At 44.7% G+C, this 115,343-nt stretch carries 82 protein-coding genes and 5 pseudogenes (2 of these 87 running past the window's edge); 66 read left to right on the plus strand and 21 right to left on the minus strand.

Translation table 11 applies throughout. From position 1 onward, the window contains the following. From glpD to Xbud_RS07175, 10 genes are all read left to right on the plus strand, one after another. A protein-coding gene (gene glpD, locus Xbud_RS07130) for a glycerol-3-phosphate dehydrogenase (protein ID WP_099135413.1) crosses the window boundary here: on the plus strand, positions 1-1,110 show its 3' portion. Its footprint begins 396 nt before the window's first position; the window shows 1,110 of its 1,506 coding nt (coding positions 397-1,506); its start codon lies beyond the left edge, outside the window; its stop codon occupies positions 1,108-1,110. A gap of 999 nt (positions 1,111-2,109) precedes the next feature. Beyond that, positions 2,110-3,015 carry a GntR family transcriptional regulator YhfZ gene (yhfZ, locus tag Xbud_RS07135; protein ID WP_244589879.1) on the plus strand — a complete coding sequence of 302 codons (906 nt, stop codon included), beginning with the start codon at positions 2,110-2,112 and terminating at the stop codon, positions 3,013-3,015. Between the two features lie 64 nt (positions 3,016-3,079). Then, the gene (locus Xbud_RS07140; RefSeq protein ID WP_099135415.1) at positions 3,080-3,442 is read left to right on the plus strand and encodes a PRD domain-containing protein; all 363 of its coding nucleotides are present in this window, start codon (positions 3,080-3,082) and stop codon (positions 3,440-3,442) included. 102 nt (positions 3,443-3,544) lie between these two features. Continuing rightward, positions 3,545-4,732, plus strand: coding sequence for a YhfX family PLP-dependent enzyme (locus tag Xbud_RS07145; RefSeq protein WP_099135416.1), 1,188 nt, complete (start codon positions 3,545-3,547; stop codon positions 4,730-4,732). Between the two features lie 133 nt (positions 4,733-4,865). Then, on the plus strand, positions 4,866-5,834 hold the full coding sequence (locus tag Xbud_RS07150) for a phosphotriesterase-related protein (protein ID WP_099135417.1): 969 nt from the start codon (positions 4,866-4,868) through the stop codon (positions 5,832-5,834). A 42-nt stretch (positions 5,835-5,876) separates the two neighbouring features. Beyond that, a complete protein-coding gene (locus Xbud_RS07155) occupies positions 5,877-6,239 on the plus strand; it encodes a DUF2620 domain-containing protein (RefSeq protein ID WP_099135418.1) in 363 nt (120 codons plus the stop codon). Between the two features lie 10 nt (positions 6,240-6,249). Then, on the plus strand, positions 6,250-7,632 hold the full coding sequence (locus tag Xbud_RS07160) for a YhfT family protein (protein ID WP_099135419.1): 1,383 nt from the start codon (positions 6,250-6,252) through the stop codon (positions 7,630-7,632). Positions 7,633-7,665: 33 nt separating this feature from the next. Then, positions 7,666-8,769: an aminotransferase class V-fold PLP-dependent enzyme gene (locus Xbud_RS07165; RefSeq protein ID WP_099135497.1), complete on the plus strand. Its 1,104-nt coding sequence runs from the start codon at positions 7,666-7,668 to the stop codon at positions 8,767-8,769. 493 nt (positions 8,770-9,262) lie between these two features. Next, on the plus strand, positions 9,263-9,544 hold the full coding sequence (locus Xbud_RS07170; protein ID WP_422645766.1) for a hypothetical protein: 282 nt from the start codon (positions 9,263-9,265) through the stop codon (positions 9,542-9,544). Positions 9,545-9,641: 97 nt separating this feature from the next. Continuing rightward, positions 9,642-9,824 (plus strand): hypothetical protein, encoded by a 183-nt coding sequence (locus tag Xbud_RS07175; RefSeq protein ID WP_099135420.1) that lies wholly within the window; start codon positions 9,642-9,644, stop codon positions 9,822-9,824. An 87-nt stretch (positions 9,825-9,911) separates the two neighbouring features. Here Xbud_RS07175 and paaZ read toward each other — a convergent pair whose 3' ends face one another. Then, positions 9,912-11,975 (minus strand): phenylacetic acid degradation bifunctional protein PaaZ, encoded by a 2,064-nt coding sequence (gene paaZ, locus Xbud_RS07180; protein ID WP_099135421.1) that lies wholly within the window; start codon positions 11,973-11,975, stop codon positions 9,912-9,914. Positions 11,976-12,293: 318 nt separating this feature from the next. Here paaZ and paaA point away from each other — a divergent pair, with 318 nt between their 5' ends. The 12 genes from paaA (at position 12,294) to paaX (ending at position 23,629) form a co-directional block, all read left to right on the plus strand. Next, complete coding sequence (gene paaA, locus Xbud_RS07185) at positions 12,294-13,235, plus strand: 1,2-phenylacetyl-CoA epoxidase subunit PaaA (RefSeq protein ID WP_099135422.1); 942 nt, start codon at positions 12,294-12,296, stop codon at positions 13,233-13,235. A 41-nt stretch (positions 13,236-13,276) separates the two neighbouring features. Further along, on the plus strand, positions 13,277-13,564 hold the full coding sequence (gene paaB / locus Xbud_RS07190) for a 1,2-phenylacetyl-CoA epoxidase subunit PaaB (protein WP_038264718.1): 288 nt from the start codon (positions 13,277-13,279) through the stop codon (positions 13,562-13,564). A 9-nt stretch (positions 13,565-13,573) separates the two neighbouring features. Next, positions 13,574-14,377 carry a 1,2-phenylacetyl-CoA epoxidase subunit PaaC gene (paaC, locus tag Xbud_RS07195; RefSeq protein ID WP_099135423.1) on the plus strand — a complete coding sequence of 268 codons (804 nt, stop codon included), beginning with the start codon at positions 13,574-13,576 and terminating at the stop codon, positions 14,375-14,377. A 62-nt stretch (positions 14,378-14,439) separates the two neighbouring features. Continuing rightward, positions 14,440-14,961 carry a 1,2-phenylacetyl-CoA epoxidase subunit PaaD gene (paaD, locus tag Xbud_RS07200; RefSeq protein ID WP_099135424.1) on the plus strand — a complete coding sequence of 174 codons (522 nt, stop codon included), beginning with the start codon at positions 14,440-14,442 and terminating at the stop codon, positions 14,959-14,961. Positions 14,962-14,991: 30 nt separating this feature from the next. After that, entirely contained in the window at positions 14,992-16,152 is a 1,161-nt protein-coding gene (gene paaE, locus Xbud_RS07205; RefSeq protein ID WP_099135425.1) for a 1,2-phenylacetyl-CoA epoxidase subunit PaaE, read from the plus strand. A 56-nt stretch (positions 16,153-16,208) separates the two neighbouring features. Continuing rightward, positions 16,209-16,982, plus strand: coding sequence for a 2,3-dehydroadipyl-CoA hydratase PaaF (gene paaF, locus Xbud_RS07210; RefSeq protein WP_099135426.1), 774 nt, complete (start codon positions 16,209-16,211; stop codon positions 16,980-16,982). Between the two features lie 3 nt (positions 16,983-16,985). Then, complete coding sequence (gene paaG, locus Xbud_RS07215) at positions 16,986-17,789, plus strand: 2-(1,2-epoxy-1,2-dihydrophenyl)acetyl-CoA isomerase PaaG (RefSeq protein ID WP_099135427.1); 804 nt, start codon at positions 16,986-16,988, stop codon at positions 17,787-17,789. Positions 17,790-17,797: 8 nt separating this feature from the next. Next, positions 17,798-19,486, plus strand: coding sequence for a 3-hydroxyacyl-CoA dehydrogenase (locus tag Xbud_RS07220; protein WP_244589880.1), 1,689 nt, complete (start codon positions 17,798-17,800; stop codon positions 19,484-19,486). Further along, entirely contained in the window at positions 19,479-19,982 is a 504-nt protein-coding gene (gene paaI, locus Xbud_RS07225; protein WP_099135429.1) for a hydroxyphenylacetyl-CoA thioesterase PaaI, read from the plus strand. The genes Xbud_RS07220 and paaI overlap by 8 nt, the downstream gene beginning before the upstream one ends. Then, positions 19,979-21,190 (plus strand): 3-oxoadipyl-CoA thiolase, encoded by a 1,212-nt coding sequence (pcaF, locus tag Xbud_RS07230; protein WP_099135430.1) that lies wholly within the window; start codon positions 19,979-19,981, stop codon positions 21,188-21,190. The genes paaI and pcaF overlap by 4 nt, the downstream gene beginning before the upstream one ends. 48 nt (positions 21,191-21,238) lie before the next feature. After that, positions 21,239-22,582, plus strand: coding sequence for a phenylacetate--CoA ligase PaaK (gene paaK, locus Xbud_RS07235; RefSeq protein WP_099135431.1), 1,344 nt, complete (start codon positions 21,239-21,241; stop codon positions 22,580-22,582). Positions 22,583-22,696: 114 nt separating this feature from the next. After that, the gene (gene paaX / locus Xbud_RS07240; RefSeq protein ID WP_099135498.1) at positions 22,697-23,629 is read left to right on the plus strand and encodes a phenylacetic acid degradation operon negative regulatory protein PaaX; all 933 of its coding nucleotides are present in this window, start codon (positions 22,697-22,699) and stop codon (positions 23,627-23,629) included. Positions 23,630-23,678: 49 nt separating this feature from the next. On the opposite strand, the gene Xbud_RS07245 is transcribed toward paaX, so the two are convergent. After that, positions 23,679-24,593 carry a LysR family transcriptional regulator gene (locus Xbud_RS07245; protein ID WP_169923032.1) on the minus strand — a complete coding sequence of 305 codons (915 nt, stop codon included), beginning with the start codon at positions 24,591-24,593 and terminating at the stop codon, positions 23,679-23,681. Between the two features lie 207 nt (positions 24,594-24,800). On the opposite strand from Xbud_RS07245, the gene Xbud_RS07250 reads away from it, so the two are divergent. Next, entirely contained in the window at positions 24,801-25,985 is a 1,185-nt protein-coding gene (locus tag Xbud_RS07250) for an MFS transporter (RefSeq protein ID WP_099135433.1), read from the plus strand. A gap of 68 nt (positions 25,986-26,053) precedes the next feature. Then, positions 26,054-27,082, plus strand: a complete 1,029-nt coding sequence (locus tag Xbud_RS07255) for an alpha/beta hydrolase (RefSeq protein WP_099135434.1) — start codon at positions 26,054-26,056, stop codon at positions 27,080-27,082. A gap of 50 nt (positions 27,083-27,132) precedes the next feature. On the opposite strand, the gene Xbud_RS19770 is transcribed toward Xbud_RS07255, so the two are convergent. Both Xbud_RS19770 and Xbud_RS07260 read right to left on the minus strand, forming a co-directional pair. Beyond that, positions 27,133-27,273, minus strand: a complete 141-nt coding sequence (locus Xbud_RS19770; RefSeq protein WP_169923033.1) for a hypothetical protein — start codon at positions 27,271-27,273, stop codon at positions 27,133-27,135. Positions 27,274-27,283: 10 nt separating this feature from the next. Beyond that, positions 27,284-27,838, minus strand: coding sequence for a hypothetical protein (locus Xbud_RS07260; protein WP_099135435.1), 555 nt, complete (start codon positions 27,836-27,838; stop codon positions 27,284-27,286). A 411-nt stretch (positions 27,839-28,249) separates the two neighbouring features. Between Xbud_RS07260 and Xbud_RS07265 the strand changes: the two genes are divergently transcribed. The 16 genes from Xbud_RS07265 (at position 28,250) to rsmJ (ending at position 47,432) form a co-directional block, all read left to right on the plus strand. Then, a complete protein-coding gene (locus Xbud_RS07265) occupies positions 28,250-28,792 on the plus strand; it encodes a dihydrofolate reductase family protein (RefSeq protein WP_099135436.1) in 543 nt (180 codons plus the stop codon). 21 nt (positions 28,793-28,813) lie between these two features. Further along, positions 28,814-30,733 (plus strand): BglG family transcription antiterminator, encoded by a 1,920-nt coding sequence (locus tag Xbud_RS07270; RefSeq protein ID WP_099135437.1) that lies wholly within the window; start codon positions 28,814-28,816, stop codon positions 30,731-30,733. Positions 30,734-30,991: 258 nt separating this feature from the next. Then, complete coding sequence (locus Xbud_RS07275; RefSeq protein ID WP_099135499.1) at positions 30,992-31,330, plus strand: transcriptional antiterminator; 339 nt, start codon at positions 30,992-30,994, stop codon at positions 31,328-31,330. 60 nt (positions 31,331-31,390) lie between these two features. Beyond that, positions 31,391-31,774 (plus strand): SFCGS family glycine-rich protein, encoded by a 384-nt coding sequence (locus Xbud_RS07280; RefSeq protein ID WP_099135438.1) that lies wholly within the window; start codon positions 31,391-31,393, stop codon positions 31,772-31,774. Between the two features lie 2 nt (positions 31,775-31,776). Continuing rightward, on the plus strand, positions 31,777-32,076 hold the full coding sequence (locus tag Xbud_RS07285) for a DUF4312 family protein (protein WP_099135439.1): 300 nt from the start codon (positions 31,777-31,779) through the stop codon (positions 32,074-32,076). Positions 32,077-32,102: 26 nt separating this feature from the next. Continuing rightward, positions 32,103-32,894: a DUF4311 domain-containing protein gene (locus tag Xbud_RS07290; RefSeq protein WP_099135440.1), complete on the plus strand. Its 792-nt coding sequence runs from the start codon at positions 32,103-32,105 to the stop codon at positions 32,892-32,894. Between the two features lie 19 nt (positions 32,895-32,913). Beyond that, positions 32,914-33,564: a DUF4310 family protein gene (locus Xbud_RS07295; RefSeq protein WP_099135441.1), complete on the plus strand. Its 651-nt coding sequence runs from the start codon at positions 32,914-32,916 to the stop codon at positions 33,562-33,564. 25 nt (positions 33,565-33,589) lie between these two features. Continuing rightward, on the plus strand, positions 33,590-34,744 hold the full coding sequence (locus Xbud_RS07300) for an amidohydrolase/deacetylase family metallohydrolase (RefSeq protein WP_099135442.1): 1,155 nt from the start codon (positions 33,590-33,592) through the stop codon (positions 34,742-34,744). Next, positions 34,728-35,840, plus strand: coding sequence for a DgaE family pyridoxal phosphate-dependent ammonia lyase (locus Xbud_RS07305; RefSeq protein ID WP_099135443.1), 1,113 nt, complete (start codon positions 34,728-34,730; stop codon positions 35,838-35,840). Before Xbud_RS07300 ends, Xbud_RS07305 begins: the two co-directional genes overlap by 17 nt. A gap of 908 nt (positions 35,841-36,748) precedes the next feature. Continuing rightward, positions 36,749-38,182: a PTS trehalose transporter subunit IIBC gene (gene treB / locus Xbud_RS07310; protein WP_099135444.1), complete on the plus strand. Its 1,434-nt coding sequence runs from the start codon at positions 36,749-36,751 to the stop codon at positions 38,180-38,182. A 34-nt stretch (positions 38,183-38,216) separates the two neighbouring features. Further along, entirely contained in the window at positions 38,217-39,881 is a 1,665-nt protein-coding gene (treC, locus tag Xbud_RS07315) for an alpha,alpha-phosphotrehalase (RefSeq protein ID WP_099135445.1), read from the plus strand. 316 nt (positions 39,882-40,197) lie between these two features. Then, positions 40,198-40,764, plus strand: coding sequence for a hypothetical protein (locus Xbud_RS07320; protein ID WP_099135446.1), 567 nt, complete (start codon positions 40,198-40,200; stop codon positions 40,762-40,764). A gap of 624 nt (positions 40,765-41,388) precedes the next feature. Next, entirely contained in the window at positions 41,389-41,961 is a 573-nt protein-coding gene (locus Xbud_RS07325; protein ID WP_099135447.1) for a hypothetical protein, read from the plus strand. Positions 41,962-42,345: 384 nt separating this feature from the next. Further along, a complete protein-coding gene (gene prlC / locus Xbud_RS07330) occupies positions 42,346-44,388 on the plus strand; it encodes an oligopeptidase A (RefSeq protein WP_099135448.1) in 2,043 nt (680 codons plus the stop codon). Between the two features lie 240 nt (positions 44,389-44,628). Then, positions 44,629-46,671 (plus strand): oligopeptidase A, encoded by a 2,043-nt coding sequence (gene prlC / locus Xbud_RS07335; RefSeq protein ID WP_099135449.1) that lies wholly within the window; start codon positions 44,629-44,631, stop codon positions 46,669-46,671. A 17-nt stretch (positions 46,672-46,688) separates the two neighbouring features. Beyond that, positions 46,689-47,432 carry a 16S rRNA (guanine(1516)-N(2))-methyltransferase RsmJ gene (rsmJ, locus tag Xbud_RS07340; protein WP_099135500.1) on the plus strand — a complete coding sequence of 248 codons (744 nt, stop codon included), beginning with the start codon at positions 46,689-46,691 and terminating at the stop codon, positions 47,430-47,432. Between the two features lie 643 nt (positions 47,433-48,075). Here rsmJ and gdhA read toward each other — a convergent pair. Further along, entirely contained in the window at positions 48,076-49,419 is a 1,344-nt protein-coding gene (gene gdhA / locus Xbud_RS07345; RefSeq protein ID WP_099135450.1) for an NADP-specific glutamate dehydrogenase, read from the minus strand. A gap of 324 nt (positions 49,420-49,743) precedes the next feature. Beyond that, entirely contained in the window at positions 49,744-50,175 is a 432-nt protein-coding gene (uspA, locus tag Xbud_RS07350) for a universal stress protein UspA (protein WP_099135451.1), read from the minus strand. Between the two features lie 342 nt (positions 50,176-50,517). Here uspA and uspB point away from each other — a divergent pair, with 342 nt between their 5' ends. Next, entirely contained in the window at positions 50,518-50,844 is a 327-nt protein-coding gene (gene uspB / locus Xbud_RS07355) for a universal stress protein UspB (RefSeq protein WP_099135452.1), read from the plus strand. A 96-nt stretch (positions 50,845-50,940) separates the two neighbouring features. Here uspB and pitA read toward each other — a convergent pair whose 3' ends face one another. Beyond that, positions 50,941-52,431 carry an inorganic phosphate transporter PitA gene (gene pitA / locus Xbud_RS07360; protein WP_099135453.1) on the minus strand — a complete coding sequence of 497 codons (1,491 nt, stop codon included), beginning with the start codon at positions 52,429-52,431 and terminating at the stop codon, positions 50,941-50,943. Positions 52,432-52,750: 319 nt separating this feature from the next. Here pitA and Xbud_RS07365 point away from each other — a divergent pair, with 319 nt between their 5' ends. Next, the gene (locus Xbud_RS07365) at positions 52,751-53,953 is read left to right on the plus strand and encodes a BaiN/RdsA family NAD(P)/FAD-dependent oxidoreductase (RefSeq protein WP_099135454.1); all 1,203 of its coding nucleotides are present in this window, start codon (positions 52,751-52,753) and stop codon (positions 53,951-53,953) included. Positions 53,954-54,252: 299 nt separating this feature from the next. On the opposite strand, the pseudogene Xbud_RS07370 reads toward Xbud_RS07365, so the two are convergent. Further along, positions 54,253-69,873, minus strand: a pseudogene (locus tag Xbud_RS07370) (amino acid adenylation domain-containing protein); the annotation flags it as partial. Between the two features lie 923 nt (positions 69,874-70,796). After that, entirely contained in the window at positions 70,797-71,435 is a 639-nt protein-coding gene (locus Xbud_RS07375) for a CatB-related O-acetyltransferase (RefSeq protein ID WP_099135456.1), read from the minus strand. 911 nt (positions 71,436-72,346) lie between these two features. Here Xbud_RS07375 and Xbud_RS07380 point away from each other — a divergent pair. Genes Xbud_RS07380 through Xbud_RS07395 form a run of 4 tightly spaced genes read left to right on the plus strand, consistent with a single transcriptional unit; the run spans position 72,347 to position 78,173 of the window. After that, complete coding sequence (locus tag Xbud_RS07380; protein WP_099135457.1) at positions 72,347-73,477, plus strand: LuxE/PaaK family acyltransferase; 1,131 nt, start codon at positions 72,347-72,349, stop codon at positions 73,475-73,477. Position 73,478: 1 nt separating this feature from the next. Continuing rightward, on the plus strand, positions 73,479-75,914 hold the full coding sequence (locus Xbud_RS07385) for an acyl-CoA reductase (protein ID WP_099135458.1): 2,436 nt from the start codon (positions 73,479-73,481) through the stop codon (positions 75,912-75,914). An 18-nt stretch (positions 75,915-75,932) separates the two neighbouring features. Then, positions 75,933-77,174, plus strand: coding sequence for a phenylacetate--CoA ligase family protein (locus Xbud_RS07390; protein WP_244589875.1), 1,242 nt, complete (start codon positions 75,933-75,935; stop codon positions 77,172-77,174). 12 nt (positions 77,175-77,186) lie between these two features. Further along, positions 77,187-78,173 (plus strand): GNAT family N-acetyltransferase, encoded by a 987-nt coding sequence (locus Xbud_RS07395; protein ID WP_099135460.1) that lies wholly within the window; start codon positions 77,187-77,189, stop codon positions 78,171-78,173. Here the strand turns inward: Xbud_RS07395 and Xbud_RS07400 are convergent. Further along, the gene (locus Xbud_RS07400; RefSeq protein WP_099135461.1) at positions 78,170-78,946 is read right to left on the minus strand and encodes an APH(3') family aminoglycoside O-phosphotransferase; all 777 of its coding nucleotides are present in this window, start codon (positions 78,944-78,946) and stop codon (positions 78,170-78,172) included. The genes Xbud_RS07395 and Xbud_RS07400 overlap by 4 nt on opposite strands. A 304-nt stretch (positions 78,947-79,250) precedes the next feature. Here Xbud_RS07400 and Xbud_RS07405 point away from each other — a divergent pair. Together Xbud_RS07405 and Xbud_RS07410 are read left to right on the plus strand one after the other, a co-directional pair. Beyond that, positions 79,251-79,601: pseudogene (locus Xbud_RS07405) on the plus strand (pirin family protein); the annotation flags it as partial. Continuing rightward, positions 79,582-80,155 (plus strand): annotated as a pseudogene (locus Xbud_RS07410) (IS1 family transposase); the annotation flags it as partial. The pseudogenes Xbud_RS07405 and Xbud_RS07410, both read left to right, overlap by 20 nt. 201 nt (positions 80,156-80,356) lie before the next feature. On the opposite strand, the pseudogene Xbud_RS07415 reads toward Xbud_RS07410, so the two are convergent. Together Xbud_RS07415 and cspE are read right to left on the minus strand one after the other, a co-directional pair. Further along, positions 80,357-81,051, minus strand: a pseudogene (locus Xbud_RS07415) (IS6 family transposase). Between the two features lie 147 nt (positions 81,052-81,198). Then, a complete protein-coding gene (gene cspE / locus Xbud_RS07420; RefSeq protein WP_099135462.1) occupies positions 81,199-81,414 on the minus strand; it encodes a transcription antiterminator/RNA stability regulator CspE in 216 nt (71 codons plus the stop codon). Between the two features lie 241 nt (positions 81,415-81,655). Between cspE and Xbud_RS21305 the strand changes: the two genes are divergently transcribed. Further along, positions 81,656-81,937, plus strand: coding sequence for a DUF7706 family protein (locus tag Xbud_RS21305; RefSeq protein WP_422645767.1), 282 nt, complete (start codon positions 81,656-81,658; stop codon positions 81,935-81,937). Here the strand turns inward: Xbud_RS21305 and Xbud_RS07425 are convergent. Then, a complete protein-coding gene (locus tag Xbud_RS07425) occupies positions 81,919-82,140 on the minus strand; it encodes a hypothetical protein (RefSeq protein ID WP_099135463.1) in 222 nt (73 codons plus the stop codon). The genes Xbud_RS21305 and Xbud_RS07425 overlap by 19 nt on opposite strands. 55 nt (positions 82,141-82,195) lie before the next feature. On the opposite strand from Xbud_RS07425, the pseudogene Xbud_RS07430 reads away from it, so the two are divergent. Then, a pseudogene (locus Xbud_RS07430) lies at positions 82,196-82,552 on the plus strand (transposase); the annotation flags it as partial. Positions 82,553-82,887: 335 nt separating this feature from the next. Here the strand turns inward: Xbud_RS07430 and pckA are convergent. The 4 genes from pckA to Xbud_RS07450 all read right to left on the minus strand — a co-directional run bounded on the left by pckA (position 82,888) and on the right by Xbud_RS07450 (position 88,265). Next, positions 82,888-84,507, minus strand: coding sequence for a phosphoenolpyruvate carboxykinase (ATP) (gene pckA / locus Xbud_RS07435; RefSeq protein WP_099135464.1), 1,620 nt, complete (start codon positions 84,505-84,507; stop codon positions 82,888-82,890). A 208-nt stretch (positions 84,508-84,715) separates the two neighbouring features. Continuing rightward, on the minus strand, positions 84,716-85,588 hold the full coding sequence (hslO, locus tag Xbud_RS07440) for an Hsp33 family molecular chaperone HslO (protein WP_099135465.1): 873 nt from the start codon (positions 85,586-85,588) through the stop codon (positions 84,716-84,718). An 81-nt stretch (positions 85,589-85,669) separates the two neighbouring features. Beyond that, positions 85,670-86,092 (minus strand): ribosome-associated heat shock protein Hsp15, encoded by a 423-nt coding sequence (gene hslR / locus Xbud_RS07445; RefSeq protein ID WP_099135466.1) that lies wholly within the window; start codon positions 86,090-86,092, stop codon positions 85,670-85,672. A 67-nt stretch (positions 86,093-86,159) separates the two neighbouring features. After that, on the minus strand, positions 86,160-88,265 hold the full coding sequence (locus Xbud_RS07450; RefSeq protein ID WP_099135467.1) for an IgaA/UmoB family intracellular growth attenuator: 2,106 nt from the start codon (positions 88,263-88,265) through the stop codon (positions 86,160-86,162). Between the two features lie 355 nt (positions 88,266-88,620). Between Xbud_RS07450 and nudE the strand changes: the two genes are divergently transcribed. Then, the gene (nudE, locus tag Xbud_RS07455) at positions 88,621-89,172 is read left to right on the plus strand and encodes an ADP compounds hydrolase NudE (protein WP_099135468.1); all 552 of its coding nucleotides are present in this window, start codon (positions 88,621-88,623) and stop codon (positions 89,170-89,172) included. A gap of 499 nt (positions 89,173-89,671) precedes the next feature. Then, on the plus strand, positions 89,672-96,832 hold the full coding sequence (locus Xbud_RS07460; RefSeq protein WP_099135469.1) for a Tc toxin subunit A-related protein: 7,161 nt from the start codon (positions 89,672-89,674) through the stop codon (positions 96,830-96,832). A 120-nt stretch (positions 96,833-96,952) separates the two neighbouring features. Here Xbud_RS07460 and mrcA read toward each other — a convergent pair whose 3' ends face one another. Then, entirely contained in the window at positions 96,953-99,481 is a 2,529-nt protein-coding gene (gene mrcA / locus Xbud_RS07465) for a peptidoglycan glycosyltransferase/peptidoglycan DD-transpeptidase MrcA (protein ID WP_099135470.1), read from the minus strand. Between the two features lie 134 nt (positions 99,482-99,615). Between mrcA and Xbud_RS07470 the strand changes: the two genes are divergently transcribed. The 11 genes from Xbud_RS07470 (at position 99,616) to trpS (ending at position 109,333) form a co-directional block, all read left to right on the plus strand. Continuing rightward, the gene (locus Xbud_RS07470; RefSeq protein ID WP_099135471.1) at positions 99,616-100,518 is read left to right on the plus strand and encodes a type IV pilus biogenesis protein PilM; all 903 of its coding nucleotides are present in this window, start codon (positions 99,616-99,618) and stop codon (positions 100,516-100,518) included. Positions 100,519-100,530: 12 nt separating this feature from the next. Next, the gene (locus Xbud_RS07475) at positions 100,531-101,085 is read left to right on the plus strand and encodes a PilN domain-containing protein (RefSeq protein ID WP_099135472.1); all 555 of its coding nucleotides are present in this window, start codon (positions 100,531-100,533) and stop codon (positions 101,083-101,085) included. Further along, positions 101,075-101,617 (plus strand): hypothetical protein, encoded by a 543-nt coding sequence (locus Xbud_RS07480; protein WP_099135473.1) that lies wholly within the window; start codon positions 101,075-101,077, stop codon positions 101,615-101,617. Before Xbud_RS07475 ends, Xbud_RS07480 begins: the two co-directional genes overlap by 11 nt. Continuing rightward, entirely contained in the window at positions 101,614-102,687 is a 1,074-nt protein-coding gene (locus tag Xbud_RS07485) for a secretin N-terminal domain-containing protein (RefSeq protein ID WP_244589876.1), read from the plus strand. Before Xbud_RS07480 ends, Xbud_RS07485 begins: the two co-directional genes overlap by 4 nt. Positions 102,688-103,087: 400 nt before the next feature. After that, positions 103,088-103,609: a shikimate kinase AroK gene (gene aroK / locus Xbud_RS07495; protein WP_038260059.1), complete on the plus strand. Its 522-nt coding sequence runs from the start codon at positions 103,088-103,090 to the stop codon at positions 103,607-103,609. A 45-nt stretch (positions 103,610-103,654) separates the two neighbouring features. Next, the gene (gene aroB / locus Xbud_RS07500; RefSeq protein WP_099135476.1) at positions 103,655-104,743 is read left to right on the plus strand and encodes a 3-dehydroquinate synthase; all 1,089 of its coding nucleotides are present in this window, start codon (positions 103,655-103,657) and stop codon (positions 104,741-104,743) included. A gap of 200 nt (positions 104,744-104,943) precedes the next feature. Beyond that, a complete protein-coding gene (locus tag Xbud_RS07505) occupies positions 104,944-105,939 on the plus strand; it encodes an SPOR domain-containing protein (protein WP_099135477.1) in 996 nt (331 codons plus the stop codon). 85 nt (positions 105,940-106,024) lie between these two features. Further along, positions 106,025-106,843: an adenine-specific DNA-methyltransferase gene (gene dam / locus Xbud_RS07510; protein WP_099135478.1), complete on the plus strand. Its 819-nt coding sequence runs from the start codon at positions 106,025-106,027 to the stop codon at positions 106,841-106,843. A 57-nt stretch (positions 106,844-106,900) separates the two neighbouring features. Beyond that, complete coding sequence (gene rpe / locus Xbud_RS07515; RefSeq protein WP_099135479.1) at positions 106,901-107,575, plus strand: ribulose-phosphate 3-epimerase; 675 nt, start codon at positions 106,901-106,903, stop codon at positions 107,573-107,575. 14 nt (positions 107,576-107,589) lie between these two features. Continuing rightward, positions 107,590-108,294 (plus strand): phosphoglycolate phosphatase, encoded by a 705-nt coding sequence (locus Xbud_RS07520; protein ID WP_099135501.1) that lies wholly within the window; start codon positions 107,590-107,592, stop codon positions 108,292-108,294. A 4-nt stretch (positions 108,295-108,298) separates the two neighbouring features. After that, positions 108,299-109,333, plus strand: a complete 1,035-nt coding sequence (gene trpS, locus Xbud_RS07525) for a tryptophan--tRNA ligase (RefSeq protein ID WP_099135480.1) — start codon at positions 108,299-108,301, stop codon at positions 109,331-109,333. Positions 109,334-109,404: 71 nt separating this feature from the next. Here the strand turns inward: trpS and Xbud_RS07530 are convergent, their stop codons facing one another. From Xbud_RS07530 to sodA, 3 genes are all read right to left on the minus strand, one after another. Beyond that, complete coding sequence (locus Xbud_RS07530; RefSeq protein WP_211283499.1) at positions 109,405-110,592, minus strand: TcdA/TcdB catalytic glycosyltransferase domain-containing protein; 1,188 nt, start codon at positions 110,590-110,592, stop codon at positions 109,405-109,407. Positions 110,593-110,948: 356 nt separating this feature from the next. Continuing rightward, positions 110,949-111,620 carry a 6-hydroxyaminopurine reductase gene (gene yiiM / locus Xbud_RS07535; protein ID WP_099135481.1) on the minus strand — a complete coding sequence of 224 codons (672 nt, stop codon included), beginning with the start codon at positions 111,618-111,620 and terminating at the stop codon, positions 110,949-110,951. Positions 111,621-111,792: 172 nt separating this feature from the next. Beyond that, positions 111,793-112,419, minus strand: coding sequence for a superoxide dismutase [Mn] (gene sodA / locus Xbud_RS07540; RefSeq protein WP_099135482.1), 627 nt, complete (start codon positions 112,417-112,419; stop codon positions 111,793-111,795). Positions 112,420-112,812: 393 nt separating this feature from the next. On the opposite strand from sodA, the gene acs reads away from it, so the two are divergent. From acs to Xbud_RS07555, 3 genes are all read left to right on the plus strand, one after another. Beyond that, positions 112,813-114,768 (plus strand): acetate--CoA ligase, encoded by a 1,956-nt coding sequence (gene acs / locus Xbud_RS07545; RefSeq protein ID WP_099135483.1) that lies wholly within the window; start codon positions 112,813-112,815, stop codon positions 114,766-114,768. Positions 114,769-114,949: 181 nt separating this feature from the next. Further along, positions 114,950-115,261: a DUF485 domain-containing protein gene (locus Xbud_RS07550; RefSeq protein ID WP_099135484.1), complete on the plus strand. Its 312-nt coding sequence runs from the start codon at positions 114,950-114,952 to the stop codon at positions 115,259-115,261. After that, positions 115,258-115,343, plus strand: partial view of a cation acetate symporter gene (locus tag Xbud_RS07555; protein ID WP_099135485.1) — the 5' portion only. The gene runs 1,579 nt beyond the window's last position; the window shows 86 of its 1,665 coding nt (coding positions 1-86); the start codon lies at positions 115,258-115,260; the stop codon falls past the right edge of the window. Before Xbud_RS07550 ends, Xbud_RS07555 begins: the two co-directional genes overlap by 4 nt.

Below are 115,343 nucleotides of genomic sequence, written 5' to 3' on the forward strand. Positions count from 1 at the left end.
CCTGCCATTAGTCATGGCTTTGAATATTCTGACTGCTGGGTTGACGATGCACGTCTGGTCGTGCTGAATGCTCAGGAAGTCCAAAAACATGGCGGTGAAGTCCGTAACCGCACTCAAGTTACCCGCGCATGGCGTGAAAATGGCTACTGGCTGGTGGAAGCCAAAGATCTTGTCACTGGTGAGACTGAAACATGGCAGGCAAAAGGTCTGGTTAACGCGACTGGCCCGTGGGTTAAAAACTTCTTTGATAATGGCCTGCAACTGAAATCGCCTTATGGTATCCGCCTGATCAAGGGTAGCCACATCGTTGTACCTCGTGTTCACGATGAACCTCAGGCCTATATCCTGCAAAACGAAGATAACCGTATCGTATTTGTGATCCCGTGGAATGATGAATTCTCCATCATCGGTACAACAGACGTTGAATACAAAGGCGATCCAAAAGAAGTCAAAATCGACGATCAAGAAATCGATTATCTGTTGAAAGTTTATAATGATCACTTCAAGAAGCAGCTTAGCCGTATTGATGTGGTCTGGACTTACTCCGGTGTGCGTCCACTATGTGATGATGAATCCGATTCACCACAGGCTATCACCCGTGATTACACACTGGATGTTCAAGATGAGCAGGGACAAGCACCACTGCTGTCGGTCTTCGGTGGTAAACTAACGACTTACCGTAAACTCGCCGAACATGCGATGGATAAACTGGCACAGTATTATCCGAACGCCGGCAAGGCATGGACTAAAAATGGCAAACTACCTGGCGGAGAGCTGGAAGGCCATGACCGCGATGGATACGCACGTTTACTGCGTAAACGCTATAATTGGTTGCCAGAAGGAGTAGCGCGACGTTATGCCCGCACTTACGGCAGCAGCAGCAACATTATTCTGAATGGTGCAAACGAGCTGACAGATTTGGGCGAATTCTTCGGTCATGGTTTGTACGAAGCTGAACTGCGTTATCTAGTAGCACACGAGTGGGTCACTCAGTTGGATGATGCGATCTGGCGTCGCACTAAGTTGGGTATGTGGCTGACTGATGAACAAAAACAGCGTATTGCTGACTGGTTGGCGCAAAACGTTAAGTCAGCGCAATCACAAGGCTGATTTAATCTGACCCGTTAAAATGTTTGAAAAATGGCGGTAATCTTCTATCGCCATTTTCTATTTCCACCATAAAAACCTATTTTCACTCAACATCCTCCAAAAAAGAATCATAAAGTTTCGAAATCAATCATAAATATGTTCTATTAAAATTCCTTGATTTTTCATTTAATTCTACTAATAGTTCAGATAGTATATTTTTACCACAGTGATAGGATATTAATAGGCTGAAAAGACAATATGAGATAACTTATGTTAACCATTAGGGAAGCAATAATAAAAGATACCCAACTTATGACTAAGCCAATATAATGATTAATGCAACTTTATCCTTTCTCTGACTAATTTATTCAGAGAAAGAATGATAAAAAATTAATCAACTCCATATCTATTTACCTCGCCTAATCTAATTCACACCATTCTTATCCTCCACATAATAATAAGTAATACTAACGGACGCTTTTCACTGTCATGATCTTCACCATTATCTTCAATTTCTATTAATACATCATTTGCTATAATTTTCATCAGTAATAACCCTATGCTATATCAGCACAATCATCAAAAACAAAATATTAGAATAATAAACATACGAATTTTGTCTTTTTTTACATCAGAATTAAATAAAATTTAATAGAGTCAAAATAAAAAATGCAACTATCCGATTAATTACTTTACGGTAAGACAAAGAACAAAATACAATCAAACTGATTCATAAGATGACAAATAGTGCAGCAAAAATCACCATCCAGGCAGAAAATTACAGCAAACATAGAAGCAGGAAACAAATCATTCCCCTATATTCTCCCATAATGCTTATTTTTATATCTTCAATATAAAATTAAAATATATCTTCAAAAGATTGATAATATTAGTTTTTATTATTTTTTAAATTTTCATTTATTTTGTAATTGTGATATTACTCCCTTTTCTTTAATTCGCTTGTTGCGGTTTATGTTCAAATTTATGAAGATAAACGAGAATGGATAAAAACTTGTAATGATGAGTCAAACATTCATTAAAAAAGAGGGGATTGCGCAATCATTTTTGGCTCGTTATCTCCTCTCTGAACAATGTGGCAACCGCCTGAAAACCATAGAATTATTGGCAAAAGAGTGTGAATTGTCCGTAGGTTTAATGCAGGCAGCATTAAAATCTCTCGAACAATCACAGGCGGTTGGGATTAAGCGTCGTGGTCGGAATGGCAGTTTTCTTTCGCATATTAACCACAAATTGTTGCTGGAGTACGCCGATATCGGCAATGTGGTCTGCGCAATGCCCCTTCCTTATACCCGTGCTTATGAGGGTCTGGCCAGTGGTTTAAAAGCATTATGTGCAGGAGTTCCTTTTTACTTTGCGCATATGCGAGGTTCAGATATCCGCATTGAATGCTTACTGAATGGAGTCTATGACTTAGCAGTAACATCAAGACTTGCCGCAGAGCAACACCCAGAAATTAAAAATATTTATATTGCGCTATCACTAGGGACACAAAGTTATACAGACAGACATCGATTAATCTTTCGTCAAGGCGAGATGGAATCCATCCGTCGTGTAGGGTTAGACAGTACCTCAGCCGACCAAAAAATAATGACAAATCAGTACTTTGCAGGGAAAGGAATTGAACTGGTCGAGGTCTCTTATCACGAATGTCTGAATCAAATCAAAAAAGGCCACATTGACGCGGCCATCTGGAACGTCGGGCAAGGTCACGAGCTAATTGCAGAGGGCCTGATGACCCAACTTCCAGACGACAGTGAGTGTTTTATCAAAGCTTCCGAGGCTGTTATCCTTGCCCGTAAGGATAATATTCCTATCCAACAGCTCTTGCGTACTATGGTTGACAGAGATGCCCTGCTGACTCACCAACAGAATGTGGTAGCAGGTATAATCGAACCCATTTATTGACCTCTATTAACCAATAGCAAGCATCAATCAAAACAAGTAATAACCAAACGTATAACAAAAAGTGATGGTAGAACAACGGTTAACTATCCTGTTGCAAGGTGGTGTCATCGATAAAGATATCTACGATAACATGCTTGATGTCGTGCATATTCTGGAAGATATCTGGCTGATCCCTGTCCGTCATCCACAAGGTGAAATGGCGCTTACCCACATGGCAAGTGCTTTCATGCGATCACGTCGTGGCGAAATCGTTTCCCCCATAGAAAAAGAAATTCTGGAAAAAATAGAGCAATCCGAAGACTACACACAATTACTCACAATTCACTATTCCCTGCTGGAGAAATTTACACTCACCCTACATCCTAATGAAGAAGGCTACCTGTTGATAAATTTATATGGTTTAATACTTACAACAAAAACTCATTGATTTTTTTATACTATAAATATTCAAAAAAATGAAAATTAATATTATTCAATAATTTTTATTATTCGCACAGGCAAGCTGCTTTGCAGCTATGAAGGGAAATCTATGTTTATTAACGCATTAAAAAAACAGAACCCTAAATTGATTGAGGTAGCAAAAAGTCTTTGGCAGCAAGGGGTAATCTTACCAGATACTTACGTCATTGATGTCGACCAAGTGTTAAATAATGGCCGACATTTACTGCAAACAGCAAAACAATATGGCATCCAACTTTATTTGATGACCAAGCAGTTTGGTCGTAATCCCTGGTTGACCAAGAAACTGATTGAACTCGGTTATCCCGGTGTCGTAGCCGTAGATTTCAAAGAAGCCTATAGCCTGAGCCAACACGATATACCGTTATGTCACATTGGTCATCTGGTACAGACGCCAACTCACCTGATAAAAACTATGCTTAAGCGTAACCCTGAGATAATCACAGTATTCTCGATAGAAAAAGCTCAGGCAATCTCGGATACAGCTGAGAAACTGGGATGCGTTCAGCCCATCATGCTGAAAGTCTTTACTCAACGTGATATATCCTTTACTTGTCAAGAAGCAGGCATTCCCTTTGATGAGATCGACACCGCTGTTGATGCTTTAAAGCAAATGCCGGGTGTTAAACTATGTGGCCTGACCCACTTTCCTTGTCTGGCATGGAATGAGCAGTATCAGACAACCTTACCAACCGTCAATTTGCAGACACTTATCAGAGCGCGAAATAAACTTGCACAGCTCGGTATTTCCCTTTCACAAATCAATGCACCTTCTGCAACAAGCAGTAGCACCATTCCTCTGTTAGCGAAATATGGTGCAACTCATTTAGAACCCGGACATGCTCTGACCGGAACAATACCTGCCAATGCCATTGGCCGAGAACCTGAACATATCGCTATGGTTTATGTATCAGAGATATCCCATCACTACGATGGCAACAGTTATTGTTATGGTGGCGGTTACTACAAACGCAGCCACATGAAGCATGCACTGGTTTTTCCCGCCAAGAACCCAGAACACAATAGTTCATATAAGACAGTACGCATATTACGGTTAGGTGAACCTTGTATTGATTACCATCTGCCATTAGCAGGCCCCCATCCTATCGGTAGTCCAGTCATTATGTGTTTCCGTGCTCAGGTTTTCGTGACCCGCAGCGATGTCGCCTTAATTTCAGGTATTCAGTCAGGAGAACCCAAACTGGAAGGTATTTATGACAGCCAAGGTAACTGGAAAAACAATGGTTATGCCCAATAAACACTTAATAGAGGTATTACAGTTAATATTATTCCGCCCTTAAATAATGTTATTTTCGCTATAGTAGATTTACAGCATCATGCTACGTAACTATTTTTTTACGGAATAGTTATGTTTTATTTATGGAATAGTTATGGAATACCAGAAAAAGACTGGGAATACCCCCACACATTCCGCTCCGTATTCCTCACCCAGGATTGATACATCAGGTTACACCTATGTGCATGAGCATTTGCATATTGATCTATCCGAAGCTAAAGGCAATCTCGATTGCCGATTAGATCAATACGAGCTAGTTGTTGATGAACTTCGCCACCTGTATACGCTAGGATTACGCAACATTGTGGAAGTCACCAACCGCTACATGGGGCGCAATGCCTCCTTCCTGCTGAATTTGGTACGTGATACCCACGTCAACATCATCGCCTCGACGGGTTATTATAAACAGCCTTTCTTCCCTGCCCATTTCAGCGAATTAAGCATACAAGACATTGCCGAAGAGATGATCACTGACATTGAATCAGGCATTGACGGTACGGAGTTAAAAGCCAGCATCATTGCAGAGATCGGCTCCAGTTTCGGGCAAATCACCGAAGATGAGCGAAAAGTGTTTGCAGCGGCAGCCCTGGCACATCATGCAACCGGGTGTCCTATTTCCACCCACACAACTTTAAGTACTATGGGGCGTGAACAATTAGCACTCCTCAGGGCATTTGGTGTTTCTCCTGAACACGTGGCGGTTGGTCATTGTGACCTGAAAGACAATCTGGACACGATTATTCCCCTGCTCGAAGAAGGCGCATGGGTACAATTCGATACCATTGGTAAAAACAATTACTATCCTGACAGCAGCCGCATTGCGATGTTGCAGGCGGTTGCCAAACGTGGGCTACTCGACAGAGTGATGCTCTCGCAAGATATAACCCGCCGTTCTCATCTGAAAAGCAACGGAGGAATTGGTTTCGATTACTTATTGACTGTATTCGTTCCGATGTTGCTGGCAGCCGACTTTACCCAAACACAGATAGACCGAATGTTACGTGATAACCCTGCACAATTTTTCCGGCATCACTTTTTCAATAAGCTTTTTTCCAAAAAATAAACAATATTTTATAAAAGATAATTTAAAGAGAGGGATAACAACATGAAATTTGTCGTTGGTGGACAAATAGAAAAAGAAAAAATAGCCGAATGTATACGGCAACTGGCAGGAGATAAAGCTACCTCGATTGTCATCATGAATGATATCGAAGCATCCATGGCAATTAAGAATGGCAATGCCGATTACTATTTTGGTGCCTGTAATACCGGAGGAGGTGGAGCACTGGCAATCGCCATTGCACTTATCGGTTTAGATCTCTGTGCCACCATTGGCATGCCGGGAAAAATCTTACCGGACGATGAGATTATTGCTCATGTAAAAGCAGGCAAAAAAGCGTTTGGCTTTACAGGGCAAGATATCGATATTGTTCTGCCAGTGATCATTAACACGATCATTTCTCAATAAGGAGCATATCATGCAACATTTTCATGATTTCCTGATGAGATTGATGGAAGTCGACCCCCTTAAAGCAGGATTACTGGCTGCAATTGGTGCGATTGCTGCCATGATGGCAAACCGTGGTATCGCCGTTTTCCATGATGGTCTGCGTCCGCTGCTTCCCGAATATCTTGAAGGTCGAATGAGTCGTAAAGCACTCGCTGCGACGAGCTTTGCCTTAAGCATTGGTCTGGTTGTGGGATTTGGTATTCCCTTTTCGCTGGCAGCGCCAATCGTACTGGTTCACAGCCTGCTGCTCGGTACGGATATGATTGGTATCTGGTGTGCCAACAGCCGCAGAGGGTTTATCGCGTCAGGTATCATCGGCGCGCTGTACGCCATTGCCTTACTGGCAGGGCTGCGTTCAGTAGTGGAATTCTTTGCCATGCTGCCGGTTAATTTCACTGACGACTTAAAAAAAGTCGGCGATCCGATTGTGGCCTGTTTTGCCCTGTTCCCTGCGATGGTCGTCGGCTACCAATATGGCTACCGCAAAGGGTTGTTAGTGATGTTAACCGCTTTGATTGGTTATTTGGCGACCAAAGCCGCTGGCCCGCTCAGTTTTGGTGGTTTAATCGAAAAACCTGTCAGCGTCGATCCGAATGGAGCGGCTTTGCTGCTGTCGATGATCGCAATGTTCTACTTTGCCATGCGTGAACGTCCGGCACATCTTGCAGATAATACATCATCAGCAAATCAAACCTCAGCAGCACCAAAAGGTGCTAATGAAATCTTAGTGGGGCTGTTTTCGACCCGTATTGAACGCATCCAGAAAAACAAATGGCTCCTCATCCTCTGTGGGGGTCTGACTGCAAGTGCGGCTACTATGTCTTTCAGCCTGCTGGCAGAAGGCCCGGTATCATTGCAATTAATGGCGCAAGATGAACAAACCAACGCCTTGCTGGTAGCGCTGGCTCGTGCTATCGGGTTTGTTCCACTGGTTGGTACGACAGCAATCGCCACTGGCGTGTATAGCCCCAACGGGATGAAATTTGTCTTTGTGGCAGGTCTGGCAACCAATAACCCGTGGCTCGCCTTTATTGCAGGCGGTATCACTATGTTTATTGAGATCCAGTTGCTGGCGAAAATTGCAATCTGGCTGGATAAATACCCCGGAGTTAAAGCCTGTAGTGGCCATATTCGTACCGCGATCACCAAAATGCTCGAAGTCGCCCTGTTGGTTGGTGGTATGATTGCTTCCAACGCGATTCTGCCGGGTATGGGCTTTATGATTGTGGCAGGTATCTACCTGCTCAACCGTACTTCCAAACGTCCTTTGGTTGAAATGGCAATCGGCCCGATTGCAACCATTGCGGTAGGTATTCTTGCCAACGTGCTCTATTTAGCAGGAATAAATTAACAGGAATAAAGTGAGAGAATGAAAACAGCGCCATTGCAAAGCTATCCACTGAAAAGTATGACTATGGCACAAGCCCAACAGCAGCAATTTAAGCTGGTGGATATTATCTGTCGTCACTTTCCCGGAGCTGATTTTCTCTCACAAGGGGATCTGGGATTAGTCCCGGATCTCCATCAACCCCGGATGACTCAGCGTATTGAAAGGGTAATCGCCGAGTACTTCGGGGCTGAAGCAGCGGCCTTTGTCAATGGTGCAGGAACCGGTGCTTTACGTTCTGGGCTAGCAGCACTGCTTCGTCCTCATGAGACATTACTGGTGCATGATGCCCCCGTTTATCCCACAACAAAAACATCAATTGAACAAATGGGTCTTAATGTTGTATATGCTGATTTCAACTGTACAAACCAACTTGAAACCAGCATTAAGCAATATCAGCCAGCAACCTGCCTGATCCAGCATACACGGCAGAAAATCGATGATTGCTATGCCCTGCAAAATATCATCGCCATCTTAAATCAATATCACATTCCCTCATTGGTAGATGATAATTATGCCGCAATGAAAGTGCCACATATTGGTTGTGAATACGGCGCAACACTTTCTGCCTTTTCTTGCTTCAAATTACTGGGGCCACAAGGCGTAGGCGTGGTTGTCGGCCGACAAGCTGTGATTGATAAACTACGCCACGGCATGTACTCCGGTGGCTGCCAGATTCAGGGTTATCAGGCGATGGAAGCATTACGTGGGTTAGTATTCGCCCCGGTCATGCACGCAGTACAGTCTGAAGTGAATGAATCGCTGGTGACAAGGCTGAATCAGGGTGAAGTGCCACAAGTGAAGCGGGCATTTATCGCCAATGCTCAGTCAAAAGTCGTCTTAGTGGAATTTTACGAACCTATTGCGGATGCAGTGCTGGCCACCGCACACACACTGGGTGCACTACCTTATCCCGTCGGTGCCGAATCGAAATTTGAAATCCCGCCCCTGTTTTACCGAATTTCCGACACATTTCGTCAGGCAGATCCCACCCTGGAGAAACGCATGATCCGCATCAACCCTAATCGCAGCGGGGCCGAAACAATTATGCGTATCTTGCAGGCAAGCAGTCGGTTGAATATATCTGGGAAATATCTTTAAATAGAAAAATATACCCTATGGATTTCAGACTGCAACTTGAAAGACGACGGGTATAGTAGCCAATAATTCCCCCAGTGATTTATATTTATTTATATGGAATGCGCGATGAAATACGCAGATACATTAATGAATCAGTCACTCCAGGACGAGAGTATGTTAATAATGAAAATATTTATGTTCTATTAACTCATTAACAACAACGTTAGGATTGGAAAGAGAAAGAGGAATAAAGCAGTTTTTTGAAAATACATTGAAAGTCAAAAAACATATGAGTTCTACTCATAAATTACTTGCCAATGACAACATAAAAAAATCACTTCATAATTCTTGAGGCCACTCTTTCGGTCTGATTGTTGTCAGCTCGACTTTCCTTTAACCAAGTGGTCGCGTATCAAAATGAAAGGAAATCGAGCAAAGGTAGAAATATAAAAACACTCCCTATCAGGTAGACATAAACCACATTTAAAAGTGATATAAGTATAGACTTAATACCATGAATCAAACTACCGCTATTCAACGCCTGAGTAAATTTGATCAACAAGGCCGCTATGTCTTCACCGCTAAAGATCTTGCCAAAGCAATGAGGAGAGGTGAATACAACTATGTCAGCTTAGAATCTGCACTATCTGAATACGGTGCCATTTCACAAATTCCAATTGATCGGCTGACAGTGATGACTACAGGCCGTAAAGGAACCTACAAAACCCCTTTCGGTATCATTGAATTTACACACACAAAAAGGTCAGCCCCCAATATTATCTGTAATATCAAATAAATTGGCAGACCACTCCGCCTGGCAAGTAAACAAGCCGCCTACCGTAACCTAAAACGAGTGGGTAGAAATACACATTTAGTTGAAGAGAGGATAATCTATGAAGCTTAATCGTACAGATTTCTCACAACTGGTCGATCGCAATTTGCCAAATAATATCTTTACACGTACTTTAGGAAACGAAAAATTTATCCCTTATTTAATTTCAAGCTTAGAAGAACTATTCAAAAAGCTGCAACTTTCGCTCTCCGATAATAATGACCAACCCGAATTCAGACTGTAAAAGCTGGCCTGAGGAATATCACCACTTTATTTTATTAATATTGTTCCTCAGGCACTTTATCTCTCTTATTCAGAGCATATTAACGAGTTAAACATAATCCCTCTGCTGCCGCTCCACCAATGTGAGGATGCTGTAAAGGGCGACAGGCTGTTGCTCCTGATTCAAAACCTGCACATCCCAAATGACAACACCCTGTGGCTTGTCATCCGGGGTCTTCTGAACTTTCTTGATCTTCTTCTTGCAGGTCAACCGAACCTGAATCGTATCACCAATTTTCACTGGTTCAATAAACCGCAGGTTTTCCATACCGTAGTTCGCCAAGACAGGCCCGACAGGTGCATCAACGAACAGACCGGCAGCAGCCGATACAACAAAGTAACCATGCGCCACACGCTCACCAAACAGGGATTCAGCCGCACCAATTTTATCCATATGGGCATAAAAATGATCCCCGCTCAGACAGGCGAAATTGACGATATCCGCTTCTGTCACCGTCCGGCGAGCAGTCAGCAGACTTTCCCCAATTTCAATTTGTTCGAAATACTTACGGAACGGATGAACAGGATCTTCCTTCACTTTCGCACCGCGCACCCACTCACGACCAATAGCCGCCAGCATACTTGGGCTGGCCTGAATTGCTGTGCGCTGCATATAGTGTTTCACCGCACGCAATCCACCCAGCTCTTCACCACCACCAGCACGTCCCGGCCCGCCATGTACCAACATAGGTAGCGGAGAACCGTGTCCTGTGGATTCCGCTGATGCCGCCTCATCCAGAATCAACATACGGCCATGAGCACAAGCTGTTGCCCGAATAACCTGCATCGCAATTTGCTCATCTGCCGTGACCAATGAACCCACCAGACTACCTTGCCCCATCAAGGCCAGAGCAATCGCCTGTTCCGTGTCCTGATAAGCCATCAAAGTGGAAACTGGCCCAAAGGCTTCCGTTTCATGTACGACCTGATTGGTCATCGGATCTGCACAATAAAGCAGAGTTGGCGGGTAGAATGCCCCATCACTGTGGGTATTATTTGCCAGCACTAACTTATCCAACGCACCGCCGCACAGTAATTCACAGCCACCGTGTAACAGTTCATCAACCTTGGATTGGACTTCACCCCGTTGTTCAAGGTTGATCAATGCCCCCATGCGTACATCCGGTAAAGCAGGATCACCTACCACTACACCAGACAGACGTTTAAGCAGCGCTTGTTTAACCACCTCAAGTTGACTGATCGGCACAATAATACGCCGAATAGCCGTACATTTTTGCCCTGCTTTTACCGTCATCTCACGGACAACTTCCTTAATGAACACACCAAATTCTGGCATTTCCGGCGTAACATCCTCCCCCAAAATACAGCAATTGAGGGAATCCGCTTCCATCGTGAATGAAATTGATTTCTCAATCAGCCGTGGATGAACTCTCAATTTCTGACCCGTCTGGGCTGAACCTGTAAAAGTGACTGCATCCTGATAATTGAGATGATCAAACAGATCACCAATTCCACCGCAGATCAGTTGCAATGCACCTTCCGGCACTAAGCCACTGTCGAGGATCAATTTCACCATCGCCTGTGTCAATTGTGCTGACGCTGTCGCAGGTTTAATGATCGCCGGCATACCCGCCATCCAGGTCGGAGCCAGTTTTTCCAACATTCCCCAACAAGGGAAGTTAAACGCATTGATATGTAGCGCAACGCCGGGACGAGAGGTCAGAACATGGCGAGCGACAAACTGGGACTGTTTCGAAAGTGGGATCATCTCATCTTCCGGCCACAAAACATCATCCGGTAACTCACGTCCTGCCAGACCCGCATAGGAAAATAACGTTGCGATGCCTCCTTCAATATCTATCCAGCCATCCGAACGGGTCGCGCCGGTTTCTGCTGAAATAGCATACAGGGCTTCTTTATTAGCAAGCAGATGCTTTGCAACGGCTTTCATCATCTGAGCCCGCTGCTGGAATGTCATAGCCGCGAGAGCTTTGCCCCCTTTTTCCCGGGCATAACTGAGACTATCAGCCAGTGGCAGCCCATCTGAACATACCTGATACAAGGCTTTACCATTTACTGCATGGTGAATAGTTCTGGCATTACCTTTCCCATAAACCCAGGCACCACATATATAACTGGTTAACTGTTGCATTTTTTTCTCCACCGATTGTATTAATGAATCATCATTAACTACATCTACAACATTTATGTATCACATAATCCATGAAAAAGACCATCTGATAAATTAACAAAATTAGAACATATTAGGGGCGGTGCATGTTAATATCCCTAACAATAAAAATTAATCACGGCTTCTTTAAAAAATAAAAAGCAAATATTGTGATGTGTTCGACAAATATACAAACAAACCGTTTGATATTTTTGTTATCGATTTGTAGATTTACAGTTTCATTTAATGATTCATTTTTATCTTTAAAACTAAAAAATAAGAATCATATGTGGAGCATATATGACAACTGAGCAACTCCAGGCGCACTTTGACACCAAGATCGAGGCAGATCTTTCCATTGAAGCTAAGGACTGGATGCCCGATGCCTATCGCCAAAACCTGATACGTCAGATCAATCAACACGCACACTCAGAAATTATCGGCATGTTACCGGAAGCCAACTGGCTCACTCGTGCCCCCACACTGCGCCGCAAAGCGGTGTTATTGGCAAAGGTACAGGATGAAGCAGGGCACGGGCTTTATCTCTACAGTGCCGCAGAAACACTTGGCTGCTCTCGTCAGGACATCTACCAGAAGCTACTGGATGGCAAGATGAAATATTCATCAATCTTCAACTATCCCACCTTAAGCTGGGCTGATGTCGGAGTCATTGGCTGGCTGGTGGATGGTGCTGCAATTGTTAATCAGGTCGCCCTGTGCCGGGCATCTTACGGCCCTTATGCCCGTGCTATGGTCAAAATCTGTAAAGAAGAGAGTTTCCACCAGCGGCAGGGATATGAAGCGGTTATGGCATTAGCAAAGGGTAACGAAGCTCAGCGTGCCATGCTGCAAGATGCCATCAATCGATTCTGGTGGCCGACGCTGATGATGTTCGGCCCCAATGACAGTGATTCTCCCAACAGTGCCCAAAGCATGGCCTGGAAAATCAAACGGTTCAGTAATGATGAACTGCGACAGAAATTTATTGATAACACCGTCCCTCAATTGGAAGCATTAGGCATGACTGCTCCCGATCCAGCGTTGACCTGGGATGAAACCACTGGTCATTACCGTTTTGGTGAAATCAATTGGGATGAATTCTATCAAGTGCTCAAAGGGCGGGGCATATGCAATCACGAACGTCTGGAAGCCAAACGCCGTGCGTGGGAAAGCGGGAGTTGGGTGCGTGAAGCGGCTTCTGTTCATGCCAAAAAAATGGCTGCCAAAAAACAGGCTGCTTAATCCATTGCGTTATTAGTCAGATTCGGAAAAGGAGACAAAACATGAACGATACCGATTGGCCACTGTATGAAGTCTTTATCCGCAGCAAGCAGGGGCTGACTCACCGTCATGTCGGCAGCCTCCACGCAGCAGATGATCAAATGGCACTGGAAAATGCACGTGATGCCTATACCCGACGCAATGAAGGTTGCTCTATCTGGGTGGTGAAATCCATTTATCTGGTTGCATCACAACCAGAAGATCGCGGGGCTTTTTTCGAACCCTCAGAAGACAAAATCTACCGTCATCCGACTTTCTACACGATCCCTGATGGCATTAAGAATATGTAAAGGTGAGACATGAATACATCTCGTGTTGCTTCACCCAACCAGACGCTTTTTAACGATATCCTTGTTAGCTACGTACTGCGTCTGGCAGACAGCCCGCTGATTCTGGCACAACGCCTGTGCGAATGGTGTGGTCATGCGCCAGAGCTGGAGATTGACTTAGCGTTGTCCAATATTAGTCTCGATTTACTGGGGCAGGCACGTAACTTTCTCAGTTATGCCGCCACGCTTTACGGAACAAATCACGGGACAGAAGTTGATGAAGATAAACTGGCTTTTGGTCGTGAGGAGCGAGAATTCCGCAATCTTTTGCTGGTGGAACAACCTAATGGTGGCTTTAACGATACGTTGGCTCGCCAATTTTTCATTGATGCCTATCACGTCTTACTTTATCAGGCATTAGGGCAAAGTCAGGACCCTCAGCTAGCAGCCATCAGTAATAAATCATTGAAGGAAGTGGAATATCACCTGCGTTTCAGCCGTGGCTGGATGATCCGTCTGGGGGATGGCACAGAACAAAGTCACGAGAAAATGCAAAACTCTGTCAATCAATTGTGGCGCTTTACCGGCGAACTATTCCACTGTGATGAAGTGGAACAACAACTTGCTGAGGTCGGAATTGCCATCGATCCCCGCACATTATATGAACCGTGGCAACAAATCGTCAAAGAGACCTTCTTGCAAGCCGCGTTAAACATACCAGAGGGAATACCTTATCGACAGGGCGGCAAACAAGGGCAACATACCGAACATTTGGGTTACATACTGGCAGAAATGCAATTTTTGCAACGGACTTACCCAAACTGTAACTGGTGACTGAGGCTGATAACTAAATCCGATAACCCGATAACCAAGCCCGATAAGATCAGGAGGAAATGATGGAACAGCAATTCAAAACATTGCAGCAGCCGGAAGTCCATCAGATCTGGCAGTGTTTACATCAGATTGCCGATCCAGAATTGCCAACACTATCCATTACCGACCTCGGTATGGTACGGGCTGTTCTGCCTTTCCAAACTGAGCAAGCCGAACAAACAGGCTGGCAGGTGATATTCACCCCGACTTATTCAGGCTGCCCGGCGACAGAATTTCTGGTCAATGAAATCCACACAACACTGACTCAGGCAGGGTTCTCGCCAGTGCATGTCGATGTGAGTCTGAGTCCGGCATGGACAACTGACTGGATGAATGCAGATGCCAGGCAACGTTTACGTGAATCCGGTATCGCGCCGCCACAAGGCTCAGCTTGTGAGAAACCGACAGATACAGAATCCATCATCTGCCCCCGTTGTAGCAGTCATGAGACGGAGAAAATCAGTGAATTCGGTTCCACCGCCTGCAAAGCGCTTTATCGCTGCCGACAATGCCTGGAGCCCTTCGATTATTTCAAATGTATTTAATTTTAAATGTATTTAACAAGGGAGCAGCAGATGACTATTCTTCATCGTCCCAGTTCTCAACAAAAACAGTTCCAACAGGAACAATCTTACCGGACGCAACTCCAGCGGGCACCGTTTCAGCGAACACAATTTCATCGCTTACGTATTGCCGCTATTGAGCGGGAAACTTCTGATTCCGTTGCAGTCACGCTGCATATACCCGATGAATTAAGAGAATTCTTTCACTATCAGCCCGGTCAGCATCTGACACTCAAAGCAAAGGTAGGTGGGGAAGAGCTACGCCGCTGTTATTCCATCTGTAGTTCGCCACTGGATAATCTATTGCAAATCGGCGTCAAAGCCGTTTATCAGGGGCGTTTTTCCACCTTTATCAACCAACAATTGGAAGTTGGCGATGAATTAGAAGTCATGCAGCCACAAGGTAATTTCGGTCATCGTCCTGATACTGATACACGGGGAAATTATCTGGCTATTGCAGCGGGTTCCGGTATTACCCCGATCTTATCGATTATCAAAAGCACACTGGCCCTGGAGCCAGAGAGTTCTTTTACTCTGATTTATGGTAATCGTACCAGTCGCTCCGTGATGTTCAAAGAAGCACTGTCTGATCTCAAGAACCGCTATCTACAGCGTTTTCAGGCGATATACCTATTCAGTCAGGAAACTACCGACAGTCCGCTGTTCAACAGTCGTATCAATGCAGAAAGTCTCTTACGTATCGGCAAAACCCTGCTCACTTTTGCTCAGTTTGACCACGCCTTTCTTTGTGGGCCTGAAGCTATGCTGGATGATGCCAAAATAGCACTTGAGCAGGCTGGCATGCCGTCTGAATACATTCATAGTGAACGTTTCAACACGGGGAATCGTCCCCTTTACTCCACTTTCCGTCCAGACAATCTGATCGAACGCAATGAAACCCGTGTCGAAATTCATCTGGATGGCCGCACCTTAAATATTGTCATGCACGCTGAGGATAACAGCATTCTTGATGCAGCCCTGCGTCAGGGAGCAGATTTACCCTATGCCTGTAAAGGCGGGGTTTGCGCCACCTGTAAATGCCGGCTCAAATCCGGTGAAGTGGATATGGGAGTGAACTACAGCCTGGAGCCGGACCAACTGGCTTCCGGCTATATTTTAAGCTGTCAGTCGTGGCCGAAAGGCGACGGTGTCGTTGTTGATTTTGACGTCTAAGATTTCTCATCAATAAGAAATTTTCAAGAAAAAATGGTCACAAATCAGGAGCCACCATGAACCAAGAATGGATTTTATGCCAGCAGCAACAGCGGGTACGCACACTGACTCTCAACCGTCCAGAAGTGCGCAACGCTCTCAGTAATGACTGTCTGGAACAGCTTGTACAGCATCTGGAGCAGGCGGATACCGATATCGGCACTGGCGCTATTATCATTACCGGCTCACAGCGCTGTTTCGCGGCGGGTGCCGATCTCAAAGAACTACAGCAACAGACGGTTGCTACCGCAATAACTGATCGTCGTCCTCAACTCTGGCAACGCCTGAACAATATCAGCAAACCGATAATAGCCGCTGTTAATGGCTATGCGCTCGGCGCGGGTTGTGAACTTTCACTGGCCTGTGATCTGGTGATCTGCGGTGAAAGTGCCCGCTTCGGCCTGCCGGAAATCACTTTGGGATTAATGCCGGGCGCGGGAGGTACACAGAGACTTATTCGCAGTGTTGGCAAGGCCCTTGCCAGCCAGATGATATTAACAGGTGAAGCTATCGATGCTCATCAGGCACTGCAAGCGGGGTTAGTGAGTGAAGTCTGTATCGATAACCTGACGTTGAAACGGGCACAACAGATAGCAAACCGTATCAGTGAATTTTCGCCGCTGGCATTGCGGGCGGCTAAGGCTGCGCTCAGGACTGCACACGAAACCAGCCTGTCACAAGGGCTGTCTGCCGAGCGCCAACACTTTATTGCTTTGGCAGGTACAACCGACCGTCAGGAAGGTATTTCGGCCTTCCTTGAAAAACGTAATCCAACATTTAAAGGATGCTAGTAGATGGAAAATGAAAATATACCCACGATCCTCACTGAAATTAAAGCAGGTGTCCTTAGCATTAAACTCAACCGCCCAAAATGTATAAACAGTTTTAACGAGGAAATGCACCGGCAGCTAAGTGAAGCACTAAAGATTGCTGAACAGGATGAATCGGTGCGCTGTGTGCTGCTCTCAGGAGCCGGACGTGGCTTTTGTGCGGGGCAAGATTTAAACGATCGCAGCGCTATTATCAATGTAGGTGGCGCTCCTGATCTCGGTTATTCCATTGAAACTTTCTACAATCCGCTGATCCGCCGTCTAACTTCCTTACCCAAACCTGTGGTCTGTGCTGTGCATGGTGTAGCCGCAGGAGCCGGTCTCTCTATCGCTTTGGCCTGTGACATTGTGATCGCAGCCCGCGACACCAGCTTTATTCAGGCGTTCTGTCGTATCGGCCTGACACCGGATGCAGGCGGTAGCTGGTTCCTGCCTCATCATATTGGCCATGCCCGAGCCATGGGAATGGCTTTGTTGGGAGACAAAATCACCGCTGAACAGGCACTGGAATGGGGAATGATCTGGCAGGTTTTCGAGCCTAATGAGTTAGAGGAGAAAGCCTGGGAAATCGCGCAACGTCTGGCAACCCAGCCAACCTTCTCTCTCGCGTGTATTAAGAAATCCACTTATGCCGCGGCAAGCAATACGTTAGATGAGCAACTTAATCTCGAACGCGATCTACAACGCCAGTGCGGACACACTGAAGACTTCCAGGAAGGCGTCAACGCATTCATAGAAAAACGCGAACCACAATTCAAAGGAAGATAACCATGAATATGCCTGTACATCATCGTCCAATATTTCATAATTCAATACTCAATGAATCAATACCGGAAGGCCCAATCGCTGTGATTGGTGCAGGCACGATGGGTATCGGCATTGCTCAGGTAACAGCTCAGGCAGGACATACTGTCCTGCTGTTTGATGTAAATAGTGAAGCGGCACAACGCGCACTGGGTACACTCCACACCCGTCTGCATCAACGTGTCGAGGCAGGCAAAGCAGATGCAGGCAAAACCCAGGCTCTGTTGCAACGTATCACTCTGGTAGATTCATTACAGGCACTGGCACCAAGCGTACTGGTCATTGAAGCGATTATCGAAAAGCTGGCAGCAAAGCAGGATCTATTCCGCCAACTGGAATCCCTTTGTTCAGAACAAACCATTTTTGCCAGTAACACCTCATCGTTGTCAATTACTGCAATTGCCCACGTGCTGGAAGCTCCTCAGCGTATGGCAGGACTGCATTTTTTCAATCCTGCACCATTGATGAAACTGGTAGAAGTCGTACGGGGGTTAGAAACTTCCCCACAGACAATAGCAACCCTTAAACGTCTCGTGAGCGACTGGCAAAAACAGCCTGTCATTTGTCGTTCCACACCCGGTTTTATCGTTAACCGTATTGCACGCCCTTTTTATGCGGAAGCCCTGCGGGCACTGGAAGAACAAATTGCTTCCCCCGCAACACTGGATGCTGTTATGAAAGACTCCGGCGGCTTTTCGATGGGGCCATTGCAGCTTACCGATTTAATTGGACATGACGTTAATTACGCTGTGACCGAATCCCTGTTCCATGCTTTCTACGGTGATACACGTTTTCAGCCATCACTACGACAAAAAGAACTGGTGGAAGCCAATCATCTGGGGCGTAAAAGTGGCCGGGGATTTTATGTTTACGCGGGTAAGGGTTACGCTGACAAAGCGCAACAACAATTTATTCCCTCCATTATGGAGATAATTACAGAAACATCACCGACAACACTAATACCACCTGAACAAATTAAAATAATCGGTAATTGGTCTGCCCTGCCGCACTTTACCGCGCTGTTACAGCAACACGAATTATTACACCCCAATAAAATTGCTACTGAAAAAAGCGAGAATATTCAGCTACCATCACCAGCATTACAGATTGATGACGTTATATTTATGCTGGCAACGGGGAAAACTAGCTCACAACTTACTGATGAAATTGGGATGTCGGTAGTGCAGTTTGATCTATCAGCCAATCATCAGACCGCTCCGATAATGACGATCAGTGCAGCCTGCCAAAATACTCAGCAACAGACTGCAAAAGTGATCAGATTTCTACACGCTCTCGGCAAACAGTTGATTTTACTGCCGGATTATCCGGCTCTGCTGACCATGCGTACTGTAGCAATGCTGTGCAACGAAGCATTGGATGCTCTTAATAAAGGTATCGCCAACGCCGAAGATATTGATATGGCAATGTGCTATGGCGTTAATTATCCCATTGGCCCTTTGACATGGGGGAGCCAGCTTGGCTGGCAGCACATTCTCAGTGCGTTAGAAAACTTACAACAATTCTACGGCGAACCTCGTTACCGTCCGTCACCTTTGCTGCGCCAACTGGCTGCGGGTTATGTCTCACCACCACATATCTCACCTCAGTACCCGTCTGCCCAGCAACATGAACATCAATATAAGAAGAAAAATCATGCCTAATAAAACGAGCAACTCTCCTAAACAACTTGCCCGGCACCACATTGAGGCCATGTATACCAAAGATGCCTGCGCCAACCATATGGGTATACATATTGACTACATCGATATCGGGATCGCTCAATTAAGCATGACCGTTGAGCCTACCATGCTCAACGGTCATAAAACCTGTCATGGCGGCATCATATTCACTCTGGCTGACACGGCTTTCGCCTATGCCTGTAACAGTGAAGGACTTGCTGCTGTGGCTGCCGGATGCAGTATCGATTTCACTCGTCCGGTCTTTAACGGTGACCAACTCACGGCTATCGCTTCGGTACAACATCAGGGAAAAACGTCTGGGTTGTATGACGTCAAAGTTACCAACCAGAATGGCAAAACAGTGGCCTTCTTCCGTGGTCACGCTCATCGCCTTGGTCATTCAGTTTTAGAAGAGCCCTCAAAAACTCTTCCTTCCCAAACCTCTCTTCCTAAAGAGCATCGGAGAGAAAAATCATGAATCATGCATTTATTTGTGATGGAGTACGTACCCCTATCGGGCGTTATGGTGGTGCCCTTGCCAGTCTGCGAGCTGATGATCTGGCCGCTCTGCCATTACAAGCATTGATGGCACGTTATCCCACATTAAATTGGCAAGGTATTGATGACGTCATCCTCGGCTGTGCAAATCAGGCTGGCGAAGATAACCGTAACGTCGCACGCATGGCGGTACTACTGGCTGGGCTGCCACATTCCGTCCCCGGAACAACCCTCAATAGATTGTGTGGTTCTGGCCTGGAGGCACTGGCTTTTGCGGCCCGTAGTATCAAAGCTGGCGAAGCTCATCTGATACTGGCTGGTGGGGTTGAATCCATGACCCGGGCGCCATTAGTGATGGGAAAAGCAGAAAGTGCGTTCAGCCGTCAGGCGCAGATATTCGATACCACGATTGGCTGGCGTTTCATTAATCCACACATACAACAACAATTTGGCACGGATTCAATGCCGGAGACCGCAGAAAACGTTGCTGCCCAATTTGAAATCAGCCGGGATGCTCAAGACGCTTTCGCTCTGCGTAGCCAGCAACGTACAGCCAAAGCTCAACAACGCGGTATTCTGGCCGAAGAGATCACTCCTGTTACTCTACCTGATACCCGCCAAAAAGGGGTAACCGCTTTGGTTTCACAGGATGAACATCCTCGGCCTGACACAACATTCGAGCAGTTGCAAAAGCTCAAAACCCCATTCCGTGCTAACGGCACAGTCACTGCCGGCAATGCCTCCGGCGTCAATGACGGAGCAGCCGCTCTGATCATCGCTTCAGAAGCAGCAGTTCAACAACATGGGCTGACACCGCGGGCACGTATTGTCGCAACCGCCACCAGTGGTGTTGAACCGCGCATTATGGGAATAGGGCCACTGCCTGCCACTGAAAAAGTACTGGCACTTGCAGGCCTGAGCCTGAACCAAATGGATGTGATTGAACTGAATGAAGCCTTTGCAGCCCAGTCACTGGCCGTCATTCGTCAATGGGGATTGCCGGATGATGCAGAGCATGTCAACCCGAATGGCGGCGCAATTGCGCTAGGGCATCCGTTGGGCATGAGTGGTGCCCGCCTTGCGCTGACAGCCACTCTTGAACTGGAACGGCGGGTGGGCCGTTATGCCTTATGCACCATGTGCATTGGAGTGGGACAAGGTATCGCCATGATTATCGAACGCATATAACTATAAAAACAGCCTGTTACAACAAAATCAACAAAATGGCGGGAAATTATGAGCAACAACGCACAACACTTCAACTCACGCTTTACTCCACACACCAATGCACATTTCGATCCTATTGAATTTGCTTCACGCGAAGAAATTCAGACACGGCAATTTGAGCAAATAAAATGGACGCTGCATCACGCCTATAACAACGTACCAATGTATCAGCGCAAATTTGATGCCATCGGCATTCATCCCAGTGATTTCAGACAACTCGATGACATCAAGAAATTCCCTTACACCACCAAGCAGGATCTAAGGGATAATTACCCTTTTGATACCTTTGCCGTGCCAATGGAAAAAATTGTGCGTATTCATGCGTCATCTGGTACGACAGGTCGTCCGACCGTCGTGGGCTATACCCAACAGGACATTGATAACTGGGCTGACTTGGTCGCCCGCAGTCTGCGTTTTGCTGGTGTAACAGCCAAAGATAAAGTACACGTTGCTTACGGTTACGGTCTGTTTACGGGAGGATTAGGTGCACATTACGGTGCTGAGCGTCTGGGTGCAACCGTGATCCCCATGTCTGGAGGACAAACGGAAAAACAAGCACAACTGATCCGGGATTTCAAACCTGACATCATCATGATGACACCTTCCTACTGCCTGACACTACTGGACGAGCTGGAGCGCCAAATGGGAGGCGATGCCAGACAATGTTCCCTGCGGGTGGGTATTTTCGGAGCCGAACCGTGGACGGAAGGGCTACGTCAGGAAATAGAGAAACGCATGGGCATCAAAGCGCTGGATATTTATGGCCTGTCCGAAGTCATGGGGCCGGGTGTCGCGATGGAATCAGTGGAATACGCTGATGGTTCCACCATTTGGGAAGATCACTTCTATCCAGAAGTGATTGATCCGGACAACCTGAATGTACTGCCGGACGGAGAGAATGGCGAACTGGTTTTCACAACGCTGACCAAAGAAGCCATGCCTGTGATCCGCTACCGTACCCGTGACCTGACACGTTTATTACCGGGAACCGCCCGCAATATGCGCCGTCTGGACAGGATCACCGGACGCTCCGACGATATGCTTATTATCCGTGGTATTAACGTCTTCCCCTCACAGATAGAAGAACAGATTGTACGTTTCAGGGAACTGTCACCACACTATCAATTGGAAGTAAACCGTGTGGGTAATTATGACAGCCTGTCCGTCAAGGTCGAACTGAAAGAACCTAATCAACTTAGTTTCCAACAACGCTGTGGCATTTGCCACCAACTGCGCCACCACATTAAATCTATGGTCGGTATCAATACAGAAGTCAGCATCGTCAACTGCGGAGACATTCCCCGCTCAGAAGGCAAAGCAGTTCGGGTGATTGATAACCGTCGGTATAGATAATTTTCTACCACTGTTGACTATCTAATTTTATGGAAAGCGGTGGTAGTTTCTCCAAACACACCACTCAGTTATGTTAATGTTATGACACAGTTTCGATTCGAAAATAACAAAAATATGACACACAAACTCGACGATTTTATTCAATATGCTCTTGATGCCCAACCGATTAGCGGAACATCGCTGATCATTTCTCTGTATGGTGATGCCCTCAGTCATCGGGGTGGTGAAATCTGGTTGGGCAGTCTCAGCCTTCTGCTGGAGCCGATGGGATTCAGTGACCGCTTTGTGCGAACATCTGTCTTTCGTTTGCAAAAAGAGGGTTGGCTGGAAGTGGAGAAAATAGGTCGTCGTAGCTATTACCGCATCACAGAACGCGGCATGAACCAATTTCGCCATGCTGAGAGTAAAATTTATCTCAGCGAACAACCTGCATGGGATGGCAAATGGGATTTGCTGCTACTGGAAGAAAGCAACAAAGAAGAACGCTCCCGCCTGAAAAAAGAGTTGAGCTGGCTTGGATTTGGTCAACTCAACGGCACATTAATGGCTGCCCCCAGCAGCTCACAAAGTGATATTCCGGCCCTGCTCGGAGAACTCAACGCCAGTGACTCTGTTATTTACTTCCGGGCGGATTATCCTTATCCCCGTTCAGAACAGAGCCTGAAAGAGCGGGTATCCGCCAGTTGGTCACTGGATCAGGTTGCTCAGCACTACCATGAATTTATCATCTCATTCCGTCCTTTAATGAAACTATTGCAAGACTGCAACACAGACGAACTGACACCAGAACGCTGCTTTCAACTACGCCTTTTGCTTATCCACTTTTACCGCCGTGTTGTACTGCGCGATCCACTATTACCGAATGTCCTGCTGCCTGCACAGTGGGAAGGGCAAATCGCCCGTCATTTATGTATCAACATTTACCAGCGCATTGGCCCTGCCGCAACACGGTACATCAGTGAACAATGTGAAACCACCATAGGTAAACTGCCCCAACCTGCTGCCGCGTATTATCGTCGTTTCGGTGGATTACGCAGCGGAACTTAGTACCGTCTGACAATCAATTTTGAGGAAATGTTTATGCCTGATCAACTTCCTACCATTGTTTTGGTAGATTCGGACATTTCTTTTCCCATAGTGCATCGACAACAAGCCTAAATGCCGGAGAAGGCTGTTTTCTGCTAGCGTAATAAAGGTAATAGCCGGGAAAAGGCGCACACCACTCTTCCAATACACGTATCAGGCGTCCTTCTTCAATATGTGAGCCAAATTCTTTTTCCGGCAAAAATGCAATCCCCAGCCCAGCCAACGCAGCATCTACTATATGTGCCGAAGTATTAAAAATAAGCTGTCCGTCCACACGCACGTTCACCTGCCCGTCTTCATGATCGAATTCCCAGACATAGAGTCCGCCGGAACTCGTCATGCGCATACTGATACAATTATGATGTACTAAATTCTGCGGTGTCTGCGGTATAGGATGGCTGGCGAAGTAGTCCGGGGATGCTACTGCCGCCATACGTAATTGCGGACCAATCGGCACTGCAATCATATCTTTATCAATGGTATCGCCCAAACGTACTCCCGCATCGAATCGATCTTCCACAATATTGCGAAACCCGTGGTTCGCATCAAACTCCAGTTTGATATCTGGATACTCACGGAGTAAAGGCGCAAGTTTGGGTAACAGGACAGTGTGCAGAACATTCGGACCACAGGTTATCCGCACTGTGCCAGCCGGTTTATCGCGCAACTCCGTCAGCATATCCAGTTCCGCTTCAATTTCATCAAAGCGATTACCAATAGCCCGCAGTAGCCGTTCTCCGGCAACTGTCGGGGAAACGCTACGCGTAGTACGTGTCAGCAAACGGATCTTCATGCGATTTTCCAGTCCGGTGATCGCCTGACTGAGGGCGGGCTGCGTCACCCCAAGCAATGCAGCAGCACGAGTGAAGCTGCCCTCACGTGCTATCGTGACAAACGAGAGAAGATCGTTAAGATTACGTTTCACCACATCCCCCACCAGTTTAGATTTATAAGCCTGGATTATAAGACTATTAAGAATTCATTAGCTAGTCAGAACACACCACGTGTGTAGAATTTTTATCAGAAAAACATTCTTTAAAGAAAACACGCTAGCGAGGCCATTCCCTCCATTTTCCCAAAATTCGCCTTATATCCGTGAGTGAATGCCTTAAAACAGAGGATAAGACAATTCATGACAAAACATCTGAATGACATGTCAGAACAACATACCCAAACACAAGCGTACTGGAACGGTGTACTGGCGATGACGCTGTGCGTATTTGCCCTCGTGGCATCAGAGTTTATGCCTGTCAGCCTATTAACACCAATCTCCCGTGATCTGGGCGTCAGCGAGGGGCTGGCTGGTCAGGGAATTACAATCTCCGGTGCTCTGGCAGTGCTGACCAGTCTGTCGATATCCACGCTTGCCAGGAACATAAGCCGTAAACTGCTGCTGGGGATGACATCCTTGATGGTGTTTTCCAGTGTAGTGATAGCACTGGCACCTAATTACCTAACCTATATGGCAGGACGTGCGCTGATCGGAATCGCTATTGGCGGTTTCTGGTCCATGTCGGCGGCGGCAGCCATTCGTTTAGTACCGCAACATCAAGTACCTCGCGCACTGGCGATTTTCAACGGTGGCAATGCACTGGCGACAGTCATCGCCGCACCGCTAGGGAGTTACCTAGGCTTAGTGATGGGCTGGCGTGGCACATTTTTCTGCCTTGTACCGATCGCGCTGATTGCATTTATCTGGCAGTGGCTCAGTCTGCCCGCCATAAAGTACGAAAAAAATGGTTCTCCTTCAGGCAATATTTTTCGTTTGTTTAAACGGCCACTCGTCGTCTCAGGGCTGACAGCCTGTGGGATTTTTTTTATGGGGCAATTTACCTTCTTTACCTACGTGCGTCCGTTCCTTGAGACGGTCACCCATGTCGGTATACCGGCACTGTCGATGATTTTACTGACAATTGGTATTGCCGGTTTTGTAGGGACTCTGGTCATCGGCACGTTCCTGAAAACGGGGTTTTATCAAACGCTTATTGCCATCCCATTACTGATGATGGCAATTACCGGTGCGTTGATGGCATTCGGTCATAAAGTCTGGATCGTTGCTCCGTTGCTCGGAGTCTGGGGATTGGTTGCCACCGCCGCGCCCGTCGGTTGGTGGACCTGGATCGCCAGAACGTTACCGCAGGACGCCGAAGCAGGTGGCGGTTTAATGGTGGCAGTCATCCAACTGTCTATTGCTCTGGGTTCCACCATAGGGGGACTGACCTTTAACCACAGCGGTTATCGAAGCCTATTCATCACCAGTGGCGTACTACTAATGCTTGCCGCCTGTCTGGCTTTTTTGACTTCACGAACACACTGACGGAGTAATCAACATAGTAACCGGCGTGCATATGCCCGCTTATCTAAACCTTCAATGAGGATATTTCCATGAAAACTTTGACCATGCTGTTAGGGCTGTTAATCAGCTCATTCGCTGCAACGGGAGCAGATATGTCTAACGGTGCAGATAATTTTTACAAAAGCAATAAAGTTACCCTGCAAAAAGTGACTTTTAAAAACCAGTACCAGATGAATGTTACTGGGAATCTGTTCATCCCGAAAGACATGGATCAGGACACTAAAAATCCGGCAATAATCATTGGCCACCCAATGGGTGCTGTAAAAGAGCAGAGCGCAAATCTGTATGCTCAGAAACTGGCTGAACAAGGCTTTATAACGTTAGCTATCGACCTTTCTTTCTGGGGTGAGAGCGAAGGCCAGCCACGCAATGCCGTTTCTCCAGACATCTATGCGGAAGACTTCAGCGCCGCAGTGGATTATCTCGGCACCCGCCCATTTGTGGACAGAAATCGTATCGGTATGCTGGGCATCTGTGGTAGCGGCAGCTTTATTATCAGCGCGGCCAAAATCGATCCTCGTATGAAGGCGATTGCCACTGTTAGCATGTACGACATGGGTTCCGCTAACCGTAACATGCTCAACCATTCCTTAACACTGGAACAACGTAAGAAAATCATCGCCAATGCAGCAGAGCAGCGTTATGTCGAGTTCACCGGGGGCAAAACTAAATACACCAGTGGTACTGTGCATAAGATTGATGAAAACTCGTCACCGATTGAGAAAGAGTTTTATGATTTCTACCGTACACCTCGCGGTGAGTTTACGCCGAAAGGCTCCTCACCAGAGCTGACTACGCATCCGACACTGACCAGCAACGTGAAGTTTATGAATTTCTATCCGTTCAACGATATCGAAACCATTTCACCGCGTCCGATGCTGTTTATCACCGGAGATCAGGCACATTCGAAGGAATTCAGTGAAGATGCCTACAAGCGTGCTGCTGAACCTAAAGAATTGTATATCGTTCCAGGCACGGGCCATGTTGACCTGTATGATCGTACCAATCTCATTCCTTTCACGAAACTGACTTCATTTTTCAAAGATAATTTAAAGTAATACGCAATTGAACAAAGATTATTTGAAGCCACTTCTATATAGAGTGGCTTTTATATAGAGTGGCTTTTGGTTTTTTTGTAATATATTCCCCACTGTCCTGTTTTCTCCAAAATATTAAAATCTAATGCTTCTTGTTTTGAAAAAACAACTAAAGGGAATAAAATCATACATAGCCCAATTAAATATTTCATATTCAATCTCTTATTTTAGATAACTATCAGACAACTTATAAAAATCTTGCCCTTGTAATGAAAATACTTTTATGAAATTTGGACCAGGAGAGCCACGCCCGATTGTTCTCCATGCAACTATCTCTACATTAGATATTTTATTACTTTTTGCTATATTTATGGCATTTGTAATTAATCGTCGGTAGGCTAAAAATTTCGAGTGAGTTCCATCATTCGCAGTCGCGATCATACTATCAATTCTGTCCTTTATATCATTTTTAATATTAGGGTATTGCTGAAATCCTTCTATTGTCCGAGGCCCTGAAATTAGTCCAATTAATTTATTTCCATGTTTTGGTACATCAAGTTCATGTGCTTTAGGGGACTTAACTCTGTTTAATAAGGCATCATGCATATACTGCATAGTATCTTTAGCTTCTTTTTCATCATACTTTGTTCCCAATGAATCTGGAGATTTTGTCTCCGCCAACAACACCATCAACATCGCTTTCTGTTCAGGAGTCAGATAAAAGACAGTTTCATTAAGTAACGTCCGGTTATTCCGCATAATAATAAATTTAGACATAGTTATTTATCTTTTTTTTGGTTAAATCCGTTCCCTAACCCATTGCATTATAATAAAAATGTCTTATGAACAAATCAAACTAGTGTCCAGTAAGACAGCTCTTATTTTTTAATTATGCTTTTCATCTTTCAGAGTATAATTATCAACAATAGAAATTATTTATTACCGTTCTATATCCTCAGTGTTTGTGACAATCAATACATAAAAAATATAGACAATCCATTTATTTCAGTAAGTTATGTGACAAACATCAATTTTAAACATGCACTTCTAAAATATTACTTTAAAAAGTTAATCGGTTTCTGATTCTCCTGATAGAGTTATTAATTAATTTAATAAAAAATTTATCCTCAACACCTATTGGATTGCTCAAACATCCACAAATCCTAAAAATTAAAAATAAGGAAAGATATGTCAAAGCTCGTTTATTATGTTGCCGCCACAATGGATGGTTATATCGCTACAGAAAACCATGAATTAGGTTGGTTAGAGACATTTACCCTCAGCGATGATGCCACTCCTTACGAGAAATTTTATCAAAGCATTGGCGCGGCAATTATAGGTGCAGGCACTTATGAATGGATTATGAAAAATACTTCTGGTCACTGGCCATATCAGAATATTCCCTCTTTTATTCTCTCCTCCAGAAATTTGTCCATTCCGGCAGAAATAAATGCTGTTGTCACGCATGATTCAGCCAATCAAATTGCTGTCAAAGCAAAAGCGGCAGCTAAAGGTAAAGATGTTTGGGTCATTGGTGGAGGGAAAACGGCTGCATTTTTTGCAGATGCAGGAGAATTACAACAACTGTTTATTACTACGGTTCCCGTGTTTTTAGGCTCAGGCATTCGCGTTCTGCCAGTCAGCCATTCGATTCAGGCAATACCTAATAAACAGCAATTGTTGAGCAGTGGCGCAATCGAAACCATTATGGATATCAAGTCAACAGCATGATTATTTGCAAAAGGTATCGCCGTGGCCCTGTTCCCCTATTCTCGCCTTGTCTATATCTTTGAGGCCGTTCAGGCAGCAATATTGCCACAGGCTGAATTAGCAAAACGCTTTGCAGTTTCCAGCCGGACTATCCGTACAGATATAGCTGAATTGAATGATATTCTGCGCGATTATGGAACGCAGATCTTTTATAAACGTAAGGTCGGTTATACTCTTCACATTGAAGATCCTTCACTATTTGCTTCCCTGATCCAACAAAAGCAGACGATCAGAACGATCCCACACACAGCCGATGATCGCATTGATGCTTTGCTCTTCAAACTGCTAATGGGTTCAGCACCCATCAAACTGGATAATATTGCGGAAGAATGGTCTATCAGCCGTAGCACGCTGCAACATGGTATGGGCGTTATACGTGAGATCTTAAGCAAATATCCCCTGCAATTGGAAAGTACTCCCCATTTGGGTACTAAATTAAGTGGCGATGAAAGATTAATTCGTGCCTGCCTGACGGATACTTTGATCCACCGCTTTTTACTGGCTTTTGAACCCTCTCTCAGCCAGTTCAGGCCGGATATTCTGACCAATATCGATCTGACCTATATTGAAAAAAACCTGCAAAACAGCCTGACCCGATTTGATATCCGCTTGACCAGTGAAGGGCGACAATATCTGATATTCAACTGTGCGGTTTCTATTCTCAGAATGAGTCACAGCCATCGACTTCCCTCTGGTTCAGTCAGTGAGCTGGATAACGCGATCCAAAATGCAGTACATGAAATTTCAAAAGCATTGAGTCTCTTTTGGAACAATGGTATGCCTGCCGCAGAAACATTCTATCTCGGCAGGCAGATCGCTGCTCAGCGAATTCCAAAACCGAATACTCTCACCAGTCAACTCACTGATAGCCATCAATGGGTGGGAGATATCCTTAACTACATCAGTCAATCCTATAACTATGACTTATGTCATGACAGCAAGTTAAGACACGATCTTGCGGCTCATTTAGCGGTATTAGTCAGCCGGTTACAGAATCAAATCAATACGAAAAACCCGCTGTTAGCCGAGATCAAACTATATTATCCGTTCGCCTATGATGTGGTCGTCAGCGCTCTGAGCCGTATAGAAGATCAATTTCCTTGTGTTGTTGGTGAAGATGAACTTGGCTATCTGGCTGTACATATCGGCGTTGGCCTTGAGCGTCATTATAACCGGGTTAACCATGTGCTGATCGTCACCGATGTTGGTAATGCTACCCAACGGATGATCGAGGCCCAAATTGCCCGTGAATTCCCCCAACTCAGTATCCAACGTGTCTTGCTGCCTCACGAATACGATTTATTAGAATATGTGGAAGAGAACTTCGTCATCACAACTTTGCACTTGCATGAAAAAAATAAACCTGTCACCAAAATCTCCGCATTTCCGACTTCCTATCAACTGAAGCAGATTCGGCAACTGGTCATGCAGGATCAGACCTATCCTTACATTCTTGAACGTTTTTTTGATGAACGTTATTTCATGATTATCAAAGATGAAATGACTCAGAAAGACTTGTTTAAAAAGGTTTGCCGTAAATTACAGGCAGATGGCTATGTGGAAGAAAACTTCTGCGCTTCGTTGACCGAACGGGAATCGATTATCTCCACGCTATTAGGTGAGAATATTGCACTGCCGCACACATTAGGGTTATTGGCACTAAAAACAGTTGTCGTCACCATCCTTGCCCCTAAAGGAATTGAATGGAACAAGGAAACAAAAGAGCAGGCAAACGTTATTTTCCTGCTTGCTATCAGCAAAGATGATTATGAAGAAGCCATGGCGATTTATGATCTGTTTGTTACATTCGTCAGGGAAAAAGCGACAAAAAGACTATTGCGGAGCAGAAACTTCCTTGATTTTCAGATAATAGCCAGAGACAGTCTTACCCGCTCTCGCTGAATAAATATGTGTCGATTATCAAACATCAGCAGAAACCAAAGATTATAATGTGACCAGATTCGCAGGTTGAGAAAATTCTCCCTCCCTGTTTTTTACTCAAATATGCCCCAAAATCCCACAGTGGCTAACCATTTTCAGTTAATTTCCACTTTGAAACGGAAATCAGCCAACTCCAAAGCCGAAAATAAAATCGCTAAAGTCATCTCAGTAAAAAAACACCACGTTAGCCTAATGGTCGATTTGATGGGGAAACCAGTTATGAATAATCTCCCTGTGCGTTTCAACATGGCAAAAGAGACTCATGATCCCGAAATTGTCAGCCAAAAATTACTGAGGCTTATTGGTGTATGGCTGGAAGAGGCGGGTGCTTATACCACCGAAGTTCAGCAACAGATGTTGGAATTTCATGTCAAATCTATGGTCATGAGAGCCAAAACAAAAGAGCCTTTGCCAGAAGTGGATTATTCTCTGTTTGATGAAATCTCACCAGAATCCATCACATTGGCTGCCCAAGTCGTCGAATCCCTCCCCGGATTAGCCGCCGAAGAGGTTTATCTGCTATCTGTGCACTTTGAAATTGCACGTTCCAATCCTTAACCGTCAGAGACAAGGTTTTCGGGAATCGTATTTTGGCAAGGATATTTTGGAGATAACATTATGAAAAAACAAATCATTGTGGTGATTGGTGATCGTTTAGGTAAAGGACAAAATGTGGCTGCCGGTGTTGAAGCTGCTGGCGGCAAAGCGATAGTCATTTCCGGCATAGCCGCAGATATGAAACTGGGTGATGTAATGCACAGTGAACACGGGGATATCGGTATCTCTTTCTGCGGAAGTGGAGGTGCTGGCGCAATCACGGCACAGAACAAATATGGCTATAAAATTCGCCACGGTATGCGTTCCATTGAAGAAGGCGAAACCGCCATCCACGAAGGCTGTACTGTGCTTGGATTTGGTTTTATGGATAAAGCTGAGCTGGGCGAACGCCTTGTACGGGCTTTTTTATCCACAAAATCAAACAGTCAAAAACAGGAAAGTTAATCATGAAATCGGTGCTCGAAACCTCAGTTAGGGTCAGCGGCGTCGGTGATACTAAACAAAAAGCCGTCTCCGATGCGCTGAATGCAGTACAACGCACGGTACTGAAAGGAACATCCCACCTGATCCTGCGCATTGAACCGAAGGATGTTGCCATTATCAAAGCCACCAGCACAGTGACAACAGATAAGTTCCTGTTCTTTTTCCTGCCTCGTCAACGTGAACACTATTCCGTTGTACTGGATGTTTTCGTCAATGTCACCTTGCTGGATGTACAAGCCATTCATTTCAGTCAATTATCGTAAAGCCTGATTGATATGGGGAAAATCTTATGGGAGCTACAGCGTCATTTCTCGAAATACTCAGTATGTCATTCCTGATTGGTGGCCTGTGCGGTTTTGGCCTCGGTGCTGGAGCAGCCCGCATGTTCCATGCTCCGACAGTACAGGGAATGGGCGCTTTCCGCACACTAGGAGAATTAAATTCCTGCGAAGGTGATCCCGCATCCCACTTCTCTTTTGGACTTGGTTTCTTCTTTAACGCTTGGGCTTCATCCGTCGCTGCCGGAGCGTTCACACAAGATGTCGATCATCGCATTATTCCCAATTGGGGAGCCGCTGCCCTGATGATCAAGAACCGCAATGTAGCAGAGACGCTGCATAACCCCAAAAGAATGGCCATTGCCTGTGGGATCGTCGGTGCACTGTTAGTCGCTTTCCTGAACACCACCGCTTCTGCTGTTCCGACAGCTTTACAAACTACCGCCACCAATGTGTTGGTGCCTGCTGCTAATTTACTGGTCAATACCGTGATGCCTGTACTGTTTTGGCTGGCAGCTATGGATGCCGGTCGCCGCTCCGGTTTCTGGGCCACCCTGTTTGGCGGCTGCGCGCAATTGATTATGGGGAATGCCATTCCCGGTCTGGTTCTCGGTATCCTGATCGGGAAAGGCGTCGATGACAATGGCTGGAATAAAGTGACCCGAACCATGCTGGTCGCCGTCGTTTTACTGTTTGTCCTCAGCGGCTTCTTCCGTGAATTCGATCTTAAACTATTGACCGTTTTCACACTGGAAACGCCGAACTGGCTGCAACATATCCATCAACTATTGAGTGGAAAATAATATTGAGTGGAAAATAACCATGAATACAGAACTGAACAAAAGCGATTTCTGGTATGCAGAATGGACATTCCCGCTGTTTGTCGGTCTGCTGTCAGCCGGAATTTTTGCCGGTACACATATGTACGTCGTATATGGATTCGGCGCATTCAATGAAGTGGCATTCGTCGCTATGTTGCGCTCCGGCATTGATACCGGAGCTTACGGCGCAGTGGCCGCATTCGGAGCCAGTTTTCTGTTCGCCCGGATCATCGAAGGTTCATTAGTCGGGATCCTGGATATCGGTGGTGCCCTGCAAACGGGTATCGGTTTGGGTGTTCCTGCGCTGCTGCTGGCAGGGGGTTTTGATTTTCTGGTCACCAATTTCTGGGCTTCACTGCTCACTGGCATGTTATTGGGTGTTGCGGTCGGACTACTCATTATCCTTGCCCGGAAATTCACCGTTAATCAGGGAAATTCCACCTTTGGAGCGGATGTCATGATGGGTGCCGGTAACGCTTCCGGTCGCTTTCTCGGCCCATTAATCATTCTGGCAGCGATGGCGGCTTCGATTCCCATTGGTATCGGTTCACTGGTTGGTGCGCTACTCTTTTATTTATGGAAAAAACCGGTTGCAGGTGGCGCTATTTTGGGTGCGATGGTACTCGGTTATTTCTTCCCTCTTTCTGCGTAAAGATCCTACGTAAAGAATCGCTATCATGTATGACTTAATCATCAGACAGGGAAAACTCATCAACGGAGATATCATTGATATCATCGTTAATCATGGCAGGATAATCGATATCGGCCCTGCTGTGGCAACGGGATTGAATGCCAACAAAGAGATTAATTTGTACGGTCATTACCACATCAGCGCGGGCTGGATTGATGCCCACACGCATTGCTACCCACAATCTCCTCTCTATTTTGATGACCCAGATTTAATCGGCGTAGCCAGTGGTGTCACAACGGTGGTCGATGCCGGTAGCACAGGAGCGGATGATATTGACCATTTTTATACTACAGCACGTAAGGCGAAAACCCATGTCTACGCTTTCCTGAATATTGCCCGTACCGGTATCAGGAACCAGAACGAACTGGCAGATTTAACCCAGATTGACGATAACAGCCTGCAAGATGCCGTCAAACGCCATGCCGGATTTGTCATTGGCTTGAAAGCCCGTATGAGCAAAAGCGTGGTGGGCGAAAATGGCCTCCAACCTCTGCTCAAAGCAAAAATGATGCAGCAAAAGAACGGATTGCCATTGATGGTGCATATCGGCAATCCCCCACCCAATCTGGAGGAAATTGCTGATCAACTGGCCAAAGGCGATATCATCACCCACTGCTTTAACGGCAAACCGAACCGCATCCTTGATAACGAAGGTGATCTGAAACCCGCCATTCAACGGGCAATAGAGCGAGGGATCATCTTAGATGTAGGGCATGGTACAGAAAGTTTCAGCTTCAGGATTGCGGAACAAGCCATACGCTCCGCAGCCTATCCCCATATGATCAGTTCCGATATTTACCAACGAAACCGGATGGGCGGGCCGGTTTATAGCCTCGCTACCGTAATGAATAAATTCCTCAGTATGGGAGTTTCCCCTGAACGAGTCCTTAGCTGTGTCACGATCAATGCAGCAAATTTCCTGCGTTTGCCACGCAAAGGCCGGCTGGAACGTGGTTTTGATGGTGATATCACGATTTTTGAGCTGAAAAATCAACATATTGAGCTTGTGGATGCCGAAGGAGAAGTCAGAGTCGGCACTCAACAATTTATTCCCATTGCCGCTATCGTTTCTGGCACAGATATCGTAGTGGCAGATCCGATAGTGACCAACAGGAGCACTCACAATGACATCTCTGTATGAAAAATATCAATTGCGACAGGTCATCAATGCTGCCGGACGGATGACCGCACTGGGCGTTTCAACACCACGTCCTGACGTGATTGAACAGGTCACCACAGGACTTCACCATTATTTTGAGATGGATGACCTGATAAATAAAACAGGAGTATATATTGCCAATTTACTTGGCGTAGAAAACGCAGTTATCGTCTCCTGCGCTTCAGCAGGGATCGCCCAATCTGTGGCAGCGGTGATAACCAAAGATGACAATGACTTGGTATTTAATCTGCACAACTCAGGGAAATCCATTCCCCGTGACATCATCATTGCCAAAGGACATAACGTAAACTTTGGTGCTCCTGTTGAGACGATGATGACATTGGGTGGCGGCAGAGTCATCGAAGCAGGTTTTGCCAACGAATGCACTCCCTTTCAACTGGCCGCTAAAATCACCTCTCAAACCGCTGCTATCCTCTATATCAAATCACACCATGCTGTCCAGAAAAGTATGCTGACTGCCGCACAGGCGGCTGACATCGCACATCAGCACAACCTGCCTTTAATTGTGGATGCCGCAGCCGAGGAAGATTTAACCCTTTATTACCAGCAAGGCGCGGATTTGGTGATCTACAGCGGAGCCAAAGCGATTGAAGGCCCTACCAGCGGCTTGGTGATTGGCAGACAACCTTATGTTGAGTGGGTTAAACGGCAAAGTCACGGTATCGGGCGCGCCATGAAAATCGGCAAAGAGGGCATTCTTGGCCTGACATTAGCTATCGAGCAGTACCTTAAAGCCAAAAAAGAAACCGGTACTGAGATGATCGCAAGATTGGAACCATTTATTGAAAAACTTAATCACATTCCCGGCATATCCGCCAAAATCGTCTGGGACAGCGCTGGTCGCGATATAGCACGGGCTGAGATTACTTTCGACGAACAAAGAATTAATAAAAATACATTTGAAATTCTGGCACAACTCCGACAAGGCAATATTGCGATTTATTTTCGGGAATATAAAGCCAATGAAGGTAAAGTGGAGGCGGATATCCGTAGTGTTTCTACACAACAACTTGATACGATTGCTGCGGAAATCAGACGGGTTGTAATACAGGAATGACAAATATTTTTAACGCCAAAAAGTACATCATCCCTTAGATTCCAAGTTGCAACCAGCAAATCTGCAACTTGGAAAACAACGGATATATTCTCGATGCTTCTTTCATTGCTCAAATTAATTTCGGCATAAAAGGGTAAGATAGTGGACATAAATAAATACAATGTCAGTGAAAAATTATTTTCATTAGCAAAATTCAGTAAAGAAACCCGACAAAATTTACAAATCCCCGAACTCTCTGGTCGGGAATTTAAAACCGCAAAATATTGCCATGATTTAATGATCTGGCCAAACCTTTAATTGCATTTCGCGCTGATATGGATGCGCTCGCCATGTCCGATATGACTAATAATGACCATAGATCTTATTTTTCAGTTAAATGAGAATACACATTAACAAAGCTATAAAATTCGTTTTCATTTTTAGCATTAATAGATAATAAATATAATAAAAACAACATCCATCACACATACCTATTAATTTCCAAGGAAATTAAAACCACTAAAACAATAAATTTAAGTAATATAAAAAGTATTATATTTTCACACTAATAGAATAAAGTGTGATCTAAAACTCAAACAACGTATCTTTTCATATTCAAAATTCTGAAATCTGACTAGGATGGACTGGCTATTACTTCATTCTATGAATTATCTCATCATAAAAGTAATCATTCTGTTATACCCTATGGATTTCAAGATGCAGTGAGGCGGCAAGGGAACGAATTTGCCCAGCCAAAGGCTGGCTTCCGGTGAGAGGCAGGAGCCTTTCATTAATCCCCAAGAGCATAGATAACTATGTGACTGGGATAAGTGAACGTAGCCAACAAAGCTGCAACCTGAAAGACGACGAGTATAGCACCAATTTACGTTATTCAATTCACTACTCCTGCCATATAAAGGAGAAAAGGCATGAAGAAAAAACAAATAAATCAAAAGGATATTGATAATCTTATTAGGTTAATCGGGGGGCAAGAGAATATTGCTTCCGTAAGCCATTGTATCACCAGACTTAGGTTCGTTCTTAATACACCAGAAAAAGCCGATGCCAAAGCTATTGAAGAATTACCAATGGTAAAAGGTTGTTTCACTAATGCCGGCCAGTTCCAAGTGGTCATCGGGACGAATGTAGATATCTACTATAAAGCTCTGCTCACCGCCACCGGAAAGCAGTCGGCCAATAAAGAAGAGGTCAAACAGGCCGCGCGACAAAATATGAAATGGTATGAAAATGCAATTTCACATTTTGCTGAGATCTTCTTCCCATTGCTGCCTGCCCTTATCAGTGGCGGTCTGATATTAGGCCTCCGCAACTTGATCGGGGGAATTCCATTCAGTGAAGAAAAATCCCTCGCTCAGATGTATCCAATCTGGCAAACCATCTATGATTTCCTCTGGCTGATTGGTGAAGCCATATTTTTCTATCTGCCTGTCGGTATTTGCTGGTCTGCCGTTAAAAAAATGGGAGGAACCCCCATTCTGGGCATCGTTCTGGGGATCACTCTGGTCTCCCCACAATTAATGAACGCCTACTTACTTGGGCAACAGGTGCCTGATGTCTGGAATTTCGGCTGGTTTACCATCTCCAAAGTGGGTTATCAGGCTCAGGTTATACCTTCCCTGATGGCTGGTCTGGCCTTAGGATGGATTGAAACACGCTTGAAGAAGCTGGTGCCGGATTATCTTTATCTGGTGATTGTTCCGGTCGTTTCCCTGTTGCTGGCAGTTTTCCTTGCCCATGCGCTAATTGGCCCGATTGGGCGTGTGATCGGTGATGGTGTTGCATGGTGTGTCAAAGGGCTGATGACCGGAAGTTTTGCTCCGATTGGTGCCGCTTTGTTTGGCTTCTTCTATGCTCCACTGGTTATCACTGGCGTGCATCAGACTACATTGGCCATTGACCTGCAAATGATCCAAAGCACAGGCGGAACACCTATCTGGCCAATCATTGCCCTGTCCAATATTGCTCAAGGCTCTGCGGTTATCGGGATTATCTGGGCGAGCAAAAAAGAAAAAGAGCGGGAGATTTCAGTTCCGGCGGCGATTTCAGCCTATCTCGGCGTTACCGAACCTGCCATGTATGGTATTAACCTGAAATACCGCTACCCCATGTTCTGTGCAATGATTGGAACCAGCCTGGCGGGTCTGGTATGTGGACTCAATCATGTTACTTCCTATGGCATCGGTGTGGGAGGAATACCGGGTCTTCTGTCCATCAAACCCCAGTTCTGGGTAATCTACCTTATTGCCATGCTTATCGTTATTGTTATGCCAATGGTACTTACCATTCTGATGTATCGCAGGAATGAGCGCAAAGTCGCATTGGCTAATAGAGCAGCAAGTTAACTAGTTAATAGGATACAGGTTAATAGGAATTGTTATGACTGAACAACAACCGTGGTGGTTAGACAGTACTATCTACCAGATTTACCCAAAAAGTTTTCAGGATAGTACAGGAAGTGGTACGGGAGACATTAATGGGATCACCCAACGTCTGGATTATTTACAGCGCCTCGGTGTAGGCGCTATCTGGATCACACCAATTTATCCATCTCCACAGATAGACAATGGCTATGATGTTGCCGATTACTGCGCCATTAATTCTGATTATGGAACAATGGAAAACTTTGATAATCTGGTGGAAAATGCCCATCGTCGTGGCATTCGCATCATTTTAGATATGGTCTTTAACCACACCTCAACCGAGCATCCATGGTTTAAGGCGGCACAAGATATTAATAGCCCTTATCGCCAGTTTTATATCTGGCGGGAAAGCGCTAACGATTCCGTTCCTAATAACTGGAAATCCAAATTCAGCGGTAACGCGTGGCAGTGGCATCCAGAGAGCCAACAGTATTACCTTCATCTGTTTGCTGTAGAACAAGCTGATTTGAACTGGGAACATGAACCCGTTCGAACCGAGCTGAAGAAAATCTGTGAGTTCTGGGCCGACCGTGGCGTTGATGGACTAAGATTGGATGTGGTTAACCTCGTCTCAAAACAACAGGACTATCCTAATGATGAGCATGGTGATGGCCGCTGTTTTTATACCGATGGCCCGCGGATACATGAGTTTTTGCAGGAGATGAGCCGTGATGTTTTCCAACCTAAGGGATTGATGACTGTCGGAGAGATGTCCTCCACACGCCTTGAACACTGTGTCCACTATAGCGCATTGGATGGCAAAGAACTCTCCATGACGTTTAATTTTCATCATCTGAAAGTTGATTACCCTAATGGTGAGAAATGGACTCTAGCCAAGCCTGATTATATTGAGCTGAAAAGGATTTTTTCGACATGGCAACAGGGCATGCATCAAAAAGCCTGGAACGCACTTTTTTGGTGTAACCACGATCAACCCCGCATTGTTTCCCGGTTTGGTGATGAAAACCAACACCATAAAACATCTGCCAAAATGTTAGTGATGGTGCTACACGGCATGCAGGGAACACCCTATATTTATCAGGGTGAAGAGCTGGGTATGACAAATCCTCACTTTAAGCGTATCGAAGACTATCGGGATATTGAAAGCCTGAATATGTATCAAGAGCGTATTGAAAAAGGCGTACAGTCAGAAGAAATTCTGGCAATTCTGGCACAGAAATCCCGTGACAATAGCCGAACACCGATGCAATGGGATGATTCCAGCAACGCTGGTTTTACTTCGGGTACTCCGTGGATCGCTACTTGCGATAATTATCGTGAAATCAATGTAGAAGCAGTATTACTGGACAAAGATTCTGTATTTTACTGCTACCAAGATTTGATTAAGTTAAGAAAAACACAACCCATCCTAACTCATGGTGATTATCTGGATCTTTTACCCGACCATCCTTCACTGTGGTGTTATTTGCGTCGTTGGCAGGATCAAACTCTGTTGGTTATAGCCAATCTAAGTGATGAAACACAACTTTGGTCTCAAGATCCTGAACTCACACATCAAGATTGGCGGGTACTCATCAGTAATTATCCATCATCAGCAAAAAAAATAGAGAAAGAAATTAAGCTCAATCCTTATGAAGCAATATACTTAATTTCAACATAACAATATTATTTATGTATTTCATTTCATCATAATATATTGTTTATAAGGTGATTTAAATATTATACCTCACCAAATAAAAGGTAAGGTATAATATTAACCAGAAAGAAAAATTATAAATAAAAACGGTAAGAAAATAATATATCGCCCCAGTACAAAGAAAATTCCACATCCAGCTTTACTTTCATTCACTCCTGCTATACTTAAAATAAAATATACCCGTCGTCTTTCAAGTTACATCTTGAAATCCATAAGGTATATACCAATATAACCACCTTTCAAATTACAGTTTTGTTTAATTTAAATAGAGGGAATAAACATGAAAACACTTAGAAAATATATAGCGTACAGTTTATCTTTGAGTATGATACTTTTTGCGAGTAGTGCTTTCACTAAAGACAGCACAGTGCAAAATGATCATAAAATAGAAAATAATAAAACCATCCATAAACCATCTGTTTTTTCCGCATATTATAATGCACACTTCAAAAATAATAGCAAAACTGCCAAAGTAAATATTATATATGAAGGCTCCCTATGTATGTATAATGCCGGGCCATCAGATGATATAATCTTAGCGCCTCAACAAGAAAGAAATTTTAGCTTAGAAGATAATAATAATTTCTTTAGTTTTTGCCGTTATTCGGATAAATTGGTTAGATGGACTATTGTCTATCATAAGCCAAACGCTAGGGCACAAGCCTGTAATGTAAAATTGCGCACAACATTCATTAACATAATAACAGGCTGGCGTACCTATTTTACTCATGAGGAGTCAGAATGCATGTTTCCTGTTAAATTTATCTGTGACGGCAGTGAATCAGATTGTCAGAATGGATATGTAAGTCGTGATGGAACGCAGATCACTATGGAAGTAAATGATTAACAAAGTGAATACTGACTGACTATATATAAAAAGACACTGGTTTAATGACTGGGAATTCATGCAGTAGCAATATATTCATGATTCTGCTTCATAGCATTTGTACAAAAGCTATGCCATACTTTTTTAATCTCAAACACGGAGTATGCCACTATGTTTTACTTAAGATACTTAACTTATTTGGGGATTAGTCGCAGAATTTATTTGCCGTCTTTTTGCTTTACCCATCATCAGCAAAAAAATAGAGAAGGAAATTAAGCTCAATCCTTATGAAGCAATATATTTAATTTCAACATAACAATATTATTTATATATTCAATTCCATCATAATATATTGTTTATAAGGTAATTTTAATATTATGCCTAGCCAAATAGAAGGTGAGGCATAATATTAATCAGAAAGAAAAATTATAAATAAAAACGGTAAAAAAATAACATATCTTCCCAGTACAAATAAAATCCCACATCCAGCTTTACTTTCATTCACTTCTGCTATACTTAAATATAAAGCATACCAATATAGCCACCTTTTCAAATTACAGCTTTGTTGACTGACATTCTCTTGTTGTCACACTGTATTTTGAACGTAATTAAATAATTTTTTTAATTTAAATAGAGGGAATAAACATGAAATCACTTAAAAAATATATAGCATACAGTTTATCTTTAAGTATGATACTTTTTGCGAGTAGTGCTTTCACTAAAAATAACACAGTGCAAAATGATCATAAAATAGAAAATAACAAAACCATCCATAAGCCATCTGTTTTTTCAGCATATTATAACGCGCACTTCAAAAATAATAGCAAAACCGCCAAAGTAATCATTACACGTACAGGATACCAATGTATGTATAATGCCGGGCCATCAGATGACATAACCTTACTCCCTCAACAAGAAAGAAACTTTAGCTTAGAAGATAGTAATAATTTCATTGGCAAATGCCATTCATTGGATAAATGGGTTACATGGTCTATTGTGTCTTATAAGGCAAGCGCCTGGGGAAAACGCTGCAATGTAGAATTGCACACAGCATACATTGATATGATGACAGGCTGGCGTACCTATTTTACTCCTGTGAATGTGGATACAGAGTGCGAGATTCCTATTAAATTTATTTGTGACGGCAATGAATCAAATTGTCAGAATGGATATGTAAGCCGTGATGGAACACAGATCACTATGGAAATAACTAATTGATTTTTATTTCTATTAATAATAGTGACTGATTATTTATAAAAAGACACTGGTTTAATGGCTTGGAATTATTTTTTTAATCTCAAACGAAGAGACGAGGAGTATGCTATTTTTTTAACATAACCAACGTGAAATAAACTTATTTAACTGCTTATTATGATTATGAAACCAGCAATAACATTTGCTGGTTTTTTCTTTCCTATTATTTGACGTTGCGCCTATCACTGATGTTATCACGCTATTTCACAGATCACTGATATAAAAAGAGAGTAATTATTCACATAAAATGGCGGCATTTGCAGTGAACTCACGATATCTTATTTCCGTCTTTCAACACCAACCCTTTGGGATAGTGGTATACCCAAATATACTAATAAGGCGCTAATTATGACTAATCCATTACTAGAATCTTCTGGACTACCCAAATTTGCTTCTATTAAAGCAGAACATGTTGTACCAGCTGTAAAGGAAAGGTTAGCCAACTATCGTCAGGTGATTGAGAAAGTTCTGGCCGAAAATACCCCATTTACCTGGGATAATTTGTGCCAACCAATCTCTGAAGCGAAAAATCAATTTGGACGTGTCTGGTCTCCGATCAAGCACCTCAATGCCGTTAAGAATAGCCCGGAATTCCGGGTGGCTTATGAGCAGTGCCTCCCCATACTTGCCGAGTTCAATACTTGGATGGGACAGCACAAAGGATTATATCAGGCGTATAAGTCACTAAAAGAAAATCCGGCGTTTAGGGAGCTATCCCAATCGCAGCGCAAAGCCATTGAAGATACGCTGCTTGATTTTACATTGTCCGGCGTTGCTTTACCGGAAGAGAAACAAAAACGCTACGGTGAGATCACTGCCCGTTTATCTGAACTTAGTTCCCAGTTTGGCAATAATGTACTGGATGCCACTATGGGGTGGACTAAGCTCATCACTGATAAATACTATCTGTCGGGTTTGCCTGAAAGCACCCAAAATGCGGCCAAAGCCGCCGCCAGAGCGAAAGAATTGCATGGCTGGTTACTGACACTGGATCCCCCCATTTATAATTCTGTCATGAGCTATGCTGATGACCGTGACTTGCGTGAAGAAATATATACCGCCTATATAACTCGCGCTTCTGAGCTAGGGCCGAATGGCTGCAAATGGGACAATACCTCGATTATGGCGGAAATTCTCGCTCTGCGTCATGAACTCGCTTTGCTGTTAGGCTTTAAGAACTACGCCGAAAACTCTCTCGCAACCAAAATGGCGAAGACACCAAAAGAAGTTCTGGATTTCTTAAACGATCTGGTCAACCGCGCTCATTGTCAGGGTGAAAGGGAGATGGAAGAACTTTGTGATTTTGCCTTCTCCCACTATTGGGTTGATAATCTGGAAAGCTGGGATGTGAAGTACTATAGCGAAAAACAGAAACAGCATGATTTCTCCTTTGATGAAGAACAGCTGCGTGTTTATTTCCCTGAACAACGCGCACTCAATGGGCTGTTTGAAGTTGTCCGCCGCATTTATGGTATTACCGCTAAAGAGCGCCATGATGTAGAAACCTGGCATCCTGATGTCCGTTTCTTTGACTTATATGATGAAAAGCAAACATTGCGCGGTAGCTGCTATCTGGATCTCTATGCCCGCGAAAATAAACGAGGCGGAGCATGGAAGAGCAACTATGTTGACAGAATGCGTCTTGCTTCCGGTGAGTTGCAGAAACCTGTCGTTTTTATTAACTGTAACTTCAATAGGCCTGTAGGTGATAAACCCGCTCTGTTCACACACTCGGAAGTGAAAACTCTGTTTCATGAATTCGGCCACGGTTTGCACTCCATGTTAACCCTGGTTGAAACCCTGGATGTTGCCGGCACTAACGGTGTACCGTGGGATGCTGTGGAATGTCCAAGCCAGTTTATGGAGAACTGGTGTTGGGAGCCAGAGGCATTGGAATTTATCTCTGGTCATTATGAAACCAAAGAGCCTCTGCCGAAAGAAATGTTGGATAATATGCTGGCAGCGAAGAATTTTCAGTCCGCTATGTCAGTGCTGCGTCAGTTGGAGTATGGTCTGTTTGATTTCCTCCTGCACGTTGAATATGACCCGGCTAAAGGCGCGCAAATTCTGCCAATATTGCAGTCAGTGAAAGAGCATGTTTCTGTGGTTCCATCACAGGATTATGATCGCTTCCCGAACTCTTTCAGCCATATTTTTAACGGCGGCTATGCAGCAGGCTACTACAGCTACATGTGGGCAGATGTGCTGGCTGCGGACGCTTACTCCCGCTTCTCTGAGGAGGGAATTTTCAACCGCACAACCGGTCAATCGTTCCTTGATGATTATCTGACTCTTGGTGGTTCGATAGATCCAATGACACTATTTATTCGCTTCCGTGGCCGTAAACCATCACTGGACGCACTACTGAAAAGACTTGGCATCACTGGATAATTATTTGTGTTAATTTGTTAAATTGTACGAATAAGGCGCTGATAACAGCGCCTTATATCCCCGCCCGCACTGGGCGAGGGTTTACGGCGGATTTTGCTAAGTATTCGCATATATCTACACATCACAATACAATATCAGCATTGAACTCACGCTATCTTATCCCCATCTATCGTCAATAACCCATAATGGGATATAAGGCTGATCACAGCTTATACCCACATACAAAGAAAGGCTCTCATTATGACTAATCCGTTACTGACATCTTCAGTATTGCCTAAGTTCGCTGAGATTGAACCTAAACATGTCGTTCCTGCTGTAAAAGAAACACTGGCGAACTACCGTCAGGTAATTGAGAAGATTTTAACCGAGAATTCAATTTTCACTTGGGATAACCTGTGCCAACCTCTCTCTGAAGCATCAGACAAGCTTTCCCGTATGTGGTCACCTGTCGGGCATCTGAACTCCGTCAAAAATAGCCCGGAGCTTCGCGAAGCCTATGAGCAAAGCCTGCCCCTACTTTCCGAATTCAGTACCTGGCTTGGGCAACATAAAGGACTATATCAGGCTTATAAATCGCTCAAAGAAAGCCAGTCTTTTGAATCTCTGTCCCAACCACAGCGCAAATCTATTGAAGATACACTGCGTGATTTTGAGTTAACAGGCATTGGTCTGCCGGAAGAAAAACAGAAACGCTACGGTGAAATTACTGCACGTTTATCAGAAATCGGCTCCCAATTCGGCAATAACGTACTGGATGCCACAATGGGTTGGACGAAGCTCATTACCGATGAAAATGATCTGGCTGGTTTACCTGAAAGTGCCAAAGCGGCAGCTAAAGCCGCCGCAGAAGCCAAAGATCAGGAAGGCTGGCTGCTAACGCTGGATATGCCAAGCTATCTTCCTGTCATGACCTATGCTGATAACCGTGAACTGCGTCAGCAAATGTATTACGCCTACACTACCCGCGCATCTGATCAAGGGCCTGATGCCGGGAAATGGGACAATAACGCCATTATGGCGGAAATGTTGGCATTGCGTCATGAACTCGCTCAATTGCTGGGTTTCACAAACTACGCCGAACACTCCCTTGCCACCAAAATGGCTAAAACACCTCAGCAGGTGCTCGATTTCCTGAATGACCTGGCTCATCGTGCTCATGGTCAAGGCAAAAAGGAACTGGAAGAGCTGACCAACTTTGCCCGTTCACATTACGGCGTTGATAAGCTGGAAGCATGGGATCTGACGTACTACAGCGAAAAACAGAAACAACATCATTTCTCCATTGATGATGAACAACTACGTCCTTATTTCCCTGAACAACAGGTAATTGAAGGGTTGTTTGAAGTTGTCCATCGCATTTATGGCATCACAGCCAAAGAGCGACACGATGTCGAAACCTGGCACCCTGATGTTCGCTTCTTCGAACTGTATGATGAAAAGCAGACATTGCGTGGCAGTTTCTATCTGGATCTCTACGCCCGTGAGCATAAACGTGGCGGCGCATGGATGGACGACTGTGCTGGCAGAATGCGCCACGCTGCCGGTGAAATACAGAAACCTGTTGCTTACCTGACCTGTAATTTCAATAAACCGATTGGTGATAAACCTGCTCTGTTTACTCACGATGAAGTGATAACACTGTTCCATGAGTTTGGTCATGGCCTGCACCATATGCTGACCGAAATTGAAACGCTGGATGTCTCCGGCATCAATGGTGTGCCGTGGGATGCGGTTGAGCAGCCAAGCCAGTTTATGGAAAACTGGTGTTGGGAGCCGGAAGCACTGGCGTTTATCTCCGGTCACTATGAGACTAAGGAGCCTCTGCCACAAGAGATGCTGGATAATATGCTGGCAGCGAAAAACTATCAGGCCGCAATGTTTATCCTGCGTCAGTTGGAGTTTGGTCTGTTTGATTTCCGCCTGTACTCTGAATATGACCCGGCAAAAGGGGCGCAAATCCTGCCAACCTTACAATCCGTGAAGAAACAGGTCTCTGTCGTTCCGTCACCAGAGTGGAACCGTTTTCCGAACTCTTTCAGCCATATTTTCAATGGTGGTTATGCAGCAGGTTATTACAGTTATCTATGGGCAGATGTGCTCGCAGCAGATGCTTATTCCCGCTTCTCTGAAGAAGGGATTTTCAATCGTACAACAGGTCAGTCGTTCCTCAACCATATCCTGTCCCGTGGCGGTTCAGAAGATCCAATGACGCTGTTTATTCGCTTCCGTGGTCGCGAACCAAAACTGGATGCGATGCTGAAAAGTGCCGGTATCACTGGATAACTTGTGTGGAAATTCGCGTGAAGATTTGTTTGATTTGCGAACAGAGCGCTGATAACAGCGCCTTATCTCAATTAGCTGAACGTTGGGGTCTGATACACGATGAAGATTCCACTATGGCTTTGGTACTGACCCCTGAACGGCTGGAACTGCGCAAGCGCGATGAACCTAAATTGGGCGGGATTTATGTCGACTTCGTTGCCGGTACGATGGCTCATCGCCGCCGATTTGGTGGCGGTCGTGGTGAAGCCGTCGCCAAAGCAGTTGGTATCAAGAAAGACTATTTACCCACAGTGGTTGATGCAACAGCAGGGTTAGGACGTGACGCCTTTGTGCTGGCTGCAACTGGTTGTCATGTCAGAATGCTGGAACGCCATCCTGTCGTCGCGGCTTTATTAGAAGACGGGCTACAGCGTGGATATCAGGATGAAGAGATTGGGGACTGGCTGAAAGAACGCATGACACTGATCCACGCCTCAAGTATTACCGCATTGACGGATATCACTCCACAGCCTGATGTAGTTTATCTTGATCCGATGTATCCGCACCGGCAAAAAAGCGCGCTGGTCAAAAAAGAGATGCGTGTATTCCAGTCGCTGGTGGGTGCAGATGAAGATGCCGATACATTATTGGCACCGGCCCGTGCGTTGGCAAAACGGCGTGTTGTAGTGAAACGACCGGATTACGCAGAGCCATTGGCGGGGGTTAAAGCATCTGCGGCGATTGCTACTAAAAATCACCGTTTTGATATCTATCCTTGTTAATTACGTCACTTAAGTAGGCGTCCTGCCTACTAAAAACAATTATGCAGCCATAGCAGAAAGGCTAATGGCTGCCTTTCCCTTATAACCCAGTTTACGATTTTGTGTATTTACTATTATTTCGTTTTTTATTTGTATACATACTCAATTCTATACTTTGAAAATCATCAAAAATTTCAATGTGATTTCTAATAATGCTCTACAGTGAAAAACGAGATTACAGTTATCTGAGTAAATTTTTATGGTATTAAGCCACTGATGATAAATAGGATACCCTTTTTGAAAAACACCAAATGCATGCATAATCACATTTTATTGCGATTAGTGTTATTAAAGGGAGGGCAATAAAAGCCCTAAAAACAAGTCCCTGCCACTTCTGTTACTTTAAAATCTAAAAGCCAATCAGGCAGAGCCAAAACCTGTTGCTGACCACCTCCAAATGTCCATTACCCGCATTTTTGTAGCCCATCGGCCAGAAACGATTGCCGTCGCGGATAGGATATATAATCTAAAAAACAAAGCCTTTACGGGATATGACATACCCAGTACTATCTTGCCTTGATTGTACTTCTGATTCTAAGCCCCATGGCAACATGGGGTTTATTCATCAAAAAATCACTTATTGTTTGCTGATAAGCTCACTGGATTACAATACACCCTGTGCCAGCATTGCATCAGCGACTTTAACAAAGCCAGCGATATTCGCGCCCTGTACATAGTTGGTCTGTTTGCTTTCTCCACCATATTCTACGCAGGCTTGGTGAATATCGAGCATAATGTGATATAAGCGGATATCCACTTTCTCGGCTTTCCAGCTCAGACGTGCTGCATTCTGCGCCATTTCCAGACCAGAAGTCGCCACGCCTCCCGCATTAGCCGCTTTACCCGGTGCAAACAAAACTCCCGCCTCAAGGAAAGCATCCGTCGCTGCAATCGTTGCTGGCATGTTTGCCCCTTCCGCAACCGCTTTTACGCCGTTCTTAATCAGTAAATTCGCATCTTCCAAATCCAGCTCATTCTGGGTAGCGCAAGGCAAAGCAATATCGACAGGCACCGACCACGGATTTTGACCTTTAAGGAAAGTCAAACCACGCTCTTTGGCATAATCTTCGACACGACCATAATGCTTGTTTTTAATCTCTCCGAGATGAGCCAGCTTTTCTAGAGTAAAACCTTCTTCATCCAGTACAGTACCGCCAGAATCAGATACCGTAACCACTTTAGCGCCCTGCTCCATACATTTTTCGATAGTGTATTGAGCAACATTTCCCGCGCCAGAAACGGATACCCGCATCCCATCCAGATCCATACCATGACGTTTAAGCATGGCATGAGTGAAATAAACCAGGCCATAACCCGTTGCTTCAGGGCGGATCAAACTGCCACCAAAAGAAAGCTCCTTACCAGTGAAAACGCAAGCTGTATTGTTGGATAATTTCTTCATCATCCCCGCCATAAAGGCAACTTCCCGACCACCAACACCAATATCACCGGCCGGTACATCGGTATCAGGTCCCAGATGGCGGTACAATTCTGTCATCAATGCCTGACAAAACCGCATGATTTCACCCTGACTTTTTCCTTTCGGATCGAAATCAGAACCCCCTTTTCCACCCCCCATTGGCAACGTTGTCAGAGCGTTTTTCAACGTCTGCTCAAAACCCAAAAATTTAAGGATTGAGAGATTAACAGAAGGATGAAAACGCATCCCTCCCTTAAATGGCCCAATGGCAGAATTAAACTGCACTCGCCATGCGCGATTCATCTGAACTCTTCCCTGATCATCAACCCAGCTAACGCGGAATTGAATAACTCTTTCCGGTTCAACCAAACGCTCCAGCAAACCTTGCTCACGATATTGCGGATTTCTTTCAAGAAAAGGCCAAAGTGATGTCATCACTTCCCTTACTGCTTGTAAATATTCTGATTGATGTGGATTGTGATACTGGATTGATTCGAGAAATGAGACTAAAGATGATGAAATATTCATTTATAGCTTCCTTTATATCATTCAGATGTGATGCTCCCCCAGCCATTTCCCTTATACCCTTCATCTTGCGAGTTGCCGTTGCGATACAACTCAGAATCTATTGGGTATCTTATTTTTTGTCGAAAATGTGAGGTAACTACGGTTTGCTTTCTGAATATACCACTGTTTTATGATTGAATTTCAATAACTATTTTTATAATTTTTGTTAAAAATAATTCTAACAGTTTCCAAAAAGTATCATTAAAAGAGTCATCATCTTTTCTTAGGCAAAAAAAATCGCCTGCACAAGCAGACGATTTCACAGAATCCAATTTTAACCGAAGATTAATCTTCATCACGTAATGGAATAATCAGCATATCAACATGAACTGTGTTAATAAGCTGACGTGCCGAAGACATTAGCTTGCTCCAAAAATCCTGATGATGACCGCACACAACTAAATCCATATCATATTGCTTGATAGCATCAACAAGAACTTGCCCTAAGTCACCGCTGCCACTCAGTGTTTCCTGAATTTCATAGCTTGAATTGGCAGATAGCTCTTTCAGAGAATTACGGGTTTCATCAGCAATACGCTCTTGCATATCACCAAGATTCACGTCAATTAGACCGGTATAAAGATCAGAGTAGTTAACATCAACATGGATCAAGGAAACTTTGGCATTGTATGGTTTTGCCAATAAAACCGCTTTGTCCACCAAGATCCTGCTTTCTGGAGATAGATCAACTGCAACAAGGATATGTTTGTAAGCCATATAAGTGAACTCCTTCCATAAAATGGATTGGCGACATTAAACGCCATGATTCTATGCTTATACTATAACTGCTTGAGGTCTCTTTCGAGTGTTGTTGTGATCACAACTTGTTACTTTATTTTTTTAACCATTTGAAAACACAGATATCTGCTTACAACACTACAGTAATATTAAAACCTTATCAGCATCACATTCCTTGTTTTGAACCTATTTTTCACGGTCGTTTGACTTTTCTAATACGCCATTTCCTCCTAAAATTTAATACAGTGATTATTCATATTGCTATCTTTTGAGATGAATTCTTAATCTGGTATTTCATTGCCGCTCTAAGGAGGGGGAAATATGTTCAGTATGGTTGCATTCTTTTGGGCAATTTGCACTATCTGTATTATCAATATATTACGCTACGTCTCTTCGCTCCGCGTATTATTATCTATTTTGCGCCAGGCAGATCCGATGCTATACCAATCTATTGATGGTAATGGTTTTTTTACTGCTAATGGTCAGTTTGGTAAACATATTCGGCTGATACACTACATCAATTCGCAAAGCTACCTCAACCATCACAGTACCGATGTTATCTTTTTCTGCGAAAGGCTACGGAAACAATTTATATTGACGAGTGTGTTATGTGGGATTGTTTTACTGTGTCTGATAGTAATTGCTTGAGAGTAATAGCAACGGCAAAGGAAAGAGAATGTGAAAATGATAAAGTGCAATAAAAAGGGTTGATGAATATAGCTCAACCCTTTTTCCTAAAAACGATTAGATCAGTTGCAGAGCAATCCAGTACAAGCAGCCTGACAATGCAATTGAAATAGGCAACGTCAGTACCCACGCCAGCATGATATTTTTGATAGTCTTACTTTGAACACCACCACCATCAACCAGCATTGTACCTGCTACCGCAGAAGAGAGAACCTGCGTTGTCGATACTGGCATCCCCGTATAACTGGCAACCCCAATCGACACTGCTGCTGTAACCTGAGCTGAAACTCCCTGGGCATATGTCATGCCTTTTTTACCGATTTTCTCACCAATAGTGACAGCAACCCGTTTCCAACCAACCATTGTCCCCAGAGACAGGGCAAGAGCCACAGCGATAATGATCCACATTGGCGCATATTCAACGGTATTCAGCAGATCTTTACGCAATTTATGCAGGAAACGTGCATCTTCCATACTGGTTTCAGGCAGTTTAGCCACTGTTCCCGCAGTATCAGCAATACACATCAGCATACGACGCATATTGTTACGTTGGTCTGGGGTCAACTGATTAAAGTTCTGGATGCTTCCCAACATTGTTTCCGCGTTATTCAGCACCACCAACGCACGTGAACTATCACAGTGGAAAGTCATATCCAGTTGGTCTTCAACCGCGGATACAGCCGGAGTTAGCTCAATCGCATGAGAAAGCGCAGGAGCATGTTGTTCATAATACTGGTGTAAATGAACAACTGCATCATGGGTGCGGGCAATGTCGTAGCTTGTTGAGTTCATATTGACAACAAAGCCAGCAGGCGCGACACCAATCAATACCAACATGATCAGACCGATACCCTTCTGGCCATCATTTGCGCCATGAGAAAAACTCACACCAACAGCAGAAAGGATTAGTGCAGTCCGTGTCCAGAATGGTGGTTTACGTTTACCATCCTGCTTTTCACGTTCAGCCGGAGTCATATGGATACGACGGCGCTTTTTAGTTCCGCTCCAGTAACGGCGCAGTAAAAAGACCATCACTCCTGCAATCACCAAACCAATCAAAGGAGACAGAATCAACGACATAAAAATCTGTATCATCTTCGGAATATTAAGCGCCTCAACAACAGAAGAGCTGGTCACTATCGCATTGGTCAGGCCAATACCGATAATGGAACCAATCAACGTATGAGAGCTGGATGCCGGAATGCCGAAATACCATGTGCCCAGGTTCCAGATAATTGCCGCCAGCAGCATGGAAAAAACCATCGCTAAACCATGGTTTGAGCTGACATTCAGCAGAAGATCTGTAGGTAATAGATGCACAATCGCGTAAGCGACACTTAATCCACCAAGGAGGACCCCAAAAAAGTTAAAAACCCCTGCCATGACAACGGCAAATTGCGAACGCATAGCGCGGGTATAAATAACAGTTGCTACTGCATTTGCGGTATCATGAAACCCATTGATGGCTTCATAGAAAAGCACAAACAACAGAGCAAGTACTAACATAAGGCCGGTATAAAAATCCAGGCCAGTAAACAGATGTAGCATAAACGTTAAGCCAGTTAGTAGGACATGAACGCGGCGCATTATCAGTGACAAACGCTGGCGGGAAAAGAGAAATATGACCTTTTTTTGATTTAATGACAATAAACCGACAGAAATTAATCATTTTCATAATATATATCAATATATTACATAATTTCTATGTTTTGATATTTTTTTGATGAAAAATGACTTGTCACGATAAAAGTTCAAACAAATGCTGATTTTTCTCTGCATTTCGCAGATAGTCCCTCCACAATGAAGTTTATTTCCTGCAAAGTGATCCGGCAAGAAAGTAATTCAGCAAGATAGAGACAACAAACTAATGGAAAAATTTGATGTAGTGATTATTGGTGCTGGCGCGGCTGGCTTGTTTTGTGCTGCACAAGCAGGGCAGGCAGGATTGAACGTTCTGGTGCTGGATAACGGTAAAAAAGCAGGCCGTAAAATTTTGATGTCCGGAGGCGGGCGCTGTAACTTCACCAATATGTATACTGAACCTGCTGCCTATCTTTCTGCCAATCCACATTTTTGTAAGTCAGCACTTGCTCGCTATACACAGTGGGATTTTATTGACTTGGTACAACGTTATAGAATTGCCTATCACGAAAAAACGTTAGGACAGCTTTTTTGTGACGACTCTGCCCAACAAATTGTCGATCTGCTTTTGCAGGAGTGTGAAGCAGGTCAGGTGACAATCCGGCTACGCAGCGAAGTGACACAAATCGAGAAACATGAACAGGAATTTGAGGTTTTCGTATCGGGGAAAAAAGTAAGTACGCACTCACTTGTTGTCGCATCTGGTGGACTATCCATGCCCGGATTGGGAGCTTCTCCTTTAGGTTATCGCATCGCGGAACAGTTCGGTCTTAATATCCTGCCGACCCGTGCGGCATTAGTGCCCTTTACCTTGCATAAACCATTGCTGGAACAACTGCAAACCCTCTCCGGTGTTGCGGTTCCTTCGGTTGTCACCGCGAAAGATGGCACCGTGTTCAGAGAAAATATCCTGTTTACCCATCGCGGACTTTCCGGTCCCGCGATTTTACAGATCTCCAGTTATTGGCAGCCCGGTGAGTACGTGAGTATTAACTTACTTCCTGATACAGACTTAGATATCTTCCTCGATAAGGAGCGAGAATCCCATCCTAACCAAAGTTTGAAAAATACTCTTGCCAAACTGCTACCCAAACGTCTGGTGGAATGTTTGCAGTCTCTTGGTCAACTACCGGAACTCTCTCTGAAACAACTTAACCTGACACAGAAAAAAGAGCTGATCACTACCCTGCAATGTTGGCAAGTACAACCAAATGGTACGGAAGGATATCGTACGGCAGAAGTTACTCTTGGCGGTGTGGACACCAATGAGCTGTCATCGAAAACAATGGGATCCCACAAGGTCAAAGGATTGTATTTTATTGGCGAAGTTGTTGATGTTACCGGCTGGCTTGGCGGGTATAACTTCCAATGGGCATGGAGTTCTGCATGGGCTTGTGCGCAGGCTTTATCATGTATGGAAAGACAATAATGCATTGATAAATATACAAAAAAAATACAAATTTAGCGTAATCTATTTCGTTGGATGGAGTCCATTCCAGATGGCGATTTTGCCAATCCGGGACTTGTTCCAGAACCGCGTCTGTGACCTTCGATTCAGCGCCACTGACACATCGGCGTCGTACATTTTATCGGTTTAACGATAAGCGCAAATTGGCGGGTTCTTTACCTTAATTCTATTTGGGAAGAGATGTCCGGCCATTATAAACATCTTTAGCCGGACAATATCGCCGTCAATAATCGCTTGCTATTCCTGCAATATCACTGACATTACACCGCCTCGGCTTCACAATTCATTGCCAACGCCATACTTAAGGTTTTAGCCAAAATGGTTTTATTTTCACTATCCTCCATCAGGCTAAAGTGGTCGCCCGGTACAGATGTTAGCTGGAGCGAAGAATCAGGCACGACCTGTTTCCAGCCTAACGACGGTTCCATACTCAAGGAGGGTAATGTAGCTTCCGTAACGAAAGGGATCTGCGGATAAGATTCTATCGCATAGAACTGATGGAGTGTTATCGCCAAGGCTTGTGGTTCATATTCTTTAACCATTTGCACATAATTTCCCATCTGTTCCCAACGTTTTGCGATCAAGTCAGGACGCAGGTTGGCCGGGTACAGTTCCAGTTCTTGCGCCGCGGCAATAAATTGCACCAAATTCAGTTTATCGATTCTCTGATGCAATACCGCAATCTCCTCTTCATGTTCCCCGCCCGACTGTTTTGCCAGTTCAGCAAGAAACTGGAGTTTTGGTTGAATGACCTGCTGCTTGAAGCAGTGAGGGGCAGGCGTATCAATCAAACCCAGGAAATCAACGGTCTCACCGGCGTTCAAAAGTTGCTGGGCAATGGCATAAGCCAGTACACCACCAGAAGAGTAACCGTAGATCCGGTATCGGCCTTCCGGTTGAACCGCCTTCATAAAGGTGATCATTTTGGTGGCCAACGCTTCAATAGTCGATACCTGCTCTTCATTGATGGACGGCCAGGGCAAGGCATAAATCGGATAGTCTGACTGAATATGTTGAGCCAATCCAAATACATAGGAGTAATCATCCATGCCACTGGGCACAAAGAATAGCGGTGGTTCCATCCCGGATGGCCGCACAGGTATCGCACTGTTTTGCGGCTGAGGCAGTGGATCTAATGTGATTTTTGCTACCAGTTCAGCCAGCACCGGGAATTGAAATAGGTTATTCAATGTACACATCAAACCACGACCTGCGGCAAGGTTTATCATCCGCATAGCAAGCAGCGAGTGTCCACCCAACGCAAAGAAATTGTCATACCGGCCTATTTGCTCAACCTCCAGCAATTCACGCCAGATAGCAGCCAATGCGATCTCAACCTCCCCCTGTGGCGCTTCATAGGCTTGATGAGCAAAGGCATTCTGATCAGGCTCCGGCAGTGCCCGACGATCTAGCTTACCGTTAGGGGTCAGCGGGAATGCGTCCAGACGTACAAAAGCCGCTGGTATCATGTAGTCGGGCAACCGTGCTCTCAGATGGCTGTACAAACAGGTAACCAATCCATCATCCGCTGGCGCTACCACATAAGCCACCAGACGTTTATCCTGCCCTTCACCCAGAGCCAGTACGATCGCTTCCCGCACCGCCGGGTACTCTGTCAGCCGGGCTTCGATCTCACCCGGTTCAATGCGGAATCCCCGGATTTTAACTTGCTGGTCGTTACGACCAACAAATATCAGGTTACCATCCGACAAGTAGCGGGCCAAATCCCCGGTTCGGTACATCCGTGCATCCGGTGTCTGACTAAACGGATCAGCCAGGAAACGTTCAGCGGTCAGCTCAGGACGGTTGAGATAGCCGCGCGCTACACCGTCACCACCAATATACAATTCTCCTACTGCTCCCAATGGAACCGGCTGACCGCAGGCATCCAGCAGATAAATACAAGTGTTGGCCGTCGGACGTCCGATAGGAATTAATGTATCAATATAATCTACCGGACAACGCCAGGTGGTGGCACATACCGTGATTTCTGTCGGGCCATAAGCATTGAACAGCGTAGCCCGTCCACGCAGAGCCTGGAGTAACGCCGCACTGGGAGCCTCTCCGCCCAGTATCAATGTTGGTCTTATGTTTATCTCCGGTAAATCCGCACCATCCCGCAGCAGAGCGGGTGTCAGGCAGGCATGAGTCACCGCCTGTTCTTTCAGATAATGCCAAAGGCGGAGCGGATCCTGACGAACTGTGTCGGCAGGAATATCCAGAGTGGCACCACCACACAATGCCATCATGATTTCCCAGACGCTGGCATCGAAACCAAATGAGGCGAATTGCAACATCCGGCTATGGGAATGAATATCAAACTGGCTGATTTTATCCCGGATAAGGTTGACCAATCCACGATGTTCAACCATCACCCCTTTCGGCATTCCGGTCGAGCCGGAAGTATAAATCACATAGGCTAGATGCCGTGAAGTTAACGCAGGAATCTGCGGGTTGTTGTCCGACTGGTCAGGCAGGGTATTCGGGTCAAGTACAGTTAATTTCGCCAGCGCTTCTTCACCCAGTGCCGCACGCCCGGTATTATCCGCCAGTACCACCAACGGGGCGGCATCATTCAGCATATAAGCTAAACGATCCCCCGGATAGGCGGGGTCCAGTGGTACGTAGGCGCCACCCGCTTTCAGTACTGCCAACAGCCCCACTATCCTTGATGGTGAACGCTTCACACAAATTGCCACCCGTTGATCAGGCTGCACACCCAGTTCAATTAATTGATGAGCCAGCCGGTTAGCACAGCCGTTCAGCTCCGCATAACTGAAGGTTTGCTCTTCATATATCAACGCTGTGGCATCAGGGTTTTTCCCCACTTGTTGTTCAAACAGTTGATGAATGCACAGTTGGTCAGGATACGCTGTTTCAGTTGCGTTCCAGATTTTCAGCAGCAAATTCTTTTCTGTCTCAGGCAGGATTTCCAGCATCCGCACCGGCGTTTCCGGGGTCTGTTCCAGTGCCTCCACCAAACTTTCCAGTGCCTGTTGCATATAACCAGATACCCGCTCCGGATCAAATGGCTGGACAATTTGCGCGGTTAAACCCAGTGCTTCACCAAAATCTTCCACTGATAGCGTAAACGGATAGTTGGTCCGCTCCTGTGCACCAAGGAATTCAACACCGTCCATGATTTCATTTGAAGCCGTCGGCAATGCGTTGTGTCGGTAGTTCAGCAAGGTACTGAACAGTGGGGTTCCACCATGCACCCCACTGCAACGTTGAGCCAGCGCCAGTGACGCATGTTCATGTGTCAACAATCCCGCCAGCCAGCGATGTGCCACCTGTACACTGTCCTGTACCGGGGTATTATCCATATCCAGTCGTAGCGGCAACGTATTGATAAACAGTCCCATACCATTGTCTGCACCTTCACCGGCTGCCATGCGTCCGAACAATACCGTGCCGAATACCACTTGTTCCTGTCCGCTGGTACGCGACAACACCTGCGCCCAGGCCAGATGACACAAGGCGGCCAGGCTAACGCCCAGACGCCGGGCCTGGCCGCGTAAGCGGTCATTCAGCTCTGCGGTCAACATCCGGTGCGATTCTGTAATTTGCGAGCCATCATGATGAACCTCTGTCAATCCGAACGGCAACGTAGGCTCATCCACCTCAGCCAACATGTCGGTAAAGAAGCGAACATGCTGCTCCTGACTTACCCCCAGCCGGGCCTGCGCCACCAGATTGCGGAAAGGTGTCGGTGCAGGCAGGTTGTTTTCAGGTAGAACGTTTTCCTGTCCGTCAAGATAGGCCTGAACTTCGTTGCTCATCACATCCAACGCGGTATGGTCACCAATCAGATGATGCATCAGTTGCAGTACAATCCAGCGACCATCGGTCTCCGGTGCCACGACAAAGCGCAGCAACGGCGCCTGTCCTAAATCAATACGATGTCGGCGCGGATCAAAATATTGAGCTAACTGGTCACTGACTGGCCCGTCAGCGGGATCCAGTGTCAATTCAGTCACCGACAATCGCACTTGACGGCAAACCACCTGAGCAGGAACAGATAATCCTTCCCAGATAAAAGCGGTACGCAGGATGTCATGGCGGTCAATGACCTGTTGAACCGCAGCCAGATAACGGTCCAACAAAAGCCGATCCGCAAAAGCCATCTGACCAGCCAGCAAATATGGGTCGCCTTCATTTGCCAATAGATGGTGGAACAGAATACCGTCCTGTAACGGCGACAACGCATAGATATCCTGAATATTGGTAATCCCGCCCGGTATTTGTTCGATGATGTGATCAATCTCAGGCTGAGTGAGGTCAATCAACGGTAACATTTCCGGTGTCAACGCCGTCGTTGCTGGTGTAATAACGTTGGCAGGCACACCTTCGCCCTGATTCAGTTTCAAGGTTTGAGCCAGTTCAGACAGTACAGGAGACTGGAACAGGTCACGTACTGCCAGCGTTAAACCCAAGTTACGCAAACGTTCGACCATGCGTACCGCGAGCAATGAATGACCGCCTAATGCAAAAAAGCTGTCATACCGGCTTATCTGCTCGACGCCCAGTAAGTCATGCCAAATAGCGGCGAGTGCGGTTTCCATTTCCCCTTGTGGCGCCGCGTAAGTCTGGCGCACAAAGGCTTCCTTCCCCGGCACCGGTAACGCCCGGCGATCCAGTTTACCGTTAGGGGTCAGCGGGAAGACATCCAGACGGACAAAGGCCGCCGGTATCATGTAGTCAGGCAATGACGCGCTCAGATGTTCACGCAGACGGTTAACCAGTCTGTCATCCGCTTCTGCCGCTACCGTTTCTACCACCACCGTTTCTACCACTACATAGGCAACCAGACGTTTGTCTTGCCCATCACCCAGTGCCAATACCTGTGCTTCACGTACCGCGGCATGTTCTGTCAGCCGAGCTTCAATTTCCCCCGGTTCAATCCGAAAACCACGGATTTTAATCTGCTGGTCATTACGACCAACAAATACCAGATTGCCGTCCGGCAGGTAGCGAACCAAATCCCCGGTGCGATACATCCGGGCATCAGTGTCATCACTAAACGGATCAGCCAAAAATCGTTCTCTGGTCAGTTCAGGACGATTGAGATAGCCACGTGCAACACCGGTCCCCCCAATATACAGTTCACCCACTGCTCCCAAAGGCACCGGCTGACTGAGGGCATCCAGCAGATAAATACGGGTGTTAGCCGTCGGACGTCCAATAGGAATGAATCCACCCTGATAGTCTGATGGACAACGCCAGACGGTGGCACAAACGGTGATTTCTGTCGGGCCATAAGCATTGAATACCCTTGCCCGGCCACGCAGTGCCTGAAGCAAGGCCACACTGGGAGCCTCACCACCCAGTATTAATGTTGGTTTGATGGTCATCGTCGGTAAATCTGCACCATCGCGCAGCAGGGCCGGAGTCAAACAAGCGTGCGTCACCGCCTGCTCTTCCAGATAATGCCAGAGGCGGCGCGGATCCTGACGAACCGCATCGTCAGGAATAACCAGGCTGGCGCCACTGCCTAATGTCATCATAATTTCCCAGACACTGGCATCGAAACCAAATGAAGCAAATTGCAACATCCGGCTATGGGAATGAATGGCGAACTGGGAGATTTTATCCCGGATAAGATTGACCAGCCCGCAATGTTCAACCATCACCCCTTTCGGCATACCCGTCGAGCCGGAGGTGTAAATCACATAAGCCAGATGACAGAAGGTCAATGCCGCGATTTGTGGGTTATTATCTGGTTGATCGGTATCCGGCTGATCAGGCAGGGTATTCGGGTCAAGTACGGTTAATTTCGCCAGTGCTTCTTCACCCAGTGCGGCACGCCCGGTATTATCTGCCAACAAAATAGCCGGTGCAGCATCGGTCAAAATATGAATCAGACGCTCACCCGGATAAGCGGGATCCAGCGGCACGTAGGCACCACCCGCTTTCAATATTGCCAACAGCCCCACGATCCGCGCCGGTGAACTTGCCACGCAAATCGCCACCCGTTGATCCGGCACGACATCCAGCGCAATAAGCTGATGCGCCAGCCAGTTAGCACGGATATTCAATTCCGCATAGCTAATGGATTGGTTTTCATATACCAACGCTATGGCGTCTGGGGCATTCTCTACCTGTTGTTCAAACAGCTGATGAATGCACAGTTGGTCAGGATAAGATGTTTCGGGCGCATTCCAGGTTTTCAGCAACAATGCACGCTCCGTTTCCGGCAGAATTTCCAACATCTGTATCGGCGTTTCCGGCGCCTGCTCAAGCACCTCTGCCAGGCTCTCCAGAGCCTGCTGCATATAACCGCATATCCTTTCCGGATCAAAGGGTTGTACTACCTGAGCAGTCAGCCCCAAATTGGAACCACCATCTTCTACCGACAACACAAACGGGTAGTTGGTCCGCTCCTGTGCCCCAAGAAATTCAATTCCACTGATGATTTCATCCGGCGTGACCGGCTGGGTATTATGTCGGTAATTCAACAGCGCATTGAATAGCGGTGTCCCACTGGCTACCCCGCTGCAACGTTGAGCCAGCGCCAGTGATGTATGTTCATGCGCTAATAACCCCGCCAATCGGCTATGGGCGATCTGTACACTCTCCCGTACCGGGGTTTCATCCATATCCAATCGTAACGGCAGGGTATTAATAAACAGTCCCATGCCATTATTGGCGCCTTCGCCAGCCTGCATACGTCCAAACAGTACCGTGCCAAACACCACGTGCTTCTGACCACTGGTACGCGATAACACTTGCGCCCACGCCAAATGACACAGCGCCGCCACACTGACGCCCAAACGCCGGGCCTGATTACGCAGACGGTTATTCAGTGCAGGTGTCAGCATTCTGTGCGATTCCGTTACCTGCGAGCCGTCATGGTGTACTTCCGTCAATCCGAACGGCAATGTCGGCTCATCCACCGCCGCCAGCATATCGGTAAAGAAACGGGTATGTTCTTCCTGACTGATTCCCAGTTGAGCCTGGGCCACCAAAGTACGAAAAGGTATCGGAGCAGGCAAGCTGTCTCCCCGTCCGGTAAGATAGGCCTGCACTTCTCTGTTCATCACTTCCAGCGTGGTATGGTCGCCAATCAGGTGATGCAACAGTTGCAGCAGGATCCAGCGGCCATCGGTATCCTGAGCAATGACAAAGCGCAACAACGGGGCTTTACTCAGGTCAATACGATGCTGGCGTGGATCAAAGCGTTGGGTCAGTTGGTCACTGATCGATCCGTCAGCTGGATTGAGTGCCAATTCTGTGATGAATAAGGGAACTTGACGACAAACCACCTGAGCCGGAGCTGATAATCCCTCCCAGATAAAAGCGGTACGCAGAATATCATGGCGGTCAACCACCTGTTGTACCGCGGCCAGATAACGATCCAGCAAAGACCGATCCACAAAAGCCTGTTGGGTTATCAGCAGATAAGGATCGCCTTCGTTTGCCAACAAATGGTGGAATAGAATGCCATCCTGTAGCGGTGACAGGGCATAGATATCCTGAATGTTGGCAATCCCGCCCGAAATTTGTTCAACGATGTGGTCAATTTCAGGCTGAGTCAGATTAATCAACGGCAACATTTCTGGCGTCAGCGTAATAATATCCGGTGTAATGCAGTTGTCAGGTACTCTGACTTCACAATGTTGAGCCAGAGACTGGGCCAAAACACTAAGTGTCGGATGCTCGAATAGCGTTTGGACCGATACGCCCAGCCCCATACACCGCAAACGTTCAATCATCCGCACAGCAAGCAGCGAATGACCACCCAGTGCAAAGAAACTGTCGTGCCGGCTAATTTGCTCAACCTCCAGCAATTCACTCCAGATAGTGGCGAGTGCGCTCTCAATTTCCCCTTGCGGCGCTTCGTAAACCTGACGGGCAAAAGCATGTTGATCAGGCGCTGGCAACGCCCGATGATCCAATTTACCGTTCGGTGTCAATGGGAATTCATTCAGACGCACAAAAGCTGCCGGAACCATATAATCCGGTAAAATAGCACTCAGATATTCACGCAGACTGGCGGCCAGCCCGTTATCCGCTTCTGCCACTACATCATTTGCCACTAGATTATTTGCTACTACATAGGCAACTAAACGCTTATCCTGACCGTCACCCAACGCCAGTACCAACGCTTCACTCACCGCCGGATATTCGGTCAGGTGCGCCTCGATTTCCCCCGGCTCGATACGGAAACCACGGATTTTAACTTGCTGGTCATTACGACCGACAAACACCAGATTGCCATCCGGCAGGTAACGGGCTAAATCCCCGGTGCGATACATCCGGGCATCGGCGTCATCACTAAACGGATCCGTCAGGAAACGTTCGGCAGTGAGCTCAGGACGATTGAGATAGCCACGGGCCACACCCACACCACCAATATATAACTCACCTACTGCGCCCAGCGGCACTGGTTGACCATGTTTGTCCAACAGATAGACACGTTTGTTAACGGTCGGTCTACCGATGGGAATTAATCCCCCTGTATAGTCTGACGGGCAGTTCCAAGCGGTGGCGCAAACGGTGATTTCCGTCGGGCCATAAGCGTTGAACAAATCCACCCGGCTGCACAATGTCTGAAACAAGGCGGTAGCCGGCGCTTCTCCTGCGAACATTAATGTAGGTCTTATGGCTACCTCCGGCAAACCGTCGCCATTGTGGAACATGGCGGGTGTCAAACAAGCGTGCGTCACCGATTGCTCTTCCAGAAAATGCCAGAGACGGTAAGGGTCTTGCCGAATGGTTTCCGTCGGAATAACCAGCATAGCCCCACTGCTCAACGCCATCATGATTTCCCAGACGCTGGCATCGAAGCCAAATGAGGCAAACTGCAATATCCGGCTGGTTACACCAACATCAAACTGGGCAATTTGTTCCAGCGTCAGGTTAACCACACTCTGATGTTCAATCATCACCCCCTTCGGTCTGCCGGTAGATCCGGAAGTGTAGATCACATATGCCAGATGCCGTGAGGTGAGATCAGGGACCTGCGGATTATGGTCTGGTTGATCGGTGTCCGGCTGATCTGGCAGGGCATGTGGATCGAGTACAGTTAGCGTCTTCAGTACTTCTTCACCCAGTGCCGCCCGCCCAATATTATCCGCCAGCAAAATAGTTGGCGCAGCATCAGTGAGCAGATAAGCCAGACGTTCACCCGGATAAGCAGGGTCTAATGGCACATAAGCCCCGCCCGCTTTCAACACCGCCAGCAATCCCACTATTCTCTCCAGTGATCGCGTCACACAAATAGCTACCGGTTGGTCTGGTATTACACCTAATGCAATCAGTTGATGTGCTAATCGGTTGGCGCGAGCATTCAATTCAGCATAGTTGAGCGTCTGGTTTTCATACTTTACCGCTATGGCGTCCGGGGTTCTCTCTACCTGTTGTTCAACCAACTGATGAACACACAACTGTTCAGGATATGGCGCTACGATAGCATTCCAGGTTTCCAGCAATAATGTTCGCTCAGTGGATGACAAAATATCCACAATCGTGACTGATTGTTGAGGATGGTTCACCATCGCCCGCAATAGGATTTGCAAATAGCCGACCTGTCTTTCAATCGTTTCAGGGTCGAACAGGGCAGAAGAATAATTCAGTTCCCCAACAACCTCACCCGCCTTCTCCGTCAATTCCAGTTGCAGATCGAATTTAGCGATATCGTATCCCTGTACGACTGGCGTCACCGCTAATCCCGGTAGTTGCCACTCTTCTGTGTCACTCTCCTGCCAGGCAAACATCACCTGGAATAACGGGGTATATTCCGGTCTGCGGGGCGGTTGTACGATCTCAACCACCTGCTCGAAAGGCAGATCCTGATGCTCTTGTGCGCCCAGTATCGTCTGCCGCACACGCTGGAGCAGTGTGACCATATCTGGTGTACCGGACAAATCAATGCGCAATGCCAGGGTATTGACAAAGAATCCGATCAACGGCTCTAGCTCCCGTCGGTTGCGGTTAGCGCTCGGTATGCCGATCAACAGATCATCCTGCCCGGACAGACGCGACAATAATGCCGCCCAGGCGGTCAGCAATGTCATAAATAATGTGGTGCCGTGTTGTTGTCCGAGCTGTTTCAGGGCCTGTACTAACGTGGCATCAATCTGCACAGGTATCCGGCCGCCGATAAATGATTGCCGAGATGGACGGGGCCGATCTGTTGGCAATTCCAGCAGTACCGGGGCATCGGCCAGCGTGCGGCGCCAGTAATCACTCTGCGCCTGTAACCCTTCACCAGAGAATACTTTACGCTGCCAAGCGGCATAATCAGGATATTGAATAACCAGCGCGGGCAAGGGATCAGGCTGTTCATTCAAGCAAGCCGAATAAAGGGCGCTCAGTTCTGATTTCAATATCCCTAAAGACCAACCATCAGACACAATGTGATGCTGAGTCAGCAAGAAGACGTAATCCTCATCGGCCCGTTGTATCAGCGCGCAACGGATTAAGGGACCACGGGCAAGATCAAACGGTGTTTCTGTTTCCTGTACGCACAAAAGCTTAAGTTGCTCATCCATTTCAGGCGTGTTACGCAGCTCGTATTGCTTCACCGGCAGAACAAACTCCGCCGGTAACAGTTCAACCTGAGGCTGACCGTCAGCCATAATAAAGACTGAACGTAGCGCTTCGTGGCGGGCAAACAGACGATTCAGCGCCTGCTGCCAGGCGGTAATATTAAGCTTACCACGCAAGTGCAGTGCCAGCGGAATATGATAGGTATCACTGACACCATCAAACTGCGCCAGGAACCACAAACGCTGTTGAGCGAATGACAACGGTAAAGCATTATCACGGGATACGGGAATAATCTCAGACAATCTATCCCTTCCCTCATTGCGCTGGGCGCTGATCTTCTCCGCAAAGGCCGCGAGTGACGGTGACGTAAATAAGGCACCTAGCGGCAGTTCAACACCGAAAGCGGCGATACGATTCATGACCCGTACCGCCAACAGTGAATGACCACCCAACGCAAAGAAGTTGTCATACCGGCTGATCTGCTCAATGCCTAATAATTCACTCCAGATAGCCGCCAATGTAGTTTCTGTCTCCCCTTGTGGTGCTGCGTAAACCTGACAGGCAAAGGCATTCTGCTCCGGCATCGGCAACGCCCGCCGATCCAGTTTGCCGTTTGGCGTCAGCGGGAAGGCGTCCAGACGCACAAAAGCCGCTGGCACCATATAATCAGGCAAAATAGCACTCAGATGTTCACGCAAACAGGCAGCTAATCCGCTATCTTCTTCCGCCACGACATAGGCAACCAGACGTTTGTCCTGCCCATCACCCAGCGCCAGCACCCACGCTTCGCACACCGCAGGATATTCTGTCAGCCGGGCTTCGATTTCCCCCGGCTCAATCCGGAATCCACGGATTTTAATCTGCTGGTCATTACGGCCAACAAACACCAGATTGCCATCCGGCAAATAACGGGCCAAATCCCCGGTGCGATACATTCTCGCATCAATTGCATCACTAAACGGGTCAGCCAGGAAACGTTCGTCAGTCAGGTCAGGGAGATTAAGATAGCCACGTGCCACACCGACACCACCGATATATAGCTCCCCTACTGCCCCCAATGGCACTGGCTGACCGTAGTCATCCAGCAGATAAACTCGGGTATTCGCCGTCGGACGCCCAATAGGTGCCAACACATCGGTATAGTCCGTATCGGTATAGCACGGACAACGCCAGTGAGTGGCACACACGGTAATTTCTGTCGGGCCATAGGCATTGAACAGTGTGGCCTGACGGCTCAATGTCTGGAGTAGCACCGGGCTGGGCGCTTCACCGCCCAGTATCACGGTCGGCTTTATCGTCAGCACCGGTAAATCAGCCCCATCCCGTAGCAGAGCCGGAGTCAAACAAGCATGCGTCACCGCCTGCTCTTCCAGATAATGCCAGAGGCGGTGCGTATCCTGACGAACCGTGTCGGCCGGAATGACCAAACTGGCTCCACCGGTCAGCGCCATCATGGTTTCCCAGACACTGGCATCGAAACCAAATGAAGCGAACTGCAATACCCGGTTACCGGAATGAATACCAAACTGGACAATTTTATCCCGAATAAGATTGACCAACCCCCGATGTTCAACCATCACCCCTTTGGGCACGCCGGTAGAACCGGAGGTGTAAATCACATAGGCCAGATGACGGGAAATCAGCGCCGCTATCTGCGGGTTGCTGTCCGGCTGATTAGGCAAGGTGTTCGGATCAAGCCGGGTGTTCGGATCAAGCAAAGTCAGCTCGGCAAGCGCCTCCTCGCCCAACGCTACCCGTCCGGTCTCATCAACCAATATTATTGAGGGGGCCGCATCATTCAGGATATGCGCCAGACGTTCCCCCGGATAAGCCGGGTCCAGCGGCACATAGGCGCCACCGGCTTTCAGCACCGCCAACACCCCCACCACCCGTGCCGGTGAGTTTGCCATGCAGATCGCTACCCGCTGATCCGGCGCGATTCCCAGTGCAATCAATTGATGGGCCAGCCGATTGGCATCGGCATTCAATTCGGCATAGCTCAGGGTTTGTCCTTCATACACCAACGCGGTGGCGTCAGGCGTTTTTTCTACCTGTTGTTCAATCAACTGATGAATGCATAACTGTTCAGGATACGGTGTTTCAGTCGCGTTCCAGCTTTCCAGCAATAATGCACGCTCTGTTTCAGACAAAATGTTCAGTGCCCGTATCGGCATTTCCGGTGCCTGCTCCAGCGCTTCTGCCAGACTTGTCAGCGCCTGTTGCATATAACCGCATACCCGATCCGGCTCAAACGGCTGTACTACCTGCGCAGTCAGTCCCAGAGTAGACCCCCCGTCCTCTACCGACAGCACAAACGGATAGTTGGTTCGCTCCTGCTCACCCAGAAATTCGATACCCGGTACAACTTCATGTGGGATCAGCGGCTGCTCATTATGCCGGTAGTTCAACAGGGCACTAAACAGTGACGTGCCGCCCGCTACCCCACTACAACGTTGAGCCAGCGCCAGTGAAGCATGCTCATAATCCAGCAATCCGGCCAGCCGGGACTGTGCCAGCCGCACACTGTCGTGTACCGGGGTATCATCCAAATCCAGCCGCAGCGGTAAGGTATTGATAAACAGCCCCATGCCGCTGTCAGCCCCTTCCCCCGCCGCCATGCGCCCGAACAGTACCGTGCCAAACACCACTTTATTCTGCCCGCTGGTTCGTGACAGCACCTGTGCCCAGGCCAGATGACACAAGGTTGCCACACTGACGCCCAGACGTTTTGCCTGCTGACGAAGGCGGTCGTTTAACTCCGGCGATAACATCCGGTGCGATTGTGTGACCTGCGAACCATCACGATGCACCTCAGTTAGGCCAAACGGTAGCGTCGGCTCATCCACGTCGGCCAGCATGTTAGTAAAGAAACGGGTATGTTCTGCCTGATCGACATTCAACCGGGCCTGCGCCACCAGATTGCGGAAAGGCGTCGGTACTGGCAAGTTGTCATCCTGTCCGGCAAGACAGACCTGCACTTCACGGTGCATCACTTCCATTGTCGTATGGTCGCCAATCAGGTGATGCTGCAATTGCAGCACATGCCAGCGGCCATCAGTTTCCTGCGCCACTGCTTCTTGTGCTACTACAAAACGTAACAACGGAGCCTGACTCAGATCAAAACGATACTGACGTGGGTCAAAACGGTGAGCCAATTGCTCACCCACTGGCCCGTCAGCCGGGTTCAGGGTCAGTTCAGTGACCGATAAAGGCGCTTGACGCCAGACCACCTGTGCCGGTACAGATAAACCCTGCCAGATAAATGCGGTCCGCAGGATATCATGGCGATCAACCACCTGTTGCACTGCCGCCAGATAGCGATCCAGCAGCGCCCGGTCAGCAAAAACCATCGGATAGGCCAGCAGATAGGGGTCAGCTTCCTTCGCCAGCAGATGATGGAATAAGATACCGTCCTGTAACGGCGACAGAGCATAGATATCCTGAATATTGGTAATTCCGCCCGGCACCTGTTCAACAATGTGGTCAATCTCCGACTGGGTCAGATCAATCAGCGGCAACATTGCCGGCGTCAGCGCGGTGATCGCTGGCGTAATAACATTCGGCGGTATCGCTACAACCTGATGTTGCTCCAATGTCTGGGCCAGTTCTGACAGCACCGGGCACTGGAACAGGTTACGGGCGGCCAGTGTCAATCCCAGATTGCGCAGGCGTTCAATCATCCGTACGCCAAGCAAAGAATGACCGCCCAACGCAAAGAAACTGTCATGTCGGCTAATACGCTCAATACCCAGTAATTCGCGCCAAAGGGTCGCCAGAATAATCTCCATCTCTCCTAGCGGAGCTTCATAAACCTGACGGGCGAAGGCATCCTCGCCCGGAGTCGGCAACGCCCGGCGATCCAATTTACCATTCGACGTCAATGGAAATTCATCCAGACGCACAAAGGCCACCGGCACCATATAATCCGGCAACCGCGCACTCAGGTGTTCACGCAGGCGGGCGGCCAATCCCTCATTCTCTTGGGTCAACACATAGGCAACCAGTTGTTTGTCCTGCCCCTCCCCTAACGCCAGCACCACAGCTCCACATATCGCCGGATATTCCACCAGTCGGGCTTCAATTTCCCTCGGTTCAATCCGGAAACCGCGGATTTTCACCTGCTGATCATTACGGCCCAGGAATTCCAGATTGCCGTCCGGCAGATAGCGGGCCAAATCTCCGGTTTGGTACATACGCGCATTCGGTTTATTGCTAAATGGATCTGTGAGAAAGCGTTCAGCGGTCAATTCAGGGCGATTGAGATAACCGCAGGCCACGCCGTCACCCCCGATATAAATCTCACCGGTCATCCCCAATGGCACCGGCTGACCGTCAGTATCCAGCAAATAAATTCGGGTGTTGGCAATGGGTCGACCAATAGGAATAGAAGTCGTACCCGATGTTAACGCGTCAATATGGTAGGTCGTGGTAAACGTGGTTCCCTCACTCGGGCCGTAGGCATTCAATAACTGTTGTGGCGGGCTCTTACGCAGCACTTGAGCAATGACATGCGGATCGAGGACATCTCCTCCGACCAGCAATATTTTAAGTTGAGACAGCACTGGGGACAGCTCCACCGCCAGCCGATTAAACAGCCCGACACTCATCCACAGAACCGTAATGCGATGCGCCTGTAACGCCCGGACAAAATCCCGCGGCGTCAGTAACGTGGTATGATCAATAACCACCAGCGCAGCACCATTAAGCAACGGCGCCCAAACTTCAAAGGTGCTGGCATCGAAAGCCGGATTAGCGGCGAAAGCAATCCGGTCATTGGGTTCGATGTCAGCATAGCCATTATTGATAACCAACCGGACAACAGCCCGGTGAGGCACAATGACCCCTTTTGGTATACCAGTCGAACCAGAGGTGTACATGATATACGCTGGCTCGGCGCTGGCACCCAATAAATCAAGATTGCGATGCTCTTCTTCCCGGATCGGTTCTGTCTCACGGGTAAAACGGAGCCGCGGGACAACCAATTCAGCCGGGATCTCCATCTGCATATCAGTCAGCAGTAATTTGGCAGCACAATCATTTATCAGCCAGTTTTTCCGTTCATCCGGTACGTTGGGATCGACAGGAACATAAACCGCACCAGCCTTAAGGATAGCCAACTGAGCCACCACCAGTTCAATAGAGCGTTCTAACAGGATCGCTACATGGTCACCCAGACAAATCCCCTGTTCAATCAGTTGACAAGCCAGCCAGTTGGCCCGGGCGTTCAGTTCCGCATAGCTCAGGGTCTGATCCCCGGCGATTAACGCTGCGGCAGCCGGGGTTTTCTCTACTTGTTGTTCAAACAACTGATGAATACATACATGGTTAGGATATGGGATTTCCGTGGCGTTCCAGGTTTCCAACAACCCCACTCTAAGGGTATTTTCCTTGCTGGTAATACTGTCTTTCATTTACTTACTACCTCAACGAATCTATTGGATATTTGAAAATTGTTATTCCCAGAAACCATCACAAATGTTTTTCTTTTATTTTTAGGAGAAATAACAACGGGCACGCCGAGCATCGAAAGATACTCAGGCAATACTTTTTCTCAGGTGCTGGATGTCATAGTCCGGTTAATAACTGCACAACAAAAAATTATGTGGCAATAATTTTCCAGACAATGGAATAAATGGTTAATTTGGTGAACAGGAAGAAGGTATTCCATTTTTTCTTTTTTTTCCTTTTTTAGATAAGCGTCTTTGATCTACCGCAATTTTTATTAATCGACGCTGAATTCCACAACTAAATAAAAATGGATCTATTGAATATATCTACTGGCATGAGAGCTAAATCCTTGCTGTATTTTGTCCATTTAGTATTAATATTTGATTGAAATTATTTCATATAAAATTATCTATAAATATCAACCAAATATAACAATCAGGGAACAAGGAAAACCAAATGAAAATATTATTATAATGTTATAATAAATCCACATATATTTACCCATATAAAACATAAAATAACTTCACTATATATTATTTTATAATAATCAGATTACACAACTAATGTAAATTTAAGCACTAACTACATTTAATACCGGAATAAAACAATTTCAAATAAATACTAAAATTCCCGGACAGGAGCTCAGTGGAAGAACCGACAAATTTGAGGTTGTTTCCGTTCTGATACGAAATGCAATAACTTAACCATGAAGATAAATAAGTCATTATGCCATTCGGAAAAGCAAACTTGACAAGTTTGGGGGTTATTCCAATAAACCCCTGCCAGCTTCGCTGGGAAGGAAAACATAAAGACAGTTGCCAATTGGCAACTGTCTGAACTAAATAATACGATTATTTTGAGGTCACGAGTTCAACATATCATATAACATAACCGCTTTTTTCAATGCATCAATATCTGAAGCGCATAAAAAGCGCTTCATAGCTTCAAATTTGGCTGGTGACCAATCATAAATTTTCATAGCAAGAAGCTCATTAATAACATCTTCAGCAAAACGATATCTAATATGTTTAGCAGGGTTCCCTCCCACAATGCTATAGGGTGGAATATCACGAGTGACGACGCTGTTTGCTGCAATGATAGCTCCTTCACCAATTGTGACTCCTGACATGATCATTGCCCGCATTCCTATCCACACACCATCATGAATATAGGTATTACCTTTGCCAATATATGCTTCATCAATAAATTCCAAAAAAGGGTAAAGGCAAAACCAATCAGAACGATGTGTATGGTTTCCTCCCATTAAAATAACCACTTCAGCACCAATACACACATAGTCACCAATGTATAGCTTGTCTATATCCCATTTGGGGACCCAATGTCGGCTACCTTCATCTCCTTGTAAATAACGGACAACAGATTCTTCAAAACCATTGTCCCAGCAATCGCTGTAATAGCTATGAGTGCCTTTAATATGTATATTTGGATTTTTTATAACATCATGAAGAAGTTGATATGTTGACCAATGTTTTTTCTGCATGGTAAATCTCATCTTAAAAATTGATTATTACCATAGAACGCTGCCTATGGTGATGTATCCGCGTTCAAAATACATCACTCTGTGTGATTCGAGGTTGTTTCAGTAATGGGGTATTCATTGTCAAATATCTTTTAGTGCTAATTTAACTGCCTGCTCAGTATGAATTGCTGTCGCAGCATATAACGGAACTCTGTATTTGTAGCCATATCTTCCTACACCTGAGCTGCCTTGACAAAACTGGAAGTTAAAAGTTAACTGGGATTATACCAAATAAATAGTATATCAATGAGAATTTCTATGTATGTATGACGATGTTTAGTTATTGCCGAATATATTAATACCAAGCTTACGGTGCTAGAAAATTGTTACTACTGAAGTAAAAATAATTATTAAGGAGCTATTAATAGCTAATTTAGGTTATGAATAAACACCAAAATTTAAATCAATATTTACTCAGAAAAATAACATATTATTTCATTTAATTTCGCAGATGACAAAAAATAAATAATTAATGAAACAGGCATCTTAAATAATGATATAACATTATCCTTCAACACACGAAAAACATTAGAAAAATCGATTGATTATTATATTTCAGTTTGGAATAATGCACGCCAACTTAGGACTGACAGCAAACTATAAAACTGGTAAAAGTACGTTTTTCTAGTCAAATATCCATTTAATATAGTTTTTAAAATAATTTTAACAACCGTCAGCACCTTCCAACATAACATCATTCTGCAACCAAGGCTCAGGGATTAATTATTAAATCGAATGGTTTATTGATATTAGATAACGAAATAAGCCTATTAAAAATTATTACATCCAAAATATGAACAAACAAAATTATTAATTTTTTATTGGGAAATGAATCCCAAGATTGTTCTGTTCAAAAAGAATGAGTCTTAAATATGCAAAATTTAACCCATGTTAAAGCACTATGTGCCTTAGCACACCCTTATCATACTTGTGCCGAGTATGACGCATTATTTAATGATGCCATGCGTGAATTGACGTTATACCACTGTGAATATACTTCGGGTTATGAGCAGTGGCTGACAAATAATGGTCTGGATAAACAAGCTGTAATGGAGCTGGAAGACTGGTCAAGCCTGCCACCGCTATTTGCCAATTATTTTAAACGTAACTTAATAGTCAGCAATAGTGCAAAGGATGCGCTGGAATTGACATCCTCAGGTACAACCGGGCAAAAAAGCCGCATGCACTACGATAACAGAAGTATCACAGCGGCTCAGGATATGGTGGATCACATTTTCAATTATTATGATTGGAATACCCCCGAGCAACCGTGTAACTACCTGCTGCTCAGCTATGAACCTGCTGGCTCCATTACGCTGGGAACAGCTTATACCGACCAGTTTCTGTGTAAGTATGCACCTGTAAACCGGGCTTATTATGCTTTGCGTCATAACGGTAAGAGTAATGAATTCGATCCCTTCGGGACAATCAGAGTTCTTCAGGAATTCGCCGAAGAAGGGCTACCCGTGCGTATTTTTGGCTTTCCTGCTTTCCTGTGGTTTACCCTGCAAAGAATGGAAGAGATGGGATTACCCGCTCTGAAATTACATCCAGATTCGCTGGTCTCCCTCGGCGGAGGCTGGAAAACTCATGCTGACAAAGCGATTCCTAAACTGGAGTTGTATCAACGTCTGGTAGAACAACTGGGTATTCCTGATATACGTTGTCGCGACGGTTACGGTTCAGTTGAACATCCTGTGCCTTACATGGAATGTTCTCACCATCGTTTTCACGTTCCAGTCTACTCGCGGGTTTATATACGCCATACAGCCAACATATCACGGCAGCCTTATGGTGAACCCGGTTTTCTACATTTCGTCTCACCTTATATCACTTCCAGCCCGGCTCACAGCATTGTCATGAGTGATCTGGCGGTACTGCATTCCGGTGATAGTTGTGGTTGTGAATTGAATACGGATTGGTTTGAACTGCTTGGCCGTGCAGGTACTGGCAAAAGTCGTAGTTGTGCTATTGCCGCTTCTGAATTGATTAAGGGATCCTGAGATGTCTTCCATTGAAACAATTAATGGTCAGCTTGCGGTTGAACATAATCCGTTGGCAAAACAGAAAATCGCAAAATTACGTACACGTTTACCAGAGTTGCTCTCACAACCTCATAGTGCCGAACAGGTACTTGAGTGCGCCCAACGCTTCGCCAATCATCTCGCTAAGATGGATGATCATCCCCTTTTTGATGCTAAAACGCGTGAGGCACTTATCACCTTCTGTCAACGTGAAGCCTTACAAACTAAATTGGAGCGAGAACTGGGGCAGGATGCTTTTTCCCTGCGCAGATTCGATTATAACCAGAATCGCTACGAAGCCTGGAAACCTCTGGGGTTAGTCGTCCATATCACACCTTCCAATGCGCAACTTCTTCCTTTTATGGCAGTGCTGGAAAGTTTGTTAGTCGGCAATATCAACTGGCTACGTCCCAGCAGCAGCGATAACGGATTTAGTACACAGCTTCTGGATGCATTTCTGGCTCACGATATTTCCGGCAATCTGGCAGACCGGATCGCGGTTTTGTCATTACCTGTCACACAATTGGGAGAACTACTGAGTCAGGCCGATGCTGTTTCCGCTTGGGGTGGAGATTCTGCACTATCAGCCATTCGTACCCAACTGCCGGCAGGTTGCCGCTGGATTGATTGGGGACATCGCATCAGTTTTGCTTGGCTGAGTCCTGATGCCGTGGATGATGCACAATTAGATGCACTGGCAGATGATATTTGCTGTTATGACCAACAAGCCTGTTCCAGCCCGCAATGTTTACTGGTCGATAGTGATGAGCCGGAAGTTTTGCAGGATATTGGACAACGTATGGCAGCGGCTCTTGAACGTCGTTCTGGATTACATCCGGTATTACAGACTGACGTTCAGGAATCGGCTGAAATTACAACTCAGGTAGCTTTTCAGCGCCTCGATTTCGCATTCACCCAAGTACGTGGCAAACTCTGGCAAGCGGATGAATGGCGGGTAATCTGGCGGCACGAACAAGAACTGGCCGCTTCTCCTCTGTTCCGCACATTGCAGTTACGTCCGGCACCTCGTCAGCAGCTATGTTCCATTCTGCGCCCTTGGCGTAACCATCTTCAGAGCTGTGCTCTGGTTGCCGGGCAGGAACATATTGCAGAAATGAGCCATACCCTGTTTGCTGCCGGAGTTAGCCGTATTGCCCCTGCTGGTCAGATGCACGGCGGTTATAGCGGTGAGCCGCACGATGGCGTTTATGCACTGGCACGCCTTGCCAAGCGGGTTTCTGTCAGCCTGCCTGCGGATATACTGGCAGGTTCTGCTCACCTTGATATTCCGCCACCCCGCCCGCACGGGCTGGATAACCTGCCAGTCATGAATAAGGCAGATTTTCAGGCACTGATTCCAAATGAAAAAGGCCGCCTGTTCTTCCGCAGCGGAGGCAGCAGCGGAGCACCTAAACTGGCCGCTTACAGTTACTCTGATTATCACAAACAAATGCAATCAGCAGCCGACGGACTGTTCGCCTGTGGCCTTGAACCTGCTACAGACCGGGTCATGAACCTGTTGTATGGAGGAAAACTGTACGGTGGAATGATGAGCTTCTTCACTGTTCTGGATAAGCTGGGTGTAGCTCAATATCCGATGGGTGGCCCGACCAATGATGATTTCAGTGAAATAGCCGATTTAATTGTGCAGCAACGCATTAATACTCTGGTAGGAATGCCAAGTACGATACACCGATTGTTCTTGAGTGAAACCGACAAGCTGCGTGAATACGGTGGTGTACGCAAGCTGTTTTTAGGCGGTGAACACCTGAATGTCAACCAGCGGGCTTTCCTGAATGAGTTCGGAATTACTCTGATACGTTCCGCAGTCTACGGCTCAGTAGATGCAGGCCCATTAGGTCATGGATGCACAGCCAGCGAAGACGGTGTTTTCCATTTAATGGCTGATAATCAGTGGTTAGAAATACTTAATATTCATAATGATAATCCAGTAACTGAGGGGGAAACAGGTCGTCTGATATTCACTTCCCGACACCGTGAGGCACAATCTGTTCAGCGCTACGATTTGGGCGATCTCGGATACTGGATCGCTGAACCTTGTGCTTGTGGTCAGTTGACACCGCGTTTCCGGCTTGTTGGACGTAATGGTTCCCTGTTACGTGTCGGCAGTATTTTTATCAATCTGACTAAATTATCTGAACAACTGGAGGCCCCGGTGCAATGGCTTATCGATCATAACGATGAAGGGATCAGCGGCATTCAGCTCTTGATTGAGAACCCCGATGTTGACGCAGTTCGCGAGCACTTATTAGGTCTGGAAGAGAATATAAAAATAAAGGAAGTGGTTGAAGGAGGGATGCTGAATCTGGAAGTTATATTTTCCCCGGCAACAGAGTTTCGTCGGAATATCAATAGCGGAAAAGCACCATTGTTCATTGACTTGCGTAAATTCTGATTAGGTGAAGCGAATATAATGAAAAGCATAACGTTAATTGATCTATTTAATCATGTACGTGAGCATTCTGTTTATTACCGGAATCTTTACGAGTCCGTCCCGGATAATTGGACGCTACAAGATTTGCCACTGGTTGAGCCCGGTAGTTACTGGGCCCATTCAGATAATTTACAAACCTGGCCAGTACTTACTGCTCCATTAGAAGGCGGACATGTGTTTAAAACTGGTGGTTCAACCAGTGATGGTCGGCTATCCGTTTTCGGTCAACAAGAATGGAAAGCATTTATTCATTCCTTTGGGAAAGCAATTGCCCGCCAATTGACTCCGGGTGATCGGGTAGCCAACCTATTTTTTGCCGGCGACCTTTACACCAGTTTGCTATTTATTCATGGTGCTCTGTCTAACTCATCATTCCCCGTCGTGGAATTTCCTTTCACTTGCAAGGTTGACGATGGGCTGCTGGTACATAACATTCGGTACCACAATATCAACGTGCTGGCGGGAGTGCCCGTCCAGCTCATTCGCTTTGCTCAGTATCTGAAAGACAACGGCCAAACATTACCGATGGTAGAAACCATTCTGTATGGCGGAGAAAGCTTGTTTGAAGGACAGATAGCGGCAATGCGTCAGGTTTTCCCTCAGGCACGTTTTGGCTCAGTTGGTTGTGCCAGTGTTGACGGAGGTTTAATCGGCTTTGCCGACCCAGAGTGTGAGCCGGGAGAACACAGGGTTTTCGACGAAGATACCATTATAGAAATTATTGATGAGATTACCCATGAACCCATCACGGAGCCGGGACGCCGTGGTATGTTAGTTGTCACTAGCTTACAAAGACAACTGATGCCAGTGATCCGCTATCCTACTGGTGATTTGGCTTGCTGGTGTGAATCAGAACAGGCATATCGTAAATTTGCGCTACAAGGACGCGCGAACCAAGGTTATCGGATCAGGTTTGGTGATCTTTCGCTATTTCCTGACGACTTAGCTACCCAGTTATCATCACAAACAGAGTTACTTGCCTGGCAATTGGTACTGTCTCAGGAGGCGTCAAAAGACAAAATCAAATTGTTGGTAGCCAGCCCGCAATCAATCGATATTGAAAAAATACGCCATAACATACTCTCAGCATTTCCCGGACTGAGCATTGCTTATTTCCACCAAAATATGCTGGAGATCGTTCAAACGAATATCGATGCAATGTATACCCACCCGCGTTCGGGTAAATTGCAGCGAGTTGTGGATCTGCGTAGTTATAACTGAAGGTCGAAATCTATGACTATTTTTCCTTCTGCTATTCAAATCCGCAACTATCAAGCAGGTGACGGAAAACATATCAGCAAATTATTCCGTGAAGTTTATGGTGATTCATACGTTTATCCTGATATCTATCTGCCCAGATTGATAGATGATTATCAAACAACAGGAAAATGGCATTCAGCCTTGGCTTTTTATCAGGGACAACTGATTGGTCATGCGTCGCTTGTTAAAAATGTTGTGCAGCAAGATCAGGCTGAATTAGCGTTGGTTGCTGTGTATCCGGGATTTCAAGGCAGAGGTATTGCGAAGTCTTTGGGTCACTATTTGTGCCACTATGCGAAAGAACAGCAATATAGTTTGTTGACGATAAAACAAGTCTGTTCGCATCTGAAAAGCCAATATTTAGCACAAAACCTAGGCTTTTGTTCGACCGCACTGATGCTGGACTATGTTGATTCGCCATTCGGGTTACCAGAGCCTGAAAGTATTGTACAAGGTATTTTGCCTCTTAAAGCATTTCCATTACCTAAACTGAACTGGCCGCATCCCTTGCGAGACTGGGCCGACCAGATTGGTCAATACGTTGGTGGATCATCCGATGAACAACAAGGAGATCGTTCTCCTTTTAATTCTAATGTAGTCACCTCCAAACTTATTAGCTCTAAAATCAGTGGACGGCGTTTGGAAATCACATTGTATGAGGTTGACTCTGACTTCTTATCGGAAATCATAGATTACCCTGCCAACCAGTTAATCTATTTGAGACTTCCTGCGTGTGAAGAGGCATTGAAGTTATATCCACAGCTAAAAAAAGGTGGATTTCGCTTCGCCGGGCTATGTCCTGATGTACATACAGGATGGTTTCTGCTCTGGTTACGGGGTTATCAATCAACACCGTATCAATTTTCTGACATCAGTACGCAAAACCTCTACCAAATGGAATTGGAGAAAACTACGGAGCACTCACTCCTACATCAGCTAAGTGAGTGCATACCAGGTTAGAATAGTTCATCTAATTGCTCGAAGAACACTCGCTTGGCTGGGTCATCAAGACCGCCAAGCGTATCTAGAAATTCGGTAGCTGCACTTATCGAAACTTCCTCACGTAAGTTGCGATGAACAAATGCAATATCCAGCCAGCGATCTGCAATTCCGCCTCGGCCAAGATCAAGGAAATACAATTCGTCATGTGCATTGACGAAGATATTGCAGTCACAAAGATCTCCATGGGAAAATACCCGTTCCTCACTCGGTAACGTAGCACGAAGACGTGCCAGTAAATCTTGTGGAGTCGCTATTCCCGGCCATTGCTCAAGATCATATTCTTCAGCACACAAATCGTTATTCAGCAAATATTCCAGTTCCTGAAGACGAAAATTAACCCCGGAGTCAAGCGGGCAATCGATTATGGTTACAGCCTGTATCTGACGAACAGCTTCACAAAACAGTTCCAGTACAGGTTGCTGAGCATTTATCCGTGTGTACAACGGCTCACCGGGTACACAACGTGTGATCATAAACTCCCCTTCTGAATTCTCCGCAACACACACAACTTCCGGCACATTCAGGCGACCATTAAGCCAATTCAGCACTGAAACCTCCCGCATGACACTATAAGTCGTATTTGCATAAACGACGGGAGAATACTTGAGAAAAAAGTGGTCGTTACCCCGAATAAAACTATAGACACTGCCAGGGGATTCACCAATTTCATCAGGGATTAAAGCAGCATTACCGATAAAGCAATCAATATGTTGTGGTAACTTGGGTAACATGTATCTTCCTTTTGAGATAGAAAAACGAAATTTGATCAAAAAAACGCTTTACAAATGATATTGAGAACGATTATCATTACTATTACTTTCAGTGCACCACCTTCAGGGTCATGTGAAAGTACGACATTGCTCACATTGCTTCCAGTGTTTACTTTTATAGCCAGCAACTTCATGCTGGCTTTTTTTTATTCTCAATATCCTGTTTTTAATTATTCAAAAAATTTGATTCCTCAGATTAAATTTCTCATATTTCATATTTAATTCCTTCAACTAGACTACAAAAAAACACTGAAGGATTTTGAAAATGATTTACCTACGTAAAGCTTCAGGGCGAGGCCACGCCAATCATGGCTGGCTGGATAGCTGGCACACTTTTTCATTTTCTCATTATTATGATGCCAATTTTATGGGTTTCTCAGCCCTAAGAGTCATTAATGAAGATGTGATTGACGCAGGACAAGGGTTTGGTATGCACCCTCATAATGATATGGAAATTCTGACCTATGTACTTTCCGGTACGGTGGAACATCAAGATAGTATGGGAAATCTGGGACAGATATCAGCAGGAGAGTTCCAGATTATGAGCGCGGGTACAGGTATCCGCCATTCTGAATACAACCCACATAATGATAAACCGCTTCACCTATACCGCTTGTCGTCCCGGTACACATAAGCAAATCGTCGATATGACCATGAATGGAAGGGGATGTCGCGCGACAGCGCGTGTCATGGGAACTGGCCTGAATACGGTTCTCCGCCACTTAAAAAACTCAGACCTCAATCGGTAACAAAAGCCATTGTCCCCGGCACCGAAGTCATTGTCTGCGGTGAAATGGATGAACAATGGTCATACGTGAAGTCAAAGAAGCAGCCCCGTTGGCTCTTTTATACCTACGACAGACTCAGACGAAAAGTGATTGCTCACGTTTTTGGCCCAAGAACAAAAAAGACCTTAATGCGTTTGATGGCGTTACTGGCTCCTTTCAACATAGTGGTCTACATGACCGATGGCTGAAAAGCGATGAAAAAACACTGATGGGGAAATTGCATGTGACCAGCAAGCGTTATACACAACGCATAGAGAGACATAACCTGAATCTTCGTCAGCATTTGGCAAGACTGACTCGCAAAACCTTATCTTTTTTAAAATCCGTGGAAATGCATGACAGAGTCATGGGGGATTATTTAAATATTCATCACTATCAATAAATTGGAATCATGACCAAATGTCACCTTTTATTTGAAAGAATAGGGACACAGGTTAATGATTTGAAGCCCAAATATAAAAGGAGGTTGCGGATGAAAAAAGCTTTCTTTTTCTTACTGGATAACTATGCAGATTGGGAAGGAGCCTTTCTGGTTCTGTTGCATTAACAGAGATCTCTCGAGCGAAAGTATCTTGATTTATTTTTATGCGGTCAGTCGATAGAAATAGGCCGCCGGTGAAGTTGGATATTCTGGTTCTTGCAGGTATTGTCCTTTGCGCAACATACAGATCGGTTCAATCCCGGCTAATACGGTCTGAGCCCGCCTGAAATTTTTGAATCCCAGCAGGGGCGTGTTCGCTGTTTGACGTTACGGTGATCTTGTTCAATCAGGTTATTGAGGTATTTATTCTGCCGGATAACAATGATTTCTTCCTTTGGCTTTCCTTTGTTTAATTCGTCCACCGCGACTTTATTGGCACCACTTTTATCAATAGTCACCACGGCAGGCTGCCCATGCTATCGCATCGCCTTTTTAAAGAAACGCAGTGCGGCCTTCTTATCCCGATGAACCGTCAGCAAAAAATCAATTGTATTACCGCCCGAATCCACTGCCCGGTAAAGGTAACTCCATTGTCCTTTGATTTTGATAGAGGTTTCATCCATTCGCCACCGACGCCCAACAGCGGGCTTACTACGCCAGTAGCGTTTAATCATCAATGGAACTAAACGATGAACCCAACGAGAGAGCGTGGAATGATCAACGGCAATCCCACTCTCCGCCATCATTTCTTCCAGATTACGCAGGTTCAGCGCGTAGGCCAGATACCAACGAACACACTGAGCGATGATATCAACAGGATAGTGCAGGCGTTTGAACGTATTTCGGATAAGGGACATCGTCAGTTCACCCAGTAAAAAATGCCATATTATCCAAACAGGGCTTAATGCGACAGAACCATTGAAAATATGCTGACATCCCGTCACTCTGTCCACTCAGGCCAGAGGCCGTCTTCGTTATCGCAGAGGAAAGGATTCAAGGAGATTTTATGCTGTGGGCACAACGTTTGCTGCTGCCGGGCCTTTGGCACCCTTCTCGATGGAGAACTCGACCTTCTGGCCTTCGAACAGAGTGCGGTAGTCGTTACTCTGAACAGCGGAGAAGTGTACGAACACGTCTTTGCTTCCATCAGAAGGGGAGATAAAACCAAAACCCTTATCCGCATTAAACCATTTTACTAACCCAGTCATTTTATCAGACATGTAATATTTCCTTTGATTAAACCTTTTTAGGCAAACATGGTCTGTTTTACAGAAATTACTTAGCGCTTAATGGAGAAACTCAAAAAGAGGGGAATATCTGGGATAACGCCTGAGGATGAGAAATGCTTTAATAAACTGCTTTGTATAAGATCTGTCTTTCAAACCGACGAAGCTATTAACGCATAACCTCGAATATTAAGCAAGTTATATTTTAACCATCTGGCAGGAGAGCATCACTCGTTTGGACATAAATCTGAGTAATGACGAAGCATTGGCTCTCGCTCAATTCGTTAAATGTTTGACCTGGCGTGACATGCGCGAGTGTGCCGTTGAAACGAATAAATGCGAGTCCATTGGATTTCAAACGCGAGCCATTACAACTAGGACTCGCGGGCGCATTGGGACAGCCATTTACGGTTCCGGGTCAGAGCACAACTCCCCGGCAATCATTTCCATCCCCCGCCATATTCATCCAGTGCCGGTCAGTGGCCTCACCGGTCAGGGTCATATAACCACACAGTGACGCCATTCAGCAATGCGGTAAACCTCCTCAAGCAGGCTGTCGATTTGTTCCTTTAAATCAGCCTTATCGGCATAGTAAAAAAATACCCGGTATTCATTACCGTCGAGAACTTCACCCTCAAAATCAATCTCAACCAGAAAAGTGATCTCTTCTCTGACCTTTTTCTTACCGCGGGTGAATTTACTGCCGTTTTCAACTGGCATCCACAAAGTCGCGGACAGGATAAGGGGCGGTTCTGTCAGGGGTTCCCGCTAGTCCTATGAGTACGCTTCTCAACTTCTTATTACCGCAGGGGATAACCCAGAACGTCTCCGTTCAGAATCCAGTTTTGCTGCACTATGTGGGGTAAGTCCAGTACCGGCGTCTTCAGGAAAAAATCAGCGTTACCGTCTCAACCGAGGAGATGATTGTGCAGCGAACAGCGCGCTTCATATCATCGCCATTGACAGGCTACGTACAGATGCTAGGACACAGGAATATGTCGCTAGACGGGTTGGAGAAGGCCATTCAAAACTGGAAGCCATACGTTGCTTAAAACGCTATATATCCAGAGAGATATTTACCTTATTGCGTAACCAGCATCGGCAGATCAACAGCAGGCAAATAACAACTTGACACTGAGAAGGGCATCAATTTAACGGTATTATTCCGTTGAATCATATCCTACTAAAACCAGCAGTACTTATATCAGGTATCACAAGTAAATACATTAGAAGAACTTGTAGGTTTTGAAAAAGAACAGATTAAAAGCATATTCAAATAAGATTCTCTGTCAAATCGAATATTACAAAATGCAAAAAAAATAAGTGAGTTGGGCCTGACATTTCAAGCTTAACTATTATCAGGTAATGCAGTACAGAAAAACGAGGAAATTTTGTTGGTTTCAGTTGTTTCATAATTTGAGGTGAGACCGCAGTCCCACCTTGTTTAATCCAGCTAATCTGAATCTCTTACAACTTTGGCCCTGCTTTTACCAATGCTGCGCCAGCAGCAGTATCTGTATATTTGTCGAAGTTATCAATGAAACGCTGTGCCAAATCTTTGGCTTTCGCATCCCACTCAGATTTATCTGCATACGTGTTACGTGGATCGAGGATCCCCGTATCAACGCCCGGTAATGTTGTTGGTACAGCCAAGTCAAAAATTGGCAATTCAATGGTATCCACATCTTCAATATCGCCACTTAAGATAGCATCGATAATCGCACGAGTATCTTTGATAGAGATTCGTTTGCCAGTGCCATTCCAACCAGTGTTAACCAAATAGGCTTTCGCACCGGATGCCTGCATACGCTTGACCAGCACTTCTGCATACTGAGTCGGGTGTAATGACAGGAATGCCGCACCAAAACATGCAGAGAAAGTCGGCGTTGGTTCTGTTACACCACGCTCTGTTCCCGCCAGTTTTGCTGTAAAACCAGACAGGAAATGATATTGAGTCTGCTCCGGAGTCAGGCAGGAAACAGGAGGCAGTACCCCGAAAGCATCAGCAGTCAGGAAAATGACTTTAGTCGCATGACCTGCTTTTGATACAGGTTTAACAATATTTTCGATATGGTAGATAGGATAAGAAACGCGAGTGTTTTCTGTTTTTGAACCATCATTGAAATCAACAGTGCCATCTGCCAGTACAGTGACGTTTTCCAGTAGAGCATCACGGCGAATGGCGTGATAAATATCGGGTTCAGCTTCTTTCGACAAGTTGATGGTTTTTGCATAGCAGCCACCTTCAAAGTTAAACACGCCGTCGTCATCCCAGCCATGTTCATCATCCCCGATCAATTTACGTTTCGGATCAGTAGAAAGCGTGGTTTTTCCCGTACCAGAAAGGCCGAAGAAAACAGCAACATCACCATCCTCACCCACATTGGCAGAACAGTGCATAGAAGCAATGCCTTTCAGTGGCAACAGGTAGTTCATCATTGAGAACATCCCTTTTTTCATTTCACCACCGTACCAAGTACCGCCGATCAGCTGCATCCGTTCTGTCAGGTTAAAAGCAACAAAGTTTTCAGAATTCAGTCCCTGCTCTTTCCATTGTGGATTGGTACATTTCGCACCGTTCATCACAATAAAGTCAGGAGTAAAATTAATGAGCTCTTCATCAGATGGGCGAATAAACATGTTTTTGACAAAATGAGCCTGCCACGCCACTTCTGTAATAAAACGTATTTTCAGACGAGTATCCGCATTCGCCCCACAGAAGGCATCAACCACAAACAAACGTTTGCCTGAAAGTTGCTGAGTGACTAATCCTTTAAGATGAGACCAAATTTCCTGACTGAGCGGTTTATTATCGTTCTTACCTTTTCCCTGATCGGCCCACCATACCGTATTGCGAGTCACATCATCGCGCACAATATATTTGTCTTTAGGAGAACGCCCTGTGAAGATCCCGGTATCTACTGCGACAGCACCAAGATTGGTCAATGTTCCTTTCTCATATCCTTGTAAAGAGGATTTCGTTTCTTCAGAGAATAACAATTCATAACTTGGGTTATAAATAACTTCGCTAACATCACGAATACCATAAACCACAAGTTCCTGCGCAGTAATGCCTGTAACGCTCATTTATTTATTGCTCCTGATCAGTTAGATTTCATCTCTATCTCTGCCAGAAATAATAAATAAATATGACTAATTAACAGCGATTGTTATCAAAAAATTGAAATTATATTATTCTTTTAGGCTTATATGAGACATAGAACACGGAATAAAAATTTTTAAATAATAAAAAGGGCGCATTTATACGCCCTTTAAAAATAAATCATAAATACAGTTAATGTAACTGTTCTTTTTTCGCTATTTTAATTTCGCTAAGTGCTATCTCTTCAAAAATATAGTGCATACCACAGAATTCACATTCCATGTCAATTTTACCATCTTGATGCAGAATATCTTGCAAATCCGCTTCCGGTAATGTTACCAGAGTATCAGCACAACGTTGGTGAGAGCAGGTGCAACGGAACTCAATCTGTTGAGGTTCATACAGCGTGACATCTTCTTCATGGTAAAGACGATGCAGAATTTCTTTCACATCCAGCGTAAACAACTCTTCGCCTTTGATAGTAGCAGTCAGTTGAACCAGATGGTCAAGTATGTCGTCACTGCCTGCCTGTGCATCCGGCAGGATCTGCAATAAAATGCCACCAGCCGCCATTTTGCCATCCTGCATGCCCGTTCGGATGAACAGACGAGTCGGCAACTGTTCTGACTGTTTGAAGTAAGCATCCAAACATTCAGCCAGAGTCTCTCCTTCCAATGCGACTACACCTTGATAACGCTCACCTTCTGTTGGTGTAACCGTAATGACCATATAACCATTACCAACCATATCACGCAGACGACTTGCAGCACTGACATCACCATCAATGCGCGCAGTACCACGCATTTGCTGTCGGTTATTTCCGTTAATCACCGCCAGCTTAACAGGCCCATCACCTTGAATTTGTACTGTGATATCCCCGTTGAATTTCAATGTAGCAGTCAACAGACTGGTGGCGACCAACAACTCACCCAACAATTGCTGTACAGGTTGGGGGAAATGGTGATTCTCCAGCATTCGCTGGTAAGTCTCACTTACGGAAACAAGTTCTCCCCTGACAGAATGGCTTTCAAATAAAAAGCGGTGTAATTGGTCATGTTTAATCATAAATCTCTCTCATTTCACTGAGACGGTTATACCCTTCATCTTTCAAGTTGCCTCTTTGTTGGCTGCGAAGCAACTCGAAATCTATTGGGTATCTCCCGACTCATTAAATTTTGTATTCTTGAATTTAATCAGGGTACGCCGTTCTTTCTTATCTGGACGGCGATCAGGATGTGGCATCGTCAACGCATTCATTTTACGGGCCAAAGCTGTCTTTTCCCGCTTAATGATGCTTTCTGCCGTTTCCTGATAAAGTTGTTGAGCTTCTGTGGCACTGCGCCTTTGGCCACTCAATGCCAAAACTGTTACTGTTTTTTCATCATTGCCCTGACGCAATTTAATTGCTGCGTTCAACTCAACCAGTTTACTCGGTTTACTCCGCTGCCCATTATAGTGGACTTTTCCTCCATCAATCATTTCACGCGCGATGGAACGGGTCTTGTAAAAACGGGCAGCCCACAGCCATTTATCAAGGCGAACAGCTTGATCATTGTCTGAATTAGGCATGATTGTTTCTCTCTGATTAAAGCTGGCTAAAAACAGATTCAGGGTAACATAGCCCGCGTGAATATCACTAATTCATCGGCGGTTGTTTCAGTTTGAAACAATTGTCATAGTACTGTTTGATCCGTACAAGACGCTGACTGTTTTTTTGTTTTTTCTTAATGACCAATATGCTATTAACAATTAATGTCGCCATAATTACTGCCAAAAAGAGGCAGCTTCCCAGATAACGAAGCAGCGTTATAGAATCAGGTTCACTATGTAACATGATATGACGAGTACCGTTTGCATCTTCAGATAAACCCGTCACAATACCTTCGGTTTCAAATGGAATATGCGTCAATACATTCGCCAGCCGTAGCAATTCACCCCATTGTTGCAAAGCGGTGTATTCATAAAAAATGATCGGCGCAAGCGGATATTCAACCAGTGGACGGTCTTCATCACTAATCAGCAAAATACCTCCCGGTGGAGGGCTGTTCAGGAGAATACTCACTTTATCAATTTCCCGGTAAATAAATGAGGCGGTAGTGACATCGACAAGTTTTCCCAATGCATCTGCACTCACAGAGCGCAGTAACACTTTGGTTCCATTCAATGTCCCTTTTTCTGCCTGATACAAAATCTCATCCCAATTTTTGCCATTACCCAGATTAACCAGAGCATTTTTCAGACGATTACAGTCCACTTCCTTCTGACAAAGTGCCTGAGTATTCAAAATGATTTGAGAAAAATTATCGAGTAATATCATTCCCGATTTAGCAATCACTTCATTCAGACTGGAATTAGATTTCCGGCTATTTTCCAATGGGCGTAATTGCTCATTAACCGTTGTGAGCAATGCTGATGCTTTATTAATAATTTCTGATTCCGGCCTGGGAAATGAGCTGCCATTATTCCAATAGATACCAAAACAGTTAAATGGAGCAAAAGAGAGTCCATTCTGACCGGGAAAAGTATCCAACATAGGTGGCATGTAACACATTCCTGTGCCTTTAACTCTCAGTACATCCCCTTCCCGGAGTGGCATATTTAGCAGTTCATTGACGCTGGTAATAACCTTGGTATTACTGCCATGCAGCCATGCAAAACTCAGCCGCATAGATAAACTGGCCGGTTGGTAAAAGTACAGTAATAACATAGCTAAAACAGAAAATACCACCAACATCTGGTTCTTTCGATAACGCTGGTAAGGATAGTGTTTCTCCTCCTCATGCAACGAGAGATAACGTCCCTGTCGCACAACATGGCAGCTGGAGTACATATCCACATCGGTATTTTGATCAAGTTCATGAGCAAGGTACGGCTCCCAGTGAGCGGGATAAATCAGGTCAATTCCACCCAATGAGATATTTTTTTTGTGTTCTGGCTCAAACTCGCTGAAAACACCCCAGCGTTTCAGTATCCCGCTAAAGCAATTTACATTCAACAGATTACGTGAAGATGGCCACCTGAAAAGTGGCCAAAAACTGGCAAATATAAGCAGAACAGAAATGAATATTAGCCACGGCAATAGAGGTATAGGCACAAAAAGAGCCAGAAACCATAAGGAGAGCCCCATGCACATCAGAAGCCCTTCCTGAATACCTGTTGAGTGGCGCAGACGATACTCTTCCGGCGTTTCCTTACGCATATACAACAAATTGGCATTCGAATTACCGTTCTTCTGAATTGAAGCGTGTTCCGTTTTCTTAAAATTTGGAGTGTTCAGATCCTGCTGATAATCAGTAAGACAGTGACCATTCACTGCAATAACGAGTGGTATCGAAGAAGTTTGAACAATGTCTACCGTATTCCGCTGATTAACGAACGGTTCAAGCATTGCAGGAAAATGTATTTCCGTTTCATCAATATAATAGCGCCAATGCTGCGCTTCTTCTGAAGCGGCGGAAAAACGGGTTATGGTATGGCTAATGGTATAAACCGTATCATTTCTGATCGGCAATGCCGGACAGCCGGACATATAGCTCCTGTCTGACTTCATTTTGGGCAGGATATTTTTCAGATAAGACTCAATAGCTTGAGATTCATCCGCACTTAGCTTGCGGCTAGCTGCTTTAGCCATCAATGACAAGTAACGCGCGTTATCAGAACGCCTCCATCTGAAAGTCAGAAAGGAAGCCATTATAGTCAGGCTAACGATAAAAATAGCCAATATAATGACTAGTGAGCTCATTTTTTCTCCACGCCCATAAAGCAATACAGAGGCTGACAAAATAACAATCTAAAGAATTACTCAGAATCAGGTTATTCCTATTCTCGCTTCCTATTTTTAATTTTATTTACAAAATGTTATATAAATTTTCTCACACCCACTCGTAAAAGGAAGCTTTTTTGTGCAAGAGTAAGATAGTAACAAAAATACATACAAGCGATAATCCCTATCATTTACTAGCATAATCGGCCATATTAAAGCAAAGTTTGGATTCACATCCAATGTCACCACAAAAATTGTATTTCCCAAGCGCCATGAGCTGATTGGATGGATTATTTTTCAATTGACTAATGCGCAACAACCGCCAGGGGCAAGCATGATTGATCTGAAAAAGCCTAAAATATTGAATATAAGTGATATTGCCCATTCTCGTCTATTCAACATCCAGTCCGTTGATCTTGAATTCAGTAATGGTGCCAGACGTATTTACGAGCGCATGAAGCCCACTAATCATGAAGCAGTCCTCATCATTCCGGTGATTGGTGATGAGTTACTCCTGATACGTGAGTACGCCGTTGGTATTGAGCAATATGAGTTAGGTTTTCCCAAAGGAACGATTGATGTGGGGGAAAGTATCCTTGAAGCCGCCAACCGTGAGTTAAAGGAAGAAGTAGGATTAGGAGCAAAAAAGCTTGAACTACTGACAAAACTGACTATGGCTCCTTCTTATTTTTCCAGCAAAATGAACATTGTCATTGCGCAAGATCTCTATCCCGAAAATCTGGAAGGAGATGAACCAGAACCTCTGGTGCAGGTTTGCTGGCCAATAACGGATATGATGTCACTATTGGAACATCCCGATTTTAACGAAGCCAGAAACATCAGCGCCTTATTTTTTGCACAACGATATTTGAATGAAAAACGTTAAGACTACGCTTACAGCAGGTATGTTGCTTCGCGGCAACAAGGGAACAAATCCCCAGGAACATAGAAAAATTTAATGATGTAGCAAGATTATGAAAGGGCATTGAAGATCGTGATCTTTAATGCCCATTTCTTATGACTATATAAAATTATTAAACACCATCACCCAATATACATTAAAAAAACCTTTAACTTTATTAAAAATAATAAATAAACATATTTATTATATTTTTGAAATTAATACACATAATCTTAATAACCTCCTATAAAAACACACCTTTTCCCTTTATGAGAAATAATATGGAAAACCCCGTTGAAATAAAATAACTTTTTAAGAAATGATCAGATCTGCAATATATTTTAGGCTGGATAGAGTTCAGTAACAGGCCATAGTGTAACCGCTCAACAGATACAAAAACATAACTGAATGTTATGAAAAATGTTCTGAAAAATAGGAGTGCAGTTCTCTTTTAACTTAATTTCTATTTCAAAGGTAATCATGTATGGCAAATAATATAGAGTCACGGATTAGCTATAAAACACTCTTTAACGATAATCAGGATATTTATTGTTTTCCGGGGTTACCCGAAGCCAATGACGGCCCTTTAGCCTATCTGGTCGATTTGTACCAGCAGGTTCAAATGTTTGAAAAAAATGCAGACAAAAAGAGTACCCATCTTCTCACCCAACGCCGGCCTGATATCGAAAAGTTATTGCTTGATAATACTAATATAAATCAAACCAGTAGCTTACTACCGCTTATCATTGAAGTCCTCGCTGAAAAAGTCAAAACTCATATAAATAACAATCAACCTTTGTCTCATTCACTGGCTGATATTCATTACCCTCTTTCGTTGCCGTTTCACTTTCCACTAAAGCAAACAACAACAGTTTTGGCCGAGAAAGAGATCCCATTACTGGATTTGATCCAACAGGCTGATAGCAAGTATCCCAATTTTATTGACGACAATCTGAGTACTGACTCGTTGCAAACAGCAATGATGATAAGCAGCTCTTTGGCACCAAAACTTCAGGCTTTGCTGTTGGAAAAATCACAAAGCAGCCAAAAAGATTTCTTTGATAAATATTACGGTATCAAAGGCGATATTGCCGAAGCAGTAGAGTCTCTGGAGCGTCTCACGGTATTTACTCAACAAACCGGGCTGAGCTCCCAAGAAGCAGAATTACTATTTGCTGTCAATGGGATATCAGAAGAGAGCACAACACACAGTATCGTTACCTATTCCAGTAATGTCGCTAAACCAGCCAATGCGGATAAACAATTTCCGTCCGGTGCCAACTATGCAGCGTCATATATCAATGCAGGTAAAGCACCCGCTCTCTATCTGGAAAAAACGAAAGATAAAGATACCGCACAAGATGTTATTCGGATTAAAGGCGTCAGTAATGATAACTTTGACCGTATCCAGCGTTTTCTGCATATCCAGAAGGCACTGAAACTCACATATGAACAACTGGATCTATTGTTAGCAACAGCAAGTAAGGCCGAAAAACAGACTGAGTTTTTTATCACGGAAGCAACACTGCGTACTTTGGGTGTATTTCTGCATTTTCAACAAGAATATAACGCCACCGCAGAACAATTTGCCGCCTTTATTGGTCATATAACCCCTTATACTCTTGAAAATAAGCGCTCTTTCTTTGATCGTCTGTTCAACGCGCCGGGCTTATCACAACAAGCTTCTGCTTCCTCTGTACTGGTTCTGGATAACCAGGAATTTGATCCTGCGGCTACCGAAGGGACAGATGCGTTGACAGTTAATCAATTGTGCAAAGGGCTGAATATTGATGACGCCACTTGCCAGATATTGATTTCTTTCGTCATGCAGGCACAAAAACTTAGCAAGCCCAAACGCTCACTGGATGTTGTTTCTGCTCTCTATCGTCTGGTTGCGTTGTCTCGCTTGCTACGTATGTCAGTTAAAGAAGGTTTGGGGCTGTTATTATTATTGAACCGTGATAATCCAAACTATCTGCAACAACTGGCAGGTATTCCGGTATTGGATAAAGATGCTAAGGTCATTGATATCCTGGATGTGCTTATTGCTGTCATGAATGCCACACAGTGGATTAAACGCCATAACTTATCCCCTCTCTCCCTTAACCTGTTACTGACACCTTATCAGTCTGTTAGCAATATTACCGCTGATATTGAAAATATTGATTGGCTCAAAAAAGTCAGATCGGTTATCCCCAGTGCAAGCGATGCTTTACTGACCGAAGACAAAATTGCCTCAGCCATGCAGGGCTTTCAGGCGAAAAACACATCGGTTATTTGGATGACAGCCCTTACCAAATTAGTAGATGCAAAACTCGGTATTGTTCTGGACAATGTTATTTCAACCGATGACGGTACAGAAAAGGCTCTGTTCAATGAAGTGAATAAAATCCTCAAAGATCTGGCTCAAGAGGAAGCATGGAAACAACAAGGTGATATCTGGACACAAAACCTAATAACGTTACTTATTAATGCGTTTATTGCCCAACAAGATCTCGTTGTTAATGCTATCAACCATGTCTTTTACATTGATAATACGCTTTCCCTACCACTATTACGGTGGACAAACAACAAGCAAGCCGATTTTCTGCGTAATACCATTGCCCTGATTCGCCTTTCAGGTGATCAACAGCAAAAAACTAAAGCTATTGCTGCATGGTACGATCTCAGCCGTTATTCCGCGATTTGCAACATATTCAAGCTGACAGAAAAAAGTATAGAGGCTCTGATTGACCATCCTGACTGGTTTAAGCTTCAAAAAGATGGCAAGCTTCGCCCCCTTGATTTAACTTTCCTCCATCGCCTGAGCCGCTATAGTGATTGGTTGAACTTATTACCTGAAAATAAAACTGAAGACGATGTCATTTACTATCTGCTTCAGGCCAACCAAATCGGACAAAACCCTCCTGTCACAAATGCCTGGACAGCAGAGCTGGCTGCGACCAATCTGGCTGAGTTGATTGGCTGGTCAGATAAAGAAATTCTGCGGATAACCCAATATTTTGACCATAAAGTGGCTCAAAATGTTGTTGGGGTCAGTAACGTGATTCGGCTTAAGACATTGGCAGAAAAAAGTGAAATTTCTGTCCAGCCATTATTAGATGTCGCCAAACTAACAACAACGTCTAACTATGATCATTGGCATCAGGTCAGTAGTGCTTTGTTTGCTGCTATTAATCCCGAAGACCAATCCAAACCAGAAGGTTTACTCAATGAACTCTGGCGTGATGCACTGGTAGACTATCTCTTGCGGCGCTGGGCACCTTCCGATGACTCTTTGTCGGATATCACCACCCTTGAAGATCTTTCAAACTATTTCCTGACTGATATACAGGTTGCCGCAGAAGTGGATACCAGCCGGGTAGCCTTCTGTATTGCCAGCTTGCAGCGCTATCTCTTCCGCCTCTTTTCTCATCTGGAACTGGGTTATGATGCTCTACCCGTCACTGATGAAGGGGTTGAATACTGGAATCGTTACCTGAGCCAATATAGCCACTGGCAAGTTTGGCAGAAACAAAGAAACTTCCCGGAAAACTTTATCGATCCGACACGCAGGCTGCGTAAAACCCGTGCTTTTGCCGACTTGGAAAACGATTTAGGCCAGTCTCGTTTAAATAACGATATGCTCCAAACAGCGATTTTGCGTTATCTGACCGAATTTGAACGAATTAGCAATCTTCAACTCATCAGCGGCTATATCGACGGAACTGATCCTACAAGCGATCGCTATCATTTTATTGGCAAAAACAACTCCGAACCTGTGGAATATTACTGGCGAACTCTTGATATCAGCATGCGTGATAGCAACAACGTTATCAGTCCGCTGGCTTGGGGTGAGTGGGAGAAAATCACGCTATCATTATCAGGTACTTTACTGGCAATCCGGCCTATTGTTATTTCAGGCCGCCAATATGCCATCTGGGTTGAGCGTGAAGCCACTCCATTGATGGGAGCAGATCAAAAACCAACGGATTACCGTGCCATCAATGTGAAATTTACCTTCAAGCAAAGCAATGGGGAATGGAGTGCACCCAATGAGTTATTCCGTCTGGATGGTACTGATGCCAACGGTGAATATCCAACCAAAAACGGTGAACGGATCCCTGATAAAGAAAACCATTACTTGAAGGATGAAAAATACAAGCCAGCGCTGATCGCAATGGTGGATGTACAACGTGAAGAGGATCCCTGGATGGGCGTCCTATTGTACGACACCAAAGAAGAAAACAGCAGTCAGTGGGGAAAAAATAAAGATTATTATCTTGAGTTACGCGATTTATTATTAGTAGATAAAAAAACGCTTGATGACGAGAAAAAGCTTGTTGAAACGTGGTACAAACTCTTCAAAAATCCCGATACTCTACAACATCATTATGCTGGTACGGATAAGTTTGTAACCATCAAAGAAACTGATACAAAAACCGGCCATGAATTGGGAAGACTTAAGCCAATTAAATCCCCTATTTTGACCTTGGACGTTAAGCTGGACAAAACAAAAACCAAGCTTCTGCTAACGGGCAAAAATACGTTAATCAAACGTAATATCCAGAATCAAGCAACATCAGTTGACCCCAACAAGCTTCCCAGCAAAGATCTTCAGTGGATAATCAATACTGATGATATTCATATTGAGGTCAAAATACCAGCCAGCGATACAGGCCTCAAGACGTTTAATTTTGAATGGAAAGGGCAAGATGCACCAACAGATGTATTCACCATAAGCTATGATAAAACAAAACTTTTCCAGTTATTACCCAATGAGTGGAAAAAGAATAAAATCACTAAAAGCTGTGATCTTTCATGGGTTAATGGGGAAACATTCCAGCGGAGTACGCAATGGGATAAAGGAGATAATAAAAAGCTATCTATCTCAATCGGAGGAAACAATACGTCTATAGATAGTACACAATATACTACCCAAAGCAGGGGAGATTACGCTGACTCTCTCTTGATCCTTACTACATATCCAAAGGAAAAATCCCTCTACAGCAAAGAAGCAAAACTGAATGGTCAAGCTTCAACGGGAGAAATCGAGTTTCCTATTAATCCCAATATCAATAAGTACTTATTCAATTTGGCGACAATTTTGATACCGAACCTTCAGGATAAAAACTCAACTGTACTGTTTATTGAAAATATATACGAAGTTAATCTTGAAGAAAGTGATAAGATCCCATCCATTACACTGCAACGAAATAAACAGCAGGCACAATATCTCGATATCAAAACACTGGATTTCAACTCTACTGCCATTAGATTAAACACACTATTTGGCAAGCAACTAGTTTCACGGGCAACCCAATCCATAGAGCGCGTACTGGCGTGGGATACTCAATCCTTGCCAGAACCTGCATTGGATGACAAAACGTCACCGACCAAAGTCGATTTTAACGGTGCCAATGGACAATATTTCTGGGAATTGTTCTTCCATCTTCCCTATTTGGTCTCTGCCCGACTCGGTGAAGAGCAGCGCTTCTATGATTCCCGTCGTTGGTTTATCAACTATCTGTTTGACCCTTATGGGGGCATTCGGATGTGGAATTCTCGTCCGATCATTGAAAGTGGTAGTAACCTGCCACCATCGGTCAGAAATGCCGACCCGGATACTGTCGCCTACAGCCAACCTATTTATTATCAGAAGTCACTATTCCATTCTCTGATCAAACTTTGGATACAGGAAGGTGATAATCTTTACCGAAAACTAACCAGAGACAGCCTCAACGAAGCTGGTTTATGTTACCAACAAGCTCTGCAACTACTTGGTACATTACCTAAAGGTCTGGATGCAACCCGCTGGCATCCCGTTACTCTCGACAAGATTAAAACTACCTTTAAGCCCAATGTTCGGGCTGTTGATAGTTTATTTGTATCACCTTTCAATACCCAACTGATCGAACTCCAGAGAACGCTGGAAAATCGACTCTATAACCTGCGTCATGGGCTGACATTAGATGGAAAAGTCCTCCCTCTGCCACTTTATGCCAGTGCAGCAGATGCAGATAGTCTGATGCAGAGAAATGCTAGTTACGTCACCAATGCACTCAGTAATATGCAGCAGCAGGTTCCTCCGTATCGTTTTCCCATCATGTTAAAACGCGCCAGTGAAGCCGTGAAACAGCTCACTGAAATGGGACACCGATTACTTCAAGCCATTGAAAGCGAAGTCAATGCAGAGCAAGAAGTATTGGAACAATCACAAGTGATTAGATTGTCTGAATTTGCTATTGAACTGCAACAAGAAGCTGTTCAGATGGCCCAAATGGGGAAAGCGACACTGGAAGAAAGCAAAAATATGGCTCAGGAAAGATATGAGCATTATCACAATTTATATGAAGAAAACCTCTCTTCTTTAGAAATTTCCTCCATCAGTATGAAAACTGCATCAGAAGTTGCCAAACTGGCTGCGGCGCCCTTCTACGTTACCGGCGCTGCACTGGAGGTTGTGCCCAACATTTTTGGCATGGCGATGGGGGGAGCTAAATACTCAGCGCCAGTCACCACAGCGGCAATTATTGCACAACTTACGGCTGAAACCCTAGAGATCGCCGCCGAAAGGCTACAGGATGGCGCAGATTATCAACGCCGTCGCCAGGATTGGGAAATTGAGTACAAACAGGCACAAAGCGAAATCAATATTATTGAGATGCAATTGAAAGAGCAGGACTTGCTGATCAAGAGTGCCCAGATTGCCCTGCGGGAAGCTCAGACACAACAATCTGTTGCTCGTGAATTGTACGAGTTTATGACCACTGGCTTCCTGATCGTACCAACTTACCAATGGTTGATGGGACGTCTCGCTGCCTTGTATGCTCCGGCTTATGACGCGGTTCTTTCCATGTGTCTGACGGCAGAAAGTAGCTGGCGTTATGAGGTCGGGGACTATAAGCGTCAGAGCTTTATCAAAACTACAGCATGGAATGATTCTTATCGTGGTTTGCTGGCAGGGGAATCATTGCAGTTGGATCTGCTGCAAATGGAAAATGCGTGGTTACAACGCAATGAACGTCGTCTGAATATCAAGAAAACTGTCTCGCTGAATTCATTACTGACAAATAACGAATTGAAAAAACAGATCGATAAAAAACAATCCATCAGCTTTACGCTGGATTCCATGCTGTTTGATGAAAATTACCCCGGACATTATCTGCGCCAGATTAAACGGATCTCCGTGTCAATCTCGTTGGAGACACTGAATCTTGGCTCTGTGATGTCATCGGAGATTAGTGCTATTCTGACGCAAACCAGCAGCTCCACGTTAACTAGCCCAGATATAGACGGTGTAAATTGGCTCTATGATCCAAGCAGAAAATTAGGTAACAACAAAAATGTCGTTAATAATCTGCGTGCTCAACAGCAAATCGCCCTCTCTTCCTTAACTGAAGATGATGGCAGTGTAGCTAAAGAGAATTGGCTGTATACCCTGATGTTTGATGATGACCGTTACCTGCCGTTCGAAGGCACAGGAGCTATTTCCACTTGGACACTGGAGTTCCCAGATCAGAGCGTGATCGATGACATATTTTATTTCCCGGCCATTGTATCTGTGTGGCGGTTAAAAGATATCAACATTCATATTCACTATACCGCCGTGGATGGTGGCAAACCATTCGCCAAAGCCGTAAAAGATAAAATGGATGAATCGTAGTTGCTCAGTGGATATCTGGTAATAATTATTTGATAAAATTAATAATTAAAGGCTCCGTCAGTTATCTGACAGAGCCTTTTTATCTCTATTTACTACCTAACATGCTGGTATGTAAAACAATCAGAACAGTTCGTGGCTCTCGCCATTCTCTGTCACTGTCGTTCCCGCCTCTGGTACGGCATATTCCGTCGGCTGCGTACCTTCAATAAAATATTCCTTACGGGTATTTGCTCCACCATTGGAGAGCTTGCCTGTCGCCCGATCAATTGTGACAGACACAATACCTTCTGGCGGTTCCATCACTTTTTCCACAACGCCTTCCAATGTCATTTTCATGAAATCATCCCAAATTGGCTGCGCCGTTTTCGCTCCACCTTCCCCTTTCAGAGCGGGTGTGCGCCCCAGACTTTTACTGTGCTCATCGAAACCAATCCAGACCGTCGCAACCATATCTGGCCCATAACCTGAGAACCACGCATCTTTCGAGCTGTTGGTTGTCCCGGTTTTGCCACCAATATCACGGCGCTTCAAATCACGAGCAGCACGCCAGCCTGTTCCCATCCAGCCCGGTTCACCAAAGATATTGGTTTTCAGAGCGTCATGGATCAGAAACGCCAACGGTGTGCTGATAACATGCGGAGCATACTGCTGATCATCGGTATGCACATTAGGCACTACACTTTCCAGATCCGGCTGCGGTAAAGCAGGTTCGGCGGAAAGATTGGAATGGGCTACGTTTTCAATCGAATCTTCGGATAATTCAATGGAACGGGCGGTATCACCATAGATCACAGGAATATCGGTACACTGCGGACAAGCAATCTTCGGTTTCGTTTCAAACAGAATTTTTCCTTCATCATTCTCAATTTTGTTAATGAAATAAGGATCGACCAGATAACCGCCATTCGCCATCACTGCATAACCACGCACTAATTGCATTGGCGTGAAAGAAGGAGACCCCAATGCCAACGACTCTGTGCGGACAACATTTTCACCTGGCAAACCAAAGCGTTTCAGGTAATCAGCGGCATAATCAACGCCCATTGCACGCATGGCACGCACCATCACTACGTTCTTGGATTGCCCCAATCCCTGACGCAGACGAATCGGGCCATCATAGGTTGAGGGAGAATTTTTCGGACGCCAGTCAGTACCCGCGCCTGCATCCCAACGACTAATAGGTGCATCGTTAAGCAACGATGCCAGTGTCAGACCTTTATCCATCGCTGCGGTATACAGGAATGGTTTGATATTGGAGCCAACCTGACGCAACGATTGAGTTACACGGTTAAATTTACTCAATTCAAAATTAAATCCACCGACCAATGCTTCTATCGCACCATTCATCGGGTTGATGGAAACCAGCGCAGCATTAACTTCCGGCAATTGAGCCAGCCACCAGATATTATTGACTTTTCTGACCCAAATCTGTTCACCTGCCCGAATCACTTCATTAACACTTTGCGGTGCAGGCCCTTGCAAATTGTCAGTCTTGAATCGACGTGCCCAGCGAACGCCTGTCATAGTCAGTTCAACTTTACTGCCATCCGTCAAAATAACTTCAGCCTGAGTTGCGTTGGCTCTCGTCACGACGGCAGGCAATAAAGGGTCATATTTCTGCAAAGTTTTCAGTTTATCGATAATCTGAGACTGGCTCCATGCCGGTTGGCCAACTTTCCATAACACTTCCTGAGCACCGCGATAACCATGACGGACATCATAGTCAATCACATTGGTACGAACAGCATCAACAGCCGCTAGCTGAGGTTTGCGTGTAATCGTGGTATAGACCTTATAGCCATCCGTATAAGCATTTTCACCATAGCGGTTAATCATTTCCTGCCTTACCATTTCAGTCAGGTAAGGAGCAGAGAAAACAATCTGCGGAGTGTGGTAACGGGCAATTAATTTCTCACTTCTTGCCTGATAATATTGCTGCTGAGTGATGTATCCCTCCTCCAGCATACGCCCCAATACCACATTGCGGCGATTAAGCGCCCGCTCATGAGAATAGAGTGGATTAAAGGTAGAAGGCGCTTTCGGTAATCCGGCAATCATCGCCATTTCACCCAAAGTCAATTCATTAACGTTCTTGCCAAAATAGACATGTGCTGCGGCACCGACACCATAAGCACGATAACCAAGGTAGATTTTGTTGAGATATAGCTCAAGAATTTCATTCTTGGTTAACAGTTGCTCGACCTTAATCGCCAGAAACGCTTCTTTAGCCTTACGTATTAAAGTCTTTTCCGGACTGAGGAAAAAGTTTCTCGCAAGTTGCTGAGTAATGGTACTTGCCCCTTGAGAAGCATGACCAGAAGTCATCACAACTGAGACCGCACGAATAATACCTATTGGATCAACACCGTGGTGTTCATAAAAACGACTATCTTCCGTGGCAATAAAGGCTTTCACCATTAAAGGAGGTATTTCGGACAAGGTCAGCGGCAAACGACGTTTTTCACCATATTGGGCAATCAGTTCGCCATCAGCACTGAACACCTGCATTGGTGTCTGTAATCGGACATCCTTTAAAGTCGCGACATCTGGCAACTGTGGCTCGATATATTTGTACAAACCCAAAATCGAGGCGGTTCCCAATAAAATGCAAACAACGACAAGGATCAAAAAATACTTTATGAACTTCACCTGAAATTTCTCACGCCATGTTAATGAGGCAATTTATAAACGATTAGTACGTAGTATAAAGGCTATACAACACAATGAATATGTCCTTTCATTAATAACAATTTGTCACTAATCACTGATAAGGAGATCACGATATGTACCTATCAAGATGGTATATCGGATTGGATATCCATGAACATTACATTCGGGCAATCGCGGCTATTAAACGTCGCAATGGCTGGCAACTCCGTCATTGCTGGCAATACTCTTTATTTAACGAGATACCGTTATTTAATGAAATACCATTATTACAAGACACATCACACGGCACTGTCTCAGGAGGGTGGTTACAGCACCCTGAAAAATTACAGTACATTTTAATGCAATGGCGTCAAATATTACCTAACAAGATTAAATTAAGGCTGGCACTGCCTGTTCAGCAAACCTTACAGAAACAGATCGCTTTGCCTCACCACATCTCATTACAGGAGCCGGAACTCGGATGGTTTATTCACGCCAATGCTGAAAAGCAATTTCCTGTCACTGATCTTGCCCTGGATTATCGAGTTCATGGTCAGCAAATCTGCATCAGTGCAACCCGACAAAAAGATCTCAACTTCTGGATTGAACTACTCGCAGACATCGGTTTATTCCCTGATGCCATCGATATTGCGCCCTGTGCATTACGTTATACAGCAGGATCTGCCGGCATTCCCAATGACAGTTGGTTGATCCATAAACGGATAACTGACTGGCTGTGGGTCGCTCCAGCTAATCTCCCTTTTAATTATGGATTGATCTCAACCCAGTCTCATCCATTTCTGGCACAAGTTATTAACCAGTTACCCATTACAACAGAAAGTAAAAACCACACCATTTATTACAGTGACGAACAATCTACTGATATCAATAAAGAAAAACAGCAAACCGTACCCAAAGAACCCGTTCATATCTGGCATATGCTGGCAGCATTTCGCCATTATCAGCCTCCGTTACCGACACAAACAGATGCTTTCATTATCGCCGCCGGGCTGGCTCTCAGACCGGATGATCAATGACTTGGATGACCAATGATGTATCAGGTTAATTTCTTACCCTGGCGTCAGGCAAAGCTTAAACGCCAATACCGGAAATGGGGATTGTTTCTTGTCCTGCAATTGATTCTATGGGGGGCTTTTTTCGTATTTACCTCAATACAACAACAGCAGAAAATCGAACAATCTCACGATCAATTTGCCCAAAATAGCCAGCAACTTGAGCAATTAAAACAAATTATCAGTGAAACAGAACAAGCGGCTCATCATCACCATCAGTTGACCCAACAGTTAAGGAAAAAACAGATATTCATGGAACAGAATCAACGATATTTACAGCTATTTCGCCAACTTCCTCATTTATTACCGGAGAAAAGCTGGCTTACTGCTTTCAGCGATGACACCGGACAATTAGTTTTTGCAGCCAACAGCCAAAGTTATGAGGATGTCTCCAACTTACTGGATAACCTGACGGGTAATACTTCACTTATCAATGTCCAGTTGAAAAAAATGACCACCACATCTGAGGATTACCTCAAGGTATTCACCATTGATGCAGACTGGTTAATAGGAGACAGAAATGAGAAATAATTATCTTGTGTGGTTATTTCGCCCCATATGGCAGTTATTTTTATTGCAGCAATTGGTGATCGTTCCTCTTATATTGGGCTGCTATTTTTTTGTCTGGCAACAGAGTGAAGATGTCATTCATTCCCTTCAGGTTAAACTGACAGAACAAAAAAATGGTCTTGCCTTATCTCAAAACCAATTTTCCGCATTACCTAATCTGACTGAGCTCCACCAACAGATCCAGAAAATAACAGTCAAGCTCAGCCAGAACGGTCATATCTCATCGCCGCTAAAAACTACCGTCCTTAAACGGCTCCACCAGCCTTTGGTCAATTCCGGGAGTCAACTCATGGAATGGAAGAGCATCAAGGAAGGCGATCAGGTTTTATGGCATATCATACTGTCACTGACCTATGAGCAATTACTCCGTTTCATCAATGAGATTCAGCAATTACAACCTATCTTGCTGATAAAACATCTCACAATCACACCTGCCGATAATAGTCTGACTGTCCGTATGGTGCTGAAAGATATCGGCTATGAGGAAAAATGATGAATCGTCGTGCTTTCGCTTTACTGGCCTTCCTGCTCCTGACTTTTTTCTGTTCCGCCGAAGAAATAGAACCGGAAGAAACAACTTATTCAATGACAGTGAGAGACCCTTTTCAGCCGCCAAAAAATAACGTAGATGAAGAAGTTCAGTCCTTCCCGACAGCTCAAGAAGAACAAGAAATAGAATATCAGGTTATTCCTCTGCAATACGCCGATGCCGGACAAATAACAGAGCAATTACAAAAAAACACGCCTGCTTTACTGACAAAATGGGGAAAAGTCGAACATGATAACTTAACGAATAGTTTGATATTAGAAGATAAGTTTGATGCTATCACTCGTATCAAAAACTGGCTGAAAGAAGTGGATACACCACAACAGCAAGTGCAAATCACAGCTCATATTGTTACGAGCAGCAGAGAAGCACTGCATGAGCTGGGTATTCATTGGGGTATCACCGCCGATCCACAAAATCGCTCACTCGGCCTCAACCGCTTGAATCTGCATCAACCCGCAGGAAATCAAAGCCATCGATTGGTACTGAACACTGCCCGCATCCATGCAAACCTGTTAGAAATGGAACTCAGTGCTCTGGAGCAAGAAAATCAACTGGATATCATCGCCAGTCCACGTCTGACCGCTTCACATCAACAACCTGCCAGTATCAAACAGGGTTCTGATATCCCTTATCTCGTTCAGAACAAAAACAAAACAACGATTCAATTTAAGGAGGCAGTATTAGGCATGGAAGTAATTCCACACATTTTAAGACAAGGAAAAATCCGGTTAATGCTGAAAATCAGCCAGAATGCGCCCGGCCTTCCTATTAATCAGGGAGGGAATGAAAATCTGGCTATCGATAAACAGGAAATTATGACACAAGTCACCGTCAGAAGTGGTGAAACCCTCATTCTGGGTGGAATTTTTCAACAGAAAAAAGGAGCCAGCACACAAAAGGTTCCTTACTTATCAGACATTCCTCTACTAGGATCATTATTTAGCCAACAAGGAGAACGACATAGTCGAAGAGAGCTCGTAATTTTTATCACACCTCAACTGGACGATATTTAATCAAATGAAAATATACGCATATTTATCAGTCGGTTGATAAAGATCTCTGTACTTTTTTTTCCATATTGCTGGTTATTTTTCTTGGTCTGACCTGTTTATGGATTTGACGCTGAGAGTAATTTAGCATACAAGGTTTACCTAATTGAGTGAGCAGATTTCTCATCACCAGTAAGAGCCTACCGGAATATGCATAGGTAGGGTCATAATCAGCCGGAAAAAGCATGAACCTAATTTCACGGGTTCGTGCAGATTTATATAGTTGCAATATAGGCTGATGTGTTGAGATAATTTTTCTATCTGATCTCACATTCTCACTCATGAGGTTTCAGTTTAGGTCCCGCGGCTAATCTGATTGGCGGGGCGGGTTATCATTAACAAATATCTTAGTAATACCAAAAACATGGCAGAGAAACGCAATATCTTTCTGGTTGGGCCTATGGGTGCCGGCAAAAGCACTATTGGTCGTCAGTTAGCTCAGCAACTCAATATGGAGTTTTACGACTCTGATCAAGAAATTGAGCGACGTACCGGAGCTGACGTGGGCTGGGTATTCGATGTGGAAGGCGAAGAAGGCTTCCGTGAACGCGAAGAAAAAATAATTAACGAACTGACTGAGAAACAAGGCATTGTATTGGCAACTGGGGGGGGTTCAGTTAAATCAAAAGAAACCCGCAATCGTCTGTCTGCCCGTGGTGTGGTCGTCTATTTAGAAACAACCATCGAAAAACAGTTAGCTCGTACCCAGCGCGACAAAAAACGCCCTTTACTTCAAGTTGATGCACCAGCCCGTGAAGTTTTAGAAAATCTGGCTGATGAGCGCAATCCTCTTTATGAGGAAATTGCTGACCTGACTATACGTACAGATGAGCAAAGTGCCAAAGTTGTAGCTAACCAAATTATTGAGCTATTGGAAAAAAATTGATCTTTGCGGACTCGCTCCGCAACGCACGATAAGGCGAAAGCTGATATGGAACAAGTGATTGTTACGTTAGGTGAAAGAAGCTATCCGATTACCATCGCCCAAGGGCTGTTTTCCAGCAGTGAAGCATTCAAGCCCCTGCAATCTGGTCAGCAGGTCATGATAGTGACCAATGAAACACTGGCACCCCTGTATCTTGAACAGGTAAAATCCACATTGCAGAGTATGGGTCTTCGGGTAAATGAAGTTATCTTGCCTGACGGTGAACAATACAAATCACTTTTTGTGCTCAATGATATATTTTCTGCCTTACTGGAAAATAATCATGGTCGTGACACAACGCTTATCGCTCTCGGTGGTGGTGTCATCGGTGATATGACGGGGTTTGCTGCCGCCAGCTATCAACGCGGTGTTCGTTTCATTCAGATACCCACCACTCTACTCGCTCAGGTTGACTCTTCCGTTGGTGGAAAAACAGGGGTCAACCATCTCCTTGGCAAAAACATGATTGGGGCGTTTTACCAGCCAGCCTCCGTTGTCATTGATCTCAATTGTTTAAATACCCTGCCAGCCCAAGAGCTGTATGCAGGTTTAGCGGAAGTGATCAAATATGGCGTGATCCTGGATGGTGAGTTTTTTAGCTGGCTTGAAGACAATATTGAGAAATTACTGGCTCTTGATCATCAGGCAATGGCTTACTGTATCCGTCGTTGCTGTGAATTGAAGGCATTTGTCGTCGCAACAGATGAATATGAACGCAGTGGAATGCGGGCTTTATTAAATCTCGGCCATACTTTCGGACATGCCATTGAAGCGAACATGGGTTATGGCATCTGGCTGCATGGTCAAGCTGTCGCGGCGGGTATAGTGATGGCTGCACGGGCTTCTGAACTTGTTGGAACATTTTCCAGTCAAGATACACAACGCATTATCAACTTGCTGAAAAGGGCAAAACTACCCGTTCACGGCCCGGCAGTAATGTCCCCTGAAGATTATTTACCTCACATGATGCGTGATAAAAAAGTGTCTGCGGGTAAACTTCATCTGATTTTGCCCAAGGCGATCGGGAAAGCAGAACTTCGTTCTGATATCAGTACAGACGTCATATTAGATGCCATCCGACGTTGCAGAGAATGATCCATCATTCTCCGGTTATTTGTTATAAAATAGCTACATTGACAGATTTGCCTGATAGCTTTCAAGTTGCCACCAACAAAGAGGCAACTTGAAAGATAGAGGGTATAATACATTATCAGTTTTATTATCGGTTTTAGTTAGGTCAGGCTGCCAAACCTATAGAATAGTAATTGGCAGTATTATCTCGATTGGGAGGGCATATGGACGAATTAAAATCAGAAAATAAGCAAGAAACAAAAAATGAATTTAAACCTGATGCTTCTGATCGCCGCCCTCAGCGATCACGAACTCAAAACCAGCGCCCAAAGCTGGCAGTATCACGCCAACAAATGATGATTGGGGTCGGTATACTGGTACTTTTACTGCTGATTATCACTATCAGTTCTGCTCTGAAATCCCCAACTGAGCATGAAAAACAGCAATCACAGAATTCAGTCGAGAAAAGTATCGATCTGTCGGGCTCTCCATCATCTTCTACTAACACGCAAACGACTAATGCGCAAAATAGTATGCAGGAAAATCCATCTGAACCTGCCACATCGGCACCATCAACGAATCATCCGCGCGAAATCGGTATGCCACCAATCAACAGTACGCCTAGTCAGGATCTCGCTCCTGCAACAACCGGAATCGGTGGCTACAACCAGCGCATAGAGTTACCTGGCGATATTTCTGATACTTTGAATCAACAACAGAGCAACATTAACAATACCGTACAAAAAAATCGGTCATCATCACAACCGGTTCCATCACAAAATAACCCGGTAAAACAAACGGTAACACCGCCAGTAGAACAGAAAAAAACTGAAAAGGTTGCACCTCCCAAAATAGGAAAAACAGACAAGCAGCACAAGGAAACAGCTAAACCTGCCATCATCGATCATCAGGGGAATAAGCAGAGTGTTGCAAATGCAGCAGGTGACTTACTGAAAGTACCTGCAAATCGATTTACACTTCAATTAAGTAGCGCTAGTCGATCTGATACCTTGATCGCTTTTGCGAAAAAGAATAACCTTGCTAACTACAAGGTTTATGAAACCAAACGTAATGATAAGACATGGTTTATTTTGATCTACGGTAGCTACAACTCCGCTTCTGAGGCCAAAAAGGCAATTTCTTCACTCCCTACAGGCATTCAGACACAAAAACCTTGGGTAAGAAAACTACAACAGGTTCATCAAGATCTGAAAAAATAAAACTATTTTTATTAGGCGCTGATATGCTGTCCTAAACAGAGTACAATCTGCGGCTCTGAAATTATTGAATACTTTATTTGACGGCATGAAAAAAAAACGCGCTTTCTTAAAATGGGCCGGTGGAAAATACCCCTTGGTGGATGACATTAAACGTTATCTGCCAGAGGGCGAGCGCTTAATTGAGCCATTTGTTGGCGCAGGCTCGGTATTCCTGAATACCGATTATGATTCTTACATCTTATCAGATATAAATAGTGATCTAATCAACCTGTACAACACAGTAAAATCCAGTGCGGATGAATTTATTGATCATGTCCGTCCCTTATTTTTACCAGAGTTCAACACGTCTGAGATCTTCTATCACCTGAGAGAAGAGTTCAACAAAAGCAAAGATCCATTCTATCGCAGTGTGTTGTTTCTGTATCTTAATCGCCACTGTTATAACGGCCTTTGCCGCTATAACTCACGGGGCGAGTTTAACGTTCCTTTCGGGCGCTATAAAAAACCTTATTTTCCAGAAAATGAGTTGTACTGGTTTGCCGAAAAATCCCAGAAGGCCTCCTTTATCTGCCAACATTACGGAATTGCACTAACTAAAACGTTAAAAGGCTCAGTCGTTTACTGCGATCCGCCGTATGCCCCTCTTTCAGCAACGGCAAATTTTACAGCCTACCATACAAATAGTTTTAACCTCCTGGATCAGGAAAATCTGGCGCAGCTCGCCTATAACCTCTCGTCGCAACAGGGTATTCCAGTGCTTATATCCAATCACGACACGCCGGTGACACGGGAATGGTATCATCAAGCTTCCCTTTACATTGTTAAAGCCCGCCGGACAATAAGTAGAAATATTCTTGCCCGCAGTAAAGTTGATGAACTTTTGGCGTTATACTGCCAGAAGTGATTGAGGTTTCCTGCCCCTGAAATAACGGGGATAAACAATGAATTGGAGAAGAGAATAATGAAGAAAGATTTTCTGATTGCCCCATCCATTCTATCCGCAGATTTTGCCCGTCTGGGTGAAGATACCGCAAAGGTATTGGCAGCAGGTGCTGATGTTGTGCATTTTGACGTTATGGATAACCATTACGTCCCGAACCTAACAATTGGCCCGATGGTCTGTCAGGCTCTGCGCAATTATGGTATTACCGCTCCGATTGATGTTCACCTGATGGTAAAACCTGTTGATCGCATTATCCCCGATTTTGCCAAAACAGGTGCAACCTATATCACTTTCCATCCCGAAGCGAGCGAGCATCTTCACCGAACGTTGCAACTGATTAAAGATCATGGTTGTAAAGCGGGTTTAGTTTTCAATCCGGCAACATCTCTCAGCTATCTTGATTATGTTATGGATAAACTGGACGTCATTTTGTTGATGTCAGTTAATCCTGGTTTCGGCGGTCAATCTTTCATTCCAGAAACCCTGAACAAACTGCGTCAGGTACGCAAACTTATTGATGAAAGCGGATACGATATTCGCCTTGAAATTGATGGTGGTATCAAAGCCAATAATATTGCCGCAGCAGCTCAGGCCGGGGCGGATATGTTCGTCGCAGGCTCCGCTATTTTCAGTCAACCTGACTATAAAGTAGTCATTGATGAGATGCGCCGTGAATTATCAACAGTAGCATAATGGCAGACAACATGATGGAAAAAAATGTAGTTAAAAACATTCGGGCCATTGCATTTGATCTGGATGGAACGTTGGTCGATAGTGCCGGTGGCCTGGCTGATGCTTTAGATCAGGCTCTGATTGCCAAAGGACTGCCCACAGCAGGAAAAGAACGCGTTGCGGTTTGGGTGGGTAATGGCGCAGATATCATGGTTGAACGCGCATTGAAATGGGCGACGGTGGAATTTACCCCAGAGTTGCACAGAGAAACCCGCGAACTGTTTGATAAATTCTATAAAACCACAGTCACAACAGGCAGCAAACTCTTTCCTCATGTCAAAGAAACTTTGGCAGAGCTGGCAAAACATAACCTTCCGATGGCGATTATCACTAACAAGCCAACACCTTTTATTGCGCCATTGCTGGAATCATTAGGTATCAGTGAATACTTTTCACTGGTGCTGGGTAGTGACGATGTTAAACAGAAAAAACCGCATCCGGCACCACTGTATCTGACAATGGGCATATTTGGTTTACATAAGGAAGAATTGCTTTTCGTTGGTGATTCACGTAATGATATTTTGGCTGCACAGGCAGCAGGTTGTCCTTGTGTTGGCTTAACCTATGGATATAACTATGGAGAATCTATAGCATTAAGTCGCCCAGATTATATATTGGACAATTTCTCGAATTTAATCCCAACAATTGGACTATCAACTTTGAACTTACAGGAAGCGTAATAAAATGAATGAACCCACTGCAATGAAACCAAACGCACAAAAACCCATTGTATTCAGCGGCGCACAACCCTCCGGTGAATTGACCATCGGTAACTACATGGGGGCGTTACGTCAGTGGGTTAAAATGCAGGATGAATATGATTGTATCTACTGTATCGTTAACCAGCATTCTATTACCGTACGCCAAGATCCCGAAGAACTGAAAAAACGCACACTGGATACGCTGGCGCTTTACCTTGCTTGTGGCATTGATTCAAAGAAAAGCACCATTTTCGTTCAGTCACATGTTCCACAACATACTCAACTGGCTTGGGTATTAAATTGTTACACCTATTTCGGCGAACTCAGCCGCATGACCCAATTTAAGGATAAATCAGCTCGTTATCCAGAAAACATTAATGCAGGTTTATTTGAATATCCTGTCCTGATGGCTTCTGATATTTTGCTTTATCAAGCCAATCAGATCCCAGTTGGTATTGACCAGAAACAGCATCTTGAACTGACCCGTGATTTAGCACTGCGCTTTAATGCCTTATACGGCGACATTTTCACTGTGCCAGAACCATTCATTCCGAAAGACGGTGCACGCGTGATGTCATTGCAAGATCCGAATAAGAAAATGTCAAAGTCAGATGATAACCACAATAACGTGATTGCCCTGATGGAAGATCCAAAATCTGTTGCCAAAAAAATCAAACGTGCAGTTACCGATTCCGAAGAGCCACCTCGTGTACGTTATGATCTGGAAAATAAACCTGGTGTTTCCAATTTGTTGGATATACTTTCTGGCGTCACAGGTAAAACAATTCCTGAATTGGAAGCCGAATTTGAAGGAAAAATGTACGGCCATCTGAAAGGTGCAGTTGCAGATGCAGTATGTGAAATGCTGGCAGGTTTACAAGAACGTTTCCATCATTTCCGTAATGATGAAGCTTTACTTAACCAAATCATGGCAGAAGGTGCCGCTAAAGCACAGGCTCGTGCTCAGGCGACTCTGGATAAAGTCTATGAGGCGGTTGGATTTATTGCTCATCCGTAATAATTTTATGTGCATGCCAAAGGGTTGGTATTGATACCCTTTGGCATATGAATTACAAATTTCATTTAGGTTTATACCCATTTTAATTTTTTTAGTAACATCCTGATCTCAGCATCTCCCAAAATAAAATTAGATAAAGAAGGGAATTCTGCATCATCATAGCGAAATCCCCTTTGTTGTATCATTGGCTCTCTTGTATTCCTCCACTTTCCGTGTGCATCAACTTTTTCAAAAAATTCCGTTCCATTTTTTTCAAACCTAAGATGTACAGGAACTTCAGGTTTTCCTTCTCTGTTAATTTCTTTTAAATACTCGTGATATACTCTTGGTCCTGTATTATTGACAGCAGCATCAAAACGAAAATCAGGAATAACACGTGATGCACACCATGTATCTTTTCCCCAGTCTGGATATTTTCTACTTACACCTTCCCATCTGTCAATTTTAGTATTTTTATCAAGAGAACTAATTGGTTGCCCCGGATTAGCAAAGTTTTTTAGTTGAATCATTTGGTTTGGATAAATTGGTTTTATTATATGATGTGGTTTAATTATTGGTATTCTTTTATTTATATCAATATATTTTTGATTGAGATTAGCTTCTATTTTATTATTAATAATACTTAATATTTTAAAAACTATAGTTGATTTAGTAGGTGCCGCAAGAATAGCATTCCCTGCAAGATAACTACCTTTTTTCCATGCTTTTCCATTAGCATCACCGAAAGCTATTCCTGATGGTGCATTAATATTTTTAAATTTAGCCTCTTTATTAATATTATCAAAACAGGTTTTTTTATTAAAACGGATACCTTTCACTTTAACATCAACATCCAGATAAATTCCTCCTTCTGTATATAAAATGACAAGACGTGCAATATCACTAGCCAATGCATAATTATGATAATACCCATTAATATTACGATAAAACATCGACTCTAAAATAAAAAAAGCCCCACCTAATGATTTAAAAGCCTCTCCTATATCTCTAATAAAAAAATTATTTTGTTTTGTTAGAGATCTATCTTTGGATTCAAAATATTCTCTCTGTACCTTATCAAATTCACATCCAAAAACTTCACCTAAGCCAAATTTATTTAAGAGAGAATCAAAAGTTTTTTTGATTAATGATTTATTATTTACCCATAAATTAAGGCTGAAACCAGGGTTTTCCACTTTCATAGCAATAATATTTTGTAAATTTTCTTCTGATATTTTATTACCCGCCCAAAAATAATGAATTTTCTTTGGTACACTCATAAACCACCCCTTAATATAACTAATATTTATGGCTACCTATACTTCTATGGTTTAAATCATCCACATATAAATCATATTCTAATAATACGAGTACTTATTTTGTGATAAATATCACATTAAAAAACATCAGTCTTTTTAACCTTTAATCATAAACAAGTTAATAATAATCTTATTTTATCAACAAACATTTTAATATAGAATATTGATAAATTAATTTTATATAAAAGAAACAATATAATAATTTGAAAGAGCAGAACAAAATAGAAAAAATAAGTATAACGATAACAAAATTATTGTTATCGTCCACTACAAGAAAACAACATATTTTTTAATTAAAATATATATCAGTAAATAAATTATTTCCCAAATAAACGACGATTGAAATCCTCTATTTTTCCATGCAATATCCGCTTTTGCATCGTTAGATTCCAGCTAGCAGATAACCCTGCTGCACCCATTAGACGTTGGTATTGCTCTCCATCAAATGGGCTATGAAAAGCAATGGAAATAGCATCCTTAACAGAAACATCACTATTTCGACTGAGTAATTTTAGTGGTTCAGCAGCACTGACAAAATCTGAAGAGATGACCCGATATAACCAGCCACAATACCCTTCATCTTGCATCATGGCTGCAAAATTCGCAATTCCAGTAATAAGATTAAGTTTGTAGCAAGGAGAGCGGGGCTGTGTCACCTGAATAATTACCTCTCCCCACTGGAAAATATCCCCAATAAAAACATTCTCTTCTGTCATACCCTCCGTTGATATATTTTCACCAAATAAGGGAGATACAAATAATTCCACTAATTCAGGAAATTGCCTTTTCCAAAAGAGGTAATGTTCCATAGGGTAATGACAAAGCGCGCGATCAGGACCGCCATGAAAACGAGTCTCTGCCTGTTCATCACCTTCCAGACCAAGAGAGGTAAGCTGTAAACGGCCATTCACCAACAGTTTGTTGATTGCACTGAAACCCCACTTTTCGGAAGATGTTATTTTACCTCTATATACCTGTGGGTAATACATTTCTATTTCTCCTCAATAGACTAATATAAATATTATCCTGACCGAATAAACGCGGCAAGCTTCATCTTTTGCCCTTTGAGAGAGCATTGTGAAAGGTCAATATCTCTGCTACAAGTAAAAAAAATGCTGACCCCACAGTGATCAGCATTATTAAGAGAGGGATTTTTAGAACTTATTCCATTTTTTCTTCGTAACGTTTTGCCGCTTCTTCCCAATTTACGACATGCCAAAATGCCTTAATATAGTCGGGACGACGGTTTTGATACTTCAGATAATAAGCATGTTCCCATACATCTAATCCCAAAATAGGATAACCAGAAGTACCGGAAATCTCTTCACCCATCAATGGGCTATCCTGATTTGCAGTAGAAACAACTTCAAGTTTGCCATCTTCTTTTAATACTAACCAGGCCCACCCAGAACCAAAACGAGTTGCGGCTGCTTGTTCAAATTTTTCTTTAAAAGCATCAACGCTACCAAAATCGCATTCTATCGCGGCTTTTAAGGCACCAGATAAAGTTGTCCCTAATTTCAAACCTTCCCAGAACATACTATGGTTTGAATGACCTCCTGCATTATTACGCATGAAAGTACGTTTATCCTCAGGAACTTCATCAAGCCGCTGAACGAGTTCATCAATCTCCAGACAGGCTAGTTTTGGACAGGATTCTAATGCAAGATTGGTATTTGTAACGTAGGTTTGATGGTGTTTGGTGTGATGAATAATCATCGTTTGTTTATCGAAATGCGGTTCTAGCGCATCATAAGGATATGGTAGAGAAGGTAGTGAATGGCTCATGTCATATCTCCAGTTGTTTAAAATATATACACCTTTTATTTATTGGGTATGAGGCTCACACCTTGTGAACTGCAAGATTATTATAGTGAATTAAACAACAATGAAAATGATTATCAATTCCATGTTATAACTATGGTTTCCTTTCTCTTTCGCTTTTTATACATTTCTTAGATAAAATAACTGAATAAAATCCATTAGTTAGTGTATTTATTCAAAAAATAAAATTATTAATGGTAGTTAATTTTTCACAAATACGCCGCACTAAATGATCATCTCATGAAATTCATTCTTTCCAATGCGTGATCTTCCGCGCAAAAAAGAAACAAAAATTCTTCTTACACTTTAGTTAACCTTGTTTTGACATAGTATTAACAATTGCAAGGAGATAAAAATATGACTCAAATAATCAAGCATCCTATTCCTGCTGACATCGCAGAAACAGCCCTGATAAACAAGCAACAATATATGCAAGACTACCAATGGTCACTACAAGATCCTGAAGGGTTCTGGGGTGAGAAAGGTAAGATACTGGATTGGATAAAACCTTATACAAAGGTTAAAAACAGCTCTTTCGACCCCGGACACATTAGTATCCGCTGGTTTGAAGATGGGACACTGAATCTAAGTGCTAACTGCCTTGACCGTCATTTACAAGAGCGTGGTGATCAAACTGCCATTATCTGGGAAGGAGATAATCCCGCTGAATCCAGACATGTTACGTACCGAGAGCTATATCACGACGTCTGTCAATTCGCTAATGCTTTGAAAAAACTTGGGATTAAAAAAGGTGATGTCGTCGCTATCTATATGCCAATGGTGCCGGAAGCGGCCGTTGCCATGCTGGCTTGCGCCCGGATTGGCGCAATTCACTCGGTGATTTTCGGTGGTTTTTCTCCTGATGCAATTTCTGGTCGGGTTATCGATTCAAATGCCAAGTTAATTATTACTGCTAATGAAGGCATACGAGCCGGACGAACTGTTCCACTGAAAAAAAATGTCGATGAAGCACTGAACAATCCAGCCGTGACAAGTGTTACCAATGTTGTTGTTTTCAAACGTACAGATAATGCAACAAGCTGGCAGACCGAACGTGATTTATGGTGGCATGAATTAACCAGTGGGATTAATGCAGACTGTCAGGCCGAAGAGATGAATGCAGAAGATCCGCTATTTATTCTTTATACTTCCGGCTCCACAGGTAAACCCAAAGGGGTTCTGCATACCACTGGGGGTTATCTGGTCTACGCATCTTTGACGTTCAAATATACGTTTGATTACCGCCCTGGTGAAGTTTATTGGTGTACAGCCGATATTGGTTGGGTAACAGGTCATAGTTATCTGTTGTATGGCCCGCTATCTTGTGGTGCAACATCCGTGATGTTTGAAGGTGTACCGAACTATCCTGATGTGAATCGCCTCAGTCAGGTTGTCGATAAACATCAGGTGAATATCCTCTATACCGCACCAACTGCCATTCGTGCATTAATGGCCGAAGGGGATAAAGCTATTGAAGGAACCAAGCGTATATCATTACGCATCATGGGTTCTGTAGGCGAACCCATCAACCCAGAAGCCTGGGAGTGGTATTACAAAAAAATAGGCAACAGTAGATGCCCTATTGTCGATACATGGTGGCAAACGGAAACGGGTGGCTTCATGATCACACCATTACCTGGAGCAACTGATCTCAAAGCAGGATCAGCTACTCTGCCATTCTTCGGCATTAGCCCCGCATTAGTGGATAACTCAGGTGACATTCTGAGTGGTGAATGCGAGGGAAATCTTGTTATTACAGATTCATGGCCGGGGCAAGCCAGGACTCTGTTTGGCGATCATGATCGTTTTGAGCAAACATATTTTTCTACCTTCAAAGGGGCATATTTCAGTGGGGATGGTGCCAGACGTGATGAAGACGGCTATTACTGGATTACTGGCCGCGTTGATGATGTGCTGAATATTTCAGGCCATCGATTGGGTACTGCAGAGATTGAGTCGGCTCTGGTCGCTCATCCTAAAATCGCTGAAGCAGCCGTTGTTGGGATCCCTCACCATATTAAAGGACAAGCTATTTACGCTTATGTCACATTAATTCACGGTGAAGAACCTTCTCCTGAGCTGTATAGCGATGTCAAAAATTGGGTACGCAAAGAAATCGGCCCGATTGCAACCCCTGATATTCTTCACTGGACAGATTCTCTACCCAAAACGCGTTCAGGAAAGATTATGCGACGTATTTTGCGCAAAATCGCTTCCGGTGATACCAGTAACTTAGGAGATACTTCCACTCTAGCCGATCCTGGCGTTGTTGAAAAACTACTAGAAGAAAAGCAGTCCATGGCTATGTCTTAGCATATGCCGTAAAACACCCATGCCGCTGTGGGGCGGCTTGGTAACGTATCATCAAAAAGTGCAGAACTGCTCAGGGACGTGATAAGTAGTCATGAATTCCTCCGAATACGGCTGCTCCGTATCTGATAGTCCTTAATGTGGCCTAAGGTACGTCCTTTAACATTTAAAAGGAGAAACTCTGATGAATACCGATATTTATCAAGATGTTGAGAATAATCCTCGCTTTAAGGAATTAGTTGAGAAGCGCGGACGTTTTGCCTGGTTGTTGTCCATCATTATGTTAATGCTTTATGTTAGTTTTATTTTTCTCATTGCTTTTGCCCCCGAATGGCTTGGCACACCTCTTTATGAAGGCTCCAGCGTAACACGTGGTATTCCTGTTGGTATCGGTATTATTTTTATTTCTTTCATATTAACAGGGACTTATGTTGTCAGAGCAAATGGTGAATTTGATCGTCTGACATCTGCTATTCTCAAGGAGGTGGGAAAATGAAAAAGCTTCTCCTTTCAACAATACTGCTATTTTCTTCCCTCTATCCTATCTTAGCCCAGGCAGACGCCCTTTCAGGTAATAA

The organism is Xenorhabdus budapestensis, from assembly GCF_002632465.1.
In the GTDB taxonomy this organism is placed as follows: domain Bacteria; phylum Pseudomonadota; class Gammaproteobacteria; order Enterobacterales; family Enterobacteriaceae; genus Xenorhabdus; species Xenorhabdus budapestensis.

What these genes read in the sequence shown, in the direction of transcription:
- pckA (WP_099135464.1), bottom strand. Translation starts at nt 84,507, where the DNA reads ATGAGCGTTACAGGCATTACTGCGCAGGAACTTGTGGTTTATGGTATT.
- aroK (WP_038260059.1), top strand. Translation starts at nt 103,088, where the DNA reads ATGGCAGAGAAACGCAATATCTTTCTGGTTGGGCCTATGGGTGCCGGC.
- yhfZ (WP_244589879.1), top strand. Translation starts at nt 2,110, where the DNA reads ATGAGTCAAACATTCATTAAAAAAGAGGGGATTGCGCAATCATTTTTG.
- Xbud_RS07300 (WP_099135442.1), top strand. Translation starts at nt 33,590, where the DNA reads ATGTATGACTTAATCATCAGACAGGGAAAACTCATCAACGGAGATATC.
- Xbud_RS07395 (WP_099135460.1), top strand. Translation starts at nt 77,187, where the DNA reads ATGACTATTTTTCCTTCTGCTATTCAAATCCGCAACTATCAAGCAGGT.
- cspE (WP_099135462.1), bottom strand. Translation starts at nt 81,414, where the DNA reads ATGTCTGATAAAATGACTGGGTTAGTAAAATGGTTTAATGCGGATAAG.
- Xbud_RS07505 (WP_099135477.1), top strand. Translation starts at nt 104,944, where the DNA reads ATGGACGAATTAAAATCAGAAAATAAGCAAGAAACAAAAAATGAATTT.
- Xbud_RS07255 (WP_099135434.1), top strand. Translation starts at nt 26,054, where the DNA reads ATGAAAACTTTGACCATGCTGTTAGGGCTGTTAATCAGCTCATTCGCT.
- Xbud_RS07485 (WP_244589876.1), top strand. Translation starts at nt 101,614, where the DNA reads ATGATGAATCGTCGTGCTTTCGCTTTACTGGCCTTCCTGCTCCTGACT.
- prlC (WP_099135449.1), top strand. Translation starts at nt 44,629, where the DNA reads ATGACTAATCCGTTACTGACATCTTCAGTATTGCCTAAGTTCGCTGAG.
- pitA (WP_099135453.1), bottom strand. Translation starts at nt 52,431, where the DNA reads ATGCTACATCTGTTTACTGGCCTGGATTTTTATACCGGCCTTATGTTA.
- sodA (WP_099135482.1), bottom strand. Translation starts at nt 112,419, where the DNA reads ATGAGCCATTCACTACCTTCTCTACCATATCCTTATGATGCGCTAGAA.
- Xbud_RS07325 (WP_099135447.1), top strand. Translation starts at nt 41,389, where the DNA reads ATGAAATCACTTAAAAAATATATAGCATACAGTTTATCTTTAAGTATG.
- Xbud_RS07155 (WP_099135418.1), top strand. Translation starts at nt 5,877, where the DNA reads ATGAAATTTGTCGTTGGTGGACAAATAGAAAAAGAAAAAATAGCCGAA.
- prlC (WP_099135448.1), top strand. Translation starts at nt 42,346, where the DNA reads ATGACTAATCCATTACTAGAATCTTCTGGACTACCCAAATTTGCTTCT.
- paaD (WP_099135424.1), top strand. Translation starts at nt 14,440, where the DNA reads ATGGAACAGCAATTCAAAACATTGCAGCAGCCGGAAGTCCATCAGATC.
- Xbud_RS07365 (WP_099135454.1), top strand. Translation starts at nt 52,751, where the DNA reads ATGGAAAAATTTGATGTAGTGATTATTGGTGCTGGCGCGGCTGGCTTG.
- Xbud_RS07380 (WP_099135457.1), top strand. Translation starts at nt 72,347, where the DNA reads ATGCAAAATTTAACCCATGTTAAAGCACTATGTGCCTTAGCACACCCT.
- Xbud_RS07375 (WP_099135456.1), bottom strand. Translation starts at nt 71,435, where the DNA reads ATGCAGAAAAAACATTGGTCAACATATCAACTTCTTCATGATGTTATA.
- Xbud_RS07175 (WP_099135420.1), top strand. Translation starts at nt 9,642, where the DNA reads ATGAAGCTTAATCGTACAGATTTCTCACAACTGGTCGATCGCAATTTG.
- Xbud_RS07265 (WP_099135436.1), top strand. Translation starts at nt 28,250, where the DNA reads ATGTCAAAGCTCGTTTATTATGTTGCCGCCACAATGGATGGTTATATC.
- paaZ (WP_099135421.1), bottom strand. Translation starts at nt 11,975, where the DNA reads ATGCAACAGTTAACCAGTTATATATGTGGTGCCTGGGTTTATGGGAAA.
- Xbud_RS07450 (WP_099135467.1), bottom strand. Translation starts at nt 88,265, where the DNA reads ATGAGCTCACTAGTCATTATATTGGCTATTTTTATCGTTAGCCTGACT.
- acs (WP_099135483.1), top strand. Translation starts at nt 112,813, where the DNA reads ATGACTCAAATAATCAAGCATCCTATTCCTGCTGACATCGCAGAAACA.
- paaA (WP_099135422.1), top strand. Translation starts at nt 12,294, where the DNA reads ATGACAACTGAGCAACTCCAGGCGCACTTTGACACCAAGATCGAGGCA.
- hslR (WP_099135466.1), bottom strand. Translation starts at nt 86,092, where the DNA reads ATGCCTAATTCAGACAATGATCAAGCTGTTCGCCTTGATAAATGGCTG.
- Xbud_RS07145 (WP_099135416.1), top strand. Translation starts at nt 3,545, where the DNA reads ATGTTTATTAACGCATTAAAAAAACAGAACCCTAAATTGATTGAGGTA.
- Xbud_RS07260 (WP_099135435.1), bottom strand. Translation starts at nt 27,838, where the DNA reads ATGTCTAAATTTATTATTATGCGGAATAACCGGACGTTACTTAATGAA.
- yiiM (WP_099135481.1), bottom strand. Translation starts at nt 111,620, where the DNA reads ATGTATTACCCACAGGTATATAGAGGTAAAATAACATCTTCCGAAAAG.
- Xbud_RS07290 (WP_099135440.1), top strand. Translation starts at nt 32,103, where the DNA reads ATGGGAGCTACAGCGTCATTTCTCGAAATACTCAGTATGTCATTCCTG.
- paaX (WP_099135498.1), top strand. Translation starts at nt 22,697, where the DNA reads ATGACACACAAACTCGACGATTTTATTCAATATGCTCTTGATGCCCAA.
- paaK (WP_099135431.1), top strand. Translation starts at nt 21,239, where the DNA reads ATGAGCAACAACGCACAACACTTCAACTCACGCTTTACTCCACACACC.
- paaB (WP_038264718.1), top strand. Translation starts at nt 13,277, where the DNA reads ATGAACGATACCGATTGGCCACTGTATGAAGTCTTTATCCGCAGCAAG.
- Xbud_RS07285 (WP_099135439.1), top strand. Translation starts at nt 31,777, where the DNA reads ATGAAATCGGTGCTCGAAACCTCAGTTAGGGTCAGCGGCGTCGGTGAT.
- nudE (WP_099135468.1), top strand. Translation starts at nt 88,621, where the DNA reads ATGATTGATCTGAAAAAGCCTAAAATATTGAATATAAGTGATATTGCC.
- Xbud_RS07140 (WP_099135415.1), top strand. Translation starts at nt 3,080, where the DNA reads ATGGTAGAACAACGGTTAACTATCCTGTTGCAAGGTGGTGTCATCGAT.
- treC (WP_099135445.1), top strand. Translation starts at nt 38,217, where the DNA reads ATGACTGAACAACAACCGTGGTGGTTAGACAGTACTATCTACCAGATT.
- Xbud_RS07520 (WP_099135501.1), top strand. Translation starts at nt 107,590, where the DNA reads ATGGAAAAAAATGTAGTTAAAAACATTCGGGCCATTGCATTTGATCTG.
- Xbud_RS07295 (WP_099135441.1), top strand. Translation starts at nt 32,914, where the DNA reads ATGAATACAGAACTGAACAAAAGCGATTTCTGGTATGCAGAATGGACA.
- Xbud_RS07475 (WP_099135472.1), top strand. Translation starts at nt 100,531, where the DNA reads ATGATGTATCAGGTTAATTTCTTACCCTGGCGTCAGGCAAAGCTTAAA.
- Xbud_RS07250 (WP_099135433.1), top strand. Translation starts at nt 24,801, where the DNA reads ATGACAAAACATCTGAATGACATGTCAGAACAACATACCCAAACACAA.
- paaE (WP_099135425.1), top strand. Translation starts at nt 14,992, where the DNA reads ATGACTATTCTTCATCGTCCCAGTTCTCAACAAAAACAGTTCCAACAG.
- Xbud_RS07530 (WP_211283499.1), bottom strand. Translation starts at nt 110,592, where the DNA reads ATGAGTGTACCAAAGAAAATTCATTATTTTTGGGCGGGTAATAAAATA.
- rpe (WP_099135479.1), top strand. Translation starts at nt 106,901, where the DNA reads ATGAAGAAAGATTTTCTGATTGCCCCATCCATTCTATCCGCAGATTTT.
- treB (WP_099135444.1), top strand. Translation starts at nt 36,749, where the DNA reads ATGAAGAAAAAACAAATAAATCAAAAGGATATTGATAATCTTATTAGG.
- Xbud_RS07385 (WP_099135458.1), top strand. Translation starts at nt 73,479, where the DNA reads ATGTCTTCCATTGAAACAATTAATGGTCAGCTTGCGGTTGAACATAAT.
- pcaF (WP_099135430.1), top strand. Translation starts at nt 19,979, where the DNA reads ATGAATCATGCATTTATTTGTGATGGAGTACGTACCCCTATCGGGCGT.
- Xbud_RS07470 (WP_099135471.1), top strand. Translation starts at nt 99,616, where the DNA reads ATGTACCTATCAAGATGGTATATCGGATTGGATATCCATGAACATTAC.
- Xbud_RS07460 (WP_099135469.1), top strand. Translation starts at nt 89,672, where the DNA reads ATGGCAAATAATATAGAGTCACGGATTAGCTATAAAACACTCTTTAAC.
- paaI (WP_099135429.1), top strand. Translation starts at nt 19,479, where the DNA reads ATGCCTAATAAAACGAGCAACTCTCCTAAACAACTTGCCCGGCACCAC.
- paaF (WP_099135426.1), top strand. Translation starts at nt 16,209, where the DNA reads ATGAACCAAGAATGGATTTTATGCCAGCAGCAACAGCGGGTACGCACA.
- Xbud_RS19770 (WP_169923033.1), bottom strand. Translation starts at nt 27,273, where the DNA reads ATGAAATATTTAATTGGGCTATGTATGATTTTATTCCCTTTAGTTGTT.
- aroB (WP_099135476.1), top strand. Translation starts at nt 103,655, where the DNA reads ATGGAACAAGTGATTGTTACGTTAGGTGAAAGAAGCTATCCGATTACC.
- Xbud_RS07550 (WP_099135484.1), top strand. Translation starts at nt 114,950, where the DNA reads ATGAATACCGATATTTATCAAGATGTTGAGAATAATCCTCGCTTTAAG.
- hslO (WP_099135465.1), bottom strand. Translation starts at nt 85,588, where the DNA reads ATGATTAAACATGACCAATTACACCGCTTTTTATTTGAAAGCCATTCT.
- paaC (WP_099135423.1), top strand. Translation starts at nt 13,574, where the DNA reads ATGAATACATCTCGTGTTGCTTCACCCAACCAGACGCTTTTTAACGAT.
- uspA (WP_099135451.1), bottom strand. Translation starts at nt 50,175, where the DNA reads ATGGCTTACAAACATATCCTTGTTGCAGTTGATCTATCTCCAGAAAGC.
- Xbud_RS07160 (WP_099135419.1), top strand. Translation starts at nt 6,250, where the DNA reads ATGCAACATTTTCATGATTTCCTGATGAGATTGATGGAAGTCGACCCC.
- Xbud_RS07275 (WP_099135499.1), top strand. Translation starts at nt 30,992, where the DNA reads ATGAATAATCTCCCTGTGCGTTTCAACATGGCAAAAGAGACTCATGAT.
- Xbud_RS07170 (WP_422645766.1), top strand. Translation starts at nt 9,263, where the DNA reads ATGAATCAAACTACCGCTATTCAACGCCTGAGTAAATTTGATCAACAA.
- trpS (WP_099135480.1), top strand. Translation starts at nt 108,299, where the DNA reads ATGAATGAACCCACTGCAATGAAACCAAACGCACAAAAACCCATTGTA.
- Xbud_RS07220 (WP_244589880.1), top strand. Translation starts at nt 17,798, where the DNA reads ATGCCTGTACATCATCGTCCAATATTTCATAATTCAATACTCAATGAA.
- uspB (WP_099135452.1), top strand. Translation starts at nt 50,518, where the DNA reads ATGTTCAGTATGGTTGCATTCTTTTGGGCAATTTGCACTATCTGTATT.
- Xbud_RS07480 (WP_099135473.1), top strand. Translation starts at nt 101,075, where the DNA reads ATGAGAAATAATTATCTTGTGTGGTTATTTCGCCCCATATGGCAGTTA.
- Xbud_RS07425 (WP_099135463.1), bottom strand. Translation starts at nt 82,140, where the DNA reads ATGCCAGTTGAAAACGGCAGTAAATTCACCCGCGGTAAGAAAAAGGTC.
- Xbud_RS07280 (WP_099135438.1), top strand. Translation starts at nt 31,391, where the DNA reads ATGAAAAAACAAATCATTGTGGTGATTGGTGATCGTTTAGGTAAAGGA.
- Xbud_RS07390 (WP_244589875.1), top strand. Translation starts at nt 75,933, where the DNA reads ATGAAAAGCATAACGTTAATTGATCTATTTAATCATGTACGTGAGCAT.
- Xbud_RS07400 (WP_099135461.1), bottom strand. Translation starts at nt 78,946, where the DNA reads ATGTTACCCAAGTTACCACAACATATTGATTGCTTTATCGGTAATGCT.
- Xbud_RS07150 (WP_099135417.1), top strand. Translation starts at nt 4,866, where the DNA reads ATGGAATACCAGAAAAAGACTGGGAATACCCCCACACATTCCGCTCCG.
- paaG (WP_099135427.1), top strand. Translation starts at nt 16,986, where the DNA reads ATGGAAAATGAAAATATACCCACGATCCTCACTGAAATTAAAGCAGGT.
- Xbud_RS07305 (WP_099135443.1), top strand. Translation starts at nt 34,728, where the DNA reads ATGACATCTCTGTATGAAAAATATCAATTGCGACAGGTCATCAATGCT.
- dam (WP_099135478.1), top strand. Translation starts at nt 106,025, where the DNA reads ATGAAAAAAAAACGCGCTTTCTTAAAATGGGCCGGTGGAAAATACCCC.
- gdhA (WP_099135450.1), bottom strand. Translation starts at nt 49,419, where the DNA reads ATGAATATTTCATCATCTTTAGTCTCATTTCTCGAATCAATCCAGTAT.
- Xbud_RS07320 (WP_099135446.1), top strand. Translation starts at nt 40,198, where the DNA reads ATGAAAACACTTAGAAAATATATAGCGTACAGTTTATCTTTGAGTATG.